The 106,478-nt window shown below is 53.8% G+C and carries 117 protein-coding genes and 3 pseudogenes; 75 read left to right on the forward strand and 45 right to left on the reverse strand.

What is annotated here, in order from left to right:
- Positions 1-203: 203 nt before the first annotated feature.
- The 3 genes from HMPREF3096_RS09905 to phoP all read right to left on the reverse strand — a co-directional run bounded on the left by HMPREF3096_RS09905 (position 204) and on the right by phoP (position 3,548).
- The gene (locus tag HMPREF3096_RS09905) at positions 204-1,325 is read right to left on the reverse strand and encodes a ribosomal protein uL16 3-hydroxylase (protein ID WP_012542214.1); all 1,122 of its coding nucleotides are present in this window, start codon (positions 1,323-1,325) and stop codon (positions 204-206) included.
- An 85-nt stretch (positions 1,326-1,410) separates the two neighbouring features.
- Positions 1,411-2,877 (reverse strand): two-component system sensor histidine kinase PhoQ, encoded by a 1,467-nt coding sequence (gene phoQ, locus HMPREF3096_RS09910; RefSeq protein ID WP_008806025.1) that lies wholly within the window; start codon positions 2,875-2,877, stop codon positions 1,411-1,413.
- Positions 2,877-3,548, reverse strand: coding sequence for a two-component system response regulator PhoP (gene phoP, locus HMPREF3096_RS09915; RefSeq protein ID WP_004150807.1), 672 nt, complete (start codon positions 3,546-3,548; stop codon positions 2,877-2,879). The genes phoQ and phoP overlap by 1 nt, the downstream gene beginning before the upstream one ends.
- A 283-nt stretch (positions 3,549-3,831) precedes the next feature.
- Here phoP and HMPREF3096_RS09920 point away from each other — a divergent pair, with 283 nt between their 5' ends.
- Positions 3,832-4,638 carry an AraC family transcriptional regulator gene (locus tag HMPREF3096_RS09920; RefSeq protein ID WP_008806026.1) on the forward strand — a complete coding sequence of 269 codons (807 nt, stop codon included), beginning with the start codon at positions 3,832-3,834 and terminating at the stop codon, positions 4,636-4,638.
- Between the two features lie 83 nt (positions 4,639-4,721).
- The gene (locus HMPREF3096_RS09925; RefSeq protein ID WP_032729971.1) at positions 4,722-5,084 is read left to right on the forward strand and encodes a cupin domain-containing protein; all 363 of its coding nucleotides are present in this window, start codon (positions 4,722-4,724) and stop codon (positions 5,082-5,084) included.
- Between the two features lie 54 nt (positions 5,085-5,138).
- Here the strand turns inward: HMPREF3096_RS09925 and purB are convergent, their stop codons facing one another.
- Genes purB through rluE form a run of 5 tightly spaced genes read right to left on the reverse strand, consistent with a single transcriptional unit; the run spans position 5,139 to position 9,497 of the window.
- Positions 5,139-6,509, reverse strand: a complete 1,371-nt coding sequence (gene purB, locus HMPREF3096_RS09930; RefSeq protein ID WP_012968556.1) for an adenylosuccinate lyase — start codon at positions 6,507-6,509, stop codon at positions 5,139-5,141.
- Between the two features lie 3 nt (positions 6,510-6,512).
- A complete protein-coding gene (gene hflD / locus HMPREF3096_RS09935) occupies positions 6,513-7,154 on the reverse strand; it encodes a high frequency lysogenization protein HflD (RefSeq protein WP_004140557.1) in 642 nt (213 codons plus the stop codon).
- Between the two features lie 54 nt (positions 7,155-7,208).
- Positions 7,209-8,315 (reverse strand): tRNA 2-thiouridine(34) synthase MnmA, encoded by a 1,107-nt coding sequence (mnmA, locus tag HMPREF3096_RS09940; RefSeq protein ID WP_012542211.1) that lies wholly within the window; start codon positions 8,313-8,315, stop codon positions 7,209-7,211.
- Positions 8,316-8,371: 56 nt separating this feature from the next.
- Complete coding sequence (locus tag HMPREF3096_RS09945; protein WP_008806030.1) at positions 8,372-8,830, reverse strand: NUDIX hydrolase; 459 nt, start codon at positions 8,828-8,830, stop codon at positions 8,372-8,374.
- Positions 8,831-8,846: 16 nt separating this feature from the next.
- Positions 8,847-9,497: a 23S rRNA pseudouridine(2457) synthase RluE gene (gene rluE, locus HMPREF3096_RS09950; protein ID WP_032729972.1), complete on the reverse strand. Its 651-nt coding sequence runs from the start codon at positions 9,495-9,497 to the stop codon at positions 8,847-8,849.
- A 240-nt stretch (positions 9,498-9,737) separates the two neighbouring features.
- Here rluE and icd point away from each other — a divergent pair, with 240 nt between their 5' ends.
- Entirely contained in the window at positions 9,738-10,988 is a 1,251-nt protein-coding gene (gene icd / locus HMPREF3096_RS09955) for an NADP-dependent isocitrate dehydrogenase (protein ID WP_008806032.1), read from the forward strand.
- A gap of 117 nt (positions 10,989-11,105) precedes the next feature.
- Here the strand turns inward: icd and HMPREF3096_RS09960 are convergent, their stop codons facing one another.
- The 5 genes and pseudogenes from HMPREF3096_RS09960 to HMPREF3096_RS09980 form a co-directional block, all read right to left on the reverse strand.
- Positions 11,106-12,233: a site-specific integrase gene (locus HMPREF3096_RS09960; RefSeq protein WP_043875519.1), complete on the reverse strand. Its 1,128-nt coding sequence runs from the start codon at positions 12,231-12,233 to the stop codon at positions 11,106-11,108.
- Positions 12,214-12,459 carry an excisionase gene (locus HMPREF3096_RS09965; RefSeq protein WP_012542206.1) on the reverse strand — a complete coding sequence of 82 codons (246 nt, stop codon included), beginning with the start codon at positions 12,457-12,459 and terminating at the stop codon, positions 12,214-12,216. The genes HMPREF3096_RS09960 and HMPREF3096_RS09965 overlap by 20 nt, the downstream gene beginning before the upstream one ends.
- Before the next feature lie 51 nt (positions 12,460-12,510).
- Positions 12,511-12,774, reverse strand: a pseudogene (locus HMPREF3096_RS31760) (3'-5' exonuclease); the annotation flags it as partial.
- 241 nt (positions 12,775-13,015) lie between these two features.
- On the reverse strand, positions 13,016-13,360 hold the full coding sequence (locus HMPREF3096_RS09975) for an Rrf2 family transcriptional regulator (protein WP_014228879.1): 345 nt from the start codon (positions 13,358-13,360) through the stop codon (positions 13,016-13,018).
- A gap of 42 nt (positions 13,361-13,402) precedes the next feature.
- On the reverse strand, positions 13,403-13,597 hold the full coding sequence (locus tag HMPREF3096_RS09980) for a DUF1482 family protein (protein ID WP_039103071.1): 195 nt from the start codon (positions 13,595-13,597) through the stop codon (positions 13,403-13,405).
- A gap of 389 nt (positions 13,598-13,986) precedes the next feature.
- Here HMPREF3096_RS09980 and HMPREF3096_RS29060 point away from each other — a divergent pair, with 389 nt between their 5' ends.
- Complete coding sequence (locus HMPREF3096_RS29060; protein ID WP_040234937.1) at positions 13,987-14,301, forward strand: hypothetical protein; 315 nt, start codon at positions 13,987-13,989, stop codon at positions 14,299-14,301.
- Positions 14,302-14,630: 329 nt separating this feature from the next.
- On the opposite strand, the gene HMPREF3096_RS09990 is transcribed toward HMPREF3096_RS29060, so the two are convergent.
- Entirely contained in the window at positions 14,631-15,014 is a 384-nt protein-coding gene (locus HMPREF3096_RS09990) for a helix-turn-helix domain-containing protein (RefSeq protein ID WP_014228883.1), read from the reverse strand.
- Between the two features lie 101 nt (positions 15,015-15,115).
- Between HMPREF3096_RS09990 and HMPREF3096_RS29070 the strand changes: the two genes are divergently transcribed.
- From HMPREF3096_RS29070 to HMPREF3096_RS10060, 16 genes are all read left to right on the forward strand, one after another.
- Positions 15,116-15,340 (forward strand): helix-turn-helix transcriptional regulator, encoded by a 225-nt coding sequence (locus HMPREF3096_RS29070; protein ID WP_023328112.1) that lies wholly within the window; start codon positions 15,116-15,118, stop codon positions 15,338-15,340.
- A 2-nt stretch (positions 15,341-15,342) separates the two neighbouring features.
- On the forward strand, positions 15,343-15,897 hold the full coding sequence (locus HMPREF3096_RS09995; protein ID WP_032416986.1) for a toxin YdaT family protein: 555 nt from the start codon (positions 15,343-15,345) through the stop codon (positions 15,895-15,897).
- A gap of 44 nt (positions 15,898-15,941) precedes the next feature.
- Entirely contained in the window at positions 15,942-16,928 is a 987-nt protein-coding gene (locus tag HMPREF3096_RS29075; protein ID WP_072032612.1) for a DnaT-like ssDNA-binding domain-containing protein, read from the forward strand.
- The gene (locus HMPREF3096_RS10000) at positions 16,840-17,385 is read left to right on the forward strand and encodes a replication protein P (protein WP_228704798.1); all 546 of its coding nucleotides are present in this window, start codon (positions 16,840-16,842) and stop codon (positions 17,383-17,385) included. The genes HMPREF3096_RS29075 and HMPREF3096_RS10000 overlap by 89 nt, the downstream gene beginning before the upstream one ends.
- Before the next feature lie 13 nt (positions 17,386-17,398).
- Positions 17,399-17,839, forward strand: coding sequence for a hypothetical protein (locus HMPREF3096_RS10005; RefSeq protein WP_060657004.1), 441 nt, complete (start codon positions 17,399-17,401; stop codon positions 17,837-17,839).
- Positions 17,840-18,242: 403 nt separating this feature from the next.
- Positions 18,243-18,842, forward strand: coding sequence for a TIR domain-containing protein (locus tag HMPREF3096_RS10010; protein WP_060657005.1), 600 nt, complete (start codon positions 18,243-18,245; stop codon positions 18,840-18,842).
- Between the two features lie 129 nt (positions 18,843-18,971).
- Positions 18,972-20,588 (forward strand): CBASS cGAMP-activated phospholipase, encoded by a 1,617-nt coding sequence (locus tag HMPREF3096_RS10015; protein WP_060657006.1) that lies wholly within the window; start codon positions 18,972-18,974, stop codon positions 20,586-20,588.
- 62 nt (positions 20,589-20,650) lie between these two features.
- Positions 20,651-21,487: a TIR domain-containing protein gene (locus HMPREF3096_RS10020; protein WP_070544414.1), complete on the forward strand. Its 837-nt coding sequence runs from the start codon at positions 20,651-20,653 to the stop codon at positions 21,485-21,487.
- A 51-nt stretch (positions 21,488-21,538) separates the two neighbouring features.
- Entirely contained in the window at positions 21,539-22,681 is a 1,143-nt protein-coding gene (locus HMPREF3096_RS10025) for a toll/interleukin-1 receptor domain-containing protein (RefSeq protein WP_060657008.1), read from the forward strand.
- Between the two features lie 3 nt (positions 22,682-22,684).
- Positions 22,685-23,272 carry an SLOG domain-containing protein gene (locus HMPREF3096_RS10030; RefSeq protein WP_060657009.1) on the forward strand — a complete coding sequence of 196 codons (588 nt, stop codon included), beginning with the start codon at positions 22,685-22,687 and terminating at the stop codon, positions 23,270-23,272.
- Between the two features lie 296 nt (positions 23,273-23,568).
- Positions 23,569-24,120, forward strand: coding sequence for a toll/interleukin-1 receptor domain-containing protein (locus HMPREF3096_RS10035; protein WP_017898978.1), 552 nt, complete (start codon positions 23,569-23,571; stop codon positions 24,118-24,120).
- 410 nt (positions 24,121-24,530) lie between these two features.
- On the forward strand, positions 24,531-24,764 hold the full coding sequence (locus tag HMPREF3096_RS10040) for a DinI family protein (protein WP_060657010.1): 234 nt from the start codon (positions 24,531-24,533) through the stop codon (positions 24,762-24,764).
- A 62-nt stretch (positions 24,765-24,826) separates the two neighbouring features.
- On the forward strand, positions 24,827-25,066 hold the full coding sequence (locus tag HMPREF3096_RS29080) for a hypothetical protein (protein WP_072206982.1): 240 nt from the start codon (positions 24,827-24,829) through the stop codon (positions 25,064-25,066).
- A 40-nt stretch (positions 25,067-25,106) separates the two neighbouring features.
- Positions 25,107-25,499, forward strand: a complete 393-nt coding sequence (locus HMPREF3096_RS10045) for a LexA family protein (protein ID WP_032439849.1) — start codon at positions 25,107-25,109, stop codon at positions 25,497-25,499.
- A gap of 199 nt (positions 25,500-25,698) precedes the next feature.
- Complete coding sequence (locus HMPREF3096_RS10055; RefSeq protein ID WP_070544415.1) at positions 25,699-26,730, forward strand: DUF968 domain-containing protein; 1,032 nt, start codon at positions 25,699-25,701, stop codon at positions 26,728-26,730.
- Between the two features lie 16 nt (positions 26,731-26,746).
- On the forward strand, positions 26,747-27,349 hold the full coding sequence (locus tag HMPREF3096_RS10060; RefSeq protein ID WP_032729991.1) for a hypothetical protein: 603 nt from the start codon (positions 26,747-26,749) through the stop codon (positions 27,347-27,349).
- 243 nt (positions 27,350-27,592) lie between these two features.
- Here HMPREF3096_RS10060 and HMPREF3096_RS30425 read toward each other — a convergent pair whose 3' ends face one another.
- The 3 genes from HMPREF3096_RS30425 to HMPREF3096_RS31195 all read right to left on the reverse strand — a co-directional run bounded on the left by HMPREF3096_RS30425 (position 27,593) and on the right by HMPREF3096_RS31195 (position 29,460).
- Complete coding sequence (locus HMPREF3096_RS30425; RefSeq protein WP_004147997.1) at positions 27,593-27,796, reverse strand: hypothetical protein; 204 nt, start codon at positions 27,794-27,796, stop codon at positions 27,593-27,595.
- Positions 27,797-28,564: 768 nt separating this feature from the next.
- Positions 28,565-28,684 (reverse strand): small membrane protein, encoded by a 120-nt coding sequence (locus tag HMPREF3096_RS31880; protein WP_139042930.1) that lies wholly within the window; start codon positions 28,682-28,684, stop codon positions 28,565-28,567.
- 554 nt (positions 28,685-29,238) lie between these two features.
- Positions 29,239-29,460 (reverse strand): YnfU family zinc-binding protein, encoded by a 222-nt coding sequence (locus tag HMPREF3096_RS31195; protein ID WP_305954963.1) that lies wholly within the window; start codon positions 29,458-29,460, stop codon positions 29,239-29,241.
- A 141-nt stretch (positions 29,461-29,601) separates the two neighbouring features.
- On the opposite strand from HMPREF3096_RS31195, the gene HMPREF3096_RS10065 reads away from it, so the two are divergent.
- The 4 genes from HMPREF3096_RS10065 (at position 29,602) to HMPREF3096_RS10080 (ending at position 32,048) form a co-directional block, all read left to right on the forward strand.
- Entirely contained in the window at positions 29,602-29,817 is a 216-nt protein-coding gene (locus HMPREF3096_RS10065) for a class II holin family protein (RefSeq protein ID WP_016160648.1), read from the forward strand.
- Positions 29,817-30,314 carry a lysozyme gene (locus HMPREF3096_RS10070; protein WP_023317653.1) on the forward strand — a complete coding sequence of 166 codons (498 nt, stop codon included), beginning with the start codon at positions 29,817-29,819 and terminating at the stop codon, positions 30,312-30,314. The genes HMPREF3096_RS10065 and HMPREF3096_RS10070 overlap by 1 nt, the downstream gene beginning before the upstream one ends.
- Positions 30,311-30,661, forward strand: coding sequence for a hypothetical protein (locus HMPREF3096_RS10075; protein ID WP_016160650.1), 351 nt, complete (start codon positions 30,311-30,313; stop codon positions 30,659-30,661). The genes HMPREF3096_RS10070 and HMPREF3096_RS10075 overlap by 4 nt, the downstream gene beginning before the upstream one ends.
- A gap of 949 nt (positions 30,662-31,610) precedes the next feature.
- On the forward strand, positions 31,611-32,048 hold the full coding sequence (locus HMPREF3096_RS10080; protein ID WP_049115059.1) for a hypothetical protein: 438 nt from the start codon (positions 31,611-31,613) through the stop codon (positions 32,046-32,048).
- Positions 32,049-32,086: 38 nt separating this feature from the next.
- Here HMPREF3096_RS10080 and HMPREF3096_RS10085 read toward each other — a convergent pair whose 3' ends face one another.
- Complete coding sequence (locus HMPREF3096_RS10085; RefSeq protein WP_023289182.1) at positions 32,087-32,311, reverse strand: hypothetical protein; 225 nt, start codon at positions 32,309-32,311, stop codon at positions 32,087-32,089.
- A gap of 178 nt (positions 32,312-32,489) precedes the next feature.
- Here HMPREF3096_RS10085 and HMPREF3096_RS30850 point away from each other — a divergent pair, with 178 nt between their 5' ends.
- The 30 genes and pseudogenes from HMPREF3096_RS30850 to HMPREF3096_RS10210 all read left to right on the forward strand — a co-directional run bounded on the left by HMPREF3096_RS30850 (position 32,490) and on the right by HMPREF3096_RS10210 (position 67,564).
- Positions 32,490-32,654, forward strand: a complete 165-nt coding sequence (locus tag HMPREF3096_RS30850) for a hypothetical protein (RefSeq protein WP_162924227.1) — start codon at positions 32,490-32,492, stop codon at positions 32,652-32,654.
- Positions 32,638-33,000, forward strand: a complete 363-nt coding sequence (locus HMPREF3096_RS29085) for an HNH endonuclease (RefSeq protein ID WP_032428746.1) — start codon at positions 32,638-32,640, stop codon at positions 32,998-33,000. The genes HMPREF3096_RS30850 and HMPREF3096_RS29085 overlap by 17 nt, the downstream gene beginning before the upstream one ends.
- Positions 32,952-33,275, forward strand: a complete 324-nt coding sequence (locus HMPREF3096_RS29090; protein ID WP_023289183.1) for a hypothetical protein — start codon at positions 32,952-32,954, stop codon at positions 33,273-33,275. The genes HMPREF3096_RS29085 and HMPREF3096_RS29090 overlap by 49 nt, the downstream gene beginning before the upstream one ends.
- Positions 33,272-33,703, forward strand: coding sequence for a hypothetical protein (locus tag HMPREF3096_RS10090; protein WP_023289184.1), 432 nt, complete (start codon positions 33,272-33,274; stop codon positions 33,701-33,703). The genes HMPREF3096_RS29090 and HMPREF3096_RS10090 overlap by 4 nt, the downstream gene beginning before the upstream one ends.
- A 247-nt stretch (positions 33,704-33,950) precedes the next feature.
- Complete coding sequence (locus HMPREF3096_RS10095) at positions 33,951-34,385, forward strand: phage terminase small subunit P27 family (protein WP_012542168.1); 435 nt, start codon at positions 33,951-33,953, stop codon at positions 34,383-34,385.
- Positions 34,385-36,106, forward strand: a complete 1,722-nt coding sequence (locus HMPREF3096_RS10100; protein ID WP_014228904.1) for a terminase large subunit — start codon at positions 34,385-34,387, stop codon at positions 36,104-36,106. Before HMPREF3096_RS10095 ends, HMPREF3096_RS10100 begins: the two co-directional genes overlap by 1 nt.
- The gene (locus HMPREF3096_RS29095) at positions 36,100-36,279 is read left to right on the forward strand and encodes a hypothetical protein (protein ID WP_017898992.1); all 180 of its coding nucleotides are present in this window, start codon (positions 36,100-36,102) and stop codon (positions 36,277-36,279) included. Before HMPREF3096_RS10100 ends, HMPREF3096_RS29095 begins: the two co-directional genes overlap by 7 nt.
- Positions 36,279-37,538 carry a phage portal protein gene (locus HMPREF3096_RS10105; protein ID WP_012542166.1) on the forward strand — a complete coding sequence of 420 codons (1,260 nt, stop codon included), beginning with the start codon at positions 36,279-36,281 and terminating at the stop codon, positions 37,536-37,538. The genes HMPREF3096_RS29095 and HMPREF3096_RS10105 overlap by 1 nt, the downstream gene beginning before the upstream one ends.
- A gap of 36 nt (positions 37,539-37,574) precedes the next feature.
- Positions 37,575-38,495, forward strand: coding sequence for a S49 family peptidase (locus tag HMPREF3096_RS10110; RefSeq protein ID WP_032429388.1), 921 nt, complete (start codon positions 37,575-37,577; stop codon positions 38,493-38,495).
- A 77-nt stretch (positions 38,496-38,572) separates the two neighbouring features.
- The gene (locus HMPREF3096_RS10115) at positions 38,573-39,859 is read left to right on the forward strand and encodes a phage major capsid protein (RefSeq protein WP_004148013.1); all 1,287 of its coding nucleotides are present in this window, start codon (positions 38,573-38,575) and stop codon (positions 39,857-39,859) included.
- 58 nt (positions 39,860-39,917) lie between these two features.
- Complete coding sequence (locus HMPREF3096_RS10120; RefSeq protein WP_070544416.1) at positions 39,918-40,178, forward strand: hypothetical protein; 261 nt, start codon at positions 39,918-39,920, stop codon at positions 40,176-40,178.
- Positions 40,159-40,476 carry a head-tail connector protein gene (locus HMPREF3096_RS10125; protein ID WP_020317538.1) on the forward strand — a complete coding sequence of 106 codons (318 nt, stop codon included), beginning with the start codon at positions 40,159-40,161 and terminating at the stop codon, positions 40,474-40,476. The genes HMPREF3096_RS10120 and HMPREF3096_RS10125 overlap by 20 nt, the downstream gene beginning before the upstream one ends.
- Complete coding sequence (locus HMPREF3096_RS10130; RefSeq protein ID WP_014228910.1) at positions 40,473-40,811, forward strand: phage head completion protein; 339 nt, start codon at positions 40,473-40,475, stop codon at positions 40,809-40,811. Before HMPREF3096_RS10125 ends, HMPREF3096_RS10130 begins: the two co-directional genes overlap by 4 nt.
- Positions 40,792-41,181: a hypothetical protein gene (locus tag HMPREF3096_RS10135; protein WP_017880258.1), complete on the forward strand. Its 390-nt coding sequence runs from the start codon at positions 40,792-40,794 to the stop codon at positions 41,179-41,181. The genes HMPREF3096_RS10130 and HMPREF3096_RS10135 overlap by 20 nt, the downstream gene beginning before the upstream one ends.
- A 5-nt stretch (positions 41,182-41,186) precedes the next feature.
- Positions 41,187-41,579: an HK97-gp10 family putative phage morphogenesis protein gene (locus tag HMPREF3096_RS10140; RefSeq protein ID WP_014907811.1), complete on the forward strand. Its 393-nt coding sequence runs from the start codon at positions 41,187-41,189 to the stop codon at positions 41,577-41,579.
- A 31-nt stretch (positions 41,580-41,610) separates the two neighbouring features.
- Positions 41,611-42,072, forward strand: a complete 462-nt coding sequence (locus HMPREF3096_RS10145; protein WP_014228913.1) for a major tail shaft subunit — start codon at positions 41,611-41,613, stop codon at positions 42,070-42,072.
- A 57-nt stretch (positions 42,073-42,129) separates the two neighbouring features.
- Positions 42,130-42,495, forward strand: a complete 366-nt coding sequence (locus HMPREF3096_RS10150) for a phage tail protein (protein WP_014228914.1) — start codon at positions 42,130-42,132, stop codon at positions 42,493-42,495.
- A gap of 232 nt (positions 42,496-42,727) precedes the next feature.
- A complete protein-coding gene (locus tag HMPREF3096_RS10155; RefSeq protein ID WP_070544417.1) occupies positions 42,728-46,063 on the forward strand; it encodes a phage tail tape measure protein in 3,336 nt (1,111 codons plus the stop codon).
- Positions 46,063-46,401 carry a phage tail protein gene (locus HMPREF3096_RS10160; RefSeq protein WP_014228916.1) on the forward strand — a complete coding sequence of 113 codons (339 nt, stop codon included), beginning with the start codon at positions 46,063-46,065 and terminating at the stop codon, positions 46,399-46,401. Before HMPREF3096_RS10155 ends, HMPREF3096_RS10160 begins: the two co-directional genes overlap by 1 nt.
- On the forward strand, positions 46,398-47,153 hold the full coding sequence (locus HMPREF3096_RS10165) for a phage minor tail protein L (RefSeq protein WP_064323404.1): 756 nt from the start codon (positions 46,398-46,400) through the stop codon (positions 47,151-47,153). Before HMPREF3096_RS10160 ends, HMPREF3096_RS10165 begins: the two co-directional genes overlap by 4 nt.
- Position 47,154: 1 nt before the next feature.
- Complete coding sequence (locus tag HMPREF3096_RS10170) at positions 47,155-47,865, forward strand: C40 family peptidase (protein ID WP_023317958.1); 711 nt, start codon at positions 47,155-47,157, stop codon at positions 47,863-47,865.
- A gap of 32 nt (positions 47,866-47,897) precedes the next feature.
- Positions 47,898-48,245: a hypothetical protein gene (locus HMPREF3096_RS10175; protein WP_070544418.1), complete on the forward strand. Its 348-nt coding sequence runs from the start codon at positions 47,898-47,900 to the stop codon at positions 48,243-48,245.
- A gap of 51 nt (positions 48,246-48,296) precedes the next feature.
- Entirely contained in the window at positions 48,297-48,890 is a 594-nt protein-coding gene (locus tag HMPREF3096_RS10180; protein ID WP_064323696.1) for a tail assembly protein, read from the forward strand.
- A 62-nt stretch (positions 48,891-48,952) separates the two neighbouring features.
- Entirely contained in the window at positions 48,953-61,540 is a 12,588-nt protein-coding gene (locus tag HMPREF3096_RS10185; RefSeq protein ID WP_070544419.1) for a TipJ family phage tail tip protein, read from the forward strand.
- 61 nt (positions 61,541-61,601) lie between these two features.
- On the forward strand, positions 61,602-63,026 hold the full coding sequence (locus HMPREF3096_RS10190; protein WP_064323406.1) for a tail fiber domain-containing protein: 1,425 nt from the start codon (positions 61,602-61,604) through the stop codon (positions 63,024-63,026).
- Between the two features lie 422 nt (positions 63,027-63,448).
- On the forward strand, positions 63,449-64,507 hold the full coding sequence (locus HMPREF3096_RS10195) for a sensor domain-containing diguanylate cyclase (RefSeq protein ID WP_032430712.1): 1,059 nt from the start codon (positions 63,449-63,451) through the stop codon (positions 64,505-64,507).
- A gap of 355 nt (positions 64,508-64,862) precedes the next feature.
- Positions 64,863-65,555 carry an EAL domain-containing protein gene (locus HMPREF3096_RS10200; protein ID WP_023159863.1) on the forward strand — a complete coding sequence of 231 codons (693 nt, stop codon included), beginning with the start codon at positions 64,863-64,865 and terminating at the stop codon, positions 65,553-65,555.
- 634 nt (positions 65,556-66,189) lie between these two features.
- A pseudogene (locus tag HMPREF3096_RS29110) lies at positions 66,190-66,357 on the forward strand (NADP-dependent isocitrate dehydrogenase); the annotation flags it as partial.
- Between the two features lie 398 nt (positions 66,358-66,755).
- The gene (locus tag HMPREF3096_RS10205) at positions 66,756-67,094 is read left to right on the forward strand and encodes a hypothetical protein (protein ID WP_032730034.1); all 339 of its coding nucleotides are present in this window, start codon (positions 66,756-66,758) and stop codon (positions 67,092-67,094) included.
- Positions 67,091-67,564 carry a hypothetical protein gene (locus tag HMPREF3096_RS10210; RefSeq protein WP_032730035.1) on the forward strand — a complete coding sequence of 158 codons (474 nt, stop codon included), beginning with the start codon at positions 67,091-67,093 and terminating at the stop codon, positions 67,562-67,564. Before HMPREF3096_RS10205 ends, HMPREF3096_RS10210 begins: the two co-directional genes overlap by 4 nt.
- A gap of 337 nt (positions 67,565-67,901) precedes the next feature.
- On the opposite strand, the gene HMPREF3096_RS10215 is transcribed toward HMPREF3096_RS10210, so the two are convergent.
- From HMPREF3096_RS10215 to HMPREF3096_RS10230, 4 genes are all read right to left on the reverse strand, one after another.
- Complete coding sequence (locus HMPREF3096_RS10215; protein ID WP_032730037.1) at positions 67,902-68,615, reverse strand: ArsR/SmtB family transcription factor; 714 nt, start codon at positions 68,613-68,615, stop codon at positions 67,902-67,904.
- Positions 68,612-69,004, reverse strand: coding sequence for an amino acid-binding protein (locus HMPREF3096_RS10220; RefSeq protein ID WP_032730039.1), 393 nt, complete (start codon positions 69,002-69,004; stop codon positions 68,612-68,614). Before HMPREF3096_RS10220 ends, HMPREF3096_RS10215 begins: the two co-directional genes overlap by 4 nt.
- A complete protein-coding gene (locus HMPREF3096_RS10225; protein WP_012542151.1) occupies positions 68,997-69,320 on the reverse strand; it encodes an antibiotic biosynthesis monooxygenase family protein in 324 nt (107 codons plus the stop codon). The genes HMPREF3096_RS10220 and HMPREF3096_RS10225 overlap by 8 nt, the downstream gene beginning before the upstream one ends.
- 136 nt (positions 69,321-69,456) lie before the next feature.
- Entirely contained in the window at positions 69,457-69,930 is a 474-nt protein-coding gene (locus HMPREF3096_RS10230; protein ID WP_008807711.1) for an OsmC family protein, read from the reverse strand.
- Between the two features lie 175 nt (positions 69,931-70,105).
- Here HMPREF3096_RS10230 and HMPREF3096_RS10235 point away from each other — a divergent pair, with 175 nt between their 5' ends.
- Both HMPREF3096_RS10235 and HMPREF3096_RS10240 read left to right on the forward strand, forming a co-directional pair.
- A complete protein-coding gene (locus tag HMPREF3096_RS10235; RefSeq protein WP_032730044.1) occupies positions 70,106-70,747 on the forward strand; it encodes a GntR family transcriptional regulator in 642 nt (213 codons plus the stop codon).
- A gap of 296 nt (positions 70,748-71,043) precedes the next feature.
- Positions 71,044-71,589, forward strand: coding sequence for a cysteine hydrolase family protein (locus HMPREF3096_RS10240; protein ID WP_012968540.1), 546 nt, complete (start codon positions 71,044-71,046; stop codon positions 71,587-71,589).
- A 54-nt stretch (positions 71,590-71,643) separates the two neighbouring features.
- Here the strand turns inward: HMPREF3096_RS10240 and HMPREF3096_RS29115 are convergent, their stop codons facing one another.
- Together HMPREF3096_RS29115 and HMPREF3096_RS10245 are read right to left on the reverse strand one after the other, a co-directional pair.
- Positions 71,644-71,871, reverse strand: a complete 228-nt coding sequence (locus HMPREF3096_RS29115; RefSeq protein ID WP_012542149.1) for a DUF1272 domain-containing protein — start codon at positions 71,869-71,871, stop codon at positions 71,644-71,646.
- 107 nt (positions 71,872-71,978) lie between these two features.
- The gene (locus tag HMPREF3096_RS10245; RefSeq protein WP_008807708.1) at positions 71,979-73,172 is read right to left on the reverse strand and encodes a zinc-dependent alcohol dehydrogenase; all 1,194 of its coding nucleotides are present in this window, start codon (positions 73,170-73,172) and stop codon (positions 71,979-71,981) included.
- Positions 73,173-73,781: 609 nt separating this feature from the next.
- Here HMPREF3096_RS10245 and HMPREF3096_RS10250 point away from each other — a divergent pair.
- From HMPREF3096_RS10250 to cydB, 6 genes are all read left to right on the forward strand, one after another.
- Positions 73,782-73,967: a con-10 family general stress protein gene (locus HMPREF3096_RS10250; protein WP_004150795.1), complete on the forward strand. Its 186-nt coding sequence runs from the start codon at positions 73,782-73,784 to the stop codon at positions 73,965-73,967.
- 89 nt (positions 73,968-74,056) lie between these two features.
- Positions 74,057-74,551 carry a YciE/YciF ferroxidase family protein gene (locus HMPREF3096_RS10255; RefSeq protein ID WP_008807707.1) on the forward strand — a complete coding sequence of 165 codons (495 nt, stop codon included), beginning with the start codon at positions 74,057-74,059 and terminating at the stop codon, positions 74,549-74,551.
- Between the two features lie 26 nt (positions 74,552-74,577).
- On the forward strand, positions 74,578-75,084 hold the full coding sequence (locus HMPREF3096_RS10260) for a ferritin-like domain-containing protein (protein ID WP_008807706.1): 507 nt from the start codon (positions 74,578-74,580) through the stop codon (positions 75,082-75,084).
- A 16-nt stretch (positions 75,085-75,100) separates the two neighbouring features.
- Complete coding sequence (locus HMPREF3096_RS10265) at positions 75,101-75,988, forward strand: manganese catalase family protein (RefSeq protein WP_012542146.1); 888 nt, start codon at positions 75,101-75,103, stop codon at positions 75,986-75,988.
- Between the two features lie 55 nt (positions 75,989-76,043).
- A complete protein-coding gene (locus HMPREF3096_RS10270) occupies positions 76,044-77,450 on the forward strand; it encodes a cytochrome ubiquinol oxidase subunit I (RefSeq protein ID WP_032730045.1) in 1,407 nt (468 codons plus the stop codon).
- Complete coding sequence (gene cydB, locus HMPREF3096_RS10275; protein ID WP_012542144.1) at positions 77,447-78,457, forward strand: cytochrome d ubiquinol oxidase subunit II; 1,011 nt, start codon at positions 77,447-77,449, stop codon at positions 78,455-78,457. Before HMPREF3096_RS10270 ends, cydB begins: the two co-directional genes overlap by 4 nt.
- Here the strand turns inward: cydB and HMPREF3096_RS10280 are convergent.
- From HMPREF3096_RS10280 to HMPREF3096_RS10290, 3 genes are read right to left on the reverse strand one after another with little or no spacing between them, the layout of a single operon-like run.
- Complete coding sequence (locus HMPREF3096_RS10280) at positions 78,451-79,371, reverse strand: efflux RND transporter periplasmic adaptor subunit (RefSeq protein ID WP_023297397.1); 921 nt, start codon at positions 79,369-79,371, stop codon at positions 78,451-78,453. The two genes, cydB and HMPREF3096_RS10280, sit on opposite strands and share 7 nt — an antisense overlap.
- Complete coding sequence (locus HMPREF3096_RS10285; RefSeq protein WP_012542142.1) at positions 79,368-79,580, reverse strand: DUF1656 domain-containing protein; 213 nt, start codon at positions 79,578-79,580, stop codon at positions 79,368-79,370. Before HMPREF3096_RS10285 ends, HMPREF3096_RS10280 begins: the two co-directional genes overlap by 4 nt.
- A complete protein-coding gene (locus HMPREF3096_RS10290; protein WP_032730049.1) occupies positions 79,573-81,624 on the reverse strand; it encodes an FUSC family protein in 2,052 nt (683 codons plus the stop codon). The genes HMPREF3096_RS10285 and HMPREF3096_RS10290 overlap by 8 nt, the downstream gene beginning before the upstream one ends.
- Before the next feature lie 77 nt (positions 81,625-81,701).
- Here HMPREF3096_RS10290 and HMPREF3096_RS10295 point away from each other — a divergent pair, with 77 nt between their 5' ends.
- Positions 81,702-82,496 carry an AraC family transcriptional regulator gene (locus HMPREF3096_RS10295; protein ID WP_012542139.1) on the forward strand — a complete coding sequence of 265 codons (795 nt, stop codon included), beginning with the start codon at positions 81,702-81,704 and terminating at the stop codon, positions 82,494-82,496.
- Positions 82,497-82,554: 58 nt separating this feature from the next.
- On the opposite strand, the gene HMPREF3096_RS10300 is transcribed toward HMPREF3096_RS10295, so the two are convergent.
- A complete protein-coding gene (locus HMPREF3096_RS10300; protein WP_004140506.1) occupies positions 82,555-82,752 on the reverse strand; it encodes a hypothetical protein in 198 nt (65 codons plus the stop codon).
- A gap of 572 nt (positions 82,753-83,324) precedes the next feature.
- On the opposite strand from HMPREF3096_RS10300, the gene HMPREF3096_RS10305 reads away from it, so the two are divergent.
- Positions 83,325-83,957 (forward strand): ECs1377 family protein, encoded by a 633-nt coding sequence (locus tag HMPREF3096_RS10305; RefSeq protein ID WP_016160693.1) that lies wholly within the window; start codon positions 83,325-83,327, stop codon positions 83,955-83,957.
- Here HMPREF3096_RS10305 and HMPREF3096_RS30855 read toward each other — a convergent pair.
- Positions 83,936-84,124: a hypothetical protein gene (locus tag HMPREF3096_RS30855; RefSeq protein WP_032691162.1), complete on the reverse strand. Its 189-nt coding sequence runs from the start codon at positions 84,122-84,124 to the stop codon at positions 83,936-83,938. The two genes, HMPREF3096_RS10305 and HMPREF3096_RS30855, sit on opposite strands and share 22 nt — an antisense overlap.
- Positions 84,125-84,590: 466 nt before the next feature.
- Between HMPREF3096_RS30855 and HMPREF3096_RS10310 the strand changes: the two genes are divergently transcribed.
- Together HMPREF3096_RS10310 and HMPREF3096_RS10315 are read left to right on the forward strand one after the other, a co-directional pair.
- The gene (locus HMPREF3096_RS10310) at positions 84,591-85,277 is read left to right on the forward strand and encodes a KPN_01159 family EAL domain c-di-GMP phosphodiesterase (RefSeq protein ID WP_016160694.1); all 687 of its coding nucleotides are present in this window, start codon (positions 84,591-84,593) and stop codon (positions 85,275-85,277) included.
- A 129-nt stretch (positions 85,278-85,406) separates the two neighbouring features.
- Entirely contained in the window at positions 85,407-85,817 is a 411-nt protein-coding gene (locus tag HMPREF3096_RS10315; RefSeq protein ID WP_032730058.1) for a Spy/CpxP family protein refolding chaperone, read from the forward strand.
- Positions 85,818-85,892: 75 nt separating this feature from the next.
- On the opposite strand, the gene HMPREF3096_RS10320 is transcribed toward HMPREF3096_RS10315, so the two are convergent.
- Positions 85,893-87,395 (reverse strand): UbiD family decarboxylase, encoded by a 1,503-nt coding sequence (locus HMPREF3096_RS10320; RefSeq protein WP_070544420.1) that lies wholly within the window; start codon positions 87,393-87,395, stop codon positions 85,893-85,895.
- A 120-nt stretch (positions 87,396-87,515) separates the two neighbouring features.
- On the opposite strand from HMPREF3096_RS10320, the gene HMPREF3096_RS10325 reads away from it, so the two are divergent.
- Positions 87,516-88,406, forward strand: a complete 891-nt coding sequence (locus HMPREF3096_RS10325; protein ID WP_008807694.1) for a LysR substrate-binding domain-containing protein — start codon at positions 87,516-87,518, stop codon at positions 88,404-88,406.
- 6 nt (positions 88,407-88,412) lie between these two features.
- Here HMPREF3096_RS10325 and HMPREF3096_RS10330 read toward each other — a convergent pair whose 3' ends face one another.
- Entirely contained in the window at positions 88,413-90,197 is a 1,785-nt protein-coding gene (locus tag HMPREF3096_RS10330) for a sensor domain-containing diguanylate cyclase (protein WP_032730063.1), read from the reverse strand.
- Positions 90,198-90,270: 73 nt separating this feature from the next.
- Positions 90,271-91,479: an HD domain-containing phosphohydrolase gene (locus tag HMPREF3096_RS10335; RefSeq protein ID WP_032730065.1), complete on the reverse strand. Its 1,209-nt coding sequence runs from the start codon at positions 91,477-91,479 to the stop codon at positions 90,271-90,273.
- Between the two features lie 308 nt (positions 91,480-91,787).
- On the opposite strand from HMPREF3096_RS10335, the gene fraE reads away from it, so the two are divergent.
- The 4 genes from fraE (at position 91,788) to HMPREF3096_RS10355 (ending at position 95,525) form a co-directional block, all read left to right on the forward strand.
- Positions 91,788-92,831, forward strand: a complete 1,044-nt coding sequence (gene fraE, locus HMPREF3096_RS10340) for a fructose-asparagine asparaginase (protein ID WP_012542131.1) — start codon at positions 91,788-91,790, stop codon at positions 92,829-92,831.
- Between the two features lie 657 nt (positions 92,832-93,488).
- On the forward strand, positions 93,489-94,403 hold the full coding sequence (gene lpxP / locus HMPREF3096_RS10345; protein ID WP_008807690.1) for a kdo(2)-lipid IV(A) palmitoleoyltransferase: 915 nt from the start codon (positions 93,489-93,491) through the stop codon (positions 94,401-94,403).
- Between the two features lie 89 nt (positions 94,404-94,492).
- The gene (gene leuE, locus HMPREF3096_RS10350) at positions 94,493-95,131 is read left to right on the forward strand and encodes a leucine efflux protein LeuE (RefSeq protein WP_004203730.1); all 639 of its coding nucleotides are present in this window, start codon (positions 94,493-94,495) and stop codon (positions 95,129-95,131) included.
- A gap of 130 nt (positions 95,132-95,261) precedes the next feature.
- On the forward strand, positions 95,262-95,525 hold the full coding sequence (locus HMPREF3096_RS10355; RefSeq protein ID WP_004203731.1) for a DUF2534 family protein: 264 nt from the start codon (positions 95,262-95,264) through the stop codon (positions 95,523-95,525).
- Between the two features lie 59 nt (positions 95,526-95,584).
- On the opposite strand, the gene HMPREF3096_RS29120 is transcribed toward HMPREF3096_RS10355, so the two are convergent.
- The 4 genes from HMPREF3096_RS29120 to HMPREF3096_RS10360 all read right to left on the reverse strand — a co-directional run bounded on the left by HMPREF3096_RS29120 (position 95,585) and on the right by HMPREF3096_RS10360 (position 97,076).
- Positions 95,585-95,710: a hypothetical protein gene (locus HMPREF3096_RS29120; RefSeq protein ID WP_012542130.1), complete on the reverse strand. Its 126-nt coding sequence runs from the start codon at positions 95,708-95,710 to the stop codon at positions 95,585-95,587.
- Positions 95,711-95,829: 119 nt separating this feature from the next.
- The gene (gene yoaJ, locus HMPREF3096_RS31885; protein ID WP_004892898.1) at positions 95,830-95,904 is read right to left on the reverse strand and encodes a protein YoaJ; all 75 of its coding nucleotides are present in this window, start codon (positions 95,902-95,904) and stop codon (positions 95,830-95,832) included.
- Positions 95,904-96,005 carry a YoaK family small membrane protein gene (locus HMPREF3096_RS29130; protein ID WP_004150782.1) on the reverse strand — a complete coding sequence of 34 codons (102 nt, stop codon included), beginning with the start codon at positions 96,003-96,005 and terminating at the stop codon, positions 95,904-95,906. The genes yoaJ and HMPREF3096_RS29130 overlap by 1 nt, the downstream gene beginning before the upstream one ends.
- A 57-nt stretch (positions 96,006-96,062) precedes the next feature.
- Positions 96,063-97,076 (reverse strand): sensor domain-containing diguanylate cyclase, encoded by a 1,014-nt coding sequence (locus HMPREF3096_RS10360; RefSeq protein ID WP_032730069.1) that lies wholly within the window; start codon positions 97,074-97,076, stop codon positions 96,063-96,065.
- Positions 97,077-97,377: 301 nt separating this feature from the next.
- Here HMPREF3096_RS10360 and HMPREF3096_RS10365 point away from each other — a divergent pair, with 301 nt between their 5' ends.
- A complete protein-coding gene (locus tag HMPREF3096_RS10365; protein ID WP_008807687.1) occupies positions 97,378-97,617 on the forward strand; it encodes a putative hemolysin in 240 nt (79 codons plus the stop codon).
- Here HMPREF3096_RS10365 and HMPREF3096_RS10370 read toward each other — a convergent pair.
- Positions 97,607-97,945 (reverse strand): DUF488 domain-containing protein, encoded by a 339-nt coding sequence (locus HMPREF3096_RS10370; RefSeq protein ID WP_075203370.1) that lies wholly within the window; start codon positions 97,943-97,945, stop codon positions 97,607-97,609. The two genes, HMPREF3096_RS10365 and HMPREF3096_RS10370, sit on opposite strands and share 11 nt — an antisense overlap.
- A 4-nt stretch (positions 97,946-97,949) precedes the next feature.
- Positions 97,950-98,459: a 2-thiouracil desulfurase family protein gene (locus HMPREF3096_RS10375; RefSeq protein ID WP_046622264.1), complete on the reverse strand. Its 510-nt coding sequence runs from the start codon at positions 98,457-98,459 to the stop codon at positions 97,950-97,952.
- Between the two features lie 145 nt (positions 98,460-98,604).
- On the opposite strand from HMPREF3096_RS10375, the gene HMPREF3096_RS10380 reads away from it, so the two are divergent.
- Positions 98,605-99,297, forward strand: a complete 693-nt coding sequence (locus HMPREF3096_RS10380) for a CTP synthase C-terminal region-related (seleno)protein (RefSeq protein WP_012968515.1) — start codon at positions 98,605-98,607, stop codon at positions 99,295-99,297.
- A gap of 31 nt (positions 99,298-99,328) precedes the next feature.
- Here HMPREF3096_RS10380 and HMPREF3096_RS10385 read toward each other — a convergent pair whose 3' ends face one another.
- On the reverse strand, positions 99,329-100,504 hold the full coding sequence (locus HMPREF3096_RS10385; protein ID WP_162822774.1) for a CynX/NimT family MFS transporter: 1,176 nt from the start codon (positions 100,502-100,504) through the stop codon (positions 99,329-99,331).
- Between the two features lie 106 nt (positions 100,505-100,610).
- On the opposite strand from HMPREF3096_RS10385, the gene HMPREF3096_RS10390 reads away from it, so the two are divergent.
- Positions 100,611-101,405, forward strand: a complete 795-nt coding sequence (locus HMPREF3096_RS10390) for an AraC family transcriptional regulator (RefSeq protein WP_162493273.1) — start codon at positions 100,611-100,613, stop codon at positions 101,403-101,405.
- Here HMPREF3096_RS10390 and HMPREF3096_RS10395 read toward each other — a convergent pair.
- From HMPREF3096_RS10395 to HMPREF3096_RS31410, 3 genes and pseudogenes are all read right to left on the reverse strand, one after another.
- A complete protein-coding gene (locus HMPREF3096_RS10395; protein ID WP_032730073.1) occupies positions 101,389-101,835 on the reverse strand; it encodes a DUF441 domain-containing protein in 447 nt (148 codons plus the stop codon). The genes HMPREF3096_RS10390 and HMPREF3096_RS10395 overlap by 17 nt on opposite strands.
- Before the next feature lie 117 nt (positions 101,836-101,952).
- Positions 101,953-102,453, reverse strand: coding sequence for a YbaK/prolyl-tRNA synthetase associated domain-containing protein (locus HMPREF3096_RS10400; protein WP_008807680.1), 501 nt, complete (start codon positions 102,451-102,453; stop codon positions 101,953-101,955).
- 95 nt (positions 102,454-102,548) lie between these two features.
- Positions 102,549-102,708 (reverse strand): annotated as a pseudogene (locus HMPREF3096_RS31410) (hypothetical protein).
- On the opposite strand from HMPREF3096_RS31410, the gene HMPREF3096_RS10405 reads away from it, so the two are divergent.
- Positions 102,703-103,839, forward strand: a complete 1,137-nt coding sequence (locus tag HMPREF3096_RS10405; RefSeq protein WP_162822775.1) for a glycosyltransferase family 9 protein — start codon at positions 102,703-102,705, stop codon at positions 103,837-103,839. The pseudogene HMPREF3096_RS31410 and the gene HMPREF3096_RS10405 sit on opposite strands and share 6 nt — an antisense overlap.
- 171 nt (positions 103,840-104,010) lie before the next feature.
- Here the strand turns inward: HMPREF3096_RS10405 and HMPREF3096_RS10410 are convergent, their stop codons facing one another.
- The 3 genes from HMPREF3096_RS10410 to umuD all read right to left on the reverse strand — a co-directional run bounded on the left by HMPREF3096_RS10410 (position 104,011) and on the right by umuD (position 106,201).
- The gene (locus HMPREF3096_RS10410) at positions 104,011-104,253 is read right to left on the reverse strand and encodes a DinI family protein (RefSeq protein ID WP_004203750.1); all 243 of its coding nucleotides are present in this window, start codon (positions 104,251-104,253) and stop codon (positions 104,011-104,013) included.
- Positions 104,254-104,516: 263 nt separating this feature from the next.
- Positions 104,517-105,779 carry a translesion error-prone DNA polymerase V subunit UmuC gene (umuC, locus tag HMPREF3096_RS10415; RefSeq protein ID WP_048964206.1) on the reverse strand — a complete coding sequence of 421 codons (1,263 nt, stop codon included), beginning with the start codon at positions 105,777-105,779 and terminating at the stop codon, positions 104,517-104,519.
- 2 nt (positions 105,780-105,781) lie between these two features.
- Positions 105,782-106,201 carry a translesion error-prone DNA polymerase V autoproteolytic subunit gene (gene umuD, locus HMPREF3096_RS10420; protein WP_008807676.1) on the reverse strand — a complete coding sequence of 140 codons (420 nt, stop codon included), beginning with the start codon at positions 106,199-106,201 and terminating at the stop codon, positions 105,782-105,784.
- Positions 106,202-106,478: the final 277 nt, after the last annotated feature.

Raw genomic sequence — 106,478 nt, forward strand, 5'->3', positions numbered from 1 at the left:
GGCGGCGACTGGCCGCCCCCTGTGCGCTCCCTACTTCATGAGTAACATAACGCAGAATACATATTGGGAGCGCAATCTGCTCGGAAATAACACAGAACAAACGTTTTTCCCGGGTCGAAACCGTTGCAAACCGATACAGGAGCTACGGAAATCGTGCTGTTTGTAGGCCCGGCAAGCGCAGCGCCGCCGGGCAGGATGATGGCTCAGTCGCCAAAGAACCAGTAGCCGCTGTTGACCAGCGCTGCCAGCATGGCGAGGAATGACGGATCTTCCAGCGCATCGCCAAAATGGTCGGCGCGCAGCGTCAGATGGGTGGCTAAGGCGTCCAGCGCCGGGCGGTGCGGGGAGTTGATCTTCTCGCCATTGACGAACACCTCGCCGTCAATGCGCAGCACCCGCAGGCCGCCCAGGCGTTCCAGCGTGTCGCCCTGCTGCAGAGCATCGTAAATTTCATCTGGCTGATACGGCGGCTCCGGCGGTGCGACGTCGAGCTCATGACGCGACTGGGTGATAAACTCGCCAAACCACTGTTTAAAGTGCTCTGGTTGATTAATCAGCCCCAGCATCATCTCGCGCAGGCGGTCGAGTTCGACGGGTAAAATATCCGCCGGATGGTCGCGGGACGGCACGTCCGGATCGGCGTAGCGCTGGCTGCCCAGTTCGCGCTGGAGAACGTAGTCGGCAAAGCCGCTGAACAGCTCGCGGGCATTCGGCGCGCGATAGCCGACCGAATAGTTGAGCGAATTTTCCAGCGAGTACCCCTCATGCGGGAATCCTGGTGGAATATAGAGAATATCCCCCGGCTCCATCTCTTCATCGATGATCGCCTCGAAGGGGTCAACCTGCAGCAGGTCCGGATGCGGGCAGTGCTGTTTCATCGGCACCTTTTCCCCGACGCGCCAGCGCCGACGGCCGGTGCCCTGAATGATAAACACATCATACTGATCCAGATGCGGACCGACGCCGCCCCCGGGTACCGAGAAGGAGATCATCAGATCGTCGATACGCCAGTCCGGCAGAGCGCGGAACGGATGCATCAGCGCCGCTGAGGGTTCATGCCAGTGGTTAACCGCCTGCACCAGCAGGGACCAGTTGTTTTCACTCAGGTGATCGTAGCTTTCGAAGGGACCGTGACTGACCTGCCATTTTCCATCCTGATGGCTGACAAGGCGGCTATCGACCTCGCTCTCCATGGCCAGTCCAGCCAGTTCGTCCGGGCTTAGGGGGTCGATAAAATTGGCGAAGCCGCGCTTCAGTACCACCGGCCGTTTTTGCCAGTAGCGTTCGATAAAGTCGGGCCAGTTAAGCGTTAATTGATAATCCATATTGATATTCCACTGCAGGTGTCTGACAGGGATTATAACGGATGCGGCGCCCCGGCGATGCAGGCGCCGTTAAAAAACTCAATGATTAACCCTGTTTATCTTCCATCAGCTGGCGGCCAAACACCACCTCCATGCAGGCGCCGCCGAGCAGGCTTTCGCTGGCGATAATCTCCCCGTCATATTGCTCGACGATTTCGCGGGCGACGGAGAGCCCCACGCCCTGGCCGGGACGCAGCGTATCTGCCCGCTGGCCGCGGTCGAAGACGGCGCGGCGCTGGCTCTGCGGGATCCCCGGGCCATCGTCTTCCACCAGAATATGCAGATGGCTGTCGGTGGTCTGGCGCACGGAAACTTCCACAAACTCCAGACAGTACTTACAGGCGTTATCGAGAACGTTACCCATCACTTCCATAAAATCATTCTGCTCGCCGACAAAAGTGATCTCCGGCGAGATGTCGAGCGAGATATTGACCCCTTTACGCTGATAGACCTTGTTGAGGGCGGAGGTCAGGCTATCAAGCAGGGGGGCGATCGGGTGCAGTTCCCGGCTCAGCAGGGTACCGCCGCTGCGCATGCTGGCGCGATGCAGATAGTAACCAATCTGCTGCGAGATGCGGCTTATCTGCTCCAGCATCACCGGCTCCGCCTCGTCGACGCTAATCTTCTCGCCGCGCAGCGAGCGCAGGGTGCTCTGCATCACCGCCAGCGGCGTTTTCAGGCTGTGGGTGAGATCGGTGAGGGTGGTGCGGTATTTGTCATAGCGTTCACGCTCGCTGCGAACCAGGCGGTTAAGGTTGCTGACCAGCCGGGTCAGCTCGCGGGTGGTGTTGGGATTGAGCTTTTCGCGGTGGTGCTCCTCCAGCTCACGTACCTCTTTCGCCAGCGACTCGATAGGCCGCAGGCTCCACCATGCGGCGACCCACAGCAGGGGGATCACCAGCAGCAGGTTGGCGGCCAGCACGTAGATAAACCAGCTCCACACCATATAGCTGCGCTTGAGCTCCACCGGAATGGTATCGACCACCACAATGCTGAGCTGGGGCATTTTGCTGGTGGCCGGGTAGAGGTTGATTGCCACCGAGTGGGTCATCTCCGAATCATCGCCCTGCTCGCGGATGGCGTCCAGCTGTTCCTGAATCTCGTGGTTGTTGCGCAGCAGCATGCTGCTGCTGTCGACATCGGCTTCGATCTCATGGAAACCATTGCGCTTCAGCCATTCCGGTTGAATGCGTTTCGCCAGCCAGGGGACATCGCGCTGCGCCCACAGCAGTTTACCCCTCTCATCGTAGATAAGGGTCACCGTCGGGCTTTCCATATTCAGGTTTTCCGGGATATCGACGTCAATAGCGCCGTTCTCCCATTTCGCCAGCATATAAAAGAGATTGCTCTCGCCGCGCAGCAGGCGGAAGGTGGTTTTATCGAAGCTGACACTGTAGCCCACCAGCGCCACCATGCCATAGGCCAGGGAGAGCACCAGTACGACCCCGGCGGTCGCCAGCAGGAAGCGAACCCGTAATGACAGGGGGAAGATATGCCGCAACAGTCCCTTCATCAGCGCAGTTCGAACAGATAGCCCTGGCCGCGCACCGTGGTGATGACGTCCTGCGGGTATTCAGCCTGAATTTTCTTGCGCAGCCGGCCCATCAGTACGTCGATGGTATGGCTCTCACGCAGTTCGGCATCCGGGTAAAGCTGGAGCATCAGGGAATCTTTGCTGACCACTTTGCCGCGGTTGCGGATCAGGGTTTCCATAATGGTGTACTCAAAGGCCGTCAGCTTGATCGGCTGATCGTTGACTGACAGCTCGCGCCGGGAGAGGTCGACCTGGAACGGCGGCAGGGAGATCACCTGTGAGGCCAGGCCGCTGTTGCGGCGCAGCAGCGCCTGCATGCGGGCGGCAACCTCTTCAATATGGAAAGGCTTGGTGACGTAATCATCCGCCCCGGCGCTCAGCACTTCCACTTTATCCTGCCATCCTTCGCGGGCGGTCAGCACCAGCACCGGCAGCGACACATCGTGGCTGCGCCAGCGGCGGATCAGCGATAGTCCGTCTTCATCCGGCAGGCCGAGGTCGACGATGGCGATATCCGGGAGATGTTCGCCCAGATAGTAGTCCGCTTCCCTGGCATCTTCCGCCGCATCGACCTGATGGCCCAGCTCCTGCAGCTGAACTTTGAGGTGGTGACGCAGCAGGGCGTTATCCTCAACCACGAGTACGCGCATGACTGTTCTCCCTTCCTGTGTTGATAGTAATCTGACGCTCATTATATACGCAAAATATAAACAGCTGTTAAATAAAGCTTTTTATACCATCGGCGCATAACACCGCCAGGCAGGGCAGCCTTCGGCGATGCCCTTTGCGCATAGTGCATGGAACTCCTTCATTCTATGCGTAATTTCAGCAAACGCCCAGCGGCAGAGCGCGGGCAGTGCGCGGGTTGGTGATGTTAATTTTTTGTGTAATAGTGCTGGGATCACCTCTCAATGACGCCGCAGGTTATCCATTATGTCTCAGCAGAAAAGTGCGGACTGGGTCAGGCTGGCGCAGTCGCCCAGTCAGACGGAACGCATCGAAGCCTTCTTCGGCGGCCACGGCTACGAGCCGCACCGGCATGATACCTATGCTATCGGCCAGACGATCGCCGGCGTGCAGAGCTTTCACTATCGCGGCGGACTCCAGCACAGCCTGCCCGGCGGGACGATGGTGCTTCACCCGGACGAAATACACGACGGCGAGGCGGGCACCGAGGCGGGGTTTCACTACCGCATGGTCTATATCGAACCGGCGCTGATCCAGAAGATACTCGGCGGCAGGCCATTGCCGTTTATCCCCGGCGGCCTGTCGGCGGATCCGCGCCTGCGTTGCGCCGCGCAGCCGTTGTTAAAAGCGGTCACGGACACCTTCGAGCCGCTGGAGGAAGAGGATGCTCTGTACGACCTGGCGCAGACCCTGGCTGTGGTCGGCGGGCAGCGTTCCCGCCGCCAGGCATTTGACTATCAGGCGGCGGAGAGGGCCCGGGAGTATATCCATGCCTGTTTTATGCAGGATATGACCCTCGACACCTTATCGCAGGTCAGCGGCCGGGACCGCTGGAGCCTGAGCCGGGATTTCAGAACGCTGTACGGCACCAGCCCGTGGCGTTACGTCATGATGCGCCGGCTTGATTTTTGCCGCCAGCGGATGCGCGCCGGGGAGCGTCTGGTGGATATTGCCGCCGACGCGGGGTTTGCCGATCAGAGCCACATGACGCGCCAGTTTATCAGCCGCTTTGGTCTCTCTCCGGGCCGCTGGCTGCGGGCGATCCGCGGCTAGCGCGGTTCAGGTTGCACAATCGTTCAAGCGTGACCGCGGCGAGGCGAACTATGCTGACTGCCTTTATCACAAGGAGACAGCCCATGTATCAACTCGTTAATCTTGCTCAGAAATTTTCCCTGTTCAGCGAACAATGGCAGCCCAAAGTGGTGGCTGAGATGAACGACTATCAGTTCAAGATCGTGCGCATCGCCGGCGATTTTATCTGGCACAGCCACCCGGAAACCGATGAGGCATTGATGGTGGTGGAGGGGGTATTACGCGTGGACTTCCGCGACGGACATGTGCTGGTGAAGGCCGGGGAGATGATCGTCGTGCCGCGAGGTGTGGAACATAAGACTTCGGCGGAGACGGAAGCGAAGCTCATGCTGATTGAGCCGCATGGCGTACTGAATACCGGCCATGAGGGCGGCGAGCGGACGGCGGTAAACGACGTCTGGATCTGATGGCTTTCCGGCGACACAACGCCCCTCTTTCCGCCGGAAAGAGGGGCAGGGCGATTACTTCAGTTCGTCAACCATGGTGGTTGCGCGACCAATATAGTTGGCCGGGGTCATCGCTTTGAGGCGCACTTTTTCGTCTTCCGGCAGGGCGAGGCTGTCAATAAACTGCTTCATCCCTTCCGCGTCAACGCGTTTGCCGCGGGTCAGCTCTTTCAGCTTCTCGTACGGTTTTTCGATACCGTAACGGCGCATCACGGTCTGGATCGGCTCAGCCAGTACTTCCCAGTTGTGATCCAGTTCGTCCAGCAGGCGATCCTGGTTCAGCTCCAGCTTGCTGATCCCTTTGAGGGTGGACTGATAGGCGATCAGCGCATAGCCGATTCCCACGCCGAGGTTACGCAGGACGGTGGAGTCGGTCAGGTCGCGCTGCCAGCGGGAAACCGGCAGTTTGCTGGCCAGGTGCTGCATGACCGCATTGGCCAGGCCGAGGTTGCCTTCGGAGTTTTCGAAGTCAATCGGGTTCACCTTGTGCGGCATGGTGGAGGAGCCGATTTCCCCGGCGATGGTCTTCTGTTTGAAGTGGTTGAGCGCGATGTAGCCCCACACATCGCGATCGAAATCGATCAGAATGGTGTTGAAGCGCGCGATGCAGTCAAACAGCTCAGCGATGTAGTCATGCGGCTCGATCTGGGTGGTGTACGGGTTCCACTGAATGCCCAGCGAGGTGACGAACTCTTCGCTGAACTGATGCCAGTCGACTTCCGGGTAGGCCGCGATGTGGGCGTTGTAGTTACCCACCGCGCCGTTGATTTTACCGAGGATTTCCACCTGGTTCAGCTGACGGTACTGGCGCTCCATACGGTAGGCGACGTTCGCCATCTCTTTACCCATGGTGGACGGCGTTGCCGGCTGACCGTGGGTACGGGAGAGCAGCGGCACATCGCGGTACTGGGTTGCCAGATCTTTTACCGCGTCAATCAGCTTGCGCCAGTAAGGCAGAACCACTTCGTCGCGGGCGGTTTTCAGCATCAGCGCGTGGGAGAGGTTATTGATGTCTTCAGACGTACAGGCGAAGTGAATAAACTCTGATACCGCGTGCAGCTCGGCGACGTCAGCGACTTTCTCTTTCAGAAAATACTCTACCGCTTTCACGTCGTGGTTAGTGGTGCGCTCGATGGTTTTGATGCGCTCCGCGTCTTCGACGCTGAAATCGGCGACGATTTTGTCAAGGAAACCGTTTGCGTCGGCAGCAAAAGCAGGAACTTCCTTGATCGCTGCGTGGGCGGCCAGTTTTTGCAGCCAACGTACTTCCACCTGAACGCGGAATTTCAGCAAACCGAATTCGCTGAAGATACCGCGCAGCGCGCTGACTTTATCGCCGTAGCGGCCGTCTACAGGGGAAACGGCGGTCAGTGAGGATAATTCCATAGATCACAACTCCGGGGTTAAATGAGCAAGAATTTGCTTTGCCTGGTTAACCAGACGATTACGGGAAAACATAAGCTGCAGACGTCCGCCGCCCACCTGATGCCAGAGCACCGCGGCGCGAATACCCGCCAGCAGCGCTGAACGAACTTTCGCCTGCACCTGCGGGCTTTGCAGCACGGCAGGCGAACCGGTCACCTGAATACGCGGCCCCAGCGGGCTTATCACGTCAACATAGATGCCTGCCATGGCGCTGAGCAGCGTTTCGGACTGCAGGTCAAAGTGTTCCAGTTGACGGTGCAGGCCGGCGATGCGGTTGCCGAGCGTGTCCATCGCCCCTTTACTGGCGGCGAGCTTGCGCTCCAGCACCATCAGGCTCAGGGTATAGCGCGTCAGTTCAGCATTGAGGCCCTGACGGCTGCTGGTATTGAGCACCCCGAGCAGCGTTTCAAGGCCGAGGCGAAGATTGGCTTCACTGCCACCGAACACCGCCAGCGTCGACTCGGGATCGAGGTCGATGATGCTGTTCAGCGACACATGCAGGGCATCGCTGTCGCAATGTCCCTGATGCGCCAGTTGCTGAACCAGTCGTGCCGCCTGGCAAACGCCAGCCAGCGCCAGCGTGATGTCATAGTAATTCTTCGCCACACATACTCCTTGTCAGCCGTCGGGGCGGTTCGTCCCGACGGAAATAACGCGCGTTCAGGACTGCAGAGGCAGTCGTTGTTCAATAATTCCGCCGCCGAGGCACACTTCACCCAGATAGAACACCGCGGACTGGCCCGGGGTGACCGCCGCGACCGGCTCATCGAAGCGGACTTCGATACGGTCTTCATCCAGCGCGGTGACGGTGCAGGGGATATCGGTCTGGCGATAGCGGGTTTTCACCGTGCAGCGCAGGGTGCCCTGCAGCGGTTCACGGTCAACCCAGTGCAGCTGTTGGGCAATCAGGCCGACGGACATCAGGCGCGGGTGGTCATGGCCCTGGGCGACGATAAGAATATTATTCTCAACGTCTTTATCGACCACGTACCACGGATCTTCGCTACCCTCTTTGGTGCCGCCGATGCCCAGCCCTTTACGCTGGCCCAGCGTATGGTACATCAGCCCCTGATGGGTACCGATCTCCTCGCCGTCGACGGTGAGAATTTTGCCCGGCTGCGCCGGCAGATAGCGGCCAAGGAAATCGCGGAATTTACGTTCGCCGATAAAGCAGATGCCGGTGGAATCTTTTTTCTTCGCGGTGATCAGATCCAGCTCTTCGGCGATCTTACGCACCTGCGGTTTTTCCAGCTCACCCACCGGGAACAGGCTCTGGGCAATCTGCTCGTGGCTAAGGGTATAGAGGAAGTAGCTCTGATCTTTGTTACCGTCGAGGCCGCGCAGCAGCTGGCTTTTGCCGTCGACATCGGCGCGGCGCACATAGTGCCCGGTGGCGATGTAGTCGGCGCCGAGGTCTTCGGCGGCAAACTCGAGGAAGGCTTTAAACTTGATCTCTTTATTGCACAGAATATCCGGGTTCGGCGTGCGGCCGGCTTTGTACTCTTCCAGGAAGAGCTCAAAGACGTTGTCCCAATATTCGGCGGCAAAGTTAACGGTGTGCAGTTCAATGCCCAGCTTATCGCAGACCGCTTGCGCATCGGCAAGGTCGGCGGCGGCGGTGCAGTATTCCTCGCCGTCGTCTTCCTCCCAGTTCTTCATGAACAGGCCTTCCACCTTATACCCTTGCTGCAGCAGCAGGTACGCGGAGACCGAGGAGTCGACGCCGCCGGACATGCCGACGATCACTTTTTTCTGGCTTTCTGACATGGAAATACTCGCTACATTGAACTTCGAGGCGGCGTATTCTAGCACGCGCTCACCGTTCATTCACCCCCTGTGAACGGCCAGTTAAATGCGCCAATCAGCGACAGCGGCTGGCGCGGGTCCTGCAGGTAGCAGCGAATGCTTTCGGCAACCAGCGGCGAGCGCAGGTTCGGCGCGTTAAGAATTTCCTCAGCACTGAGCCACAGGCAGCGATCGATATCGCTGTCATGCGGTTCGGTGGCGCACAGATCGCTAAGTTCGATGGCGAACAGGAAGCGCAGAAACGGCGTGTTATCGGGAGCGACCCACTGGTGCATGCGGATGAAGTGCTGCGGCGTGGCGCGAATGCCGGTCTCTTCCCACAGTTCGCGTTCGGCGGCCTGCAGCAGCGTCTCATTGGCCTCCAGGTGGCCCGCCGGCTGGTTCCACAGCGCTTTGCCGTTAATGGTCTCTTCGACGATGAGGAATTTATCCTCGGCGTGAACCACGCAGGCTACAGTAACATGAGGTTTAAACATCGCTTTTCCTTTTCGGTTATTCGGCTCTACGCCATTCGCCATTCGCCAGTCCGTCAAGCGTATAGCCGCCCATGGCGTAGCGGATCAGGCGCAGGGTGGGGAAGCCGACGTGGGCGGTCATCCGGCGCACCTGGCGGTTACGTCCCTCGTAGAGGGTGATTTTCAGCCAGCAGGTGGGGATCGATTTGCGCTCGCGAATAGGCGGGTTGCGCGGCCACAGCCACGCGGGCTCCTCCACCACTTCCACGCCAGCAGGCAGGGTGGGGCCATCGTTGAGCGTGACGCCGTTGCGTAGCGCGGCCAGCGCCTCGGCGGTGGGTTCGCCTTCCACCTGGACGTAGTAAATCTTGCCGGTGCGTTTACCCGGCTGGGTTAGCTTCGCCTGCAGCGCGCCATCGTTGGTCAGCACCAGCAGGCCTTCGCTGTCGCGGTCAAGACGACCGGCAGCGTAGACGCCCGCCACGGGGATAAAATCTTTCAGCGTGCTGCGCCCGGCCTCGTCGGTAAATTGCGGCAACACATCATAGGGTTTATTGAACAAGATCACAGTTTTTGGCTGGTGTTCTTTACGTTGTCTGGTGACTTGTTGTGTGCTGAATCGCTCAACGCGATGTTTTCTAAATGAAGTTTTCTGCATGGTATTTTCAGGCTCTATCAATTGCCGCATTATAGCCTAATTACGAATGCCTTTCATGGACGCAAACATTCAGGTAGTATTGACATGCTCATTACAAATTATTAACAAAAAATTGCTCAAACCGATTCGCACTACAGGCAGGAAGGCGACACGGACGCGATAGCTCCGCTTAGCGGGAAAACCCGGTACGCTGGAGCTGGCCGACTCAGCCAACACCAGGCTCGCGTGAAGAGGGAAGAGCAGAACCAGAAGCGCTCGAAGGAGAGGTTAATGGAAAGCAAAGTAGTAGTTCCGGCGGAAGGTCAAAAAATCACCCTGCAAAACGGCAAACTGAACGTCCCTCACAATCCGATTATCCCGTTCATTGAAGGTGATGGTATCGGCGTTGACGTTACCCCAGCGATGCTGAAAGTGGTTGATGCCGCCGTTGAGAAAGCCTATAAGGGCGAGCGTAAAATTTCCTGGATGGAAGTTTACACCGGTGAAAAATCGACCCAAGTCTATGGCCAGGATGTCTGGCTGCCAGCTGAAACCCTCGATCTGATTCGTGACTACCGCGTTGCTATCAAAGGTCCTCTGACCACCCCAGTCGGCGGCGGCATCCGTTCTCTGAACGTGGCGCTGCGCCAGGAGCTGGACCTCTACGTCTGCCTGCGTCCGGTACGTTACTACCAGGGCACCCCGAGCCCGGTTAAGCACCCTGAACTGACCGATATGGTTATCTTCCGTGAAAACTCAGAAGATATCTATGCCGGTATCGAGTGGAAAGCCGACTCTGCGGAAGCAGACAAAGTCATCAAATTCCTGCGCGATGAGATGGGCGTGAAGAAAATTCGCTTCCCGGAACATTGCGGTATCGGCATCAAGCCGTGCTCTGAAGAAGGCACCAAACGCCTGGTTCGCGCCGCGATTGAATACGCGATCACCAACGATCGTGATTCCCTCACCCTGGTGCACAAAGGCAACATCATGAAGTTCACCGAAGGCGCGTTCAAAGACTGGGGCTACCAGCTGGCTCGCGAAGAGTTCGGCGGCGAGCTGATCGACGGCGGCCCGTGGGTGAAAATCAAGAACCCGAACACCGGTAAAGAGATCGTGGTGAAAGACGTGATCGCCGATGCGTTCCTGCAGCAGATCCTGCTGCGTCCGGCGGAATACGACGTTATCGCCTGTATGAACCTGAACGGCGACTACATCTCTGACGCGCTGGCGGCACAGGTTGGCGGTATCGGTATCGCCCCGGGCGCCAACATCGGTGACGAGTGCGCGCTGTTCGAAGCGACTCACGGTACTGCGCCGAAGTATGCCGGCCAGGACAAAGTAAACCCGGGCTCCATCATCCTGTCCGCAGAGATGATGCTGCGCCACATGCAGTGGTTCGAAGCTGCAGACCTGATCGTCAAAGGCATGGAAGGCGCTATCGCTGCCAAGACCGTGACCTATGACTTCGAACGTCTGATGGAAGGCGCTAAACTGCTGAAATGTAGCGAGTTTGGTGACGCGATTATCGCGAACATGTAATCTGGCCCCCAGATTATGTCAGAACGGGAACCTGTTGGTTCCCGTTTTTATTATTAGTTTTCGAACGGTTATCAAAATTTTATCAAAACAAGTTATCAAAACCCCTCCCGAAAAACCTCATAAGGCCACAGTTGTCCACCCCTTCCCTCGATCATCATGGTACCTATCCGTTTGTTGTTGAGTTTTATGTCCAAGTAAATCTTTCGTGTTTATACCCTGGGCTTTATATAACCGCTCGGAAAGTGATCTTTGTTCATGGAAAGTTGCCGGTGTACCTTGTCCCCAGTCAATATCTGCACTGTCTCTTGCCTTGCTGAAATTCATGGTCAGTGTTCTGGGTTTCACCTGTGCTCCTCGCTCAGCCTGTGAGGTGGTTCTAAAGAAATGAACCAAATAAGGGCTTACTGCATAATCCCGGCAACGACTGATTACATCTCGGAGGCTCCAGTTGATTGCGTTGCAACGCAGAGCTAATGGTATAGCGATTTTGCTTCCGGTTTTCTCTTGCTCAACGTGTAGATGATCGTCCCAGATGTCTGAGAATTTCATACGGGATATATCACCTAGTCGCTGTCCTGTTACTATGGCTAAAAGCATGGCGTTCCCCATGTATTTGTGATTTTCATCGGCTATATCAAAAATCTTTTGCCATTCCTCAAGAGTGAGGCGTTGGCGAGTGATCTTTCTACGAGGTTGTTTAGTTGCTAGTGCAGGGTTATAACCAGGAGGTACTTCTCCCGCATGCTGAGCTTCTTTAAAAACATCTATTAGGACAGAGCGAATGACCTGAGCCATTCTGGGTTGTCCCTCCGCTAAATATTCATCAAGAATTTGCGCAACATCTCGAACATTGACAGCGGATATTAATTTCATTCCTACCCGCTCCTTAAGCAGAGATACTGGTTTTGCTTTTTGTTTGATAGTGTTTTCTTTAATATCTCCAGACTTTAATCTTTCCTGCTGAATCTTCCAGTAACGTTCAAGCCAAGTGTTAGTTGATATTGATTTTCCTGAGCTGGCGGAAATTCTGTCAGTGATTGCCATTATCTGGCGGGTTTGTTGTTCCGCCAGTCTTTTATTTGCTTCAATAGCTATTGCCGTGGCCTCTGCTTCATCTGTTCCTAGACTATGAAACTTACCAGTTATCGGGTGCTTATAACGCCAGTATACTTTATTAACCTTTCTACTGAAGAGCGGGTATAAATTTGGAATAGATATATTATTTTTACGTGGTCTGGCAGCCATCGTTCAAAATCCTCTGCAAAAGAACAGGGTCGCTTTTCTTTACTACAGGAGTGGTCAATGTACCGACCAACTCAGCATCCTCCCTGACGCGCCAGAATCGACCTTCTTTTTTGGCTGGGGGAGAAAACATATTCTGTTTAGCATAATTCCTGAGAGTGGAAACACTTGGAGGATTGCTTCTGTATTTCTCGTTTGCCCACTCTTCAAGGGTTAACATCTGGAGCATATGTTTTACCTCATTATGGCCCATGCTGGGCCAGTATCTGAAAATAAAAAATCAGTCTTGCATCAATTTTTGCAGCACCTGATTGCCGGTAATTATTCGCTGCCAGATCGCTGATACATAGCGGGCCTGATGAATAGCATCAGCGAGGGCATTGTGACGAGACCCTTCAAACGGGATCGTTGTTTTGGGGTCGAAGCTAATGACCTGGCCGAGCTCTAACATTGTTCGTACGTCCCGATCGTTCCAGTATTCCCACGGATAATCTTCAGCAATGCAATCGTAAGAAGAACGCAGAATAGAGTTATCGAATTTTGCGCTCGGCGCGAGAATCGGATTTAGCAGAGAACCAGCAGAAGAGACTTTTCGCTTCGTTTGCTTTTGCCTTAGCTTTAATGAGATACGGGTAGTTGTTCATTGCGTTTGGGCTCCTTTGGATTGTAAGATACCCGGCTGCTGATGGCAGCCGCCCTGGTGGTGGTCATTGGTCAAAACTCGATTCCGGAAAGCTTTGGTCGGCTGACCGGGTACTTAACCCGCCTTGTGCGGGTTTTGTGCTTTATGGGGCTGGCGAATCGCCCCGCAGCAGCTGCGATACGCGAACGTCGTCAAGCGCTCGCAGGATAGGCTCAAAAGTTTTATGGGCTGGCAGTTTAGATACTGCAGTGATCACTTCTGTAACGGTGATGTCATCGCCGCGGGGGCTATAACCACCACCTGGGCCACGCTGTGAAATTACCAGGTTACCCGCCCGCAGCTTTTTGAAGATCTGCTCAAGGTATGAAGTAGACAGCTTTGACTCTTTACTGATGGCCGTCAGTGAAACAGGCGAGCCGTCATAGAGCTTATTCAAAGTGGCGGCGGCCTGGACAGATGCCAGAACGCGTTTCATTCCAAATTCCATAATCACTTCTCCGGCCGTAATGGCCATTGGTCAAAACTCGATTCAAAAACTCACTGCAGGCTGTTGGTCGTCAGCCATTTTTTGTGCATTTCGGTAGGGGAGGCACTGGCCCTGTACTTTTTGTTCATCGGCGTTGCTGTTGCAACTGGCCTCTGATGGATAAACACCGATCAGAACATCAGAGCATTCACCAGTGAGAGCACATACGCTGATGACAAGGGCAAACAGGGTATTCATGCCTCAGCCTCAGGGTTTCCTTTCTGCGCCAGCAAGTAACACAGCTGGCGTAGTCTCACCTCGAACCAGTTCAGGCGGGTCGCCTGGTTGCCGGTAGGTACTCGGGCAAAATCCTTCATAGTTATCTCCAGTTAACTCAGTATTAGCATGTGGTTTTGCAATGCGGCGCCGGGTGCCTCCCGGTGACGGCAGCCAGTTAACAACTACCGCCGACAACTTTTTCCCCACAACATGTGAATAACCGCCATGTTTATTTTTTAACTGTGCCGCGTGCGCATAGCCGCATTCACCGCATTGCAAAACCTACTAGTCGTGATGCCTGTCTTTTCACCACTTCAGGCTCGGTGGTATTCTTGGCGCTTCCACACAGCCAAATAAAAGAGAGCAAAATGTCTCGTAGCCCTATACCTGTCTTCTGGTACGAAAATCCCGCTCACTATGAAGAATTCCAAAAAATCCTTTCAGATGCTTACGTCCTTCCCTTTGACTACCACGACTGGCGTATCCGCACCGATAGCATGGTGGAGCGCTACGAAAACAGCGGTATCCAGGCTGTGAAGGTGGTAGCCAGCACTTACGATTTCATCACCTGGTGCCAGGCCCATGGACGTGATATCAGTACCAAAAGCTGCAATGATTACGCGGTCTCCGAATCGGGCCTCCAAATCCTGCGCGACAGAGAGTTTGATTGGGGAGACGAGTAAAAAGTAAATTTTCCCTATCTTGGATATATCTATTCTCATAGTGATGTCCTATCTCATGCCTGTAACGCCGGCCGGCGGAACGTTTAAACCTGCTGCGAATTCTTCTTGTCGTCATCTCATCCGGTGTTTCGTATGCCGCCGGCAGCTACTTCGTGGGCTTCCTGCCTCGATGACCCATACTGCTTTGTGTGTTTTGAAGTTTCACATGTCGTGAAATTGTTGTCAATACAAAATGTGAAATCAAAATTACTCATTTTGTGTAATTTATTGGTAAGGGTACAAAAAAACCGGCTCAAGGCCGGTTATGCAATGCTTATTTTTTGATTGAGTTAGGTGGGGTTGTATCTTCCGCGTAGGTATTTTTCTACATACTCATCAATTTCTTTAAGTCTAAGCTCAAAGGTATCAATCATGCGTTCCTGTTCAGCTTCAGGCAATTGATTGAATAGGGAAAGAACCCTTTTTTGTTTGTCTGTTAACCAGTTCGATGGATCACTTTGTTCGCCAAATAAAATCATAACGGGCGTGGTGCCTAATGCTTTCGCTAAGGACAATGCATCATCTACACCAACGTTTCGATTGCCATATTCATAATTGGCGACACGCGACGCCCCAGACCAGCCACATAATTTCGCAAGCTGCCCTTGGCTCATTCCTTTCTCAGTTCTTAGCGCCTTGATGCGCTCACCGATTTCTTCAGCAAGTGTCTTCATACCCTCACTTTATCACGAAGAGTGAATATTGGTGATTCACGTTTTGTATTGACAGAAATTTCACGATATGTGAACATCGTTTTACACAACAGGAGAACTGTATGAACTACATTTCGCATCTACGGAAAAAAGCCAACATTTCGCAGCAAGCCTTGGCTAAGGCGGCTGGTTGGAACCAACCTCGGTTAGCCAACTATGAAAAATCCTTACGCGTTCCAAGCCTGGCTGATTCTCGTCATATCGTGGCCGCACTTAATACGTTAGGGGTTAGTTGTTCGCTTGATGATGTATTCCCTCCAGAACCCTCAAATCCTAGGGAGAAATAAAAATGCAAACCATCTCTTTTGAAAATTATACCCAAGACATGGCGGTGCAACTGAAAACCAAAAATCACTATTCGCTGACGCGCCGCGATCGCCAGAAGTGTAGGGCTATTTTTGCCGCTGTTCAGGAATGGGAATCTTCGTTACCTGGTCGCGCGCAGGAGCACGTCGCACAGCAGGTGGCCGAACAGTGGGAGAAACAAAACGGTCGTGGCATCAGCGTTAATAAACAAAATCTGTACCGCTACCTGAAAAACGAATCTGGATCAGAGAAGTACACCAGTTACGTCATGCAGCTTTCAGGAGCGATCGCTGATGCGATGCCTATTGAGATTGCGCGCAAACACAAATTGAAACGTGGATTGACTGAAAGCGAGCTGGTGGCTCATGCAATCAAAGAGTGTAGCGAAGCGCACCAGGCAAAATTGCTTGGCGCTCCGTTACAAAAGTTAGAGCGTGAAATTCGGGAGGCAGCAATTGCACTTTTTAACATGCTTCCTGCAGATGCGGCGGGACCACTACTGGCGAGCATAAGCGCCGTAGCGCCACAGTTTTTTTAATCGAGTTTTGACAATGAGTACCGTACAGAAAATAGGGGGGCTTCATGAGCATTGACGCAATGCGATGGGCCAAAAAAGTCAAGACAGGGAAGTCCTCTGCAAAAGCTGTTCTGACTTGGATGGCCGACATGTGCGGAGCTGATCTCTGTGCTTTTCCATCCATTCCTGCGCTGGCAGAAGCAACTGAGTTGGATAAGAAAACGGTCCAGTCGAGCCTGCAGTATCTGGTTTCGATCGGGCTTATTGAAGATACAGGTGAACGGCGTGGAAAGACTAAACAAATCCCGGTTTACAGGCTTCTTGGTGTGGAAGAAAGCGTTGCCGAAATTGAACACACCCAAAAACGGGAACATTACCAAAAACGGGATCGTTTAAACGCACCCGAAAACGGGACTGTTTCCTGTACGCAAAACAACCAAACGATCCCGTTTTTTCCGTCAAACGATCCCAAAAACGGGATCCGGAATCTACCAGAGGAACCAAAAGATATAACCCCCACACATAGGGTTCTGGTCGAACCAGTTATGCCTGACTATCCGAATCAACCGGGAATAGTTCCTGGCGAAACACAAGCATTCGGAAAATTTGCGATGTATTTCGGGTGGAAACCTTCCGAGGATTTTCCCCGACTGGCAACGATTTGGGGAATGCCATTAAGACCGGGGATAAATCTTGCTGCCGAGTTGAGCAGTTTCATCGCGTACTGGCAGGCTGAAGGCAGGGCGTTTCACCAGGTGCAGTGGGAGCAAAAACTAGCAAGACATCTTAACCGTGCGGAAGTCCGCCAGAAAAAACCAGTGAATGGGGGTAACGATCATGTGGGAGTACGAGCAGAGCCAGCAGCATCCAGAGCTGTTCAACAGATTCGAGCCGCCCGTAAGCAACGGTTGCGAGTTGCAGGATCAGAAGGCCGTAGAAACGTCGTGGCACCTATGGGAAGTGATGGGCGAAATCTTTTCGAACCGATGGATTCTGAAGAACGGAGAGGAACCATCAGAACTCTGGATCGCTCAGATTGGGTCGATGAGTGAAGCCCAGATTACGCTTGTTTGCCGGCAGTGCATGGAACGTTGCGCCGCAGGCAGCACATGGCCGCCGGATCTTGCTGAGTTCGTTGCGCTGGTGTCTGCCAGCGGTGCTAACCCGTTCAATCTGACATCCGAAGCTGTAATGGCGGAATACAAGCGCTGGAGGAATGAGTCTTACCGATACTCGGGCAGCGACAAATACCCATGGAAACAGGATGTTCTCTATCACATTTGCATTGAGATGCACAGAACCGGAGTTGAGAGGAACCTGACGGAGGGAGAGTTGAAAAAGCTGGCAGAAAACTTACTCACGAAATGGACCAAACACCTGGCTAACGGGTTTTCGATTCCGCCAATTCGTCAGCAGTTGGCAGCACCGAGACATCCAGCAGGACCGACGCCAGCACAGATTCTGATGGAAGAGTACAAACGCCGCAAGGCGGCAGGTTTAACCAAGTAAACGAGTTTTGACCATGACCAAACAATCAAAAACCAAAGTAACCAAAGCACAGATGGTGCTTGCCATCGTTAGCCGGACGCCAGAATGCGTCCTGCAGGATGTCTGCGATGCGCTCGACTTGCAAGCCAGTACAGCAGGTAACTTGCTGCGGCAGCTCCATGCCGCGGGAAAACTCCATCGTACCCATAACGGCTACCAGTATGTCTATCGAGTGGTTGCTGGCGTTAAGGTTCCCGATGTTGCCGTGCCGCAGGCTGCAACACAATTATCTGAAGAAGATGTGAAAAAAGTCCAGGACGCACTGTCCCTGGTGAAGACCCTGGAAGACAAAAAGCTGTGGCGCCGGGCTGCGACTGTTTACACATCGATGCTTGGAATGACGACAACAGCAAACGAGCTCAGGTCACTTGCCAGAATGCGCAACCGATGCCTACGCAATGCAGCGAGGTATTGATTATACCAAAAAAGTAATTGTAACTGGCCCGAGATGTTCAGGTTAAATCCATATGTCCGGTGAAAGGCAAAGCTGAAATGTTCGTTAAGAGCATGAAACGGAAGTTCTGGCATAGTTGCATCAATATTTATAAAAGGGATAACCGATTCGCATTTTCACTTCAGTGAGCACTTAGTTACAGAAGACTAGAAGCGAATTTACCCTATGCAGGAACGCGCACAAAAATTTTTAATATTGCGTGCCTGAATGATGCCACAGGAGTATGGTTAGTGATACCTTATAAACACTAAGTCTTTATCAATACAGGGCAGCATACTTATGGTACCTCGCTAGATCTGTATTGAACATTTACAGTGGATGCTCTGAATACGTAGATAGAAATTCATCTGGAACGAGGTAAGGTATGCCGAGAAAAACTTTTTTTTCTTTTCACTATCAAGAAGATGTATGGCGTGCGTGGAATGTCAGAAACAGCTGGGTTGTTCCTAAAGAGAAAGAATCTGAGGGATTCTATGATGCTAGCGTTTTCGAAGCATCACAGAAGGAAGGTGACAACGTTCTGAAAGATTTTCTACGCGACGGGCTAAAAAACACATCGGTTACTTGCGTTTTGGCTGGTCAGTACACTGCTAGCAGACGTTGGGTTCGATATGAGATTGTACGCAGCGTTTTGAAGAAAAATGGCCTACTGACAGTTGATATTCACGGCGTAAAAAACAGTATGCAGGTTTTGGGGGTAAAAGGAACTGATCCACTTTCCCAAGTTGGGGTTTACTGTTCGAATGGACTGATTTACTTTGCTGAAATTAAAAATAATAAGTGGGTAAAGTACGAGGACTATACCTTGGCTATTCCTGCATCCGACCTGTGGTTTAAAGCCCCTACTACCTTAGCCGTAACGAGAATCTCAGACCATTGTCTGAGATATGATTACGCAGCTCAGAACGGCAGAGAAAACATATCCGCGTGGATTGAAGCAGCTGCCGTAGTTGCTGGCCGCTAGTCTATGCGCTCCTCCTCTTTGCTGGAGGAACTCTCGATGAACGGTCGGATATGCGCGACGCCTTATTCTGAATAAGATGTTTGGCTTAGAGCAATCAATGATGCCTTTAGATAAATATGGGTGCTTAGAGTGATAATTAAACAACGTCTGGCGGGCGTGCGAATCCACCTATCCGGCTCGAATAAGGAGCATAACGAAGATATTGCCAATTTTGTTAGCAAGCTGGCGGCAAAAATCTTCAGCGAAGGGGGATCAATAGTGCATGGCAGTCACCCTTCATTTATCGCTCCACTAAAAAAAGCAGCAGAAAATTTTATTGATGCAGGTGGAGACAAAGGTGCACTCACACTAGTTCGAGCAAAAAGCTTTGCTACAGCTCAGTATGCCGCTGAAATCGAGGAGCAACAAATGTATGCGGCTGTCGAGATAGTACCGGCAGAGTTCGAAGAGGGAAATCCGAAAAGTGGTTTGACTCCCATGCGCGATTGGATGGCCGATCGTTCAGATGCGATTGTCTGCGTCGGTGGCGCCTGGTGGGATGTCAATAAAACGAATGCTGGTGTGCCCAATGAACTAGATACCATGCTGGAGCTTGGAAAGCCTGGATTTGTGGCCGCAGGTTTTGGCGGCGCGATTGCTGGCTATCTCAATGAAGATCCGTCGCTATTAAGACGTCTGAAAAACGGACTAAGTCAGGAAGATAACGAAGTCATTGCGCGTTGCACTAATGTTGATTCGGTTGTCGATCTGATTGTCGAGCAGCTCAAAAATTTGCCCCTCTCACGAAGGAATGTAACTCAAGGCCGAAATTTCCGAATTTTGGCTTTAGACGGTGGCGGACTGAGAGGCACATTTACTGCAGCTGTGCTGGCCAAGTGGGACGATATGCTCAAAGCTGGTGGCGGAAATGGCATCATCTCTCATTTCGATTTAGTTGCAGGTACATCGACTGGCGCTATCCTTGCCATCGGTCTAGCCCTTGGTCTGAAACCAAGTGAAATTCTGGCTTTTTACGAAGAAAAGGGCCCTAAAATTTTTCCTAAGGATCGAAAGCTGAGACATTGGCTCAAATCCAAGCATGATTCAACCACATTGCGACAGCTACTTACAGAGGTGTACGGTGAAAAGACACTGGCTGAAGATTCATGCTGTCGTTTGGTCATACCTACGGTAAGAGCGAAGCAGGGACAAGCAGAAGCGATAGTAACGCCTCACAGTCCAGATCGTACCGCGTATCGCGATATCTCTGCCGTCGATGCGGCCTTGGCTTCGTCAGCAGCACCAACATTCTTCGACGAGTCGACATGGGAGGGGCCAATCGCCCTCGAAACGTTCCTTGACGGGGGAGTTTGGGCAAACAATCCTATTTTGCCTGCACTTGCGGAAGCTGTCAGATACCTAAAAATTCCACTGGATCGTATCGATGTGCTGAGCATTGGAACACTCAGCAGTGAAAGCGATTTTACTGACCAGTTGGGGAAGGGCAAAGCCGGATGGGCACCTCATAGCGCTGACCTGTTTTTTGCTGCACAGGAGCACGGTGCACTCGCACTTGCTGAAAGTTTCCTAGGACCCACTCGTCATTTGCGTATCAACCAACAAACCCCTGCCGAAATCAAGCTTGATGACAGAGAGGCAATTCAGGAAATGGCTGCACGTGGGAATGAAGCAGGAAAAGAACACTTTGCAGAAGTGCGCTCAAGGTTTTTTGATGGTCGGCATGCAGATGAATGGGAGCGTTTTTAACCGGCACTTTGCGAGAAATCAGTACACATAATCCTAAGCTCCTTTGCATAAATGGGGGTTGTATGTTCCTAGACTTGAAAATTGAAAATGTCGTTGCGCTCGATTCAGAATGGAGTGATTCTGACGTCGCATCCTACAAAGCGAAAAATGACCACATTGCCATCAGGCTTGAAGAGTACCTGATGAATGGTAACAACCTGCTGGATGCAGAGAAAATCCAGCAAAGCGTATTCCCAGAGACGGAGATTGACGTATTCATTTCCCACTCACATAACGATGAAGATCAGGCTATTCGTATTGCTTTAAGCCTAGAAAGAATTGGCCTGAAGCCTTTCGTCGATTCATGCGTTTGGGGCTTCGCTGATGAGTTGCTTCAGGAGATTGATAACAAATTCTGTATCCCTACAGGTTGGGAAAATTATAGCTACGCACTGAGGAACAGAACGACAACTAATGTTCACTTAATCTTAAACGCAGCGCTCCAGCAGATGATCCATCGCTCTGAGCTTTTCGTTTTCTTAGGCACGGAAAGTTCGATCAAAATTGATGAATACATGTCGGATAGGGAGCGACTTTCCTCTCCCTGGATTTTCTCCGAACTTATGTTTGCACGAAATGTGAAACGAACAGTGCGCAAGCGACTCGAATACGGGATGGGTATGGAGGGTTATCGGAAAATAGAAGAAGCCGCGTTTGATAGTAAACACGCTGAGTTTAGATACTTACTCCCTGAATCCACTTACTCAATGGATTATGAACAGTTTATGAAGTGGCTAAGCTCCTACACCCTGCCGGATGACTCCGATTTCATTAGGAGGCTCAGCGGGCTCCATCATGTTGATAAGCTTTATATGGAACTGGGGGTCGATGAGAAGCTACTAGAGGTACCCCGGATGTAGCTTAGAAACTACACCGTTTGACGATAACTGTAATTGCATAAAAGGGCAACCATGCTTCCTATCTATCAGCTTGCTGTTATAGGCTCCCCTTCAGACGAGCAACTGCGCGATTTGGAGGATGCGGTTAAAACTGCAGTGGAGATGTACGGGCTACGACTCGGTCAGGAGATAAGTTGGGAAATAGCTCCTGATATGTTTACACCAAATCAGTTGCGAGCGAGCGCGGTTGTCTTTTTTGGAGGAGAGGGCATAGAACACCCAAGTTTACCGAGCTTGCTTCGCAGCGGTACTCCTGTAATTCCAATTGTATCCGATCTACGACATGTAGCTGCGGAGATTCCTGAGCTGCTGCGACCGCTGAACTGTCTGGCCTACGCAAATGGTGGTGCTAAGCGTGTCTCGATAGCTCTTCTTGAATGCGCTGGATTGCTTCCGAAACAACGAAGGGTCTTCGTAAGCTACCGCCGGGATGAAGCCAGAGTTGCCGCCCTCCAGATGTTCGATGCTCTGTCAGAGCGCCATTTCGACGTATTCCTTGACACTCATAGTATTGCGCCAGCAGAAGATTTTCAGACCATGTTGTGGCATAGACTCTGCGATTCTGACGTGCTGTTGATGCTAGATACTCCTGACTATTTTAATAGTCGTTGGACATCAGCTGAGTTTGGGAGGGCTCTCGCGAAAGGTATAAGTGTTCTTCGAGTCGCTTGGCCTGAAACGAAGCAGTCTCGTGGATTGGGTACTGCAAGCCTTGCTGAGTTAGCTGAAGGCGAGTTGGACGGCGGAACAGGACATATCGAGAATTCCGCTATCGACCGCATTTGTCTACAACTTGAGGCGGTGCGCAGCAAAAGTCATGCTGTGAGGACTATCAACCTAGTCAGCAATTTGCGCATTGGAATTGAGGCAATAGGTGGTGAAGTCATTGGTATGGGAGTGGGGCGGGAAATCAAAGTTCGTCTGCCCACAGGACGAATTATAGTGGTTTACCCGACGGTCGGGGTCCCGACGTCATCAACCATGCACCAAGCCTCAATGAACTATCCAGATGAATCAGTTGCTATACTGTATGACCATGTGGGGCTACATCCTCAGTGGCTGAATCATATGGATTGGCTCGGCTCGCACATCCAGGCAACGAAGTGGGTGAAAGCATGCGAGGCCGGCTGGCAGTTTGCAGATTGGGAGGTTTAAAAAGTGGATTCTATTTTTCTTTCAGCAAGCGTCCCGGTCAATGGGCGAGGTGATTATTACGAAACTGCTGATCCGTTCCTGATTCAGTGTGCTGTACGTGAGTTTGCCATCGCGGTCGTAAGAAAAATGAAAATCGTATGGGGGGGGCACCCTGCCATAACACCCATGATCTGGAGCATTTGCGAAGATCTGGGCGTCGATTACACTCGCTCCGTAGTATTGTACCAGAGCCGATTTTTCGAAGGCCAGTATCCTGAAGAAAATGAGCGATTCGACAATGTCGTTTACACCGATGCAGTGCCTGATGATCTAGCCGGCAGCCTACATCTTATGCGGCAGGAAATGTTGTCTCGATGTGACTTAGTTGGCGCAGTCTTTGTAGGGGGGATGGAGGGAGTTCAGGTTGAGTATGAGCTATTTAAGCAATTTCATCCTGACGCAATAATTCTACCGGTCGCCGCCCCTGGAGGCGCAGCACTGAGACTAGCAAGGGATCATAGCTACTTAGATGGAGGCCGTCTGGGAGACGTGGATTTCGCATCTTTATTTGATCGTTATCTTACTAAGATACTGGGCTCTCAATCCGATTGACAAGCCATATGGTGGCTTAGGGTTGATCGGCTACGCGTCGGTGGATAGAGGGAGATAAAGGAAGAGGTTGCTAGGGAAATGCAGTAAAAGTTGTTGTCACTATTCGGTTCAAACGTCTTCAGGATAGCTCCCAGAATAACTCTGGCGCTGATTGAATCTTACCCTGCGATGCAGTCATACTGAAAAATGACACACTGTACGCCTTTAGCTGATCTTTCATACAGGAAAATCTAATATTCTAGCTCCTCATAGGGCGCTCATCTTAGTTAGTGTTATCTTTTGAGGAAAAAAGATGTATGGCTCGTAACGTCACAACCGCAGAGCTAAGAAACATTTCAGCTAGCAGCTCTCAAGCTACTCGCGATAACGTATTCAAATCTTTGGCTGCTACGGCTTCGATGAGTACGTTTCTATCTCACTCAAGCAAAGACAAGGAAATTCTACCTGGGGCGATTCAGGTACTTCAGAATCATGGAGCATCTGTGTACATTGATGAAATTGATCCCGAAATGCCGCCATATACGTCCGAAGAAACAGCAGCTTTACTTAAACAACGTATTGCGCAGACGAAAAGATTCGTGCTCCTTACTACCAAAAATAGCAAGGAAAGTCGTTGGGTACCTTGGGAGTTAGGCATCGCTGACGGTGCTAAAGGGCTCTCAAAAATTGCAATATTTCCTGCGTCGGATACTGCACACGACGATAGCTGGGTTAGTTGGGAGTACCTAGGGCTTTACCAAAGAGTAGTCTGGGGTTTATTGAAAGGATATCCTCTGGAACTTTGGATGGTGCTTGATACAAAAGCCAATACAGCTGTTCCATTAAGAGCTTGGTTATCGGGGTACTGACTGCAATTCGATGACATGATATGCATATTGGCTTGACTTACCCCACCTTGATAACCATCCTGCAATTTGATTAATACCATCAATCGTAATAGTTTTCTGCACCGCAGTGAGGAACAATTGTCGCAGGAAGAACACCTGACAGGTTGCTGTCAGGCGTGTCCTTAACCAGCTTAATGAATTGGAGTGCGTGCCCGAGATGGAAACTTACCTATCAACTGCGTTTTAAACCGCGAAAATGACAAAATTCCTCTAATTTAAACCTCGATCCGCCACGGCGAATTTTGCCATTCATGGAGAAAAAATCAATCTAAACATGGAGATGGATTAGCGAAAAGTAGCATTAAGGGCTTGAACATTTTATCTAAGAGGTATACTGTGTATTTGTACAGTGTTTTCGTAAGGAGCTAGTTATGAAAGTGGAAATCACAATTGATCGCCAAAAAAAATTGCCGGATGGCGCTGTGCCTGCTCTGGAGAAGGAGCTACTGCGGCGATTGGATCAAAACTTTAATAACTGCAGTCTTATGATTCGTCGGGCCAGCTCTGATGGATTGACCGTGCTTGGTGGAATGGACGGAGATAAAAAACGTGTAGAGGAAATCCTGCAGGACACCTGGGAAAGCGCTGATGACTGGTTCTGTTAAGTTGAGGTCCAGTAGCTTGCCTAGTTTATTTTGAGGATTTTGTTGTGAGTAAAAAACAAGAAATGCCGAACACCGGCTATGCAATTATCAGATGCGATGATGGGGTGATCGTTGCTCGTCTGACATCCTTTCCTGTGTGTGAGCGCGCTCTGATGTACCGGCGCGGCGACACTGTTTCGTTTATGCCTTTGCAGCCAGATGAGATCGTTGGGACTCTCTCTCTTTTTTCGCAGATGATTGAAAAGGCTAAGTCTGGCGTTGGTTACCAGGTTCCCCCTAGTTCTGTTACAATCCCGTCATAGGCCTGAACAACCTATACCTGCTGCGTCACGGAGAGAAGCCATGACGCAAACAACCGAAGTATCAAAATCCCATCTGACTGGTGCTCCTTCAACGAGCGCCTGTTTACTCTCGTCTTCGAAACTCACTTTTCGACAGCAGGAAGTTTTCGATCTGCTGGTCGCCTACATCAATCAGCATGGCTACCCACCTACGCTATCTGAGCTGGCCGATATGCTCGGCGTTAGCTCGTCTAACGCTGTCCTGTTGCATCTGCGTGCGTTAGAGAGAAAAAATTTTATAAAACTCTCTCGCCGCGTCTCCAGAGGAATTTCCATCGTCGGGCGAAAGGAGCCTATGCTCGCCGTGCAGCTGCTGCAGGAAATGATCGCTGAAGAACCCGGTGCGCGTGAAAGAGCGATTGAGTTTTTGCGACTGTTCGGTGATCAGCCATGAAGAAAAGTTGGTTTTTACACGAGCAACTTTCAGAGGCTGAGGCTACAGAGCTGGTGGAGCGATACCGTAAAAATAACTGTGTGGTTGAGAAGAGCTTATCCAGAGACTTTGCATCGTGGGAGATCCGCGTGCTGTTGCCGGAATCGAAGAAGCCGCCACGGATTGACAGGACCTACATACAGAAGATGTGGAGGGACTGATGCGAGCTTTGCTTAACGTGGATATTGCACGTCATCTTGGAATTGTGCTGCTTAAGCCGGGTAGTGAATTAATGCCGTTATTCGGTGCCGGCCGAGTTCTTGTTGAAATACCGCCGGCAAGCATGAAAAAGATACCCAGTGGACGTCTTCCTGATGCCCGGCAGCCATTGCGGGATGATATAGGGATCAGACCTTTTTTCATGAAGAAGGCGGTTATCACTGCAGCTGGTGGGGTTAGTGCCCTCGAGTCATGGTTGCGTAGGCAGGTTAAAAACTGTCAGTGGACACATTCCGATTACCATCACCATGAGCTCGTCCCGTTTCGTCATTCGACGGGTGTAATAATCGCATGCTGGCACTGTGATAATGAGCTGAAAAACCAAACGGAACAAACCCTCGATCAACTGGTAGGTGTTAATAACGCTGACTGGGTAATCGACACTGCCCGCATCGCGCTTGGTCTGGACGCTCAGCGCTCATTGTCACTGGCAGAGTTATGCTGGTGGGCGGTAGGCGCCGGGATTGGCGATGAAATTACAGAAGAAATGGCGCGCCGATCCCTGCGTATTAAAGACGATGGGATTCAATCGGTTTACAGGGAGAGTGAGATTGTTCCGTCGGTACCGGCCACCAGCATTCTTTCTCCCCGTCTCGAAAAAGCAATCAGGCCAACGGCAAAAACAACGCCGGGCAAACCTCTGGTTCCAGTGAACGTCGATCCTGTTGCACCGGCGACACTATTCGCGAGACCTAAGCGGAGCCGATGGTTATCAGCTGACTTTATCTCATGGGTTAAAAAACAGCCGTGTATGTGCTGTGGGCAGCCTGCAGATGATGCACATCATCTTATAGGCTGGGGGCAGGGCGGCGTAGGCACCAAGGCCCACGATATTTTTACGATCCCATTATGCCGCAAGCACCACCGCACTTTGCACCATGATCCTGCCGCTTTTGAGCGTGAATACGGCACCCAGCCGGTATTAATTATTAAATTGCTGGACCGGGCATACGCGCTCGGCGTTCTGGCGTAGTAAGGAGAAGAACAGAATGACACCACGTCAACGCCGTCTACACCGTGCAGGATTAGAAAAAGTGGCCGCCGCCCCGCGCAAAAGCTGGCTGGGCCGATTCACTCCCCTTAATGGCATTCAGTCCGCCTGGATAAAATCTCTGCTTACTGTATGGGGAGAAGGTATGAGAGGAGGTGCGGCCCCGCGCAAACCATCAGGACATTCATGCTGGCGAGGTATGAAGGGTGATCACTGGTCAGATAGAGCACTAGAGCGCTTTACGGCAGCAATCGAGCAGGCAAGGAGTGAAGGCTATCGCGGGCGGCAGGCACTAAGCAGGGCGCATGCCATTTTGTGGCCGAAGCCTGCAACGGTCGCGATTGACGCTGCGATCACTGAGGATGATGTTGAATTTGTTGAACGATGTGTACTGGCGATATTTGAAACGGGTGATCCGGTTTATCTCGTTGGCGTTAACTATTACACCACCCGTAAAAAAATCTCAGACATAACACGGGAATTACAGCTGGTGGCTCCATGGTTAACAGACAGTGAGGCCCGGAAAAGAGTGCGCTGGTGCCTTGAAATATTCAGAGCAAAAGCTTTCCTTTCTGTTCATAAGGCGATTCATGCGGATTAGCAAAAAGTGCTATGTTGCCTTTTTGGTATTGAAAATGGGCCAGAAAGTTAGATAATTCCTTCATGCTTGGCAGAGCTGCGCCACTCGGCAGCGACAAAAAGCGACAATCTGAATATAACGAAAACCCCGCCCGTGCGGGGTTTTTGCTTTCCGGCGATACGACAGGGGTATTCGCGAGATGCGCTGCATCAATACCCCTGTCATATCGTCGTATTGCATACGCAATCTCACATGCTTCAGCATTCACTGAGGATTTTTAGTGATTTTTTTGAAGATCTCTAGGGCTTCGGTTGTTAACTGATCATGTTCGCTAAAGTAACTGTCACATGCTGCCTGCTTTTGAGCAGGGGATAGATTAGGGTTGCTTGTTAATTCAGCAGTTTTAGCTGCTATTTCTGCCAAACGTTCAAAAATCTCTGAAATTCTTTGGTTATCAGTAGATAGCATTTTACTTACCTCGTATTTACCTGATATCAGTGAGTGCTACATTGAGTCAGGGCTTCGCAATAGCTTTAAGTATTAGAATGCATACAATTTAAGTGGGCGTTGTTGGCTTATATTATGGCAGAGGCGCTGGCGGTATGGTCAGATATTGACACTTTGAATGTTTGCATCATAAATTATCGAGGTGGTGAATCCCCCTATGCGGAGGGGCGACCAGTCAGTTACAGAAACCTGTAAATGCAGCGCGGGCCATGCCGACTGGGGCATGCTCACCGGGAGGCACCCGGCACCACACTAATGCCTTAACATAGTGACTGTAATGACAAAAGCCTTGCTCTTTTTGTCTGTCAGGCTATGGTTAACGAACGTAACGGTAAAAAAAGAAGGCTTTCCTGGTAAATCGGTAGCTCGGACTATTAGGTGCACCTTCCTTTCGTTACAGCCTTGGTTGCCAACTTTCTTCCCGCTTCTCTAAGCGGGTTTTTTTTGTTCATAATCTAGCCTAAGCACTACTTGGGCTTTTCACATCAGTAATCAGGTCATGGTAATTGGATTACAGCGTGCTGTACTTCACGTTTAATCTCATACGCGCAAGATTCGCACCAGACTGCGGTTTTAGCTCAACAGCTTGAGCGCTTTAACGGTAAATTGAACATCACAAGCGAGAGCACTTATAGATTAAGGCAGTTCTTTGTTCCCAAAGGTGGTAGCAAAAAAACAGGGGGAATGTTTACGTATCACTACCCCTGCTTCTTGAAAAGTGGATAACCGTTAATATCTTTTTTTGAAAGTTTTTTTATACCCGCGTCTTTCTTTGATGTAAGACATCAGTGAACCCACTGCAACTAAAAGAAGAACAACAGCTAACGCTAGCATCATTATGGTTGTCATGTGAGCTTATCCTCTGAAAGACTATGGATATTGTGGTTCGCGTGAGGCGTAGTGTGCGAGTTAAGTGAGAAAATTCCTAACAGTATTTTTTTCTTAATTTGATAACAGATATGAAAATTTATTGTTGTTTTTGTAATGATTAAATATGCAGTGATTAATTATTGCCCGCTAGGTTATACCGTTTCCGAAAGATGTATTTTACTGGTTACATTGAATTGACCAGGCGCATATCGTGTAGCTAATGTGGGTGTGTGGTGAATCCCCCTGTGCGGTGGGGCGACCAGTCAATTTTTTCTTTGAGCACACACGCGGGTCTGTTGACTGGGGCAGACTTACCGGGAGGCACCCGGCACCACACATACTGCATAACCCCCTAAAGGCCTTCCATTGCGGCAGGCCTTTTATCTTGCCGATGCCAGAACGTTAATTTTCTGCCAGTAAGCCGAGACCCGTCTAACAGGTATTCATCGGCCGCATTGCCTAATGGGCTTACTTCTCTAATCTATACGAGCGCAGCAGTGGATGCATTACCAGAGATTATGATGATGTAAAGCCTAAGCGGTGGGAAGTTTGTCTTGAGTGAAAATCTTACTACAGTGAGGGCACATCAGCGCAGAGCCTTTCTGGACTCGGGTGTAACTATGTTCTGATTGGTTGGTGCAGCTAGGGCAGGTACATTTGATGAGGTAGTTGCGATTGTTTTTTGAGTTTTTGCGTTGTTGCATATGATATTTCCTAATGAATGGTCCGCAACAATACACTATCCCCGGGCACATAGCTCGCGTTGAATTATCTAGCCACCTATTCAGGGTGGTTTTTTCATTTTCAGGTACCTGGAATCATCATTGATAAGATTTCCTCCTGCCGGTCCTGAACCTTATCAAACACAAAGCACCCCGTTAACCCGGAGGTGGAGTATGTATCGAATGGACAAGCTAACAACAGGTATTGCCTACGGAACGTCCGCAGGTAACGCGGGGTTCTGGATGTTGCAATTGCTCGACAAAGTATCCCCATCCCAGTGGGCCGCTATTGGTGTTCTGGGAAGTCTGGTATTTGGCTTGCTGACATACCTGACGAATCTGTACTTCAAAATTAAAGAAGACCGGCGAAAAGCTGCTCGAGGTGAATAATGTCTCCGACACTACGTAAAACTGTTCTTGCGGCGGTGGGCGGCGGGGCCCTGGCGATTGCCTCTGCACTCATCACTGGCCCGATGGGTAATGATGGGCTTGAGGGAGTGCGATACTCCCCTTATCAGGATGTGGTAGGTGTCTGGACGGTTTGCTACGGCCACGCAGGTAAAGACATCATGCTCGGCAAAACCTATACCGAGGCAGAGTGTCGGGCGCTACTAAATAAAGACCTGAATACCGTCGCCTGGCAGATCAACCCTTACATCAAAAAACCGATCCCAGAAACAATGCGTGGGGCTCTGTACTCATTCGCCTATAACGTCGGAGCCGGGAACTTCCAGACCTCTACTCTGCTTCGCAAAATCAACCAGGGTGACCAGAAAGGTGCGTGTGATCAGCTGCGCCGCTGGACCTATGCCAAAGGTAAGCAGTGGAAAGGACTTATTACCCGGAGGGAAATTGAGCGTGAAGTGTGTTTATGGGAGCAAAGATGAGTCGCTTAACCGCCGTTATCATCGCAATAGCAATCCTGCTAATGTCCTGTGCCATTTCATGGCGTATGGGATGGAGTTCCCACGCTGATCACATCAATGCTCAGGCTGCGAAGAAGAGAGAGAAGGCCGAGAATGCCATTAAGCCTGTAGAGGAAAAGGCCGCGACTGCTAACGAAGCGGGTAAGGTCATCTACAAAACAATAACCCGCGACGTGGTGAAATATGTTCAGTCTCCGAATCGTACTGTGTGTAGGTTTGATGATGCTGCTGTGCAGTTGCGTCAGCGCGCCATCGATGCTGCCAACTCCATCCCCGGATTTGATGAGTCCGCCGTGCAAAGCAAGTGACGCAGGGAATGACAGCGATGAAGATTTACAGTCTGATGTAGAAACCGCTCAATGCCTGCGCCAGCTCCGTTTGGATAAGTATCGCTGGCAGGCGTACTATCGGGCGATGAGTAAGTAACAAGCATAGCACATGAAATAAGTGGCCTTAAGTGAACAAAAAAACTGAAAACAAGACATTCAAGCTTTCAGCATCGAAATGTTTGTATCTAATTCAGGGGATGTCATGCACTATAGGATCTCAAACCACTCTAAACTAAGTAGCCACTCATGACAGTAAACTTACTACCACAACTACCATGCGGTTATCGTTACGGCATTGAGCGCTCGATCCGGCCCCAGACTGGTGCGGAATTTTTTCCGCCACAAGGGTGTGTTATCAAATCTGTTAACTTTGGGGATGGTGTGGTTATTTGTGTGCCCATCCAATGGTACATTAAACAATTAGATTTATGGGTCACTGTCTAAGGAACCATCGAATAATATGTTAGTTACCAGCCTCGTTAGGGCGAACTGATAATTGCTCTCAAAAGACCAGCATAGAAGCCTGTTGCTCTGGTTGAATGTTCCGGCAAGTTGAAAATGATTGGTTCAATGAGCTCTTTCGATATTTAAATGCTATCGATAACTTAAATGAAGCTATCATCACGTTATCACTGCCAGCCAACACCGAAACGGCAGTGGTCAGTTAAAAAGCAGAAAAGCCTCTCTTGGGTGGCTCCTGAGAGATTTTAGTTTTCTAACTGGTACTAACCAAAGGTCGCATATCTATGCGGCCTTTTTTTTAGCCGGTTTCATGGCTTGAGGACATCCTGGACGAGAATATGTGACAAAACCAATCAGGGGAAACAGGAATGCCCTGTGAGCGGATTTACGAATCGGTGCGAACGTCTATCCCCTCTAAGGGATAAAAAAACGATATCCCTTTTAAGAGATAATGAGGAGAAGCAACTTGAAAACGTTGAAAGTCACTATTACAAACCTTCAACAGATTAATGATGGCATTGTCTGTGGGGTCAAAGTCAGATTTAAAGTCATTCAGTCTGGTTGCGTGCTGGTCGAGAAGGTTATATCAGGCAAGGCTACCGCTCCGTTTACCTTATCTTATGATGTCAATGCGAATGATGAATCTCTGGTGGTGGAACATGATCGCCCAGACCTGCAGGAGCTTGTAGTCTCAGCGGCAATTTCCTCTGCAGAGTGTTATAAACCGGATAATACCCTGACCTCTGTCAGTGCTTGGAGCATTCAAACGCAGGGTAAGATATACGCTTCAGGTATGCAGCCAAACATTGATGAGGTATTCAAACGGTTAGATGCTGCTGAGGCACTACTACACTTTATGGGCTGTAAGATTGCGGAACTACAATTAAGATATCGAAATAAATAATAGATCGGCAGACAGCCTGTAACCGTCTGCCATAGCTATTAAGGTCGGTTATGGATATGTTGGATTTGCTTTAGCATCTCCAAGTTTTTCTGGTTGTATTCATCATCAATCTGCGAAAGTTGATGTATTACGACACTCTTCATATCCTGATCAAGGCAAACAAACATAGTTGCCAGAAGACCTTTGAGAGCTCTTATTTCTTTTGCTGCAGACTCCAGAGTTGAGCAATCCACCTCGATGTTATATTTAATTTCTTCTTCCATTTTAAAGTTCCTTAAGCAGAGCTAATCAGCCATTCCTCTGCAAGTACAATATTTAACTGTGTCCCACCACAGATAGGCTGAGCCGCAACCTTACACTCTGAGCTTTCACAGTAACACCCTGATATTTAACCAGTAGCCTCGCATCTGCGGGGCTTTTTTATTCGCAAAAGGTAACGCGATGAAGAACTTAAAAATTGCATACGTAGACGAGAAGCTGGTGGCGATTGAGTGTGACGGATTGTCATGCTCATCGCTGCCCGTTTCAGAGTTTCTCATCGACAGTGCCGCTTTAACTCTTCTCCCTCAACTCATGCTCGAGGATGTTTATGCCGCCACGAGCTAAACGACCTTGCCGGCACAGAGGATGCACGGCTGTGACCAATGATGTCGGAGGATACTGTGAGATGCATAGGCAGCAACACGCTGGTGATGGCTGGCGTAACTATCAGCCCGGAAAAACTCGGCAGGAACGTGGTTATGGTCGACCGTGGGAAATTAAACGGGCCCGTATCATGAAGAGGGATAAATACCTTTGTCAGAACTGCAGGCGAGACGGTATTGCCACGAAAGCCTCAAGTGTCGACCACATCATTCCTAAAGCTCATGGCGGTACCGATGATGACTTTAATCTGGAGTCATTGTGCTGGACCTGCCACAGCAAGAAAACAGCAACAGAGAGAACCCGATGAAGAGTTTCAAAATTGAATACGTTGATGGTGTTTTGACCGTTCTGGAGACGGATGGTCAGTCACGAATGAATGAAGCCGTACATGGCATCCATTTTGAGCATGTCCAGGGCGGCCGCCCACTGCTGAAACTGACGATTGCACATGATATTGCTCCGGCCCCTGTTTCATCACCTGTACTGGATCAGGAGCCTTTAGAGGGGGAGTTGGTGCAGGAACAACAGACAATGGTTCCCGGTGGTCGCCGTTCACGTCATCGTCGTGGAGGTAAGCAATGATGTATCAACGCACGGATCTGACGCTTTCCATGTTCTATGCATCCAGCGCTGATGCAGACGGGAACAAAGTGGCTACGTTGACGATGCAGGTCATCGCTGCAGAGGCTGGGGCCGTCCAGACCAGCCAGCTGCGATGTATCACCGATAGCGCGAAGAAAAAAACGTATAGCGTAGGTGAACAATCTGTCAGTAATGGTTCCGATCCGTTGCTGGTCGCGATTGAGAATTACTGGCGTCAGAGTACGGATGTCGTCGTTAAAGGATTGATCGCCGAGGTGACCGACTTCATCGCAGGGAACATCAACTCAGTCAGCACCTGGATCGGTCAGTTTGGCATGAAGGTGTTCGAGAACCAGCCATTAGATGAACGGCTACCAGAAAGCGTACTGCAGGCCGATGGAGGATCTGCTACAGCGACAGGATCCTGATCGCCGGTATAACAACTGGTGTTCTTTGAACGTCTGAGATACGCCGGCCCACCAATGCGAACCGTATTCGCCGCCGGCGCAGCCGGAATGACGACCTCCACCTCGACAGAGGCAGCTGCAGCCAGGGGTAGGGGGGAGCAAATCCCTGACCCCTTTCGCGCTTCGGGACTGCCCGTTGAAGTCTATTTTTACACGCCAGAAATAAGAAACTTTTTTTCGGAAGGTTTCATCTATCAAAGGAACGTTTATGGCCGGAGGAATTCGATCGTCCGGTGGTGGCCGAAAACCCACTTTACCCACCGGGCAAAAAAGCAAATTAACACGTATTGCGCCTCCTGCTGAGTTAATGGGGGAGGCGGCAATAAGAATGTGGAAGACGCAAAGCAAAATACTCATCGACCGAGGGGTGTTTGAGCTGGAGGACGCACCTTTGTTGCTGGCTTACTGCAATGCTTTTCATCTGATGCTCGAAGCCGAAAAAATGCTGGCCAGCGGACTGACCTCAGAAAGTGAAATGGGGGGGCTGAAAAAACACCCTGCAGTTAATGTCCGGAATGACTCGGTTTCCCAGCTTGCCCGCCTGGGCTCTCTGTTGGGGTTAGATCCGCTCAGTCGTCTTCGCATGACCAGCGGACAAAAGGATCCGGACGATGACGGGAATGAATTCGATGAGTTTGACTGATGGCAACCTATCCGAACGTCAATGCAGCGAACCAGTATGCGCGGGATATCGTTGGCGGGAAGATTCTGGCGTGTCAGTTAACGATACTTGCCTGTCAGCGACATCTGGACGACCTCGAACGAGCAAAGGATCCCCACTGGCCCTACCGCTTCGATAAAAACAAAGCAGAACGATTTCTTCGTTTTGCCCAGAAAATGCCTCATACCTCAGGGGAATGGGCCCGGCGTAAACTCCGGATTGAATTTGAAGCCTGGCAGAAGTTCGCTCTTGGCGTACCGTTTGGATGGGTACACAAGAAGACAGGCCTGCGTCGTTTCTCTGAAATCTATATCGAGGTGCCCAGAAAGAACGGGAAATCCGCTATTGCCGCTGCTGTAGGAAATTATATGTTTTGTGCAGATGGCGAGCATGGTGCAGAAGTCTATTGCGGCGCCACGACTGAAAAACAGGCATGGAAGGTATTTTCTCCGGCGCTGCAAATGGTGAAAAAGCTGCCGGCATTGCGGCAAAAATTCTCGATAAAACCCTGGGCAAAAAAAATGACGCGCCCTGACGGTTCGGTTTTTGCGCCTGTGATCGGTGACCCGGGGGATGGTGATTCGCCATCATGCGCCATCATTGATGAATATCACGAACATACTACTGATGCGCTTTACACCACCATGACCACCGGTATGGGGGCTCGTGAACAACCGATGACACTGATCATCACCACTGCCGGCTATGACATTACATCCCCTTGCTATGAAAAGCGTACTCAGGTTGTCGAGATCCTGCGGAGAACCCGTAATGGCGAGGAAAATGAAACCATATTTGGGCTGATTTATGGCCTTGATGACGATGATGACTGGACGACTCCTGAGGCATTAATCAAGGCAAACCCCAACTATGGCATTTCGGTAAAAGCAGATTTTCTCCGGGCGAAACAATTATTGGGTATGTCGACGCCCGGGCAGACAAACAAGATTCTGACCAAACATTTCAATCGCTGGGTAAGTGCAAAATCAGCTTATTACGACCTGAGAAAATGGATGGATGCGGCCGATAAAACCCTTAAGTTGTCAGATTTTGAAGGGGAGGAATGCTGGCTGGGTATCGATCTGGCCTCGAAAGTTGACCTCAATGCCGTGGTTCCGGTTTTTCGTCGTGAAATAGACGGAATAACACATTTTTACTGTGTTTCTCCTCTGTTCTGGGCACCGGAAGAAACCATTTACTCGCAGGAGACCGCGCTGAAGAGTACCGCAGAACGTTATCAGTCCTTTGTCCGGCAGGGGAAGTTGATCCCGACCGATGGCGGTGAAGTTGATTACAGACTGATATTTGAAACGATCCTGAAATTGCGGAATACCGTAAAAATTGCCCAATGCCCCATTGACCCTTATGGCGCGACTTCATTACGTCACATGCTCGAGGAAGAGGGGCTTGAGCCTGTCGAGATAAGACAAAATTTTACCCATATGAGTGATCCTATGAGAGAGATTGAGGCTGCGCTCATCTCGGGGAGATTCCATCATGACGGACACCCTGTCATGAACTGGTGTATTTCCAATATTGTCGGCCAGTATCTTCCCGGAAGTGACGATATTGTGCGTCCCGGGAAGGAAGGGCGGCAGAACAAGATAGATGGTGCGGTTGGTTTAATGATGGGGCTGGGGCGCGCCATGCTTAACAGTTCAGTGATGACATCCGTATATGATGAGGAAGATATAGCATGCTAATTTCAGTTCTGAGTTTTATTGTCGGCCTCACTGGTGCTGGATTGTTATCAGCAGGCGCCTGGCTTATTTCTCCATCAGTGGGATTGATAACAGGAGGGATTATTTGTCTGGGCTGGTCATATATGACAACCCGGGCCTTTTCCTCCGGCGTCAGCAATGGCGGAGGTAAATAATGTTCCTACCCCAGATGTTCAGGGGCCGACAATACTCGGGTAATAGCTTCTGGGAAGCCATGCTGGGCGGGGTTCGTTCAAGCCAGAGCAAAACTGGCATCATAATCACGCCGGAAACCGCTCTTGGACTTTCAGCGGTCCGGGCCTGTGTCACCCTCCTGGCGGAGTCCGTCGCGCAGCTGCCGTGCGAACTCTACCGGCGGGATAAAAATGGCGGGCGCCAGCGTGCGACGGACCACCCGGTTTATGACCTGATTCACTCCCAGCCCAACAGGAAAGACACCTCATTCGAGTATTTCGAGCAGCAGCAGGGGTTGCTGGGGCTTGAGGGAAATTGCTACTCGATCATCGAACGGGACGGAAAAGGCTACCCGAAAGAGCTGATCCCCATTAACCCGAAAAAGGTCATTGTGCTGAAAGGGCCGGACGGTATGCCGTATTACGAACTCCCGGAAGTCGGTGAAATTCTGCCGATGCGCATGATGCACCATGTGAAGGTCTTTTCTCTGGATGGCTATATCGGCAGTTCCCCCATTCAGACGAACGCCGATGTTCTGGGGCTAAATCTGGCGGTTGAGGAGCATGCGGCCGCGACATTCCGGCGCGGGACAACGATGAGCGGGGTGATAGAGCGTCCGAAAGAGGCCGCGACCATTAAAAGCCAGGATGCTATTGATCGCCTGCTGGCGAAATGGACCGAGCGCCATTCCGGTATTCACAATATGTTCTCTGTGGCATTGCTGCAGGAGGGCATGAGCTACAAACAACTGTCGCAGGATAACGAAAAGGCGCAGCTGCTACAGTCGCGGCAGTGGGGCGTGGAAGAGGTCTGCCGGCTCTATAAAATCCCGCCACATATGGTGCAGATGTTGGCGAAAGCGACCAACAACAACATTGAGCACCAGGGCCTGCAGTTCGTGATGTACACGCTGCTGGCATGGCTGAAACGCCATGAGGGTGCGCTGCAGCGCGATCTGCTTCTGCCCAGCGAACGCCGCGATTTGTACATCGAGTTCAACGTTTCCGGGCTGCTGCGAGGCGACCAGAAGTCACGCTATGAATCGTATGCGCTGGGCCGCCAGTGGGGATGGCTATCCACTAACGATATCCGGCGTATGGAGAATCTGCCGCCAATTGCCGGCGGGGACAAATACCTGACGCCGCTCAATATGGTCGACAGCGCGAAGATCCTTCCTGGCGATAAGTCGCCGACAGCAAAACAGCTGGCCGAAATCGAAACCCTTCTGGCCAGAGCCTGATTATTTCCCGCCGCGCGGGATGACCTGGAAGACAACATGACAACGAAATTAATTAACCTGCCGCACCTGGCAGATATGGTCTTTGGCGTGCCGCATTACGTGACGCGGCAAACAATGGACTCCGTGAAAGCGGTGCTCATCCCCCGTATTCAGGGGATCACCGAAGATGCCGCCATTCAGATGGCATTGAATCCGGGTAAATCACCTGCTGCTGAGCAGGTCCAGCCCACCGGCGGGGTGGCGGTGATCCCCGTTCACGGCATTCTCGTTCCACGCCGGGGGCAGATTACGGCGATGTGCTCCGAGCTGACCAGCTACGAGCGGATCCGCGGGCAGTTGCAGGCTGCGTTAAACGACCCCTCAATCAGCGAAATCGTTCTGGATATTAACTCCGGCGGCGGCGCAGCGGTGGGGTGCAAGGAGCTGGCCGATTACATTTATCAGTCTCGCGACACGAAACCCATCACGGCGATTGTGAACTACAGCGCGTATTCCGCCGCGTATTTCATCGCATCGGCCTGCAGCAAAATCATCGTCAGCCAGACCAGTGGCGTGGGGTCGATTGGTGTGATCATGGAGCACCTCGATACGTCGAAGATGGAAGAAAAAATGGGGCTGACGTTCACCACCATTTACCGGGGAGATAACAAAAATAACGGCACCCAACATGAACCACTGAGTGAAGAGTCGCTGGGTATGTTCCAGGGCATGATCGACGAAATGTACGAGACGTTTACGGGGTCGGTGGCCGAATATCGCGGCCTGAAGCAGCAGGCCGTCATTGATACGCAGGCGGGGCTGTATTTTGGCCCTGGCGCTGTGTCTGCCGGCCTGGCGGATGAAGTCTCTGACCCCCAGGCGGCGATCAATGCTATCGCGGCAAAGTATCAGCAACCCCGTCAAAAAACCTCCATTCAGATGCAGGCAGCCGCGATGGACCTGCAAACCAAAATGTAACCCGGCGCAAACACAAACCGCGTCACCTTAAGCAGCCAGCAGGCTGCTTTTTTTATGTCTAAAAAGAGAGAAATAAAATGCCACATATTGAAGAATTGCGTCGTCAGCGTGCGGGTATCAACGAACAGGTTCAGGCCCTGGCAACCATTGACGCCAGCGGCGGCACGCTGACTGCGGAGCAGATGACGGAGTTTGCGAACCTGCAGCAGCAGTTCACTGATATCAGCGCCAAAATTGAACGACTGGAAGCCGCCGAACGTGCTGCGGCGCTGGTCGCAAAACCCGTGAAAGCGACTCAGCAGGCCCCCGGCATTATTGTTAAGCAGGAGCCTAAACAGTACACCGGTGCTGGCATGACCCGACTGGTTATGTCTGTCGCCGCAGGCGCAGGGAATCTGCAGGACGCGGCAAAATTCGCTTCAGAAGAGCTGAATGACCAGTCCGTATCGATGGCCATTTCCACCGCAGCGGCGTCCGGTGGTGTGCTTATTCCGCAGAACCTCCACAGTGAGGTGATCGAGCTACTGAGCGACCGAACCATCGTCCGCAAGCTGGGTGCCCGTCCCGTTCCGCTGCCTAACGGTAATATGACGCTACCACGCGTGGCCGGTGGAGCAACGGCAAGCTACACAGGAGAAAACAAAGACGCCAAGACATCAGAAACACGCTTTGATGATGTAAAACTTACGGCGAAAACTCTGATTGCGATGGTGCCTATTTCCAATGCACTGATTGGCCGCGCCGGATTCAACGTCGAGCAGCTGGTCCTGCAGGATATTCTGACCGCCATCTCAGTGCGTGAGGATAAAGCCTTTATGCGCGATGACGGTACCGGCGATACACCGATTGGTATGAAGGCGCGCGCGACGCAGTGGAACCGCCTGCTGCCGTGGGAAGCTGATGCAGCGATCAACCTGAACACAGTTGACGAGTACCTGGACAAGATCATTTTGATGGCGATGGACGGCAACAGCAATATGATCAGCAGCGGCTGGGGCATGTCGAACCGTACCTATATGAAGTTGTTTGGGCTGCGTGACGGCAACGGCAACAAAGTCTATCCGGAAATGGCTCAGGGATTACTTAAAGGATATCCGGTTCAGCGTACCAGCGCGATCCCTGCGAATCTGGGGACCGGGGGTAAGGAGACTGAGATTTACTTTGCTGACTTCAATGATGTGGTTATCGCTGAAGACGGCAATATGAAAGTCGACTTCTCGAAGGAAGCCTCTTACATCGATGCCGATGGCACCCTGGTATCTGCGTTTTCCCGTAACCAGTCGCTAATCCGCGTTGTTACTGAGCATGATATTGGCTTCCGTCATCCGGAAGGCCTGGTGCTGGGTACCGGCGTCCTGTTCTAACCCATCCCTCAGTAAATACGGCCCGCATATGCGGGCTTTTCCCTTTCAGGAGAATGTTATGGCTGCGAAAAATAAAGCAGTGGAGCCGGAAGAAACAGGCACACAGGACAACCATGAGACCGTGGTCGCACAGGCAGAGCGTAAATCCGTTGTGTTCCTTGGGCCGCACCACCGTTATTCCCGTGGAGATATCGCGTGCTTTGAAGGATCGCGCGCCGAAGAACTGGTTAAGCGGCGTATCGCGGTATGGCCGGAGGATGCCGAACGTGCGCTGAAACCGAAGCCGGGAGACAGCGATTTTGATACTGACATTGGATGATGTGAAAACCCAGCTACGCCTGGAACTGGACTTCACGGAGCATGATGCCATGCTCACGCAAATGGTGAACGCCGCGCAGCGGAGCATCGAGCGTGATTACTACTGCAAGCTGGTAACCAGTGATGAAGAGCTGCAGGCGCTCCCGGAGACCGTCCGCGGATTTATCGCGGATGAAGATATCCGGCTGGCTATTCAGTTTCTGGTCAGCGATGCGTATCTGAATGGCCATACCGGACAGTGGCTGGAAACCGCTGCGGTGAGGCATCTTCTTTTCCCCCTGCAGGAGCATACGCTATGAGCCTGAAACCGGGTGATATGAACTGTCGCATTGCAATTAGCTACGTTCAGTCCGGTCGTGGGCCGCTGGGCGAACCGCTACCGGAAAAGCAGGTTGAATCGGGAAAAGCGTGGGCAAAACGGGAGCTGGTATCGGGGCGAAAAGTCCGCACGCTGGATCAGCAGCAGGTGGTGGAAACCTGCCTGTTCACGGTCTATCCGGGCGTGCTGGTTGATATTGACTGGAAAATCACGACGAAAAATCTGGTTTATACCGTCCGGAATATCGACCGCAAAACAGACCGGATCATTATCACGGGGGAGGCTGACGGGCGGCATGATAGAGCTGGCGATTAAGGGTGCGCTGGAGCGCATCACCGGCATGAATGCGTATCCGCTTTTACTGCCGGACACGGTCCAGGAAGGTGCGACCTTTCAGCGTATCTCTGACCCGGAAATGGTCTCGGGAATGTTGCGAACGGGGATCGTATCTGCCCGTATCCAGGTGAATCTGTACCGTCTCGATGATTACACCTCACTGCTGCAGCTGGATAAAAAAATCTGGACGGAACTGAAGTCCGTCGTTCATGGCCAGCTGGAGGGTATCCCGGTTCAGTATGTGGAGCGAGGCGGTATCCATCAGGATAAAAACCAGCTGACGAATCGTCGCATTCAGTATCGCCTGACCCGCGATTTCATCATTCACTACGTGGAGGACTCCTCGTGATCCGAATGGAAGTTAAAGGGCTGGATGAGCTGGAGCGGCAGTTAATGGCCCTGGGCGAAAAAGTGGCGACGAAGGTATTGCGGGATGCCGGGCGCGAAGCGCTAAAGGTCGTCGAGGAAGATATGAAGCAGCATGCCGGCTTTGACGAAACGTCTGCCGGGCCGCACATGCGGGACTCAATCAAAATCCGCTCTTCCACCCGCAAGGGTAAAGGGAACGCGGTTGTAACGCTCCGTGTTGGCCCCAGCAAGCAGCACCATATGAAGGCGCTGGCGCAGGAGTTTGGCACGGTTAAACAGGTTGCAGACCCCTTTATCCGACCCGCCCTGGATTACAACCTCCAGACCGTTTTGCGCGTGTTAACCGTGGAAATCCGAAACGGCATTGAAAACAGGTAGCATCCGCTGCCGTATAAAAAGAGAGAGAAACATGGCTGATAAAACTTCGCCTGAATATGCGATGTTGCCGGCGGGCACCATTGTGAAATACGGGGAGCCTGGCGCTGCCACGTCAGCGCTGAAACCGCTGATTAACTGTAAAGCGCTGGGTGCAATGGGGCAGACGGGGGGCTTTGTCGACTGCACCACGTTACTGGATAAGCAGAAACAGTCCATCAGCGATCTGCCTGACGGGCCTGAAAAGTCGCTGGGCTTCATTGATGATCCGGGCAATACCGATTTTGCCGCGCTGCTGAACGCAGCAGAGGCCCGCAAGACCATCCAGTTATACGTCGAATTACCCAACAAGCGAACAGCGACGATGCTCCTGGCGCTGTCCGGGTGGCAGATGAATGAAATCGCCGCTCCGGCGAATGAGGTCATCCAGATCACTGTTCAGGGTAAACAGAACAAGATCACTTGGGGAACCGTCGCTGTCTCCGGCGGCGCCTGATTAACTTAACCTGTAAACAGCCACCTTCGGGTGGCTTTTTATTTTTAAGGACTACCTGTGAAAGATAAAGATTACCTGTCCACGCTGAAATCCGCGTTGCTTAAATCGGAGCCAACCGTCATTAAAACCGAGTTATTTGGCGCCACCGTATTCATCCGCCGCCTGACCGGGGATTACCTCATCAGCTACGAAGAGAAAATGGCTGAAACCGCAAAAGCTGGCGCAGCGCGCGAGGCATCGGAGCAAGTCATCCAGATCGTCATCGATGCACTGGTTCAGCCGGATGGAACGGCCATTCCGGATGAGTTTAAACCCACGGCAGCCGAGCTGCTGAAGGCCCATGAAAACCCCGAACTGCTGGCCGCAGTGGAAAAAGTGAAGCAACACGCAATCGGCAAGCTGGAGGAAGCGGAAAAAAACTGAGTGACTCGCCCTGGCTGGAGCTGATTTTCTGGCTGGCCGACCGCTGGGGCGAGCCTGACCCATCCAAAATTGCCGCGTTGCCGGCAAACACTCTGTACCACTGGCGAGCCTACTTCCTGAAACAGGGCACTTTCCGCCGTCCTGGCGATGAAAACGCGCCACCAACCGAAACCACACCTGCGCCATCCCGGGTCGATGATGAATGCGCGGCAGTCATGAGGGCATTAATGTAATGGCAGACGTCGCATCTTTAGCGGTCGGGCTGCACCTGAACGCAGCCAGTTTTAAATCCCAACTGCTGGGAGCGTATGGCGATGCGGAGAACCAGTCACGACGGTTTAACCGTAATGCCCAGGCGGACGCGAAAAAGACGGAAGACGCCTATAAGAAGGTCGGTCTGTCGATATCCGGGATGGCCAGCCGGCTGGCGGGGCTGGCAGGAGCCGGCCTTTCCATCGGTACGATCGTCACCACGTCCAGACAATATGGACAGGCGTTATCAGATCTGCAGGCCATCACCGGTGCGACTGCAGCTGAAATGAAAGCGCTGGATCTGGCTGCGCAGGAAATGGGGCGCACGACAGAGTACAGCGCCAGCCAGGCCGCCGAAGCGTTAAAGCTGATGGCGTCGGCTAAACCGGAGCTTTTAAAAACGTCCGATGGACTGCAGAAGGCTACGAACAGCGCGCTTATCCTGGCGCAGGCCGCCGGCACAACGCTGCCCGATGCGACCAGAACGCTGGCGCTCTCCTTAAACCAGTACGGGGCGAGCGCGCAGGAAGCGGATAGTTATATCAACGTGCTGGCCGCCGGCGCGAAGTACGGGTCGTCGGAGATTGTGGATACAGCGGCCGCCATTAAAAATGGTGGCGTTGCAGCCGCACAGGCCGGCGTTGGTTTTGAGCAGCTGAATGCCGCGATTCAGCTGCTGGCAGAGCGTGAAATTAAAGGCGGTGAAGCCGGCACGGCGCTGCGTAACGTCATCCTGAACCTGGAAAAGGGCACAGACAAGAGCCTCAAGCCATCCGTGGTTGGTCTCAGCCAGGCGCTGACCACTCTTTCCGGGAAAAATCTATCCACGGCCCAGGCCGTAAAACTGTTTGGCGTGGAGAACCTGAATGCGGCGTCTATCCTGGTCCAGAACCGTTCAAAGCTTGATGAGCTGACCGCTTCCCTGACCGGTACCAAAACGGCGCATGAGCAGGCATCCATCAGGGTTAACAACCTGAACGGCGATTTGCTGGGGCTGAGCAGTGCGTTTGAAGGGATGGTCATTAAGATCGGCCAGAGCAGTAACGGGCCACTCCGCAGCGGGATTCAGGTTGCCACGGAGGCACTGAACAGCCTGGCAGACAATTTCAACACCGTCTCCAGCGTGGCGCTTTACAGCCTGATCCCCGTGTTATCCACGAAACTGACTGCAGGGCTGCGGGAGAATATCGCGGCCTGGCGGGAAAGCCAGGTGGCGGTAAAAGCGCGGGCGCAGGCTGATGCGGATATTGCCCGCAAAACTCTGGATTCGACAGCTGCCATCCTGAAACAGAACGACGCTGAGTTTGGCCACTACCGGCAGATGGAGCGGACGGCTAAACAGTACGGGATGAATATCAGTTACCAGGATGAGTTTACCCGCCTCATCCGACAGGAAACTGAACAAACCAATCTGGCCAGCCAGGCGAAACTGAAACTGGCGGCGGCAAACCGGCAATTGTCGATATCAGCCCGCGCGGCCTCCGTTGCGGTGGGGCTGGCAAGAGGCGCATTAAATTTAATCGGTGGTCCGTTCGGCGCCGCGATGCTGGCCGGTTCGGGCCTCCTTTACTTTCATGAGAAAGCAAAGGAGGCCAGGCAGTCAGCCATTGATTTAAAAGATGCCGTAGTCGAAACCAGTGAAGCGCTGATGCGTCTCTCGCTTAACCAGCTAAATGTGAAGCAGTTCGACCTGGAGGATCAGTACGAAAACCAGGTCGTGCAGCGTAACCAGCTGATGAAAGAGATTCAGGATGCCGACAGTCGTATCGACAGCCTGAAAGGGTTTGACCCCTTCGGCCAGCTGGAAGGGGTGACAAAAGGCCAGGCGCGTGCACGGGCGGATCTCGAAAGCGTTAACGAGGGACTCCGCAAAACCGAGGAAAACATTAAGCGTGTCAGTGATGCAAAAACACTGGCTCAGCTGGGTTTATCGGGAAAAATAACCTCCCTTACGGACGATCTGAAAGGGGCGTTAAGCACGCCCCCCAAAGAGACCGGAGATGGAAATCCATGGGACGGCGATGGCGGTACCGGCACGGGGAAAGGCAGTAAGTCCCAAGTCGACCAGTTCAAAACGCTGCGGCAGCAAATTGAAGAAGCCCATGCATCCAGCCTGGCCAGAATTAACCTGCAGGAAAAGGACAGCAACAGGGAGCTGCAGGAAGCGGCGAAGAAAAATGGCGCCAGTGATGCTGACCTGCAGCGCGCGCTGTTAATGAACGCAGAGAATTACCAGAAACAGCGACTGGATCTGGCCGCGCAGTATTCCCCCGCCCAGGAAACTCTGCGAAAAGAGCAGGAAGCCAGCCGGGACCTGGCTGAGCTTTTCAAAGCCCGCCTTCTTGATGAAAAAGAGTACCAGGCCGCACGAATAACGCTGGCCAGAGATACCGCGAAAGAGCTGCTGCAGGCGCATGCCGATGAAATCGCTGCGCCGGCACTGGATATCGCCGGCGAAGTTGATCCACTGGTCTCGCTGCGCAATCAGCTTGCGCAGCGGCAGGCATTGCTGCAGGCGTACTACCAGGGCAGCGCGATCAGCAAAGAACAGTACGAAATGCTGATGCAGAAGGCGACGAAAGAATCCGCCGATGCGCAGTATCAGACGTCACTGGAGTTATACCGATCACAGGGAGAATTCCAGAGCCTGGCCGTCGGGTTATTTGAAACGGCCCATGAGCGCTCAAGCAACTTCCTGACGAGCATGCTGACGCGGACGAGAAGCTTTAAGGAGAACATGGCTGACCTGTTTTCCTCGCTCACGCAGTCGATCATAAAAAACCTCGTTGATATGGCCGCTCAGGCGCTGGTCACCAGTTCCGTCATGCAAACCATTATGGGCGTGGTGGGCGTCGGGACCAGCGTTGTCACGGGCGCTGCGGGCGCAGGCTCGGGGACGGCGATCCAGAATGCCGCCAGTAACTTCCAGTTCAACGCCAAAGGCGGCGTTTACGACTCGCCGTCGCTGAGCGCATACAGCAACCAGGTCTACGACTCTCCGCAGTTCTTCGCTTTCGCAAAAGGGGCCGGCGTATTTGGCGAGGCCGGGCCGGAGGCCATCATGCCACTGACGCGTGCCGGCGATGGTTCGCTGGGTGTACGCGCTGTCGGTGGTGGTCAGAACGCCGGCGCGTCGGAAGGGCCAAAAGTCTATATCACGATTGAAGGCGGAAACACCTCAACGCAGGCGCCGTCTGGTTTTGAGCAGTTTGGCCAGCAGATCGGCTCGTTTGTGGAGAAAAAATACAGGGAGCTGATGGCGCAGGATATGCGCCCTGGCGGGATGGTCTGGAATGCAGTTAAAGGGCAACGCTAATGGCTATTGAGATATTCACCTGGAGTCCGCGGGTTAATCCCCAGCAGACCGTTAACTTTCGTGTCCGGAAGGCGCAGTTCGGTGACGGGTATACGCAGGTATCCGGCGATGGTATTAACACCCGATCACAGGATTGGGAGCTGAGTTTTGTCGGTACGGAGGACTATATCCGTCCGATTAAGCAGTTCTTCGACCGTCATGCAGGCACCCGCGCGTTTCAGTGGACCCCGCCTCTGGAAGAGGTGGGGCTTTTCCGCTGCGAACAATATAAACCGGTGCCTCTGGGCGGCGGAAATTACTCACTTTCAGCCACTTTTATTCAGGCATTTAAACCATGAGCCTTAACGCGAATTATCAGAAGTTAGAGCCAGGCGATGAGGTTCGTCTCCTGGAGATCGATGGCCTGGCGTTTGGCCTGGATGAGGTTTTGTATTTCCACGGCTATAACGTTCCCCATACTGCAGCCGAAATCCTCGCCGCTGGCGGCGACCTGGATAAGCTGCCGGCGAAAAGCATCTGGTGGCAGGGGCGGGAGTATAAAGCCTGGCCATGTGAAATCGAAGGGATCGAGTCATCCACCACGGGCAGCGACGCGCAGCCAACGCTGCGGGTAGGTAATATCGACGGAAAGATATCCGCGCTCTGTCTTCATTACGACGATCTGGCTCTGGCGCGGGTTGTCATCCACGACACGCAAAAACAGTATCTCGATGCGAAGAACTTTCCGGACGGGAATGCCTCAGCTGATCCGACGCAGGAGAAACGGCGCCTTTTCTTCATCGACGTAAAGCATTATGAAGACGATGAGAAGGTGGAATTTACTCTCTCCAGCCCGTTTGCCCTGCAGGGGATGATGATCCCCACTCGCCAGCTGCATGCGATTTGCACCTGGTGTATCCGCAATCAATACCGCAGCGGTAACGGGTGCGACTATGCCGGCACCCGGTATTTTGACAGGAACAATCAGCCAGTTGATGACCCGTCGCAGGATGTCTGCAACGGAACGCTCACGGCCTGCAAATTACGTCATGGTGAGAATAGCGAACTGCCGTTTGGCGGGTTCCCCGGCACTTCATTAATCAGGAGCTGATATGCGTCAGAAAACGATTAAGGCCATCCAGGAACATGCGGCCGCAGAATATCCGCGCGAGGCCTGCGGCCTCGTCGCCCAGAGGGGCCGAGCGGAGCGTTATTTCCCCTGCCGGAACCTGGCCACAGAGTCGAAAGATAATTTTGTGCTGGCGCCGGAGGATTATGCGGAGGTTGAAGAATGGGGAACGATCACCGGTATTGTTCACAGCCATCCTGATGCCACCACCCAGCCGAGCGAACTGGATAAAGCGCAATGTGACGCGACCCTTCTCCCCTGGCATATTATCAGCTGGCCAGAAGGCGATCTCCGTACCATCCACCCGCGTGGTGAGTTGCCGCTCCTCGAGCGACCATTCGTGCTGGGCCACTACGATTGCTGGGGCCTGGTGATGAGCTATTTTCGGCAAACCCACGGCATCGAGCTGCACGATTACCGCGTCGATTATCCGTGGTGGGAAAAGGAGTATCCGGACAATTTTTATCAGGACTGCTGGTATGAATGCGGGTTCCGTGAGTTTGATGGTCCACCGCAACCGGGTGATATGGTGATCATGCAGGTGCAGGCGGATAAGTGGAACCACGCCGGGATTCTGCTGGAAGGGAACCTGCTGCTGCATCACCTGTATGGCCATCTCAGCAAGCGCGTGCCGTATGGTGGGTACTGGATGGAAAGGACAATGAAAATCGTTCGATATCATTCTCTATGTTAACCTTTTGTTGAAACAGCAAAAGGATATAGGGAATGAAAAAAGCTATCTTCGGAGCCACATTACTTCTGGCATCATCAACTTTTGCGGGAACAGTTGATGATTATTTATCACGCCATCCGCAATTAAAAGAAAGCGCCACTGTCGATATTTATGTAAAACGCATGGCATTCATGATGGCATTAATGGATGCACAACAACGATATAATAGGTCAGACGATGACTTTATATATCAACTCCTTTCAAGCAACGGTGATAAATATGCCAGGATGGGCGTAAGGAAATTTGCCCGTGATTGCAGGATAGAGAGGAGTATAGGTCAAAGTGGCGATTTTAATAAAGAAGAGTGTGATTTAATAATCAAGACAGACAAACAAAAATAGATTAAATAAAAAGCAGCATTTGAAATGCTGCTTTTTTCTGTTAGGTGCCAAATGAAAGAAGCAATGACCAAAATAATACTTTCTGGAGTATTAGGTAAAACTTTTGGGAAAATTCACTACCGTTTAATTAGCACTGTTCATGAAGCAGGGCAGGCATTATCGGCAACGATACCAGGCTTCGAAAAATTCATGATTACCAGCAAAGAGCGTGGACTAACCTATGCGGTATTTAAGGGTGAAAAAAATATTGGGAAGGATGACTTAGGATTTCCTGTTGGTGGTGAAGTCATCCGAATTGTTCCTGTTTTAATTGGTAGTAAAAAGGCGGGACTGCTTCAAACAATTCTTGGAGCAGTTATTATTGTTGCCTCTGCTGTCGGCTCTTACTTTGTTCCTGGCAACCCCGTGTCAGCATTTGGTTATAAAATGGGGGCTGCTATGATGCTCGGCGGCGTTGTTCAGATGCTCTCCCCACAGCCAGCAGGCCTGGCCCGAAAAGAATCCGCTGACAATAAAGCGTCCTACGCCTTTGGGGGCGTGACGAATACTGCCTCTCAGGGATACCCGGTCCCTTTGCTTTATGGCAAACGCCGAATTGGCGGAGCCATTATATCTGCCGGTATTTACGTAGAAGACCAGCAATAAGTTTTATTCAGTAAACCATCCAATTCAGGCCACCTTGCGGTGGCTTTTTTTATGGGCGTAATATGGCAAATAACATAATTAAAGGGCGCAAGGGTGGCGGCTCAAAGCAGCGTACACCGACGGAACAGCCGGATGATTTACAGTCCGTTGCGAAAGCCAAAATTCTGCTCGCATTAGGTGAGGGTGAATTTGCAGGTGGTTTAACCGGGAAAGATATTTATCTTGATGGCACCCCGCTTGAAAATGCTGATGGTTCGCAAAACTTCAGTGGCGTGTCCTGGGAATTTCGCCCCGGCACGCAGGCTCAGACTTATATTCAGGGTATTCCCGGTACTGAAAATGAAATCAGTGTGGGATCGGAAGTTTCCAGCAAGACAGCCTGGACCCATACCTTTACTAATACCCAGCTTTCTGCCGTTCGTGTCCGCCTGAAATGGCCGTCCCTGATGAAACAGGAAGATGACGGCGACGTGGTGGGCAATACCGTCAAGTATGCGATTGACCTGCAGACCGACGGCGGCGCCTGGCAGACGGTGCTGGAAACCGCTGTCACGGGTAAAACCACCTCCGGTTATGAGCGGAGCCATCGTATTGATCTGCCCCAGGCCGGCAGTACCTGGACGCTACGCCTGCGTAAAATCTCTCCGGATGCAAACAGTGTCAAAGTTGGCGACGTGATGACGCTGCAGAGCTATACCGAAGTGATTGACGCGAAGCTGCGTTATCCCAACACCGCGCTGCTTTATATCGAGTTCGACTCCAGCCAGTTTAATGGCTCCATTCCGCAAATTTCCTGTGAGCCGCGTGGGCGCGTGATTCGTGTGCCGGATAACTACAATCCGGAAACCCGCGAATATACCGGCGTCTGGACCGGCGGGTTTAAATGGGCCTGGACGGATAACCCGGCCTGGATCTATTACGACATTGTTATAGCTGACCGTTTTGGTCTCGGTAATCGTCTGAGCAGCGCCAATATTTCGAAATGGACGTTGTACCAGATTGCACAGTACTGCGATCAGCTGGTTCCTGACGGGCGCGGTGGTGACGGCATGGAGCCGCGCTATACCTGTAACGTCTATGTCCAGGAACGCAACGATGCTTACACCGTGCTGCGAGACTTTGCCGCCATTTTCCGGGGCATGACCTGCTGGAACGGTGAGCAGATTGTTGTGCAGGCTGATATGCCGCGTGATGTCGATTTTACCTATACGCGCGCCAATATTATCGGCAAACCCCGTTATTCGAGCAGCAGCAGCCAGGTTCGGTACACCAACGCCCTGGTTTCCTGGTCTGATCCGGATAATGCTTATGCTGATGCAATGGAGCCGGCATTTATCCCGGAACTGATTTCCCGCTACAGTTTTAACCAGCTCGAAATGACGGCGATTGGCTGTACGCGCCAGAGCGAAGCCCACCGTAAGGGGCTGTGGGGCATACTGACCAACAATAAGGACCGCATGGTCGAAATTGATGTCGGGCTGGACGGTCGCATTCCTCAACCCGGTCATATTATTGCCCTGGCGGATGAGTTGCTGGCCGGACGGGTCAACGGCGGGCGAATCAGCGCGGTGAATGGCCGGGTGATTACGCTGGATCGTGATGTGGATGCCAAACCTGGCGACCGCCTCCAGCTAAACCTGCCATCCGGGATCTCACAGAGCCGGACAATTCAGGCTGTTAACGGACGCCGGCAGATTACGGTCACAACGGCGTACAGTGAGACACCAGAACGGGAATGCGTCTGGGCCATTGAATCCGATGACCTCTTCCTGCAGCAGTACCGGGTTACAGGGGTAAAAGAGAACAGCGATGCCACCCTCACGATCACCGGCGTGGCACATGACCCGGATAAATTCCCCCGCATCGATACCGGCGCTATTATCGACCAGCGCCCGGTTAGCGTATTGCCGGCGGGCAACCAGTCACCTCCTGACGATATTGTCATCACATCCCGCTCGGTCGTGAATCAGGGGATCAGCGTCGAAACGATGCAGGTTAACTGGTCAGCGGTCAGCGGCGCTATTGCCTACGAGGCGCAGTGGCGCCGTAACGACGGGAACTGGATTAATGTGCCGCGCAGCTCGACCACCTCGTTTGAGGTCAGCGGCATTTATGCCGGTCGTTACCTGGTTCGCGTCCGCGCGATCAATGCGGCGGAGATCTCGAGCGGCTGGGCGTATTCCGAAGAGAAAACCCTGACCGGCAAGGTCGGCGAGCCGCTGGCACCGCTGGCGCTGGCAACCCGTTCGCTGGTTCATGGAGTCCAGGTTAGCTGGGAGTTCCCGACCGGCTCCGGGGATACGCTGCGCACGGAACTGCAGTACAGCAAAAACCAGGACGGCAGTGCGCCAATGCCGTTATCAGACGTGGCCTATCCGGGGAAAAGCTATCAGCAGATGGGCCTCAGTATGGGCGCAGAATTCTGGTATCGGGCGCGCCTTGTGGATCGTCTTGGCAATGAAAGCCCGTGGACCGGCTGGGTCCAGGGGATGGCCAGCGATAACTTTGATGACTACTACGAAAACCTGACCGACGCGATCAAGGATACGGCGGCCTGGGAGGAAACGCAGCGCACCATTAGCGAAACACAGGAAGGTATCCGCAATACGCAGCAGGAACTGGAGCAGACCGCTGAAGCTCTGCGTAAGGAAGCCGAAGACCAGGCGAAGCAGGTCAGCCAGGATATTGATGCATCGGCGAAAAGCATCACTGCTGATGTTGACGGGAAGATCTCCGCCGTGAATAAAACCATCACGGATGAGATCACCTCGGTCAATGAGGCTCTCGATTCTGGTCTGGCTCAGGCAAACAAAGGCGTTCAGGAGGCAAAATCCGCCGTCGCAGATGCGAACAAGCAGATCGCAACTGTGAACAAGTCGTTGACCGACAGCATCACCCAGGTAAGACAGTCAGTCACCGATACGGCTGCGGAAATCAACGCCACCATCGACCTGGAGATTGCCAGGGTCAGCAAAACGCTGGCCGACGGCGATGCCGCATTGAATGCGCAGATAAAGACTGCCGAAAATGGCCTGAAGCAGTCGCTGTCTCAGGTTAACACCACGCTGACCAATGCAGTGAAGCAGGAGACCGCGGATCGTATCGCCGATGTTAACGCGAAGGCGGCACAGGCCGCTGATGAACTGCTGGCGGCAACGCAGGGGATTGAGGCGAGTATCGAGAGCCTGACTCAGGTGATGAAGACTGCCGATGAGAATCTGGCGCGGGAAATGTCCAGCCTCGCTGCCGGCGCTAATATCCAGTTCGATTCGCAGGTTATCTGGCATTTCAACAATCAGACGACCGAGGGCTGGACCGGCAGCGCCGGCGTACCGGGTGTGTCCCAGGATGGCTGGTTACGCCCGGCGGACAGTGCCACCGATCCGTACATTACCTCTCCTGGCGGACTGGCTGTCGATGGTGCGGCGTACCGCTTCATCATGCTGCGCTTTCGTAAAACCGGTAAACCAGTCTGGGCGGGTGAGATCCGCTGGGTGTCTGCCGGCGAAAACTTCAATAACACGAAGCGATACATTGTTGCTGAGCCGGAATATGCCGATGGGGTGGCAACCCTGACTGTGCGTGATATTCCGTGGACAGGGAACATTGATCGTATTCGCCTGGACCTGACGAACCAGCAGGATGCCAGCAACTTTATCGAATTCGACTGGATCGCCGTTGGCCGGCCAGCACCCGGCGCCAGTACGGCGGCTCTGCAGGATGTGCGCAGTACGCTGAGTAACGCGCTGACCGCCGAAGCGCAGGCACGCAGCACGCTGGCGGCGCAGATGCGTGGCTCCTATGATGGGAACGATCTGGAGAAAGTCACCTCCGGGCTGCTGTACCAGGAAAAAACCGCGCGCGTTACCGCCATCTCGGCGGAAGTTAAGGCCAGAGAGTCCCTGCAGACGCAGTTTAACTACAACAAAGCTGCTGTTTCTGGTGAACTGAGTTCTCTGACGACAGAGCAGAGCGCGCAGGCGAGCCGTATCGGTGGCCTGGAAACCAGCCTCGGGAAAAAAGCCGATGCGGCCGCGCTGACGTCCCTGACGCAGAAAGTTGAGCAACAGGGCGCCACGCTGACATCGCAGGGCGCCGCGTTAACATCGCTCACTAACCGGGTTGGCCAGACGGAAACGGGCCTGGCTGGTACGAATGAAGCACTGAGCGGGCTGCAGTCTGTTGTTACCCAGCAGGGCGACAGGATAACCAGCCAGGGTCAGTCCATCACGAAACTGACGAGCGATTTGGGCACGACAAATGCCGCGCTGGCGAAGAAAGCCGAAGCGGCTGCGGTCACTGCCTTAACGCAGCAGGTAGAGCAAAACGGGCGGGATATTCGCAGCAATACTGACAGCATCACCAGCCTGTCGAATCAACTGGTCAATGGCCAGCCGAATCGCTGGTCCCGTCGGATCTATCCGGTGCAGCTGGCTAACGCCGGGACAGTCCCGTCATTCAGCGATGTTCGTGCTGTGGCACCAACGGTAGTGGATGAGGTGGCCGACGCGGCCAAACTGGACTTTACGTCCGCCGGCAGCTATCTGATCGCGCTGTATTCCTGCCAGGTGAAAGTGGCCGCAGATACCACCATCACACTGGCGCCCGGCGCCAGGGTTTTTGATGATACCGGCGCCATATTTGTGAATGGGGTTCAGGTCGCCTGGGGTAACGCCAGCTGGAATACCGTCAGTTTTGAACTGAAAGTCGGCTGGAACACCGTTGAGTTTCTGGTGAATCAGTGGACCGGCCAGGCGTATATCAACCTGGGCCTGAAGCTGTCAGACAAGGTTGCTGAGATGTACTCCGGTCTCGGGGTTTCCGCGCTGGCAAACGCAGCCGGCGTGCTCAGCTCGAATGTCAGCCAGATTGGCAACGAGGTGGTCAGCAATTCGCAGAGCATCACCCAACTCCGGAATGCGCTGACGCAGACAGACGCGAACGTGGCCAGCAAAGCGGATCAGACGGCGATGAACTCGCTAACCGGACGAGTGGAGAAGACGGAATCCGGGCTGACGGCTGCTAACGCCAACATTACCTCGCTGAAATCCGCTGTACGGGCCGGAAACGCATCAGGCGGAGATTTAATTCCCAACCCGACATTTGACCCGGCTTACGACCAGATGGGGTTTAGCGTCGTATCCACGACGGCTGAGGAGGTCCCTCCTGGCTGCCCGTATGGTTATGCGGCCAGAATTGCCAGCCGGGATCACCATCCTAACTTTGCCGCGTTCCCGGCCACGCTTAACGATGTGATTGAGATCAGCGCACTGGTTGCCTGCGGCGCCGGCACGGCGAATTTTAATCTGTATGTTGGCACCGCCGTTCGGCCAGATACGAGCACCGGTGCGCCACTCATGGCGGGGGGCGGAAAATCACCTTCCGCGACCTGGCAGAGAACCACCTGGCGCTTCAAGGTCACGCAGGCGATGGTAGACAGGGGTTATATCCGCCCGTTCCTGCAGATCTCGCAGAACAGCCCGTATGGCACCGTATGGTTCGTTACGGACTGGCATATGCGAAATGTGACAGCGGCGCAAAAGGTTCAGGATACTGCGGATGCCACGGCGGCGGCGGTTGACTCGCTGACCACCACCGTGACGCAACAGGGTAATCTGCTGACCTCGACCGGCAACCGGACAACCCAGCTGGAAAACGGGCTGGCAACCACCAATGCCGCAGTGGCCAAAAAGGCTGATGCGACAGCGGTGCAGGATTTGACCAATACCGTCACACAGCTGGGCAACGATCTGACTGCTGCGAACAGCGCCATCACGAAACTGACCGGAAATCTGGCGAATACCGATAAAGCGCTGGCGCAGAAAGCCGATGCGACTGCGCTGGCCACGCTCGACACGAAAGTGACGCAGCAGGGTAAAACGCTGGAGAGCCAGAGCAATTCGCTGACGAATCTGTCGAACAGTCTCTCGCAGGTTGCGGCAGATATCGATGCCAGCGGTCAGATACCGGGTAACCTGGTCGTGAATCCATCATTTGAACGCGGGCTGGATGGTTATACCGGGCGGTCAACCGCGACCAGTGTGGTGGAGGTTTCCGCTCCTCACAGCGGGACGCGGGCGCTGAAGGTTGATCCGGGGAGCGTGTCTCCGGGGCAATACATCCCGTTTGTTCAGGGGCGAACCTATGAAATCGGGGTGTGGGTCAAGGAACCCGGAGCGACGACGGATAATGGCGCGGGGAACAACAAGTTGCGGATCGGTAACTCTGCCGGCCAGCCGGTCTTTGAGCGTCCGTACAACAGCGGCACGGTGGGGACAAACTGGACCCTGGTTTCCGGTCGCTGGAAAGCGACGGAGACAGCCAGCCTGCCGGTGACGCTGAGCAACTATCTGATTAGCGGCAGCCGCTACTTCGATGATTTTTACGTCACTGACGTTACCGACCGGGTGGACATCGATGCCACCGCCGGCGCCGTTACCGGACTGACGAGCCGGGTCAGCACAGCGGAAGGGGCTATCACCTCGCAAAGCCAGCAGCTGACGAACCTGCAGAACAGCCTGAACACGACCAACAGCAATGTGTCGAAGAAGGCCGATGCAACGGCACTGACTTCGGTCGATAACCGGGTAACAGAGGCGGAAGGGAAACTGACCACACAGAGCCAGCAGCTGACAAATCTGGCGAATGTGCTGACGGCCACCCGCAACGCTGGCGACAACCTGATCCCGAACTTTGATTTTCTACAGGGCAGCACTGCCTGGGATATTCAGTATCCAGCCGGTGTGACCTTTGGCGATTTCGGGGACGGGAAAGCGGGGGTCCGGCTGAACCGGACGACTAACACCAGTCCGGGGATCTTCTCCAACAACAACAAGCCGGTGCCGCTGAATGGCCAGCGCAAGTACCGCGTGGTGGTGAAGGCCAAAGGTGTTTCCGGCGCGATGAGTCTGCTGATCCGTCGCCAGAACAAAATCGGCCAGACGGACAGTACGTATGAGGATAAAACGGTCACGCTGACCACTGACTGGCAAACCATCACCTGGGAAACCGGATTGACGGCTGCCGGCGCGGACGGGCAGAACTTCAAACTTTATTCTCATCCGACAAACGGCGAAATCTGGCTCGATTCCGTCCGGGTGTTTGATATCACCGATGAAACCAACATCAAGGCGACCAGCGATGCTGTTTCGTCTCTGACCGGGACGGTGACGAACCAGGGGAACACCCTGACATCACAGGGGCAATCCATCACGGCGCTGAATAACGCGCTGGAAGGGGTCAAAGGCGATGTGGCGAAGAAGGCTGATGCGTCGGCGGTCAGTTCACTGACCAACCGGGTTACCCAGACTGAAAAGGATATCCGTAGCCAGGCCGACAGCCTGACCAGCCTGAATACATCGCTGAAGCAGCAGGCGACACGGGGAGCCAACGTACTGCCGGACGGCAGTTTTGAATCCTATGCCGTCGGCGATGTTCTCAGTAATGCCCGCGCCGTTATCACCAGTGAAGCTGCGCACAGCGGGACCAAAAGCCTGCGTGTTACGCGCAGTACGGAGTACAACCCGAACGCGACGGATAATAACGATACCCATATCTTTTCAGGCATGCAGGTTCGCGATAACGCGGTCTATTACGTGGAGGCGTGGGTTAAGTTGCCGGCTGGCTCGACCGCCGATCCGACCGTTTATATGGTGCTCGGATTTTCCTTCCAGGATTCTGCCAATGGCTGGTCGTGGCCTGGCCTGAACGTGAAAGTCTCCGAGTTGTCGGTGGACAACTGGACAAAAGTCAGTGGCTATCTGACCAACAACCGAACCGCGCTGAAACAGGCAATGGTGAGGATCTCCATCCCGAATACACCAAAAGTTCGCCTGGGTGACGCCTTCCTGATTGATGATCTGATCATCACTGACGTGACCGATGCGAAAGCGGCGCTCGATGCCGCCGATGCGAATGCGCAGGCGCTTTCCAGTCTGTCCGCGTCAGTCACGCAGAACGGGAAGAATATTACGTCTCAGGGCAGCGCGATCACGAAACTGCAGTCGGATGTGACGCAACTGGGTAAGGATATCAGCGGCAAGGCCAATGCCAGCGCGCTGACGAATCTGACGACCCGCGTGACGGCTACCGAAGGCGGTCTGAAATCGCAGGGAGACAGCCTGACCAGCCTGCAGAACAGCCTGAACACGACTAACAGCAATGTAGCGAAGAAGGCTGATGCAACGGCGCTTCAGAGCCTGCAGAACACCGTTGAACAGCATGGCAGGGATCTGACCACGCAAAGCAGCGCGCTGACGAACCTGGAAAACAACTTTTCCTCCCTGGCCGTGGGAGGGACCAATCTTATCCGCAATGCGGACACTCTGGAGGGATGGAGCAGCCGCCACGCCACAGAAACCTATCTGGGCGACCGCGTGGCCTATACCCGGCTGGCGAAAGGTGCATCCGGTTATACCCAGCTGGATGAACAGACGCTGGACGTTACCGGGCGTACGGAATTTGTATTCAGTTTCTATGCGAAAGGGGCTTATGACGGGCAGGAGATGGCGAGTTATTTCTATAACCCGTCGAACACCACCACCACGGAAACCAGCCAGGGCGTTAAAGGCGGGGCCGGTGACGGCAAGGCGGTCACGAAACTGACCACCGCATGGGCGCGTTACTGGGTGAAATGGGTTATTCCTGCCACCAGTGGCACCAAACGGCTGATTGCCGCGCGTCTGGAAAGCGCGACGTCTGCCGACAAAGAAGTCTGGCTCTGCCGCCCTCAGCTGGAAACCGGGACCGTGATGACCGACTGGTCACCGAGTCCGGATGATGCGGCCAGCGGTATTACCGCGAACACATCGGCCATTAACAGCCTCACCAGTCGGGTGACGAATGCCGAGGGGCAGCTGACCGCGCAGTCTCAGAGCATCACGAATCTGCAGAACAGCCTGAACACCACCAACAACAACGTGGCACAAAAGGCCAGCGCGCAGTCGGTGAGTGATCTCACCAGCCGGGTCACCAGTGCGGAAGGCAAAATCACCTCCCAGGGGCAGGCTATCACGAAGCTGCAGGGCGATTTGAGCAGCACCACCGATAAGGTCAACACCAAAGCGGATCAGACGGCGCTTAACGCGCTGACTGGCCGGGTGGAGAAAACCGAGGCAGGCCTCACGGCAGCCAACAGCAACATCGTCAGCCTGACGGCGGCGGTGAACGCCGGGAATGCTGCCGGGGATGATTACATCCCAAACCCGTCATTTGATCCGGCGTATGACCGCATGGGTTATGACGTGGTGGAGACCACCGCCGATGGTGTGCCGGCTGACTGCCCGTTCAGGTATGCCGTCCGGCTGGCCGGGCGAGACCATGTGCCAAAAATCAACAATATCGCCGTGACACCGGGCGACGTTTTCGAAATGTCTGCTCTGGTAGCGTGTGGTACCGGCAGCGCTGACTTTAACTTCTATATCGGTCGGGCCACTACCGCCACCGGTGGCATCGGAGCGAAAGCGTCCGGGGGCAACACCAGGACCACCTCCGCGTGGAAACGAGCCACCTGGCGCTTTACGGTGCCATCCGATACCAGCTTGCTGCGGCCGTTCCTGCAGGTTAATCAGAGCAGCCCGTTCGGCACCGTCTGGTACGCTGCCGACTGGCATATGCGTAACGTGACGGCGGCGAACAGTGCGCAGAAAACCGCAGATGTGACTGCAAAAGCGGTGGATTCACTGACCACCACGGTTAGCCAGCAGGGCGATACGCTCAGCAGCATCGGCACGCGGACCACCTCGCTGGAGAACAGCCTCCGGTCGACAAACGATACGGTGAGTAAAAAGGCTGACACGACAGCGGTGACGCAGCTGCAGGGCACGGTGACGCAGCAGGGGAATGACATCGCGGCAGCTAACAGCGCGCTGACAAAACTCAGCAGCGATCTGGCCACGACGAATGCGAACGTGAACAAAAAAGCGGATGCAAGCGCGATGAACACCCTGCAGAACCAGGTCACGGAGCAGGGCAAAACACTCAGTGCGCAGGGGGATTCTCTGACGCAACTGAGTAACAGCCTGAGCCAGACGGCAGCGGATATTGACGCCAGCGGGAAAATACCGGACAACCTCATTGTCAACGGCAGTTTTGAGCGCGGCGCGGCGGGCTTTACCGGCTGGAGCAGTACCGCGACGGTGGCCGATTTACAGGTTCCGCACTCGGGTAACAAGGCGCTGAAAATGTCCGCCGGCCAGTCGAACCTGGTCGGACAGGAAATCAGTATCACGCAGGGCCGTACCTACCGCATGGGGGTATGGGCGAAGCAGGACTCGGGGACCACGATTAAAGATGCGGGTAACACGAAGTTTCGTGTGGCCGACAGCACTGGCCTGCTGGTCGGCTCAAACTACGGACCGTTTAGTTCTGGCTGGCAACTGGTAACGTTTGACTGGAAAGCCACGAAGACCACGACGGCCAGTTTCCAGCTGACGACCTTCCTCAGCGCGGGGGCCATGTATTTTGATGATTTCCATGTTCTCGATGTTACGGATGAAAAGGATATCGCGGCTAATGCCGGGGCCATCTCTCAGATGAATACCCGCGTCACTGCAGCGGAAGGGGCTATCACCACCCAGGCGCAGCAGCTGACGAAACTCAGCGGCGATCTGGCCGTCACGAATGCGGCGGTCAGTCAGAAAGCTGAGCAAAGCGCTGTAACCGGGTTGACCACCCGGATGACGTCTGCCGAGGGTAAACTGGATTCGCAGTCGCAGCAGCTCACCAGTCTGCAGAACAGCCTGACCACGATGAATACTGAGCTGGGTAAAAAGGCTGACACGTCCGCGGTGAGTTCACTGACCGGTCGCGTCAGCCAGGTGGAAAACACCATCACCAGCCAGTCGCAGAGCATCACGTCGCTGACCAGCACCATCAATACCATCCGCACTCAGGGAGCTAATCCGTGGGTTGACGGTACGTTTGAAAGCTACAGCGATGGCCAGGTGCTGGGCGGGAACGGCACCGCCGTTGTGGTGGCGTCTCGGAAATTCACCGGCGGTAAGAGCCTGAAGTTGAGACGGGATGAGAACAACAGCGGCAACAGTGATAAACAGCTTGGCACCTGGCAGTCAGTCCGTGAGGACGCGAAGTTCCGGTTTGAGTTCTGGGCCATGATGCCGGCGGATCAGGCGCCCTCCTCCGGGTGGACAACGCTGGTCGGTATCCAGTCGCAGAATGCTGCCGGGCAAAATGCGTGGCAGGCGGCGGTCACTGTCAGCGAAGCCTCTCTGGGCGCGCGCGATAAGTGGGTGAAATTCACGGGTATCGCCAGTAACAACGGGGCAGGCAGAACACGTGCGGTGGTCTGGATCTCCACTCGTGGCGCCACCGGCAACGGTACCCCTGGCTATTCACTGTATATCGACGATCTGGTCATCACGGATGTTACCGATGCGAAAGCGGCACAGGATGCCTCTGACGCGACGGCGAGCGCCGTGAGCGGCCTGACGGCGCGCGTAACGGATGCCGAAGGGAAAATCACTGCCCAGGCGCAGCAGCAGACGGCACTGGCCACGAAAGTGGATAACGCCAACTCCCGCGTCGATAACATGGCGAAGACGCTGAGCGACAGCCAGAGCACACAGGCCAGCCTGAATACCTCGCTTCAGTCGCAGATTGACGCCCAGGCGGCCGCCAACATCAAAAACCAGACGACGCTGGACAACACGATTAAATCGGTGGCCAGTATCACCAGTACCCAGCAGACGCATGCAACGGCACTGGAGGCGCTGGCAACGCAGCAGACGACCCTGACATCCAGTGTCGGGGATCTCAGCGCTTCCGTTCAGAACACCGCTAAAACTGTGGCGGATGTGAATGGTACGGTGAGTTCGCTGTGGTCGATGAAGGTTGAGACGGTTAACGGGAAGAATGTTGGCGCGGGGATTACGCTGGGCAGCAATGGTCAAACGAGCGACATGATCCTCTACGCCGACCGCTTCTCGCTGTTTAACCGTAACAATGCGACGGCAGTGCCGGTGATGATTGCCGAAGGCAATGAACTGTATATCGATACGGCACGTATCAAAAACAGTTCCCTGACCTCAACCAAAATCGCGGACGGTTCCATCACGAACGCGAAGATCGGCAACGAGATCCGCTCGAATAACTTTGTTGACGGGTCGCAAGGCTGGCGTATCGCCAAGGATGGCTCTTCGCAGTTCAATAACGTGATCGTTCGTGGCAGGGTCGAAGCGAATAGCGGCGTGTTCCGTGGCACTGTCCAGGCGGATGCGTTCATCGGTGACATTGCGGTGGCAAAAGGTTACGACAGCCTGACCTTCCGCCGCAACCAGACGGTACAGCGGAACGGTGCGTATCAGAACAGGGGGTATAGCATGACAGTGGTTCTGGCCTGCACCCTGGTGTGCCAGACCTATGGGACAGGCAGTGGCCTGGGGTATACCTCTGATATTACGTTCAACATTGGTGGGCAGGAGGTAACCCGCCGTATCTTCGTCGATGCCGGTAATATCACAGCTGGCACCACGGCCTTTGAATTGCGGTTTGCCGCGCGCCTGGATGCTGACTACAACAATGTCGGCTTCTTTATCAAGGCTACAGGTCGTAATGCCGCGATTGATTACACCTGCACAGTCGAGAACATCACCGCAACCGCATTCCGAACGGACAGCAGTTCATTTAGCTAACAGAGGCCCCGCCAGGGGCCTTTTCTTTTTCCAGGGATAACCATCCAGGAGGAACTTTATTATGGCGATGTATGAAGTCGGTACCGTCACGGGTGCAGCGTCGCAGGCACGGGTGACAGGAGCGACAACAAAGTGGTCACAGGTGGCGCTGGGGATACAGCCGGGGTCGATTCTGGTGGTCTACCGCAGCGGTAGTACTGACCTGTATGCGATCAAATCCGTGGACAGTGACACGCAGCTGATGCTGACCCGGAATATCACCACCGCATTTTCCGGCGCCAGTTACGGAATTATTACCGCTGAAACCGCCAGTACCTCGTCGTTTGCTAACCAGCTGGCCAGCGCATTTGCATTCTGGCGTAGTGTGGTGGAGGGCTGGTCGATGGCCCTGACCGGCAGCGGCAATATCACCATGACTGACCCGATCACAGGAAAGCAGGTAACCGTGCCGGCGATAGGCGGGATGGCGAAGGCATCGGATCTTAACGCGCTGGCAAAACTCACCGGAGGAAACAAACTCGACGGCTCGCAGGTTATAACCAGCGATAATGCCGGTTTTATTCTCGGTAAGAACTCAGATCTGGCTCTGCTCAAAAAACAGGGGCAAGGCGGGACAATTGCCGTTGGATCGGGAACACCGTTCAGGGTTCAGCGTTCAAGAGCGACCACTGTGTCACCGTCAGATACCTTTGATGACATCCTCGTTATTGGGACCGATAACCAGACGACTTTGCCCGGTGGGTTATCAGCTGGCGGCAACATCGATAACACGTCAAAGGGGAAGGTTCTGACGCAGGCGATCGAGCTGTCAATGAGCACGCCTTACATTGACTTCCACTACAATGGCAGCAGTGCGGATTATACCGCTCGCCTTATCCACGACAGGCAGAACCGCCTGAACGCGCAGGTACAAAGTTTTTGGGTAACGGACGGGAGGATCACAGCATCATCGACCATGCCAGCCAACCCAGCCATCGGAACGCAACTGACCTCCAATCCGGTACGCTCATTGATGGCAGGGCGAGGAGCGTATGGTGACGTGGATGGCGCTTACGTCCAAATGTACATGGAGGAGCAGGTAGGCACCGAACACCGACTTGTTCTGTACGCTGACGGATTCGGGCGAACCGATGCATGGATTTTCCGGGCTGGCGGCACGATCTCCACCGGTAAGGGTGACGTCCTGACCACCGGCTCAGATGTCCGGCTGAAAGATGCGTTCATGGAGCCTCAAGAAGGGGCCTCCAGGCGCATTAACTCGCTGGGAGTATGCGAGTTCAATATGAAAGGCGAAACGCGCCGGAGGCGTGGCTTTATCGCCCAGCAGGCTGAAAAAGTTGACGACTTGTATACCTTCCTCGGCATCGAGCAGGAGATCGATGGTGAAAAATTCAGGGTGATGAATGTGGATTACACGGCAATCATTGCCGATTTGGTGACCGTGGTACAGGATTTGATTAGGCGAGTTGACGCACTAGAAAGTTGAGGAACATAAAAAATCCCCCGGAGGCACTTGCCGGGGGCAACTGAAACGACATTAATTGCTGTGTACATCACAGAACAATTTGCAGTAAACGATAAGTAAGTTCAAGTAAAGTTTTACTGGTCAGATGTTGTGTTATTTTTTAATAGCCTACCAAAATTAATAATGCAGTAGCTCTAAACTCCACTGGAAATTCATTTTTAAGAATATAACCCTAAAGTATTACTAAGTATCAGATATAAATCGTGTGGATGGATTCAAAGAAATGGATACCAAATGTTATTATTGATACGTTTATCATTAATTGAAGTGCAATCTTGTAATTTTCACATCCGTGTTATAACTTTGTAATGCAGGGCGGTTTTATCTTGTTATTTAGTGGGTTAAAGTGATGGCGGCTCTTAGTGATTTATAATAGGCTTTCTATGTTAACAAATTTCCCCGATGAAAAATACATATCTGATAGAAATTCATCGTTCATTAAGCGAGTATATTTTTTACGTCAGATTGGTGTCGTTCTTTGCTTTCTTCCTATATATTCAGTCCTCCAGGAACAGTCACATCAAAAAATAACAACAGCCTTGTTAATTCTGAATGCACTCATCTGGCCATCGGTTGCTTATCTTGCAAGCATGATGTCGAAGGATATGCTGAGTACTGAAAAGAAGAATATGATACTTGATTCATTCTGGGCTGGAATCTGGATAGCCGTAATGCAAGTTAGTCCAATTCCATCATTATTCATAATCTCAGTTCAAATAGCTGATCGCTATGCTGCTGGTGGATGGAAAATTTTAAAACCAGCATTAATGTGGATGATGATTAGTTTCCTGACAGTTTGGTTAGTAAATGATTTCAGATATACGATAGAATTCAGTACCCGAACGGTATTGCTTTCTTTACCCTTGGCGACCTGTTATCCCATAGTACTGAGTATTGTTTCAAGGCACTTATCTATAAAGTTGAGGAAAAGAAGGGAGTTACTGGAAAAACAGGCTCTGATGGATCCTGGCTTAGATCTACCAAATCGCCGTTTTTTTGAGCAAAAAATGGAAAGTGCTTTTCGTGCAACGCGTAAAAAGAGAATTCATTCTTATCTTATGCTCATTGATGTTGATAATTTTAAAAAAATTAATGATACCTATGGCCATGAAGTAGGTGATGCGGTGTTATCTCGTATATCAACAATATTACGAGAGTGTGCTGGCGAGAAGGACGTACCAGCAAGATTTGGTGGCGATGAGTTGGCTATTATTGTTAATAATAGTAATAGCAAGCTTGTTATAGCTATGGTTCATATAATTCAGAAAAAAATTAAAGATCTTTCATTACCTTCTCACAACGATATTTACTGTACTGTCAGTATCGGTATTTCTTGTGCAGAAAATAAAGAATCAATCATCGAGTGGATCAAAGAGGCTGATGAAATGCTATATGAAGTTAAACGTAACGGGAAGAATGGATATTGCATGCCGAATAATTGAAGATGAAATGATTTCTTTTCTCATGATTTTATACATATAAATTTTTAAGATGGTTTATTATCGGCATTGCCAATACGGATAAATTTCCTCGGAACCACAGACCCCTCTCAACTAACGTTTGATACATGCCACTAATGTATTGTCATTCCATAACAATATGATTTTATTCAAATTAATATTGAAATCATGTTTCTTTTTTTTCCCTTTTAAGTCATTTGATTTGAATAATCGATCGATTTAAGAAATGTGATAGGTTTCGCCTATTGTTCGATCGTTATCGATCATTTTAAACTATTTTCCTTTGATTTCTAAATATGACACGATTAGGATTATTCCTAGTTCCGGTGTTTTTTTAATGATAAAGAACAATATGGAAATAGATTCCTGTAGATTTGTTTTAGAACCATCTTTTAAAAAAGATGGTTCTATTCATTCTTGGGAAATTCTCACGAAAAATGTTAAAAAAAAGGACTGCAATGATTACCTTGCTAATGAAAGTGGTTTTTGTTTCACTTCATTAAGCGATAAAGAAAAAATCGATGTGTTTAAGAAACAGATATTGACAATTGAAAAGCTTGATGCATCAGAATTGAAGTTCAAGCCAGTTTCGTTGAATGTTGACAGTCTTATTAGCGATTGTATTTTGAACGATAAATATATTGGTGATTACTTAAAAAACCAAAAAAACATTGCTTTTGAGATTAACGAGCATTTTCATGAATTCAATACTAAATGCTGTATGGTTGACTTAAAGTGTCTTTCAAAATTGTGTCCAGTATGGCTGGATGATTTTGGGAGTGGCTTAACAAGCTTAACAGTTATAGATATGTTTAATTTTGAATGTATAAAAATTGATAAAGATTACTTCTGGGGAATACAGAGTGAGAGCGAATTCTTTAAAATAATAAATAAAATAAAATCATACTGCAATTTCGTGATTGTTGAGGGAGTTGAGACAATAGAACAAAAAAATAAAGTACATTCTGTTGTTGATTGCGCTTGCCAGGGAAGGTTGTGGATGAGTGATTACTATTATGTTGAGATTTAAAATAAATGACAACAAAAGATGATAAATGTCCATTTTGTGGTGCAATTTTAATTAATGAGGACCACTGCCACAGTTGCCATGCATTTAAGATTAAAGGTTATGTATCAAGAGATGCACGCAAGACAATTAATTTGATATCTATCTGCACATCTTTACTGGTAGCGCTCTTTGGGATCTTGGTTGTGTTTCTGGTGTCTTTCGGCATCGGGACATATATTGCTATCATAGGGTTTTCTCTTATTTTATATTTTATTATGAAAAGGATTCTGCATATAAAAGAAGAAAAAAAAGGGAAGATGGTTTGGAAAAGAGCAATCATTACTTGGTAGGTAGTAATTAAATAATATAATGGCGCTGCTGGTTCTAATGCAAGCCTCGGACTCCGAGGCTTTTTTATTTTCTTTTCAAATCATGAGTTATAACACCGGAAATATTTAACCCGACTCACAGGGAGTGAGTATTATTGGCTAATAATTCACTATCCAGATGAGCAGAAAGACTCAAAGCCGGTTATCAAAACTGAAAATATACTAATGAATTTCAATAGGTTAGGGCTTAGACTAAAAACATTAACCACTTATCAAAAATGCCTATTTTTCTTTTTAAATCAATAAGTAATGATGTTATTAGTTAACTACTGCTGCGCCATATGCAGTGGTTCGAAGCCGCAGGCCTGATCGTCAAAGGCATGGAAGGCGCTATCGCTGCCAAGACCGTGACCTATGACTTCGAACGTCTGATGGAAGGCGCTAAACTGCTGAAATGTAGCGAGTTTGGCGACGCGATTATCGCGAACATGTAATCCCCTTGGTGGATTAAGCAAAAGCGGGAGCCGATGGGCTCCCGTTTTTTTTGATTTTCAGTCAATGATTCCCCCAGGTGCTCATCGGATCGTGTAGTGACAGATATCATGCTGCACGACGTCAACCAGTTCAATGCTGCCTTTCTAACTGAAGTATTTGCCATGACCGGGTTATGAACTCAGAAAAATATCAGGTTAGGAAATATCTTGGCAGTTTGCCATTGCCAGAAGTGTATATATAGAATCTCTTTTTCTTTAAAAAAACATTCATAGCGAAAAAGAATGCGTTGCATTGGTGAAATTCCCTAAAAATCTTGTTCTTCTAATTTTCTTCAATACAATGAAGAAGTCTTACTTTATCTATACAGACTCTAATTCATACATCAAGGAGAGATACTATGGCAGTCCAAACTTATAAGGAATTAGCAGAAATATATGCTGCTCGCATATCTAAATGCAAAGATGGAGATATGCGAGTGATAGAATTGAATAAAATCTGGATGGAAATTCAGACTTTAACAGTAGGTGGAAACCCTCTTACTGAGCATCAACGGGTTCGTATGCTCGAAGAGCTAAAAAAGGCCCTGACGGACATGGGATATGACGATGATGTTATCGCCCTTGAACACTACAGTGGTAGGGAGGATTATGAGGCGTTAGCTAAATCAGGCTCATCCATTAGCAATGATGAAATACTAGCAATGATGAGAATGGTAGCAAAAGGACCGAAACCATGAATCAAGAACAATTAAATATTGTAACGCTTACGCTTTCATGTATAGCTTTGGTGGCTTCTATCTATTCAGCACTTCAATATCGCAATGCAAACGTTATTTCCAAAAGAGCGCTGAAGTTACAGGAAGCTGCTCTCGAAAGTCAGATTACAAATAGTATTGCTACTGCAACAGTACAGCTGCGCGAGGCATTGATGAAATACGCAGAAGCTGATAGCTCTGCTGTCAACTATCCAATCATCAGCAAAAATTATAATTCAGCACAAGAAACTTGGCTCAATGCATATGATCAAGCCTGTATGAGTTATCGTGAAGGAAAACTAAACAAGGAAACGTTTAAGAAAACTTATCACGTTCCAATCAGAGAGTTGTACGAAGATAAGGAGTTGCAGTTTTTCTTCAGTCCTGCTGACACATCTAAATATCAGTCAATTATATCGGTTTACCGGGAATGGGAAACATATCATCGCTGACAGTTTCGACAAGAGTCGGGATTTGGCAAGTTATTGTTTTTAGATTGAAATATAAAAAATTAATCTTACTGAACAGGTTTAACTTATTGATTTTAAATTTATTATAGAAGAGGTAGTGAAACATATTATTTGTTTCTGGTTAGGAATGAGGACAGATTAGCTTATCCTCACATGGCGCCCTTAATCCCCCGTCACACGTTCCCCGACATAGAGGTGCGGAATTTATGCGGACATGCAAACAGATGCACCAAAGTTAGAGGGTGAGTTCGGGGAGAAAATGCAGGTTAAAACCGCGCCGAACGTTAAGGCGCCAAATGGGTGACTGAAAAGCAATACGCTATCCGCTCACTTTCAGATTAAACAGCCGGGACAACGCCGCTTTGCCGCTATCCGTCACTTGCACTTCCCGATATCCCGGCGTGCGGGTTATCCATCCTTTCTGCTCAAACAGTGCCATCAGCGCCGATCCGGCATCGCCTCCCAGATGAAAACGTCTTTCACTCCAGTCAAGACAGGGGCAGCAAGGCTTACGTCGCGGGCGGGTGTTCAGTACTGCGCCAAGGCGTTCAAGCTGGGCTTTACCGGCTGATGTCAGGGCCAGGCCATCGGCCGCCAGCCATTTTTCCCGCAGCATAAACTCATAAATATTCACCGCCAGCTCGCCCGCCAAATGGTCGTAGCAGGTGCGTGCGTAACGAAGATTAACCGGCGTGCTGGGGAGAAGCGTCTTATGCGCCTGCATAGAGACGCCCATCAGGTTTTCCAGCAGCGCGGCGATATGCGCGCCCGCCAGGCGGTAATAGCGGTGACGCCCCTGCGCGAGACACACCACCAGCCCGTTGCTGAGCAGTCGGGCAAGATGCCCGCTGGTGGTGGAGGCAGACACCTCGGCAACCGTACTGAGTTCGGTTGCCGTCCATGCGCGCCCATCCATTAGCGCGCATAGAATACTGACCCTTGACGGGTCAGAGAGGGCGGAGGCCACCATCGCCATAGCGGTTTCCAGCGCCTCCTCTGGCTCACTGTCTTGCTGCGTTTTCAGGAGATTCATTCAGAAAGTATGGCCCATTTTTTGGTCACTTCCGCTGCCCGGGTGTCATCATCGGTAATGAGAATGAGCCGGTTACGGTGGTCACTGTACTGTACCAGAATATTAATGCCATTGCGGGCCAGGGTGTCTGTGATGTCTCCCAGTTCACCAGGTCGTTCCTGAGGTAACTTTCTGATCAGAGGACGGCATACACTGCTGACGGCAAAACCAGCCTCGGTCAGTACCCTGCGGGCTTTCTCACCGTCTTCCACCAGAAAATGCGCATGTCCGGCATCAGGCGTGGTGAATACGCCACCGCCTTCGAGCCCCACGCCGTTGTTACCCAGCGCCATACCCATTGCGCCAAGCGAGCCCGGCGTGTTGCTGAGAATCACGTGAATGTCATACATCTGGCTGTGCTCCCCGATCCGATGCGTAATCCCGGAACACGCGGGCAACGCGTATTCTGTAGTATGAAAAAATCGATGCTTTGCCTTCGCGCTGGGCAGCCAGATGCCGCTCATTTTGCTGCCAGTTGGCCACCGATGCTTCATCTTCCCACCAGGATAGCGAGAGGATTTTGCCGGGCGTACTCAGGCTCTGAAAGCGCTCAATGGCAATAAACCCCGGCGTGTCTGAAAGCAAAGGCGTCAGCCCGGCCGCAAGCTGTAAATATCTTTCCTGTGCTTCAGGTAAGGCGTCGGCCTCAAAAAGTACTGCAATCATCAGTCTGCTCCGTGGTGAATTTCCCCGCAGTCTACTGACGCCCAGAGCAGAATGCTTCGGTCTGCAGCGAAGTATGGCTGAGGGGGGATACCCTCAGCCGCCGTCCCTGCGCACCGGATTACCCTTCAGAAACGCGTTACTCTGCGTTAAAGATAATAAATTCAGGCTGGTAACTGACCGGGAAATTGACCGATCGGGCGATAAAACAGACGTGATGGATCTGCTGATGAATGGCCGTGGCGGCGTCGAGATCGGTTCCTGGTAATACGGTGATTTTCGGCCTGAGGGTGGCAGAAATAAAGCGACCCGCGCCCCCTTTTAACACTTCACCCGTTGCCACCGGTGAGTCCTGATATTCCATGACCGTAATGCCGGCATCGGAGGCCAGATGTAAGTACCACAGCATGTGACAGGCTGAAAGAGAAGAGAGCAGGAGATCTTCCGGGTTCATTTTGCCGGGATCGCCGCCCAGTAATGGATCATTTGAACAATGAATGGGTTCTTTTCCCTTTACCGCGATATCCCAGGTCCGGGCATAAGCCTTGTAACCCGAAGTACCCGTGCCCTGATTGCCGGTCCATGTGATATGGCTGGTATAAGCATGTTGCATAGGTTTGCCTTTTCTCTGTGGAGGGGGGGGGATTTATGTGCTTTTCATCGCAGAGGCATCTTCCCGTTTTGTTGCGTTGCCTCAACGAAGCTGCCCTTGGAATCGCAAGGTTGTCATGACGCTAATGTCAATGGCATAATGGTATACCATTTATGCGTGATGTAAAGAGAGCCAAATGAACACCGCTTCCCGTTCGACCGCCGATATTCTTGCCGGTGAGCTAAAAACCTTAATCAACAAGGGGACGTTGCGAGATGGCGACCGTCTCGTTGAGAGGGACCTGGCCAGTCAGTTTGCGGTCAGCCGTATCCCAATGAGAGAAGCGATACAGCAGCTTGAGCGCGAAGGTCTGGTTGAGATTTACAGAAATCGTGGCGCGGTGGTGAAAACGCTGACGGCCGCTGATGTCGATGAAATTTATCAGCTGCGGGCACTCCTGGAAGGCGAAGCCATTTTTCATAGCCTGGAGAATATGGACCCGGAAACGCTTGCCCGGGCAGCACTGGTGCATCAGCTACTGAGCAGCGCTTCTGAACCCGAGCAGCAGGGGAGATATAACCGGGAGTTTCATGAACTGCTTTATCGGAAGTGTAATAATCAGCGCCTGCTGAAGATGATCGGTGAATTGCGCGAGCAGATTGAAAGATATGAGCTTTTTCAGAACAGACTGGTGTCGGATACGCTGAAATTCCAGGATGAGCATCAGCAGATCCTGATGGCCTGCCAGCAAAATCATCCACAGGAGGCGCGGGCGTATACCGTGAAACATATTCTCTCAGCAGGCGAAATCCTTCGCGCTTATATCTTAAGCCGTTAATGGTTGTGCAAAGCGGCTGCGTTGATCGCGCATAAATTGCCATCCGTATCTGCTCAATGCTATAAGAAAAGAGCCGTTTTAATCGTGCTTATGTTTTATCGGTAAGGAATCAGTGAAGGTCAGATAATGATTACGTCAGTTCAGCCAACGACCACCGTCACCACCACCACCACTACCGTAACCTGCGGTGGTGTGGGCGTATCTGTGTCCGGCTCCTGACAAACAGATCCTCACTCCCCGCCAATGTGGACGGGGAGAGACCTCTCCGTTCGTGACACACTGAATGGAGACCCATCATGATTTCATCTGAGCATGCCCTTTTAATTATCGATATGCAGCAGGGGCTTTTCCATGGCCCGGTTTCTCCGTATCAGGCCGATGCGCTTCTGGCGAACGTTTGCCTGCTGATTGAAAAAGCGAGACAGGCTGAGGTGCCCGTCTTCTTTGCCCGCCATACCGGGCCGGACGATTCTCCGTTCTCAGCACAAAGTCCATTAACCCAACTGCTGCCTGAGATGGGTGTTAACGGCGAGCGGGATATCGTCTTTATTAAAAGGTACCCCTCCTGTTTCCAGCACACTGACCTTGCGCATCGGCTCGCCCAGGCCGGCGTAAAACAGCTGGTTATTGCCGGGATGAAAACCGAATTCTGCGTGGACACGACCTGCCGTGCGGCATCGGCGCTGGGATGGCGGACGGTGCTGATCTCGGATGCGCACTCAACCATGGATAACGAACGGTTGTCAGCGCCTGACATTATCGGCCATCACAATATCACGCTTGCCGGGCCATTTGTGACGCTATCGACCGCCGCAGAGTGGCACTTTTCTGCAGAGAAATAAGGATGAAGAAAGGGAGCTCGATGGCTCCCGTTTGCCACGCCAGTTCATCCGGTTTTACTGTGCATGGCGGCGCAGGGTGGAGGCGGGGTGCCGCCGCAGCGCCTCTTCGGGACGCACAGGGCGCCGCACCAGTTCGCCGCCACAGTTTGGGCAACGACCGTGCAGCCGCGCCGTCATGCAGTCCCGGCAAAAAGTACACTCGAACGAGCAGATAAACGCCTCGGGTGAGTCTGGCGGCAGATCTTTATCACAGCATTCGCAATTCGGGCGTAACTCGAGCATTAACTTCTCCTGTGGTTAACGGCTGTATCAGCGACGGCGGGTCAACGCATGCTGTTTTTATATCACGGCCCGGACTGGCTGCCGAGAAGGGCGGATTAACTTCCGCCTCAAAGCGTTGCCTTCCCGGGCTGCATCCCCGGCACAAGGATGACTTTGCGGCATGCCTCTTCGCGTTTCTCAAAGATCTGATAGCCGCGCGCGGCCTCCTCCAGCGGCATATGGTGAGTGACGATCTCCTCCGGGGTGAGCAGCCCTTGCTCAATCAGCGCCAGCAGGTCCGGCAGCCAGGCATGGACGTGGGTTTGCCCCATCCTGAAGGTCAGCCCCTTATCAAAGGCATCACCAAACATAAACCCATGAATGAAACCGGCGTAAACCCCGGGCACGCTGACGATACCGCCGCGGCGCACGGCGGCGATGCACTGGCGCAGGGCTTTTCCGCTGCTGCCCTCGATTTTCAGGTTGCTGAGGACGGTTTCCGTGAGGCTGCCTTTCGCCTCGAAGCCCACGGCGTCAATCACCGCGTCGACGCCGCGATGTCCCGGCGTGTTATCGATAATCCACTGCGCCGGGTCGTCATGGGTGTCGAAGTTTATCGGGATCGCGCCATAGCGTTGCTGCGCGAAATCGAGTCGGTAATCGTTATGATCGATGATAAATATCTGCTCTGCGCCATTGAGCCTGGCGCAGGAGGCGCACAGCAGCCCTACCGGGCCGGCGCCAAAAATAGCCACGCTGCTGCCGGGTTTGACCTCGGCGTTTTTTACTGCCTGCCAGGCGGTGGGCAGAATATCTGACAGAAACAGCACCTTTTCATCGGGTAAGGTGTCAGGCACTTTAAATGGACCGGTATTGGCTTTGGGGACCCGTACATATTCTGCCTGGCCGCCCGGGATGCCGCCGTACAAATCGCTATAGCCAAACAGGGCCGCCGGTGGCGAAATGCCTTTTCGGTTGAGTGTCGCCCCCTGGCCGCTATTGGTGCTTTCGCAGGCGGCATACTGCTGCAGGCGACAAAAGAAGCAGTCTCCGCAGGCGATCACAAACGGGATAACCACCCGGTCGCCTTTGCGGACCGCGGTGACCTCGGAACCCGCTTCCACCACTTCCCCCATAAATTCATGGCCGAAAATATCGCCGTGGTGCGTGCCGGGGATCTTTCCGCGGTAAAGATGGAGATCGGAACCGCAAATCGCCGTCGCGGTGACGCGCAGTATAATATCGTCCGGCGCTTCAAGGGCCGGGTCGGGCATGGTGTCGACGCTGACATGATGGGGACCATGATAAGTGAGTGCTTTCATTGCATATTCTCCTGGAGAGAACGGCTGACCGCATCAGGCGCAAAGGCATATTGACCTGACGCGATGGCCACCGATAAACCACCGTAAAAATAAAGCGTAGAGTACAAGTAATGGAACTGCGTGATATTTCAGTTGTTGGGTGTGTTTTACGTTTCGCTTATTTCACGTTTGATTTGTTGGGTTATTTGCATATTCGGATGAAGAAGGCTAGCCTTAATCAGGCATGATATTCGCTCTATTTTTTATTTGATAGCCGCTCCCCCAGCGGCTTTTTTTATTGGTTATCTTTAGAAAAGTTCTGAATTTCATGCCGACGAAGCCTCGCCGCGCCGCTTCGTTATATACCTCAACAGGAGTACTCCGGTTGTATCGATAATGCGAGGGCTGCAGGTATTATTTCCCTGCACACAGTAAGTTAGCGGTGATGTGCCGTCTGGTTATTTTTAATGTGTGTTGTAGAATTATTCCGAATTACTGCTGAAAGACGTCGGGAAAACGGAATAATAATTTGACTAACCAGCATTACCCGCTAGAGTTAAATATCGAACGACGAGTGATACGGAATATTTTCGTATCGTACTGACATAACCGATATACATGAGGTGAAATATGGCAGAGCATCGTGGTGGTTCCGGTAATTTTGCTGAAGACCGTGAAAAAGCTTCTGAAGCAGGTCGTAAAGGTGGTCAGCACAGCGGCGGGAACTTTAAAAATGATCCGCAGCGTGCGTCCGAAGCGGGTAAAAAAGGCGGACAAAACAGCCACGGCGGTGGCCGCAAGTCCGATAATTCCTGATTATCCTTTTCCTTGCACCCTGAAGTGAAAGTATCTCCTGCGAGTCTGTATAGACTCGCAGTTATTTTCTGACTCCAGAAGGTATTTCTATGAATATGAAAAGCATTGAAGATGTATTTATCCACCTGCTCTCAGATACCTACAGCGCAGAGAAACAATTAACCCGCGGGCTGGCTAAACTGGCCAGAGCGGCGTCCAGTGAAAAACTCAGCGCGGCGTTCAATGCTCATCTCGAAGAAACCCAGGGCCAGATTGAACGTATTGACCAGATTATTGAGCAGGAATCCGGCCTGAAAATCAAACGCATGAAATGCGTGGCCATGGAAGGATTAATCGAAGAGGCCAATGAAGTCGTTGAGAGCACGGAAAAAAATGAGGTACGAGATGCTGCGCTAATTGCCGCTGCGCAAAAGGTCGAGCATTACGAAATTGCCAGTTACGGCACCCTGGTCACCCTGGCAGAACAGCTGGGCTATAAAAAAGCGGTCAAATTGCTGGCCGAAACGCTGGAAGAAGAAAAGCAAACCGACGTTAAATTAACCGATTTGGCGGTAGGTAACATTAATAAAAAAGCGGAAAAATAAACGCTCCCTGACACGAGGAAATCACGATGAATCACGTTGAACATTATCATGACTGGCTACGCGATGCGCATGCCATGGAAAAGCAGGCAGAATCCATGCTGGAATCGATGGCTGGCCGTATCGATAATTATCCGGATCTCCGTGCCAGAATTGAACAGCATATTAATGAGACCAAACGGCAAATTACCGTGCTGGAAGAGATCCTCGACCGCAACGACATTTCGCGCTCGGTGATTAAAGATTCGATGAGTAAAATGGCGGCTCTCGGCCAGTCCATCGGCGGAATGTTTCCTTCCGATGAAATCGTCAAAGGCTCGATCAGCGGGTACGTCTTCGAGCAATTTGAGATCGCCTGCTACACCTCTCTGCTGGCGGCGGCTGAAAAAGCGGGCGACACCGCCTCCATCCCGGCTATTGAGGCTATCCTGGCGGAAGAGCGGGAAATGGCCGACTGGCTGATCAAACATATTCCTCAGACCACGGAGCAGTTTCTCCTGCGTTCAGATGCTGACGGCGTAGAAGCGAAAAAATAACCCAGGAGGCAGGCCTATGTTTCGTCATGTGAAACAACTGCAGTATACCGTGCGCGTTGCTGAACCCAATCCGGGGCTCGCGAATTTACTGCTCGAACAGTTTGGCGGTCCTCAGGGCGAGCTGGCCGCCGCGTGTCGTTATTTCACCCAGGGATTAAGCGATGACGATCCCGGCCGCAAAGATATGCTAATGGATATCGCGACAGAGGAGCTGAGCCATCTGGAGATCATTGGCACCCTGGTCGGCATGCTGAATAAAGGGGCCAAAGGAGCTCTGGCGGAGGGCACCGAGAGCGAGGCGGAACTCTATCGTTCGCTCACCGCCAACGGTAATGACAGCCATATTACCTCGCTGCTGTACGGCGGCGGTCCCCCGCTGACCAACTCGGCGGGCGTGCCGTGGACGGCGGCCTATATTGATACTATCGGCGAACCCACCGCCGACCTGCGGTCGAATGTCGCCGCGGAGGCGAGGGCGAAGATCGTCTATGAACGCCTGATCAACGTGACCGACGATCCCGGCGTGAAAGACGCGCTGGCGTTCCTGATGACCCGCGAAGCGGCGCATCAGCTCTCTTTTGAGAAGGCGCTGCAGTCGATTCGCAACAACTATCCACCGGGCAAACTGCCGCCCATTAGCGAGTACGCTAACACCTACTACAATATGTCTGAAGGTGGAGAAGTACGCGGCAGCTGGAACAGTGACAAACACTTCGATTATGTCAAGGATCCGCAGCCGGCCGTGGATGGCGGAGATGGCAGCGCTACTGTCGGCCTGACGCCAGAGCAGGAAGCGCTGTGCAAAGCGATGCTGAAGCGAACGCAGTCTGACCCGCAGGGCGATCCTTTGACCGGCGCCGAACTCGGCGCCGGTAAGCAAAACACTTCCTCATCGGCTAAGTGATGTTCGCATGAGCCCCGGCTGCGGCCGGGGCGATTCACAATGATGGGTGTGGAATATGTTTGAATTCGACGCGTTTCATCTGGCCCGATTGCAATTCGCCTTTACCGTTTCCTTCCATATCCTCTTTCCGGCCATCACCATCGGCCTTGCCAGCTACCTTGTGGTGCTTGAGGGGATGTGGCTGCGAACCCGGGATAACGTCTGGCGCTCACTCTACAATTTCTGGCTGAAAATTTTCGCCGTCAATTTTGGGATGGGCGTGGTCTCCGGATTAGTGATGTCCTATCAGTTCGGCACCAACTGGAGCGGATTTTCCCAGTTTGCTGGCAGCATTACCGGTCCGCTGCTGCTGTACGAAGTGCTGACCGCCTTTTTCCTCGAAGCGGGATTCCTCGGGGTAATGCTATTTGGCTGGAATAAGGTGCCGCCGGCGCTGCATTTTTTTACTACCTGCATGGTGGCGCTTGGCACCCTGGTCTCCACTTTCTGGATCCTCGCCTCCAACAGCTGGATGCAGACGCCGCAGGGTTTTACCATCGAAAATGGCCATCTCATTCCGCATGACTGGCTGGCGATTATCTTTAACCCCTCGTTCCCGTATCGTTTGTTTCATATGGCGATAGCCGCGTTTCTCAGCAGCGCCATGTTCGTCGGGGCCTCTGCCGCGTGGCATCTTCTGCGCGGCAACGACTCGCCGGCCATCCGCAAAATGCTGTCGATGGCGATGTGGATGGCGCTGCTGGTAGCGCCAATCCAGGCGGTGGTGGGGGATATGCATGGTCTTAACACCCTTGAGCATCAGCCAGCGAAGATCGCCGCCATCGAGGGGCACTGGGAAAACCGACCCGGCGAGGCCACGCCGCTGCTGCTGTTTGGCCTGCCGGATATGGAACAGGAGCGTACCAGCTATGGCCTCGAGATCCCCGCTCTCGGCAGCCTGATCCTCACCCACAGTCTGCATAAGCAGGTGCCGGCGCTGAAAGACTTCCCGAAAGAGGACCGACCCTATTCACCCGCCGTTTTCTGGTCGTTTCGCATCATGGTTGGGATGGGCGTGTTGATGATCGCCTTAGGGATCTGCAGCGCCTGGCTGCGCTATCGGCGGCGACTGTATCACTCGCGTCCCTTTCAGTGGTTTGCGCTCTGCATGGGGCCTGCCGGCCTTATTGCCCTGGTCGCCGGGTGGGTGACCACCGAGATGGGCCGCCAGCCGTGGGTGATCTACGGCTTGCTGCGCACCCGGGATGCGGTGTCGTTGCACAGCACGCTGCAGATGGCCATCAGCCTGCTGGTGTTTATCGTGGTCTACTGCGCGGTATTTGGCGTGGGGTATTACTACATTTTCCGGCTGATTAAAAAAGGGCCGCAACCGGTGACGGAGCTGACCTCGCAAACCGCAGGCACCCCGGCGCGTCCGCTCTCGGCGGCAGAGCCGGTGCGTGATGAGGAGAACGCATCATGAGCATCGATATCTCGGTGATTTGGTTTGTCATCATCGTCTTCGCCACGCTGATGTATATCGTGATGGATGGTTTCGATTTAGGTATTGGGATGCTGTTCAGCGTGGTGCATGATGGCGAAGAGCGCGATGTGATGGTCAACAGCGTGGCGCCCGTCTGGGATGGAAATGAAACCTGGCTGGTACTCGGCGGGGCTGGGCTGTTCGGCGCCTTTCCGCTGGCCTATGCGGTGATCACCGATGCGCTGGTCATCCCGCTTACGGCGATGCTCATCGGCCTGATTTTTCGCGGCGTGGCGTTTGAGTTTCGTTTTAAAGCGGTTCCCTCGCATCGTACCTTCTGGGACTATGCCTTCGCCGGCGGCTCGCTGCTGGCGACCTTCAGCCAGGGGATTGTCGTCGGCGCGTTTATCAACGGCTTTGCGGTGGCTGACCGCCGCTTCGCCGGTTCGACGCTGGACTGGCTTACCCCCTTTAACCTGTTCTGCGGTCTGGGGCTGGTGGTGGCCTATCTGCTGCTCGGCACCACGTGGCTGATCATGAAAAGCGAAGGCGCGCTGCAGCAGCGGATGCGCGAGCTGACCCGCAAGGTGCTGCTGGCGCTGATGGTGGTGATCGCGGTGGTCAGCGTCTGGACGCCGTTGGGCTGGCGCTATGTGGCGGAGCGCTGGTTTACGCTACCCAATTTCTTCTGGTTCGTGCCGGTGCCGATTCTGGTGTTGGCGCTGAGCCTGTGGATCTGGCGCCTGAGCGCGCGCCCCGCCAGCCACGCCCGCCCATTTATCCTGACGCTGGGCCTGATTTTCCTCGGCTTCAGCGGGTTGGGGATCAGCGTCTGGCCGAACATTATCCCACCGAATATCTCCCTGTGGGATGCCGCCGCGCCGCCCTCCAGCCAGGTATTTATGCTGCCGGGGGCGCTGCTCATTATCCCGGTGATCCTGATGTATACCGCCTGGAGTTATTACGTCTTTCGCGGCAAAGTCTCCGGCAGCGAAGGCTATCACTGAGCCTGATTCGCGCCGGCAGGTGAGGATTTGCCGGCGCGTCGCGCCAACCGCGCGGGAATGACCGAGACAGTCGCGGACAAGCCGGCGACCCGTTCCACCCCCTCGGGCAGGGTATCGATATGGATGCGTACCGGCACACGCTGCGCCAGCCGCACCCAGCTGAAGGTCGGCTCGACCTCCGGCAGGCCCAGGGCGCCGGTCTCATCATTGGTATCGCCGATCCCGTGTCCGATACTCTCGACATGGCCGGTAATGACCGGATCATACCCCATCAGCGTGATATGTGCGGTATCGCCAACGTGGATGTGGCGCAGACGGGTCTCTTCAAAATACCCCACCACCCAGAAACGCTGGCCATCGATAATGGCCACTTTCGTCACCCCGGCGGTGGCATAGTCGCCCGGGCGTAGCCGCAGATGGGTGACGTACCCGGCCACCGGCGTCCGCACGGTGGCATGCGCTAAATTCAGTTGCGCCAGCGCCAGTGCCGCCAGCGCGCCCTGGTAGTTAGCGGCCGCGACGCTGGCCGCGCTGGTGGTCTGTTTCAGATCTTCGCTGGAGATGACGCCCTGGATCTGCGCCCGTCGTCTGGCGGCATCCTGGCGCATCGCCATCTCCTGGCGTCGGGCTTCCACCTCCGCCTGGGCGCTACTGACCGCCAGCTTCAGCCAGCGCGGATCGATGGAATAGAGCACATCTCCCCGATTGACCCACTGGTTGTCTTTTACCGCCACGCTGGCCACCGGTCCCGAGACATCGGGAGCGATCTGTACCACGTCGGCCCGTACCCGACCATCGCGGGTCCAGGGCGTTTGCGCCTCCTGTTTCCAGAGAATGAAAGCCAGTAGCGCGGCGGCGGCAACGGCGCCTAAGGTCAGGGCGTAGCGGCCCAGAAGAGTGAGATAGACTGTCATACGGCAAACCCCAGCGTGTTAACCTCCTGCAGGAGCAGGAAAAAGAGTGCGATATAGAGGGAAAGCCCCCACAGCGGGCGGCAGGGCAAGCGGCCCAGGCCCCGGATGGAGAAAATAAGCGGTTGCAGCAGCAGCGTCGCGAGCAGGGCGACAAGGCCGACAACCAGCAGGCCGGGGAAAAATACCCCGCCCATCGCGAGATCACGCATGGTTTTGGCTCTCCTCAGGCCGGTGTAAGGCGCAATACAGGGAAATGAGCGCTTCCGCGCGCTCATGTGAGGCGGCATCAGCCGGTAAACCGTGGGCCAACAGCGCGTCAACAGGCTGCGCGAGGGCCTCTATGCCCGGCTCCTGTTTAAGGGCGTCAAGCAGCGTCTGCACAGGGGGATCCGTTTCGCGATCCATCGGCTGATAGCTACGGCGCAGGTGGATCACCGCCAGGCCGGTACGAATATCGTGCAGCATCTTGTCCAGTAGCTGACCTGCGGCAGGCCCGCTCTGCGGTAGCCGCGGCAGCAGTAAAGCGGTCCGGTCGATCATCAGATTGGTCCAGCGGTGGGCATTCTGCGCCAGTCGGCCCCGCGCGGCGCGGCGGATATCGCGACGGCACAGCGTCAGCAGACGATGGACAGCGGCATCGGCCTGCACGGTTTGCAGCAGGCGCATACCAAACGCGGCATAGCCGATGGCGACAAACAGCGCGATAGAGGTATTCATCGCCGTCGCGAAATCCCCCTGATAACTGGGGCCCAGTTCGCACAATATCGGCAGCGTCAGGGTGATGCCCATCGCCATAAAGGTGGTCGGCGGCCGCGCCTGCAGCGAACCGGCCAGCAGATAGACCGGGGCGAGCATCGCCGCCAGCAGGACAAATTCGCTCACCTGCGGCAGCAGGGCGAAGCTATACAGCAGGCTGAACAGCACGCCCCACACGCAGCCGATCAGGTATTTCACCAGCTGCGCCGCCGGCGCATCGAAGCTGGCGAACAGGCTACAGCAGACCCCGAGGATCGAGACCGCAGTGCCGCCATCGGGCCAGGCAGAGCCTATCCAGATCAGGCAGCCGCTGAGGATGATGACGAAGGCGCCGAAGGCGGTCCGCAGGGCGCTGAGCGGATCGCGATGGAAAACATAGCCCTTTGCCGCGTGGGCGTCAGGGGGCAGGGTTGGCGATCGGCGGTGATAAATCGCCTTCGCCAGCCGTTCGCTCTGCTGCAGGAGACGGATGGCTTCCGCCAGGTGGCGCACCAGGCTAACGCGCAGCGCCTCGTTCAGCGTCTGCGCAGGGGCGCACCGGTTGATGAGCTGCTCGCAGCGGGAGAGTAGTCCGTCGGCGGAGAGCGCCGTTCTGTGGGCTTCCGGACCTCTCAGCCAGACCTCTGCCTCCGTTAGCAGCGTCTGCAGGTCGTCAGGTGGCTGCCCGCACCTCTGTAAACGGTCATACAATTCGCCATTGACGATCAACAGTCGTGCCAGCCGGTCGTGGATCGCTTTTCTGACCTCGCGGTGGGGAACAGAGAGACCGTCATCCCAGGGAAGATGGTGGTTGATGCCCTGCAAAAACTGCAGGCTCAGCGCCAGCCGCAGGGTTTCCGCCGCCACCGGCTTACCGGCCAGCGTATCGGCGATCCGTTGCCGGGCGGTTGCCAGCGTCTGTGCCAGCGTGCTGTTAAACCGCCCGGCGATGCGCACCGGCAGCACGAAGCGGTGAATCAATCCGGCGCACAAGATACCGATGGCGATCTCTTCCACCCGAGTGACCGCGAGGTCAAAGATGGTCCCGGGCACGGAGACGGCGGGGAAACCAATCAGGCTCGCGGTGTAGCCCGCCAGCAAAAAAGCGTATCCGCACGGCGTGCGCTCAAGCAGCGACAGACACAGGCAACCCGCGATCCACAGGGCCAGCATGGCACTACACAGGATCGGCTGGTTAACGAAGGTGGGCACGATGAAGACGGTGGCCGCCGCGCCGACGAGGGTCCCGAGCAGGCGATAGACGCTGCGGCTTAGCGATGCGCCCACCGAGGTCTGCGACACGATATAGACAGTGATGATGGCCCACGAAGGCCTTTGCAGACCGATGGATAGCGCAAGATAGTACGCCAGCATCGCCGCGGCGAAACTCTTTGCGGAAAAGAGTATTGCCTGGGCATCACTGCGCAGGACGGCTGAAGTCGATTGCGGCATGAAAGGGCGCGCGACGGCGCCTGCGGCACGCAGCCAGGAGGCCTGGCGAAAGAGGTTAATGTTCATGCCGCGGATTATGGCTGGCTTGCGCTTGCGGCGAAATACTCTATTCTGTCAAAAAATACCTGAATCTGGCCAATCGTATGCCATCACCTTTTGCCAATACGCTGTACGATCCGGACGCCGCGTCCTGCCCGGCCGTCGCCTGTCATCTTGATTTTGTCGAGTATGAAGCGGAAGTGCCGGTGCATACCCATCGCAAAGGGCAGTTGATTATTGTGCTGTATGGTGCAGTGAGTTGTCGGGCGGAAAATAACCTGTGGATTGTGCCGCCTCGCTGCGCGGTATGGATCCCGGGCGGTATTCCGCACAGTGTGTCCGCCACCTGGAACGCGCGCCTCAATTATCTGTTTATTGAACCCGGCGCTGCCGCGCTGCCTGGCAGCTGCTGCACCCTGGCGCTCTCTCCCCTGATCCACGAGCTGGTGGAGCGACTCACTCGTGAGGGGGCGGATTATGTGGCGGATAGCCATGCCGGGAGACTCACCCGAGTGACCCTTGACGAACTGGCGACCATGCCGGCGCAGCGCCTGAATCTGCCCGTCTCAGCACATCCCAAAATTCGGGCGATGGCCGACCGGCTGGTCAGCCATCCTGACGATCGCAGCACCCTGTCGGTGTGGGCGAAGCGTCTGGCGCTGAGTGAGCGCTCGCTGGCCCGGGTGATGCTGCGGGAGACCGGCCTGACCTTCGGGCGCTGGCGCCAGCAGCTGCATTTGATTATTGCCCTGCAGGAGCTGGCCAGCGGCGTTTCGGTACAAAACGTGGCGGCTAAGCTGGGGTATGAATCGGTAAATGCCTTTATTACCATGTTCAAAAAAACGATGGGGACGACACCGGCGCACTATTTTGCCGAGCGTCAGACCGCGGCTCGTTAAGAAAACCTTGTCGGGCCGCGACGGCTGGCGTGGCACCCAACAAGGCGGCAGGGGGTGCTTACGCTTTCGGCGGCTTGATCTTAATAATAAATCGTTCGTTAACCCGGGTGATCCTCGCGCCAATATCGCCAAACTCGGTGGCGATTTTAAAAAAATCGTCCGCGGCGACATCAAAATCGAGTTCAATTTTCGGGTGTTGTCCTGTCGCCAGTAATTCATAGAAATGGTCAAGGCTGCGGGCTTTTTCGCTGGGCATCTTATTTCTCCATGGTAAACCAATCAGCAGGGCGTTTATTGTTTAAAGCGTTTTCCGGATTATTCAGCAGGATGACAGTGGCGCCTGATATAAGATGATGCAATGTCATTAATGATACGGTGGGGCGATATTATTCCATGTTGTTAAACCTGTGGCCGCGCGTTTCCCCAGGATGCTATGAGGCGCGGGGCAACCCTGCGGCGCGGGTTGATGATAGACATTTTATGATGACAAATTGATGACAGTAAAATGAACGTACAATAGCGCCGGGCTTTCTTTTGACTAAATAAATTTATTCGGTGGCTGTTAAGGCAGAACTTAACTACTTTATGGTGAGGGGCGTCATTCGGCGATGGCTAACAGTGAGGGAGCAACGATGCAATTACTTGATTTATTCGCAGGTTTATTGTGGTTAAGCAGCGTTATTTTCCTGCTGTATCTCCTTGATGTGGTCATCACCCGTTATCTGTATCGTAAATAACCGGGAAGGGGATGCGCGAGGGCGCTCGGCATAGGGTACTGCGCCAGAGGATGTTATTATGACGCCGGACTGATTCAGAAAGGAATGCGCGGTGGCCGGGAGAATTGATTACGATATTGAAAAATACCAGTTTACCGAAGCCGGTGAGTCGCCACGGCTCAGAGCGCAGTGGCGTGAGGTCTATCTGGAGTGTCGTCAGCAGCAGGCCGGGGCTGAGGAGCGTCTGCGCATTGCGCTATTGAATGTCGACTATGTCACCAGCTTCGAATTGCCTTTTCGCCTGCTGCTGGTGCGCGCGCCGCAGCTGATCGCCGACGTGCGCGATCAGCTGCAGCTCAATCGTAAAGCCGCCGTTTTCAACGGCAAACGTTACGGTTGTGTCTACAGTCTGAAGCAGGATTTACAGCCGATTCCGGAGTCCTTCCATTACCACCTGTCAAACCGTATCCGTCGCGTCGATCCGCAGGGACCGACGGCAGCCCCGTACCAGCAGATTGCCCGCGAGATAAAGCCGGCCCGGGAGCGGCTTCGCCATGCGTTACTTGCCGGCTTGCCGGTTACCGCGCTTGATGCGCTGTTCTGGTTCGGCAGTCAGCGGGTGGCGGCGGACATTGCGCAATTGCGCCGGTCCGGCATGGGAATTGTCACGGAAGAGGTGGAAGCCTGCGATAATCTGTTCAACACCACCCGGCGAGTACCGGTTTATCGTCTGACCAGTAAATGATGCGGCGAGCCTTCGCCCAGTCGTTGCTTTGGCAGGCAGCTCACCATTGCCCCGTCAAACCAAACGCACTGCATGCTGCCGGTGTGCCGCGGCGCAGGGCCCAGCCATGCGCTGGCGATGAGCATGAATAGCATCAGCCCCAGCGGAATCACGTTTATTTTTTTCACTGCCTGTCATCCACTTCACTCTTCTTCGCTGCAGGATAGCGGGAAAGTATGACGTTTTGTCGACTGAGTCACACTTTTTTATTGAGGACTCATGGCATGCCAGGCGAAGCGGCGTCTCCGGACGCAGCGTTATTCATATTCGGCATAATGATATGACTAAAACTGGCGGCTTGTATTTTTCATTTTTATTACCCCTCTCTTTTTTACCTGGCAGCACAAAGCGTGAGACGACCAGGCTTTACGCAGAATACTCTGGTAACTGTCTGGTTTGAAACAATATTTTAATTGACTTTTCAGAGGGAGTTACAGCAGTGGCTAATTTATATTAATTCAATTTACCGATCAATAAATTATATCTTGATAGTTTTTAACTATCGAATGATTATTATCGATCACTTTAAACTATTTTTGTTGGCGGAAAATATATGACATGCTTTAACCCTTTCTTATTTTTGGTATTTTTTAAATGGTTGAAGAAAACGTGAAAAATACCTCTTATCGCTTCGTTCTGGAGCCCGCTATTAGCGATGACGGCAGCTACCACTCGTGGGAGTTGCTTACTAAAGATATTATAGCACCCGCACAAAATACCACCTCTGCGTCGACGTTTTCTTTCTCCACGCTTACCGAACGCGATAAGCTTGCTCTATTTATTCGGCAAATCGAGTTACTTTCTGTATTTGATTTCGCCCGGGTCGATAATAAACCGATATCGCTGAATATTGATGATTTATTAAGCCACTTTATTCTGACGGATCGCTATCTCTGTGATTTCCTGCGCTCCTGTAAACACATTGCTCTGGAAATAAATGAGAACTTTCACGAGTTTATCGCCGGACGTGAGCTGACGGCGCTGAGCACGCTGGCGGCGCTTTGCCCGGTCTGGCTGGATGATTTTGGCCGCGGACGGACGTCCTTCCCGCTGCTGGAGCGCTTCCGCTTCGATTGCGTCAAAGTGGATAAAGATTACTTCTGGGATAAAGAAAACGACCCCGCTTTTCCCGGGCTGTTGCAATCTATTCATACCCTGACCAGCCATGTGATCGTTGAGGGGATTGAAACCGAAAAGCAAAAACAGTTAATCAGCGCCGCCGGGGATATCATTGGACAGGGCCGTTACTGGAAGGATGAATATATCTTTCTGTGCTGCTGACCCGGGATCTGATTTCTGTTTCTTACCATCCTTTTTTTATCCAGTTTTAAATTAACCCTTTGTTACAGATAGTCTTTATTAGCGCAGTGATAATCGCCTCTCATTTTCTTTTCTGAAGGATCATTCACTGTGAATACTCGCTTGCGTAACACCCTGCTCGCCATTGCGCTGACCACCTGCTTTACGGCAGCCAGCCAGGCGTCGACCTCCGCCGACGTACCATCTGTCTCGCAGGATCCGGTCGTCCAGCACCTGAAGCTGAGTGAAGAGCAGGTCGCCAAAATCCAGACGCTGCGTCAGGGATTCGAAAATAATGTAAGCCAGATTAAAATCAGCGGCTATCAGGATGGTGCTCTGGCAGACGTTATTCACTCCGGAAAATGGGATGACGCTAAGGTCAAACAGCAGCTGGCCGCCTTTGGCCAGCTGGACCAGCAGGTGCGGTATTATCGTGTGAAATACTACTTCGACGTGAGCCAGGTGCTGACCCCCGAGCAGCGTGAGCAGGTGAAAAAAGACCTCTCCGCCGCGATCAACTAACCCTGCGTCAGCCACCCGTTGCAGGTGATGCTGGCCCGGAAGATGCCGCCGTGCTCCGGCGGCTACCACCTGATTTTACTGACCGTGGTTTTTTTCCAGCCGGGCAAAATACTCTGGCGCAAACGGACGCGGATCGACATCGGCAAACGGTGCGCGCTCGAAGTGTGATTTCAGCGCCCACGGCACCGTGCAATCGAAGATTGTCTTGCAACTGATACCCTCTCCGCGGATCGACGGGCTGTATGCCGGGGTCTGGGAAGGATCCAGCTGGTGACCACGGATGCCGGGGATTGTCGTGATGCTGACATCCCCCTGCATACGGGTGGTCATCGCCCACAGGATATCGTCGCTGTCAAAGATATCCACATCTTCATCGACCAGAATGATATTTTTCAGCTCGGAATAGGTCGCCAGCGCCAGCAACGCGGCCTGCCCCTGACGCCCTTCGTCGGCGGGCTGGCGTTTTTTCACCTGCAGGATCCCGAGGAATTTACCGCCGCCCGCGGTGTGGGCGTAGACATTTTGTAAAAAGCCCGGGATAGCAGCCTCGACAGCATTCCAGATACTGGCTTCCGTTGGCAGCCCGGCGAGGGTGGTATGCTCTTCGCCCGGCCCTACCAGCGTCTGCAGAATCGCATTGTTTCGCATGGTCACCGCTTTGACTTTAATGACCGGCAGCGACGGATTGGCGCCGCCGCAGTAACCAGGAAATTCCGGCATCGCGTGGCCGCTGTTGGTGTGCTGATCCTCTCTGACGCGTACCCCCGGCAGCAGTTCCCCTTCGATAACGATCTCGGCACGAGCGATGGCTTTCTCCGGGACGCTGACGCCCTGTACCAGCTCTACCGGACGCTGACGCAGCGCACCGGCGACGCCCAGTTCGTTATAGCCAAACGGGGTGGTTGGCGCTTCAAAGCAGGCGCCGATATAGATAGCCGGATCGAGTCCCATATTGATGGTTATCGGCAGCGGTTTGCCGGCGGCCTCGGCTTTCTGACGAAACACTTCGATATGGCGGCCAGCGGCGAGAAACATCGACAGCTCATCCCGGCCCTGGACGCACAAGCGGTGGATGGTGACGTCGGTGAGCGAGGCGTCGTCGGGATCGCTGGCCAGCGCCAGGCCCAGGCAGAAGAAGGGACCGGCGTCGATCGGGGTGTTGGTGGGCGCCGGGAGCAGGGTGCGCAAATCAAAATCCGGATCGTCGGCCAGAAAGACCTGTTCCTGACAGGGGGCGCTGCTGGTCGGAACGACCACCGGCGCGACCGGTTTTTTCACCGCTTTGCCTACCTCCAGCGCCAGCTGTGAGGCTTCGCAGCCCAGCAGCAGTGCGGCCCGCTGGCGGCTGGCGTGCATGCCCACCAGAATGCGCGAGTGCGGATAGCCCTTAATATTGTTAAACACCATCGCCGGGCCGATGCGGGTGGGGCGCTTCACGGTGCCGCCCGCGCCGATGTGGCGATAGACGCCGGCCAGCTCAGCGTTAGGGTCAACCGGATGATCGGTTTCGAGGTACTGATTGTCATGCTGTTGTAGCAGCGCGATAGCGTCGCGCAGATCCTGAATCGGTGCGGTCATGATGTTCTCCTTAGCGTGTCGATGCGCACAGTATGCTTCGCAGGCTAATGGTTATCAATTGCATCATTCATGCATTATTGATAAGATTTTTATTATTAATTTACTTCGCGGAGTTCGGCCATGTCCTTGCGAGCGTTACGCCATTTTGTGGTCGTTGCTGAAGAATTACATATGCATCGGGCGGCAGAGCGGTTACATATCGCCCAGCCCGCCCTCAGCCAGCAGATTAAACAACTCGAGCAGCGCCTGGGCGTGGTGCTCTTCTCCCGCGCTAACCGGCGCCTGACCCTCACCGCCGCGGGCGAGGCCTTCTTGCAGAAGACGCGGCTGGCGCTGGAGATGGCCGATCAGGCGGTCCTGGACGCCCAGCGCACCGCGCGAGGCGAGCAGGGGCGATTGCATCTGGGCTATGTCTCCAGTGCGATGTATGACAGCAAACTGCCGGGGCTCCTGCGCGAGCTGCGCGCTGACTGGCCGGGGATTGAGCTGTCGCTGGTGCAGGGGGATGTGCAAATGCTCTACGAAGCGCTGCTGGATCTGCGTCTGGATATCGCCATCATCCGCGCGCCGCTGGCGTCACCGCCGGACGCGCTGGTGGTCAGGCCATTTGTGCGGGAAAAACTTTGCCTGGCGCTTTATCAACAGCATCCGCTGGCAGGCGTGGGGGCGCTCAATCTGGCCTCGTTGCGCACTGACAACTGGATCTCGCTTGACGATCCGCAGGGCACCGGACTGGAGCAGGTATTTATTGACGCCTGTCGCGTCGCGGGTTTTACGCCGCAGGTGGTGCAGCGAATTAACGATGTCACCTCGATGATTAGCCTGGTCTCCGCCGGGGTGGGGGTGGCGCTGGTGCCGGTCTCGGCGCGGGCCTTACGCCTTGATAACGTGGTGTATATCGATCTTCAGGATCGGCTGGCGGAGAGTGAGCTGAGCATGGTTTACCACCGCCATTTCCGTTCGGCGGTGGTGCGGAAAGTTATCTCGCTGCTTAATGCCGCTGAGCAATAATCCCGCTTAGCGGGTCTTCAGGCGGCCAAAGCTGACAATCCTTGAACGGCCCAGCTCTTTCGCCCGGTACAGCGCGGCGTCCGCTGCGCGCAGCAGGCTGTCGCTTTGGGTGTGCTGCGGGTAGCTGGCGATGCCAATCGACACATCCACCTGGCCTATCTCGGTCAGGCCATCGCGCAGCGTCATATTGTGCACCTGGGTGTAGATCTCGCTGGCGCACTGGTGCGCCCCGGCTTCGTCAATCCCGGGGAGCAGCACTAAAAACTCCTCGCCGCCGTAGCGGAAAGCCATGCCGATATCGCGCACCGCGCGCTGCACAATGGTCGCGACGCTCTTAATCACCAGATCCCCGGCTTCATGGCCGTAGCGGTCATTGATGGCTTTGAAGTGATCGATGTCGATCATCAGGCAGCTCAGCGGGGTGTGGGTATGGACCGCCAGCGCCATCTGCGAGTGCAGCGCTTCATCAAGATGATGGCGGTTACGCAGGCCGGTCAGCGAATCGAACAACGCTTTTTCCAGCAGGGCGCTGCGTAAACGCTGATTGGCGAGCGCCAGCCCCAGCGCTTCGGCCATCAGCTCCAGGTAAGCCCGGGAAGGGGCGTCACTGGCGGTGACGTTCTGAAAGCTCAGCAGACCGATCGCTTCGCCCTGGGCGATGAGCGGTACGCAGAGCGACTGGCCGGCGTGCGCCTCCGGCAGATGATAGCAGGTGATATCGGGCTCACCCTGCACCGGCGGATGGCTGAGTCCCCGCCGTATCGCCCAGCAGTCGTCGGGAGCAAAGGACGTCGTCTCCCCGGCGGGCGACAGCCACTGCGCCACGCAGCGCATCTGCCATGGATCGGTATCCAGAATATACAGTTTACCGGGGATCGTCGGGGCGATGTTCGGCGCGAACAGCTCCGCCACCTTAATCACATCCTCTATGGTTTCACAGCCCTGCAGACGCTGGGTCATACGCGCCAGCAGTTCACGGATCGCCCAGTCGGCGTCGCGCTGCAGCTCCAGCTGCTGGCGGGCCAGGCCGTTCTCGCGAAAAATGCGGATCGCCTGGGCCATATCGCCAATCTCATCCACCTGGGTGAAGTGCGGCGTCTCCACCGCATAGTCCTGGGAGGCGAGACGCTGCACCACGTCGCTCAGACGGACCACCGGGTACAGCACCCGGCGTTTGAGAATGAAGCCGAGGACAAACAAAAACATCAGGGCGGTCAGGCCGACCATGATTTCCGACAGCGTACGCCAGATCCGCGAGCGCTCGGTGGCCTGGTCGATAGCGATGGCGGCGCGATGCTCAAGCATCTGACGGAAGCGATCGATCTGCGTCTGCATGCGCTCCAGTTCGGTCTCATACGCTTTGCCGTACAGCACCGCGATGGCCGCTGGCGCATCGCCGCGGGCGACATGCGTCAGGGCCGCCTGCTGTTCATCCTGAAGCTCATCGGCGATCCGCAGACCATCCTGGAGTAGCGCCAGCTCCTCGCGGCTGGCGCCGTTATCTTTCAGTCCGGCCAGCCGCTGCTCAATGCTTTTGTCGGTCTGCTGCAGTTGCTGATACTGCGTAAGCGTCTCCGGCGAAGGCTTAACCACGTACAGCCGGGCGAGGTCAGACAGCGCCCAGGCGTCGTTTTCCACCTCGTCGGAGAGGGTATCAAAGACCTGGCGCTGTTGTACCGCCTGGCGTTCGACGCGGTCGGCGCTGGAGGCCATAAGCATGGCGCTGCCGGATGCCAGCGTCAGGCCGACGGTGATCCCGTAAGCCCAGTTGGTGATGGTGGCGATTCTCACCCTGTATTTCCTTGCATGCAGATGAAGCTGTTTTAATTATAGAACTCGCCCCCCGCCATGACGGCGGCCTGCCTCAGGGGCGGTGCTCGCTGCGGGGGTGTTCGAGGGTCTGAAGAATGATGGCGTGCAGCGTTTCCGCATGGTGGCGCAAAACGAGAAAGACATCGCTATCCAGAGCGCCATTTATAACATCCGCTTCCATAATCTGTAAGGCCTCCTGCCAGGCCATTCCTTTACGATAAGGGCGATCTTCGGTCAGCGCGGTGAAAATATCGGCGATAGAGATAATACGGTCGGCGAGGGTCAGATGATCTTTTTCGAGATGCAGAGGGTAGCCGCTGCCGTCCAGTTTTTCATGGTGATTCGACGCCCAGTTAATGATGTCGCCGAGCTCGCTGTAGTCGCTGAGGATCTCGCCGGTCATATAGCTGTGCTCGCGCACCTGGTTCAGTTCGTCCTCATCCAGTTCACCCTCTTTTTCGAGGATGGAGAGCGGGATAGAGATCTTGCCGATATCGTGCAGATAGCCGGCAATCTGAATTTGCTGGCAGATGGGCTCCGGCAGTTGCATCCAGCGGGCAAGCTGGCGGGCGATTTCCCCCACCATGATGCTATGGGTGGCGGTAAAGCTGCTGTAGGTGTCGACTATTTTGGCAATCAGCAGGCAGATATCTTTCAGACCATGAATATCCAGATACAGCGTGTTGATGGGACCAATAATTTCCAGCAGCCGTTGAATATGGCCGGGATGAAGGTGCTGCCAGAAGTTCGCATTTTCAGCGACCTCGCACAGCATATCGCACAGCGGCGGATCGATCTCCCGGTGCAGGGAGACGAACTGTTCCACCACCGCCCGTGTGGGCCAGCCGGCCACGTGACTCCCGGCAGGCAGCAGCCGTTCAAAGGCATCGGCGAAATAGACAATATGCTGTTCGCGGCTACCCCGGTGGCCCGGGCTAAAATGGTGATCGCGAATGAAGGGGACAATGGGCAGAAAGGTCACTAACCCTTCCAGCATCGCCGCCCCCTGGCGCTGATGCGGATCGTGGATGTTATCGATGGCATCCAGCGAATGAATGGTGCGTTTATCTCCCAGCACGCCGATATCGTGCAGCAGCGCGGCGCAAAAAATGGTCTGCTGTCGCTCGGCAGGCAGCCCCAGCCTTTGCGCCAGCGTCAGGGCGATTAAGGCCGTTCGTTGCATATGCCGGTGCAGTTCAGGGTTAATGATCTGAATGACTCTGGTCGTCAGCATTAGCGCTGATTTCAGGGCAATACGCATTTCTGTTCTCCGTACGCGTTACCTGGCGGGCAAAAATGACCTCGCGGGTGACGGAAGTGTCGATAATCTGATCGCAATGCGTGTTGTGTAGTTGGCTGCTGAACAGGTTAATACCCAGAATGTATCAGGTTCATAGCGCTGCCCGATTCAGAGCCTGCCGTGCACCAGATTTGGGCGATGTTGATGCGAGAACCTTATTATTGTCTGATAGTTAACCATTTCTCCCCCAAAAAATAAATAAATTCTGGCAAGCCCTTTGCATTAAGCAAGCGTTAGTTTGATTAATGTCTATGAAGGGAGTGACCTGTATGAATTTTAGAGCATTACTTACCATTGCGTTACTGACGATGAGCAGTCTGGCATTTAGCGAGACGCGTCTACCGCATATCGTTATTTTAGCCACCGGCGGGACAATTGCCGGTTCGGCGGCCAGCAATACCCAGACAACGGGTTATAAAGCCGGGGCGATTGGGGTGCAGACGCTGATTAACGCCGTGCCGGAAATGAGTAAAATCGCCCACGTCGAAGGCGAGCAGGTGGCGAATATCGGCAGTGAGAATATGACCAGCGACATTATCCTGGAACTCTCGAAGCGGGTGAATGCGTTATTGGCCCGGGATGATGTCGATGGCGTGGTGATCACCCACGGCACGGACACCCTCGATGAAACCCCTTATTTCCTCAATCTGACGGTCAAAAGCAACAAGCCGGTGGTCTTTACCGCGGCGATGCGTCCGGCGACGGCGATCAGCGCCGACGGGCCGATGAACCTGCTGGAAGCGGTCACAGTCGCCGCCGATCCTGATGCCCGGGGTCGCGGGGTGATGGTGGTGCTGAACGACCGCATCGGCGCGGCGCGCTTCGTCACCAAAACCAATGCCACTTCGCTGGATACCTTCCGGGCGCCGGAGGAGGGCTACCTTGGCGTCGTGGTGGGCGGAAAACCCCAGTTCGAGACGCGCGTGGATAAAATTCACACCCTGCGCTCGGTGTTCGATGTCCGCCAGCTGAAGACCCTGCCGAAGGTGGTGATCATTTATGGTTATCAGGACGACCCGGAGTATATGTACGACGCGGCGATCGCCCATCATGCCGACGGTATTATCTACGCCGGAACCGGGGCGGGGTCGGTGTCGGTACGTAGCGCTGCGGGCATCAAAAAAGCGCAGCAGGCGGGCATCGTGGTGGTTCGCGCCTCCCGTACCGGCAGCGGCGTCGTGCCGCCGGATGACAGCCAGCCTGGGCTGGTGTCCGACTCCCTCAACCCAGCGAAAGCGCGTATTCTGTTGATGACTGCGCTGACGCAAACGAAAGATCCACAGCTGATCCAGCAATATTTCCACACCTACTGATCCTCTGCGGCCAGGGCGTCGTTCACGCCTTCGCTGCGGTTTGCCCCACAGTGACCCGATGTCGGGTCACTGTCCGCGCTAAACGCCGCGCTTTATGCGTATAAGGCGTAAAGAAATATTTTTTTTACGGCGGGTGAGGGCGGTATTAAAGTGCAAACAACTGGCAAGACGCTTATTTTTAAAGCATCTTTAAATAAGTCTATTCTTAATTATTCCCTTAAGGCGATTTTAATATTCCTTATGCCGACGGATAAAAAGTGTTTCACTCTGAAGCGGGAGTGCTTTAATTCTTTCGCGGTACAGACGACGATCTTGTGGACGCGGGCAGGCTGCGGGCCACGTGGCTGAGCGGGCTCAGTCCCCGGCAGACAAGGCGTTCTCGCGGCGGGTTTCGGTTATGCCTGTTAGTAACGCTGATGATTAGCGTGAAAATGATATGCACGATGAATATATTAAGAAGAGGATAAGATTTAAGTTTACATTTGGTAACATTTGTGCCGCAATTATGTTTTTTTGTCAGCAAGTTGTTTTTTACTTGCCGGAGGGAATTTCAGCGGATTAGTATTGTCGAACTTGCTGTACGTACCGCCTAATGATGATAAATGGATTCTGTTTTCCTTAAGCGTTACCACATAATTAATGTTTTCAGGAAAAATCATGGCCTGCGTATTTAATAAACAACTTTTACACCCGCGCAACTGGCTGACCTGGTTTGGGCTCGGCATCCTCTGGTTAATCGTGCAACTGCCTTATCCGCTGCTGCATTTTATTGGCACCAGCGCGGGTCGCCTCTCCCGACGCTTTCTCAAACGCCGCGAACATATCGCCCGGCGCAATATTGAGCTCTGCTTCCCGGACATGTCGCCGGCGGCGCGCGAGACCCTGATCGATCAAAACTTTATGTCGCTGGGAATGGGGCTTATCGAAACCGGCATGGCCTGGTTCTGGAGCGACGAGCGGGTCAAAAAATGGTTTGATGTCGAAGGATTTGCCAACCTTAATCATGCGCTTAGCGGCGGCAAAGGGGTGATGGTGGTCGGTGTGCACTTTATGTCGCTGGAGCTGGGCGGGCGGGCGATGGGGTTGTGCCGTCCAATGATGGCCACTTATCGTCCGCACAACAGCCCGCTGATGGAGTGGGTGCAAACCCGTGGTCGCCTGCGTTCGAACAAAGCGATGATCGATCGCAACAACCTGACCGGTCTGGTGCATGCCTTAAAATCAGGTGAAGCGGTGTGGTTTGCTCCCGACCAGGATTACGGTCCTAAGGGCAGCGTGTTTGCGCCGTTTTTCTCCGTCCCACAGGCGGCGACCACCAACGGCACCTATGTTCTGTCTCGTTTATCGGGTGCGAAAATGCTGAGTATCAGTATGGTGCGCAAGCTGGATCGCCAGGGCTACAGCCTGCATATTAGCGAAGTAATGAATGATTATCCGGGTGAAGATAAGCAGATCGCTGCCGGCTATATCAACAAGGTGATCGAGCGCGAGATTTTGCGTGCCCCCGAGCAGTATCTGTGGGTGCACCGTCGTTTTAAAACCCGCCCGCTGGGTGAACCTTCCGTCTATTAACCTTCCCGCACAGGCTGCGCTTTCAAAATCCCGACAGTTGGGGTAACGTGAGCCGGATCATGTTTTAGTCGTGCGCGAAGGAGTGCAGAGTGTTCGCTGAGTTTGGTGTTCTGAATTATTTGACCTACCTGGTCGGGGCGGTGTTTATCATCCTCGTTCCTGGCCCTAATACGTTTTTTGTGCTGAAGACGGGCATTGCCCACGGCGTGAAGAAAGGCTATCTGGCAGCGGCGGGCGTCTTTATTGGCGACGCGGTGCTGATGTTTCTGGCCTTTGCCGGCGTGGCGACGCTGATTAAGACCACGCCGGTGCTGTTTAACGTCGTCCGCTACCTCGGGGCGATCTACCTGCTGTGGCTGGGGGGTAAAATGCTCTACGCGGTGCTGACCCAGCGCGATGGCCAGGCCGACGCCAGCGCGGAGCCGGCGAGCGCGATCCTCAAGCGCTCTCTGACCCTGAGTCTGACCAATCCGAAAGCGATTCTGTTCTATGTGTCGTTTTTCGTGCAGTTTATCGATGTCAACGCCAAAGCGCCCGGCGTGGCGTTCTTTATTCTGGCGCTGACCCTCGAGGTGATTAGCTTCTGCTATATGAGCTTTTTGATCCTCTCCGGCTCGTTTGTCACCCGCTACGTTAAAACCCGCAAGAAGCTGGCCAAACTTGGCAACAGCCTGATTGGTCTGGTTTTCGTTGGGTTCGCCGCGCGCCTGGCTACCCTGCAGTCCTGATCCCCTCGGGCCGGTTACCCGCTGACCGGCCCGCCGTCTCTTATTCTGCCCTGTAACAAAAACCCTTCATTTTTTATTGCATTGGTGTTACATATACAGCCGTTTATCGCTCAGCAAAAAGGAAGCCCCGATGATTCTGCAAAAACTCCTCAGCAATAAAAACTGCAAAAAATACTGTCTGTCGCTCGCGGCGGTGTTTGCTATCGCGCTGGCGGTGGTGGGGCGGGCGACCTTCGGGGGCGTGGTGAGCGAGTACAATATGCCGTACTCAGAGTGGACGACGTCCATGTTCTTCCTGCAGGGGGCGATGGTGACGGTTTACAGCATTGTCTTTACCGCGCTCTTCGCTATTCCTCTCGGCTTTATTTTCCTCGGCGATGAGCGCCAGGATTAAGCGTCAACGGGCGAACCGCGGTTCGCCCTGTCTTTTCGGCTCATCAACAGCCTGAAGGATTAATCATCGTCATGATAGTGATGATGGTGGTGATGGCGATGGGCGTGGTACCCATCGTCAATAATGCATCCCGATAACAGCGTGCACAGCGCAATAATCAACGGTAACACGATCGGTTTTTTCATCCCTTACTTCTCCCGCTATTCTGCTTTCCCCGGGGCAGAGAATGCCGCGGTGGATAACGTGAGTGTAAAGGGTTAACTTGTTGATGGGATAGGATAACTCCGCAATATCGCCGCCGCGATCACCACCAGCCGAACTGGCTGCCGGCCACCGCCACGATGGCGACAACCAGCATAATAATGGTGCTTTTTTTCATTATGCCCCACCTGGCGCCGCATAGCCGCCGACAAAAAACCAGCCGAGAAAGACGACGGCGATGATAAAGATCGCCACCGGGAAAAGAATACCCAATTTCATGATAGTGTCCCTGTACCCACGAATGATGCCCTGCATGATACTGGATATCGCGGTACTTTAGTCAATATGAATGAAATTCTCCTGACGGCGGGACTTCTTATCCTGGTACATCGCCTCATCGGCGGCGCGTAAGGCCGCTTCAACATCGATACCCTGCGGATCGCAGATGATCACCCCGAAGCTGGCGCCCTCATAGTCGATACGCTGTTCGCCGAGGAAGTAGACGCCGCACAGGGCCTGGCGCAGGGTCGTGACATACGCCTGCTGCGCGGCAGGTTGCTGGGCACTACCGACGATCAAAAACTCATCGCCGCCAAGGCGGCCAACGATATCCTCACGGCGCGCGACGGCGGTGAGTCGTTCGCCGACCTGTACCAGAAAGCTGTCGCCGCACGGATGACCGAACCGATCGTTAATGGCTTTGAAACCGTCGAGATCGATAAAAATCAGCGAGACCTGCTGCTGCTGGGCGCGGGCGGAGGCAAAGCGTAGCGCCAGCTGCTTAAACAGCGCACGGCGATTAGGAAGCTGGGTGAGCTCATCGGTCGACGAGTGCAGCTCCAGCGCGACGTTAGCCGCCTGCAGCTGTTGCACCAGGGTGTCTTTTTCCACGTAGTGGGAAATGAGCTTCGCGAACAGGCCCATCACCTGTTCACCTTCGAGATTATAAGGTTGCTTCTGTCGGCTGGTGGCGCAGAGGGTACCGAACAGCGAGCCATCGGCCAGGCGGACGGGAATGCTTAAAAAGGTGGCGATCCCCAGCTCCTGGGCGGCGATGCAGGAGTGCCAGCGATGGGCCACGTCGTTGCTAAACGTGCACTGGTCCTCAAGGGCGCGTTTGCACAGGGATTCATCCCAGGGGACGGAGAATCCTTCCGGGATCTGCATTTCGCTGCTGTTATGGGCGAACATCACCTGCTGCCGCTGGGCGTTGATATCGATGCGGGTAAGATAGGTGGACTCCATTCGGGTCACCGCCTCAAGCATCTCCAGCAGCTGGCGCACCAGGGTTTCCAGGGACTGTTCCGCAGCGAGGGTTTGCGACACCCGGGCAAGAATAAAATCTGACATGAATAATACAGCTCCAGCACGCCAAACGTCACCCCAGCATAATGGGCTGCAAACGGACATCAGCGTCGAATAAACAGTGATATTTTTAAATTTATCACATCTGTTTGGGGAATACTTGTCCACGCGGCAGGAAAAAAAGCCCCGTCGGGGGCGACGGGGAAAAACTCATTGATTATGGAATGATCTGTTCTCTGGTCAGTTCGAGAACAGGGGCTACTCTACGGGGGAAAAGTGCAGGCAAGATGGAGAAAACGTGGAGATTCAGGCTAAAATCCCCGGGCATTCAGGAAAGGGAGGAACGATGAAAAAGTTACTGGCTATTCTGCCACTGGTATTAGCCGGCTGTGCCCAGCCGCAGTCCACCGCGCCGACGAAAACCATCGGCATGGCCAATCCCGCGTCGGTGTACTGTCAGCAATCCGGCGGTACCCGGGTGCCGGTGCAAACGCCGCAGGGCGTTAGCACCCAGTGCAAACTACCCAGCGGCGAAACCCTCGACGAGTGGGCGCTGTGGCGCCGGGATCATCCGGCTAAATCGTAACCGGCAGGGCCGCCAGCCAGGCGGCCAGCACCCGGGCATGATTCTGCTCGGTGTTCTTCGCAGCGTACAGCAGCGTCAACGGCTGGCGCTGCGCCAGCGCCGCCAGCCGCAGGCCCGTTTCACGATGGGCGTCGAGCTCCTGGCGATAGCGCTGGCTGAAGTGGGCGAAATCGATCGCTTCGCCGTGAAAGGCTTTTCGCAGCTCAGCGGAAGGCGTTAACGCCTTACACCATTCATCACAGGCCAGCGCCTCTTTTTTAATCCCCCGCGGCCAGAGACGGTCGACCAGCACCCGGTAGCCGTCGCTGCTTTCCTGCGGGTCATACACCCGTTTACATTGAATCATCATCCTGCTCCCTCTGTGCCATCCAGGCGAGCAACTGCGGGATCTGCCCGTCGGAAAATACCGTGATGCCATGGGCGCGCAGCAGATCGGCCGCGACCCCGGCGCCCGCTTTGCGTCGTCCGCGAAAGGAACCGTCATAGACAAACTGGCTGCCGCAGGTAGGGCTGCCATCGGTGAGTAACGCTGCCTGACAGCCCGCTTCCCGGGCGGCGCTGAGCGCCAGCCAGGCGGCCAGCTGGTAATGTCCCGTGACGTCGCGGCCGTCGCTTTCCACGATCCGCGCCCGCCCGGCAAGGACATCCCCGCCGGTGCCGCCGACGATCTCCGCCGGCAGACGGGGCGTGGACAGACCAGCCGCCAGCTCCGGGCAGTGGATCACCAGCCGCCCCGTCTGCTGCCAGCGGGACAGCGTCGCCGCCAGCTGCGCCTTCTCGCTACCGTTATACCGCACCTGGAATCCCATCAGGCAGGCGCTGACCAAAAGCTTACTTTTCATCCTTTCTCCCTTTCACGCTTGCTCCAGTATACCTTACCCGCCGGCGGGGGCGGTGGGGCGAAAATAAGGATTGTGTTCCACTGGAGGGATCGCTATCCTGACGTGCCTTGTGCTGCTCGTCTCGTCCAGACATAAGGAACCTGCTATGAAAACCCCTTTACGCCTCGCCCTCGTCGGCGATTATCACCCCGATATTGTTGCCCATCAGGCCATTCCCCTGGCGATAGACGATGCTGCCGCCGTGCTGGAGCAGCCGGTGAAATATGACTGGCTCGCCACCCCGTCGATCGTCTCCGGCGAGGCGCTGGCCGAGTACGATGCCGTCTGGGTCGTTCCCGGTAGCCCGTATCGTCATCCGCAGGGGGCCTTTACTGCGATCCGCTATGCCCGCGAAAACGGCATCCCTTTCCTCGGCACCTGCGGCGGCTTTCAGCACGCGGTGATTGAATACGCCCGTAACGTGCTCGGCTGGCAGGATGCCGGTCATGCGGAAACTGACAGCGAAGGGCGGATGGTGATCGCTCCCCTTAGCTGTTCGCTGGTGGAGACCTCCGCCGTCGTCGAGCTGCGGGCGAATACGCTGATTGCCCGCGCCTATGGCCGGGAGAGCATTGAAGAGGGCTACCACTGCCGGTACGGGGTGGACAGCGCGTTTGCCGGTGAGCTGGAACAGGGCGATCTGCGCGTCACCGGCTGGGATGAAGAGGGTGAGATCCGCGCCGTCGAGCTGGTGACGCACCCGTTTTTTGTCGCCACGTTGTTCCAGCATGAACGCCACGCGCTGGATGGGCGTCCCTCGCCGCTGGTCCAGGCGCTGATTCGCGCCGCGGCACAATAAACCCACCGGCAGCGGGCGCTGCCGGTCATCTTCAGGAATGGATTTCCCGGTCACGTCCGGCGAGGGCGCCGCAGACCGCCATCACCAGCGAAATCAGCGCCACCGCCAGCAGCGGAATATGCCAGTCGCCATTAGCATCGTGGATCTTACCCATCAGCGGCGGCCCGCAGGCGGCCAGCAGATAGCCGACGCTCTGCGCCATCCCTGACAGCGCCGCGGCCTGGTGCGCCGAGCTGGCGCGCAGGCCGATAAACGTCAGGCCGAGGATCATGGTAGCTCCGGAGCCAAAGCCGAACAGCAGCGTCCAGCCGATCGCCAGCCCTGGCAGCAGCCACAGCCCGGCGGCGCTGATGGCGCACATCAGGGCGACCAGCACCGCGATCCCACGCTGGTCGCGCAGCCGATGCAGGATCAACGGTATCGCCAGACCGGGCGCGGCGGTCGCCAGCTGCAGCAGGCCATGCAGCGAGCCGGCCTGCGCTTCGCTATAGCCCATACTCTGCAGAATCGACGGCAGCCAGCCGATAATCACGTAATAGACCAGCGAGTTGATGCCGAGGAACAGCGTCACCTGCCAGGCCAGCGCCGACCGCCAGATCCCCCGGTTGTGCATGGCGCCTGAGCCGGTCAATGGCGCCTCCGCCCGGCGCCGGGACTGCGGCAGCCAGCTGAGGATCGCCAGCAGCGGGAAGACCATCAGCAGCAACAGCGCGCCGCGCCAGCCGAATCCGGCCATTGCCACGGGAACCACCAGCGCCGAGCCGAGCGCCGCCGCGCCGCCCATCGTCAGGGAATAGGCGCCGGTCATCCGCGCGACATGCTGCGAGAAATCGCGTTTAATCAGCCCGGGCAGCAGGACATTGCCCAGCGCAATACCGCAGCCGATCACCGCCGTGCCGATAAACAGCAGCGCAGCGGAGGGCAGGGAGCGCAGGGCAATGCCGGCGCAGATTAGCAGCATCGCCAGCAGCAGGCTGCGTTCCATGCCGAACCGGCGGGCAACTCCTGCCGCCAGCGGCGAAACAAGGCCAAAGGCCAGCAGCGGCAGGGTAGTGAGCAGCCCGGTCTGCGCGGTGGTCAGGCCATAGTCGCTACGAATCGCGTCCAGCAGCGGCGCCGCGCCGGTAAAGACCACGCGCAGGGTAGTGGCGATGAGCAAGATACCGGCAATCAGCAGCGCGGGGCGGCGGCCGGTAGAGGAGATCACAGAAGACATATCATTCTCAAGGTAACTAACGAGGGGGTTACGATAGCGACTTTGTCCTCTGTTTAAATCAAGCTAAAATGACAGATTATCGCTAATATCGGACAACATGATGATCGGACTGGGTCTGGATGGTTATGAACCGGACAGTGGCCACGAATCGGCCATTGCCTTTCGTATTCAGGTGGTGGAGGCGGAGCAGTATATTCCGGCGCATTCTCACCGTAAGGGGCAGCTGATCCTCGCCCTGCACGGCGCCTTGACCTGCGAGGTGGAGAACGCGATGTGGATGGTGCCGCCGCAGTATGCGGTGTGGGTCCCGGGACAGCTTTTCCACAGTAACCGCGCCACCCCCGGCGCCCAGGTGTGTTTCCTGTTCATCGAGCCGGGCGCCGCGCCGATGCCGGACCGCTGCTGTACGTTGAAGATTTCTCCGCTGGTGCGGGAGCTGATCCTCACCCTGGCGGAACGCGGCGGGGAGTTGCTGGCCGCCCCTGCCACGGCCCGGCTGGTGCAGGTTCTGTTTGATGAGCTGCCCCGGCAGCCGCAGGAGCACCTGCAGCTGCCGGTATCAAACCACCCGAAAATTCGTCAGATGGTGACGATGATGGCCGAGGATCCGGCGCGCTGGCAGACCCTGAGCCAGTGGGCGGCGGTGTTTGCGATGAGCGAGCGCAATCTGGCCCGCCTGGTGGTGCGCGAAACGGGGCTGAGCTTTCGCCGCTGGCGCCATCAGCTGCAGCTGATCCTCGCGCTGCAGCTGCTGATCCGCGGGCAGACGGTGCAGCAAACGGCTCAGGCGCTGGGCTATGACTCCACCACCGCCTTCATCACCATGTTTAAAAAAGGGCTCGGACAGACGCCGGGCCGCTATCACGGCAGCCTGGCTACGACTTCCCAATAAACAATGAGATGATCCCGGCGGCAATCAGCGGTCCGACCGGGACGCCGCGAAACAGGGCGACGCCGAGTACCGTGCCGACCAGCAGCCCGGCCACCAGATGCGGCTGGGAGCCCATCAGGGAGACACCGCGCCCGCCGAGCCACGAAACAAACACCCCGACCGCAATCGCCAGCAGTGATTTCCAGTTCATAAAGGAGTGGATCAGCGTCGAGGGCGGCAGCGTACCGCTGGCGATAGGCGCCATCACGCCGATGGTTAAAATAATGATCCCGACAGTCAGCCCCTGTTTCTCAATCCAGGGAAAGAAGGTATGCAGCGGTGTAACGCGCACGATAATCAGCACGAGGATAGAGATCGCTACGGTGGTGTTATGGCTGATAAAGCCGAGCGCCGCCAGGCCCAGCAGGATCAACAGGGTGGTATCAAACATGTACAGAGGTCCTTGCCAAAAAAAGAAAGCCAAAAAATATCCCGCTTACTCTACGCATCGTGGCGTGAATAAACAGGATTTTTACGCCATGCGGCGAAAATCAGGGCGGATGCCCGGTTAGCTAAGGCGGCGAAAGGTCGCGATCTCCGGTCGGGCGATATGTAAATAATCCTCGGTATCGAGAATGATCGACCGATCCAGGCGTCCGGCGTTAAAGGCGATTTGTGGAAAGCGCTCAAACAGCAGCGGGTCGGCCACCAGCCGCAGCGCCGGATGGAAGCTGAAGGGGGGAATGGCGCCGAACACGCAGGCGGTGAGGGCATCCACTTCCGCCGGACTGGCCAGCGAGGCTTTGCTGCCGCCGATATGCCGGGCCAGGCTGGCGAGATCGGCCTGCTGATCGGCGGCGAGGATCGCCAGCACATGCTGGTTGACGCCGTTTCCTTTTACTTTACAGACTAGCGCTTTTGCGCCCTGGCCAAGCGCGGTGCCGCGGATTGCCGAGACGGCTTCGCACTGGCCGACCGCGTCGTGCGCCATCACCCGGTAGCGCGCCTGGTGTTCGTCGAGCAGCGCGCACAGGCGCTGGTGGATATTACCTTCTACTGCTTCAAGCATAGCGTCCTCCTGACATCATCAAGCCGCCAGCTTAGCGCTGTTGCGTCAGCCTGCCAACGGTGGGCCGGGAAATTCACCATTCGCTCATTATTGCTTCACAGTGCTGTGGTGCAATCTCGCAGGCGCAGCAGATGAGTTTTGTAAATAAAAAAAAGAATGATTTTCATTTTCAATCGAACTTTTTTTATTTCGCTCAGTCTCTATCGGACGACACAGAATATTAATAATTGCCGTAATGAGGTTAGGATGATGCACGATGCAACCATGCAGGGTTCCCCACGCAAGAAGTTTAATAAAATAAGGGAGCTCAACAGACGGCGGAATTACTTTACTAAGAAAGTACGTAATGCCCTGCGGGTGGGAGTGGCGAAAGCGCTCTGGGACCGCCGACGCCGTCAGCCGGTGGATTTGTCGTCCGCGAAAACTGTCTTACTCATGCGCAATGAGGGGGCGGTCGGCGATGTGGTGGTGGATTCCGCGCTGGTAAAATGCCTGCATCAGTCAGGTTATATCGTTGATTTTCTGATGACGACCTCTAACAGCCAGGTGATGCGCTATAACCCGCGGATCCGCCATATTTATGAGGCTGAGCCGGTCAATTCCGCTGATTTTTTGCGTAAATTTAACCATAACGTACCCCGCGACGTCATTAATGAACTGGCTAATAATAAGTACGATATTATTATTGACCCTTCGCTGTTCGATATTCCCGTGCATCGCCTGCGGCTTTTTCGACAAATAAAAGCCAAATCAGTACTCGGGTTTAATAAATGGCCATCGATTAAACATTACTCTCACTCTTTTGATTTTGACTGCCAGCGCTGGCACGTAACGAAGACGTTCGCGTTGATCGCCGACTATCTCCAACTGGACACTCGCGGTCTGGACACTTACGACCTGGCGGTGCCCGCGCCGATTACGCAGGAGGTGGCGCAGTATCTGGCGTCGCTGAGCGGAAAAGCGGTAGTGATTAATATTTTTGCCGGCCATGCCGACCGGAGTCTCTCCCAGACGCAGCTGGCCGAACTGCTCGACAAGCTGCGGACTCGCCATCCGGGGCTGGCGGTTATTCTGCTCGATCACCGGCGTGAGATCCGCATCTCGCTGCCGCCGGAGGTGGTGATTAATCCGTTTAACACGCTGCACCATGCGATGGCGCTGATTGCCCAGGCGGAGCTGATTATCTCTCCGGACACCTCGGTGGTGCATATGGCGGCGGCGTGGAACAAACCGCTGATCGCGGTCTATAAGGACGTTCTGCTCAATAACCGGCTGTGGGCCCCGGGCTATGACAACGCCAGGCAGATCATTGTTAAATGCGGGAAGGTCCATCAGCATCGCGAGCTGGTGGATAGAATTATAGCGGCGCTACCGGAGACGCTGTGAGGGCGATGAGGGGAGGCTGGTAGGGCTCACCTGCTGGCCGTATGCAAGAGCCAGCAGGTGAGCGAAGGTTGCATTGCCAGTCTGCAACCGCCGCTATTGTACTGTTGCCCGCTGCTCTGACACATCCGGGAAAGCTCTTAAAGAGATGGCCGCCGCCAACGACGGGCGGCATCACTCTTCAGTGAGCCACATATCCGCTTCTTCAAACATCTCCTGCACCGTACGGCTGATCAGCTCTTTTTCATGCTTGCTGGCGTCGGTGTTGATCGCCGGCAGCGTCATCATCGGCTTCACCCGCACTTCCGCTTCCGGGAAAATGCGCTGCATGCGTTTGGTCAGTTCGTTAAGAATGGTCTCTCTGGCACCCGGCAGCCCGGCAAAATTGCGCTTGTCATAAATCAGTTCCACAAACATCTTCTGTCCTCTGTATGCTGATCGCGGGCGATAGTTTTACTGTGTTAATGTACAGTGTCAAGCGAATGCCGCGGTGCTGCTCATCCGCAACCTCGTGCGGTAGACGGACTGCGCGCAAAAGCAGCACCTCGTCCGCTGGCGGTCAGGCAGGCCTCACTGACGAGCGGAGGGGATTTCCGTGCTGCAAAGGCGTTATCGCTGATTACGTAGGCCTGGTAAACGCAGTGACCTTCACCCGAAGCGATGTCATTACCTGCGTACATTCATTTCGCGACGGGCAGGTCTGAATATCGGGTGGTGTAAGCCGGGGAAAGCATTTCACGCTTCATCGCCCAGGACTTTTCGATCCCCTGACCGGCAAACCAGACCTTTCCTTTCCCGGATTGATTTAATTGGTCGATAACGTCCATTAACGCAGCACTGTTTTTGCGCGGCGCGTTATCGTCAAATAAGTTTAGCTGCGCTATGCCATTACTGAAGAAATCAGCAAGCATAACACCGGCTTTCATATATCGATAACCATCAATCCAAATTCTCTGCAGGCAGTTTGTGGCACAATTTATAATGTCACGAGTATCATTAGACGGCGTTAATAGCTTCATTGACGCTTGGTTGCCATAATATGTTTCATTAACGGCGTGCGGACTCGTCCGAACAAATACGCTAACGAAGCGGCAAAATTGATGCTCACTGCGTAATTTTTCTGCTGCTCGCTCAGCATAGGCGCAAATGGCTTGATGCATATCTGAATACTGCGTTACCCGATTGCCAAAAGAGCGACTACAAATAATCTGTTGTTTTGTTGGGGAAAATTCTTGTAGCTCAAAACATGGCTCACCACGCAGTTCGCGAACGGTCCTTTCCAGCACCACATTGAAGTGCTTTTTTATGACCCATAATGAGCTTTCTGCCAGATCCAGAGCGGTATTAATACCCATTAAATTAAGTTTTTTACTCATTTTTCGCCCAACGCCCCAGACCTCTTCAACAGGGACAAGGGCGAGTAGCCTGCGTTGGCGCACAATATTGGATAAGTCGACAACGCCGCCCGTGCCGCGCCATGTCTTGGCGGCATGGTTAGCGAGCTTGGCTAATGTCTTGGTTTGCGCAATACCTACGCCCACCGTTAAGCCAGTATTTTTCAATACGTTAGTTCTTATTTCATGGCCGAAGGTGGATAAGGGGACGCAATTCATTACTCCGGATAAATTAATAAAGGCTTCATCGATGGAGTAGATTTCTATTGATGGAGACATTGCCGTGAGCGTTTGCATAACACGGTCACTGAGGTCGGCATAAAGCGCATAGTTAGAACTGAAAAAATGAACACTGGAATAATAAGGGTTATTTTTTATTTTAAAGAAAGGTTCGCCATTTTTTATACCGAGGGATTTTGCTTCGGCAGAGCGAGAAATAATGCAACCATCGTTATTGGACACGACCACAACAGGCTTCCCCTTTAAATCAGGGCGAAAAACCGTTTCACAAGAAGTATAGAAGTTATTGACATCGACGAGGGCAAACATAATTATTTATGCGCTTTAATGCTAAAAATGACCACGCCAAATATTTCTAACTCTTCGGCATTATGAAACGAAATGGAAGCGTAATCGCGATTGTGGGGCACTAGCTGTAAAAAAGGATGAGTGCGAAGTTCTTTCACGGTGAATTCACCTGCGATAGCCGCAATGACGATATCACCATGTACGGCAGACAGTGAGCGGTCAACCACTAAAAGGTCTCCATCACTGATGCCGGCATCACGCATAGACTCTCCGCTGACTTTGATGAAGTAGGTAGCACTCGGATGTTTTATCAATAATTTATTGAGATCCAGCCTGTCCTCAACATAATCCTGAGCGGGGCTGGGAAATCCGCAGGGCACCCTCTCGGAGAAGAGGGGGAGCATGAGTGGGGGCGAAATCTCAGTTGGCCGAGTAAACTGCATGGTATCGATCCTCGAATACTGTTTTTATATACAGTATTATTGAATGTGCTGATGGATCAAGGCGCACGTGACGTTGTTTTTATAACTGCATGAATATAATGATGATTTATGTAAAGCATGCCATGTGGTGTTGTTGCTGAACTGCCATCGCTGTGTAGCGCGACCAGTACGCCCAGGTTGATGTTTGCCCGGTAAGATGACCGCTGTATTACATGGAGCATGATCGACTATTTTTTCACCCTCTCTTCGGCTTTGTTGAATAAATCAGATTTCGGGT

Source organism: Klebsiella sp. HMSC25G12 (assembly GCF_001807705.1).
Taxonomy (GTDB): Bacteria; Pseudomonadota; Gammaproteobacteria; order Enterobacterales; family Enterobacteriaceae; genus Klebsiella; species Klebsiella variicola.

Bases quoted from the DNA above. Each gene is read 5' to 3' on its own strand.
- HMPREF3096_RS10355 (WP_004203731.1), top strand. From the start codon at position 95,262: ATGATTCTGCAAAAACTCCTCAGCAATAAAAACTGCAAAAAATACTGT.
- HMPREF3096_RS09960 (WP_043875519.1), bottom strand. From the start codon at position 12,233: ATGGCTGCCAGACCACGTAAAAATAATATATCTATTCCAAATTTATAC.
- HMPREF3096_RS10405 (WP_162822775.1), top strand. From the start codon at position 102,703: ATGCACGATGCAACCATGCAGGGTTCCCCACGCAAGAAGTTTAATAAA.
- HMPREF3096_RS10285 (WP_012542142.1), bottom strand. From the start codon at position 79,580: ATGCGTGATCTCGCGATGGGCGGGGTATTTTTCCCCGGCCTGCTGGTT.
- HMPREF3096_RS10235 (WP_032730044.1), top strand. From the start codon at position 70,106: ATGAACACCGCTTCCCGTTCGACCGCCGATATTCTTGCCGGTGAGCTA.
- HMPREF3096_RS10255 (WP_008807707.1), top strand. From the start codon at position 74,057: ATGAATATGAAAAGCATTGAAGATGTATTTATCCACCTGCTCTCAGAT.
- HMPREF3096_RS10170 (WP_023317958.1), top strand. From the start codon at position 47,155: ATGCGTCAGAAAACGATTAAGGCCATCCAGGAACATGCGGCCGCAGAA.
- fraE (WP_012542131.1), top strand. From the start codon at position 91,788: ATGAATTTTAGAGCATTACTTACCATTGCGTTACTGACGATGAGCAGT.
- HMPREF3096_RS29075 (WP_072032612.1), top strand. From the start codon at position 15,942: ATGAGCATTGACGCAATGCGATGGGCCAAAAAAGTCAAGACAGGGAAG.
- HMPREF3096_RS10105 (WP_012542166.1), top strand. From the start codon at position 36,279: ATGTTCCTACCCCAGATGTTCAGGGGCCGACAATACTCGGGTAATAGC.
- HMPREF3096_RS31195 (WP_305954963.1), bottom strand. From the start codon at position 29,460: ATGTGCCCGGGGATAGTGTATTGTTGCGGACCATTCATTAGGAAATAT.
- HMPREF3096_RS10250 (WP_004150795.1), top strand. From the start codon at position 73,782: ATGGCAGAGCATCGTGGTGGTTCCGGTAATTTTGCTGAAGACCGTGAA.
- HMPREF3096_RS10160 (WP_014228916.1), top strand. From the start codon at position 46,063: ATGGCTATTGAGATATTCACCTGGAGTCCGCGGGTTAATCCCCAGCAG.
- HMPREF3096_RS10335 (WP_032730065.1), bottom strand. From the start codon at position 91,479: ATGCGTATTGCCCTGAAATCAGCGCTAATGCTGACGACCAGAGTCATT.
- HMPREF3096_RS29085 (WP_032428746.1), top strand. From the start codon at position 32,638: ATGCCGCCACGAGCTAAACGACCTTGCCGGCACAGAGGATGCACGGCT.
- HMPREF3096_RS10180 (WP_064323696.1), top strand. From the start codon at position 48,297: ATGAAAGAAGCAATGACCAAAATAATACTTTCTGGAGTATTAGGTAAA.
- HMPREF3096_RS29080 (WP_072206982.1), top strand. From the start codon at position 24,827: ATGCCGAACACCGGCTATGCAATTATCAGATGCGATGATGGGGTGATC.
- HMPREF3096_RS10230 (WP_008807711.1), bottom strand. From the start codon at position 69,930: ATGCAACATGCTTATACCAGCCATATCACATGGACCGGCAATCAGGGC.
- HMPREF3096_RS10300 (WP_004140506.1), bottom strand. From the start codon at position 82,752: ATGCCCAGCGAAAAAGCCCGCAGCCTTGACCATTTCTATGAATTACTG.
- HMPREF3096_RS10165 (WP_064323404.1), top strand. From the start codon at position 46,398: ATGAGCCTTAACGCGAATTATCAGAAGTTAGAGCCAGGCGATGAGGTT.
- HMPREF3096_RS09905 (WP_012542214.1), bottom strand. From the start codon at position 1,325: ATGGATTATCAATTAACGCTTAACTGGCCCGACTTTATCGAACGCTAC.
- HMPREF3096_RS10110 (WP_032429388.1), top strand. From the start codon at position 37,575: ATGACAACGAAATTAATTAACCTGCCGCACCTGGCAGATATGGTCTTT.
- HMPREF3096_RS10365 (WP_008807687.1), top strand. From the start codon at position 97,378: ATGAAAAAGTTACTGGCTATTCTGCCACTGGTATTAGCCGGCTGTGCC.
- cydB (WP_012542144.1), top strand. From the start codon at position 77,447: ATGAGCATCGATATCTCGGTGATTTGGTTTGTCATCATCGTCTTCGCC.
- purB (WP_012968556.1), bottom strand. From the start codon at position 6,509: ATGGAATTATCCTCACTGACCGCCGTTTCCCCTGTAGACGGCCGCTAC.
- HMPREF3096_RS29070 (WP_023328112.1), top strand. From the start codon at position 15,116: ATGAACTACATTTCGCATCTACGGAAAAAAGCCAACATTTCGCAGCAA.
- HMPREF3096_RS30850 (WP_162924227.1), top strand. From the start codon at position 32,490: ATGAAGAACTTAAAAATTGCATACGTAGACGAGAAGCTGGTGGCGATT.
- HMPREF3096_RS10190 (WP_064323406.1), top strand. From the start codon at position 61,602: ATGGCGATGTATGAAGTCGGTACCGTCACGGGTGCAGCGTCGCAGGCA.
- HMPREF3096_RS10100 (WP_014228904.1), top strand. From the start codon at position 34,385: ATGGCAACCTATCCGAACGTCAATGCAGCGAACCAGTATGCGCGGGAT.
- HMPREF3096_RS30425 (WP_004147997.1), bottom strand. From the start codon at position 27,796: ATGCTATCTACTGATAACCAAAGAATTTCAGAGATTTTTGAACGTTTG.
- HMPREF3096_RS10215 (WP_032730037.1), bottom strand. From the start codon at position 68,615: ATGAATCTCCTGAAAACGCAGCAAGACAGTGAGCCAGAGGAGGCGCTG.
- HMPREF3096_RS29120 (WP_012542130.1), bottom strand. From the start codon at position 95,710: ATGAAAAAACCGATCGTGTTACCGTTGATTATTGCGCTGTGCACGCTG.
- HMPREF3096_RS29060 (WP_040234937.1), top strand. From the start codon at position 13,987: ATGTCTCGTAGCCCTATACCTGTCTTCTGGTACGAAAATCCCGCTCAC.
- HMPREF3096_RS10390 (WP_162493273.1), top strand. From the start codon at position 100,611: ATGATGATCGGACTGGGTCTGGATGGTTATGAACCGGACAGTGGCCAC.
- HMPREF3096_RS10075 (WP_016160650.1), top strand. From the start codon at position 30,311: ATGAGTCGCTTAACCGCCGTTATCATCGCAATAGCAATCCTGCTAATG.
- HMPREF3096_RS10210 (WP_032730035.1), top strand. From the start codon at position 67,091: ATGAATCAAGAACAATTAAATATTGTAACGCTTACGCTTTCATGTATA.
- HMPREF3096_RS10380 (WP_012968515.1), top strand. From the start codon at position 98,605: ATGAAAACCCCTTTACGCCTCGCCCTCGTCGGCGATTATCACCCCGAT.
- HMPREF3096_RS10280 (WP_023297397.1), bottom strand. From the start codon at position 79,371: ATGACAGTCTATCTCACTCTTCTGGGCCGCTACGCCCTGACCTTAGGC.
- HMPREF3096_RS10175 (WP_070544418.1), top strand. From the start codon at position 47,898: ATGAAAAAAGCTATCTTCGGAGCCACATTACTTCTGGCATCATCAACT.
- umuD (WP_008807676.1), bottom strand. From the start codon at position 106,201: ATGCAGTTTACTCGGCCAACTGAGATTTCGCCCCCACTCATGCTCCCC.
- HMPREF3096_RS09925 (WP_032729971.1), top strand. From the start codon at position 4,722: ATGTATCAACTCGTTAATCTTGCTCAGAAATTTTCCCTGTTCAGCGAA.
- rluE (WP_032729972.1), bottom strand. From the start codon at position 9,497: ATGCGGCAATTGATAGAGCCTGAAAATACCATGCAGAAAACTTCATTT.
- HMPREF3096_RS10185 (WP_070544419.1), top strand. From the start codon at position 48,953: ATGGCAAATAACATAATTAAAGGGCGCAAGGGTGGCGGCTCAAAGCAG.
- HMPREF3096_RS29115 (WP_012542149.1), bottom strand. From the start codon at position 71,871: ATGCTCGAGTTACGCCCGAATTGCGAATGCTGTGATAAAGATCTGCCG.
- HMPREF3096_RS10360 (WP_032730069.1), bottom strand. From the start codon at position 97,076: ATGTCAGATTTTATTCTTGCCCGGGTGTCGCAAACCCTCGCTGCGGAA.
- phoP (WP_004150807.1), bottom strand. From the start codon at position 3,548: ATGCGCGTACTCGTGGTTGAGGATAACGCCCTGCTGCGTCACCACCTC.
- HMPREF3096_RS10115 (WP_004148013.1), top strand. From the start codon at position 38,573: ATGCCACATATTGAAGAATTGCGTCGTCAGCGTGCGGGTATCAACGAA.
- phoQ (WP_008806025.1), bottom strand. From the start codon at position 2,877: ATGAAGGGACTGTTGCGGCATATCTTCCCCCTGTCATTACGGGTTCGC.
- icd (WP_008806032.1), top strand. From the start codon at position 9,738: ATGGAAAGCAAAGTAGTAGTTCCGGCGGAAGGTCAAAAAATCACCCTG.
- HMPREF3096_RS10265 (WP_012542146.1), top strand. From the start codon at position 75,101: ATGTTTCGTCATGTGAAACAACTGCAGTATACCGTGCGCGTTGCTGAA.
- HMPREF3096_RS09980 (WP_039103071.1), bottom strand. From the start codon at position 13,597: ATGAATACCCTGTTTGCCCTTGTCATCAGCGTATGTGCTCTCACTGGT.
- HMPREF3096_RS09920 (WP_008806026.1), top strand. From the start codon at position 3,832: ATGTCTCAGCAGAAAAGTGCGGACTGGGTCAGGCTGGCGCAGTCGCCC.
- HMPREF3096_RS10295 (WP_012542139.1), top strand. From the start codon at position 81,702: ATGCCATCACCTTTTGCCAATACGCTGTACGATCCGGACGCCGCGTCC.
- HMPREF3096_RS10070 (WP_023317653.1), top strand. From the start codon at position 29,817: ATGTCTCCGACACTACGTAAAACTGTTCTTGCGGCGGTGGGCGGCGGG.
- mnmA (WP_012542211.1), bottom strand. From the start codon at position 8,315: ATGTCAGAAAGCCAGAAAAAAGTGATCGTCGGCATGTCCGGCGGCGTC.
- HMPREF3096_RS10320 (WP_070544420.1), bottom strand. From the start codon at position 87,395: ATGACCGCACCGATTCAGGATCTGCGCGACGCTATCGCGCTGCTACAA.
- HMPREF3096_RS09995 (WP_032416986.1), top strand. From the start codon at position 15,343: ATGCAAACCATCTCTTTTGAAAATTATACCCAAGACATGGCGGTGCAA.
- HMPREF3096_RS10225 (WP_012542151.1), bottom strand. From the start codon at position 69,320: ATGATTGCAGTACTTTTTGAGGCCGACGCCTTACCTGAAGCACAGGAA.
- HMPREF3096_RS10020 (WP_070544414.1), top strand. From the start codon at position 20,651: ATGTTCCTAGACTTGAAAATTGAAAATGTCGTTGCGCTCGATTCAGAA.
- HMPREF3096_RS29130 (WP_004150782.1), bottom strand. From the start codon at position 96,005: ATGAAATTGGGTATTCTTTTCCCGGTGGCGATCTTTATCATCGCCGTC.
- HMPREF3096_RS09945 (WP_008806030.1), bottom strand. From the start codon at position 8,830: ATGTTTAAACCTCATGTTACTGTAGCCTGCGTGGTTCACGCCGAGGAT.
- HMPREF3096_RS10045 (WP_032439849.1), top strand. From the start codon at position 25,107: ATGACGCAAACAACCGAAGTATCAAAATCCCATCTGACTGGTGCTCCT.
- lpxP (WP_008807690.1), top strand. From the start codon at position 93,489: ATGGCCTGCGTATTTAATAAACAACTTTTACACCCGCGCAACTGGCTG.
- HMPREF3096_RS10270 (WP_032730045.1), top strand. From the start codon at position 76,044: ATGTTTGAATTCGACGCGTTTCATCTGGCCCGATTGCAATTCGCCTTT.
- HMPREF3096_RS09975 (WP_014228879.1), bottom strand. From the start codon at position 13,360: ATGGAATTTGGAATGAAACGCGTTCTGGCATCTGTCCAGGCCGCCGCC.
- HMPREF3096_RS10060 (WP_032729991.1), top strand. From the start codon at position 26,747: ATGACACCACGTCAACGCCGTCTACACCGTGCAGGATTAGAAAAAGTG.
- HMPREF3096_RS10040 (WP_060657010.1), top strand. From the start codon at position 24,531: ATGAAAGTGGAAATCACAATTGATCGCCAAAAAAAATTGCCGGATGGC.
- HMPREF3096_RS10010 (WP_060657005.1), top strand. From the start codon at position 18,243: ATGCCGAGAAAAACTTTTTTTTCTTTTCACTATCAAGAAGATGTATGG.
- HMPREF3096_RS31880 (WP_139042930.1), bottom strand. From the start codon at position 28,684: ATGACAACCATAATGATGCTAGCGTTAGCTGTTGTTCTTCTTTTAGTT.
- HMPREF3096_RS10400 (WP_008807680.1), bottom strand. From the start codon at position 102,453: ATGCTTGAAGCAGTAGAAGGTAATATCCACCAGCGCCTGTGCGCGCTG.
- HMPREF3096_RS10240 (WP_012968540.1), top strand. From the start codon at position 71,044: ATGATTTCATCTGAGCATGCCCTTTTAATTATCGATATGCAGCAGGGG.
- HMPREF3096_RS10090 (WP_023289184.1), top strand. From the start codon at position 33,272: ATGATGTATCAACGCACGGATCTGACGCTTTCCATGTTCTATGCATCC.
- HMPREF3096_RS10310 (WP_016160694.1), top strand. From the start codon at position 84,591: ATGGTTGAAGAAAACGTGAAAAATACCTCTTATCGCTTCGTTCTGGAG.
- HMPREF3096_RS10140 (WP_014907811.1), top strand. From the start codon at position 41,187: ATGGAAGTTAAAGGGCTGGATGAGCTGGAGCGGCAGTTAATGGCCCTG.
- HMPREF3096_RS10085 (WP_023289182.1), bottom strand. From the start codon at position 32,311: ATGGAAGAAGAAATTAAATATAACATCGAGGTGGATTGCTCAACTCTG.
- HMPREF3096_RS10395 (WP_032730073.1), bottom strand. From the start codon at position 101,835: ATGTTTGATACCACCCTGTTGATCCTGCTGGGCCTGGCGGCGCTCGGC.
- HMPREF3096_RS10205 (WP_032730034.1), top strand. From the start codon at position 66,756: ATGGCAGTCCAAACTTATAAGGAATTAGCAGAAATATATGCTGCTCGC.
- HMPREF3096_RS10245 (WP_008807708.1), bottom strand. From the start codon at position 73,172: ATGAAAGCACTCACTTATCATGGTCCCCATCATGTCAGCGTCGACACC.
- HMPREF3096_RS10025 (WP_060657008.1), top strand. From the start codon at position 21,539: ATGCTTCCTATCTATCAGCTTGCTGTTATAGGCTCCCCTTCAGACGAG.
- HMPREF3096_RS10325 (WP_008807694.1), top strand. From the start codon at position 87,516: ATGTCCTTGCGAGCGTTACGCCATTTTGTGGTCGTTGCTGAAGAATTA.
- HMPREF3096_RS10065 (WP_016160648.1), top strand. From the start codon at position 29,602: ATGTATCGAATGGACAAGCTAACAACAGGTATTGCCTACGGAACGTCC.
- HMPREF3096_RS10095 (WP_012542168.1), top strand. From the start codon at position 33,951: ATGGCCGGAGGAATTCGATCGTCCGGTGGTGGCCGAAAACCCACTTTA.
- HMPREF3096_RS10195 (WP_032430712.1), top strand. From the start codon at position 63,449: ATGTTAACAAATTTCCCCGATGAAAAATACATATCTGATAGAAATTCA.
- HMPREF3096_RS10410 (WP_004203750.1), bottom strand. From the start codon at position 104,253: ATGTTTGTGGAACTGATTTATGACAAGCGCAATTTTGCCGGGCTGCCG.
- HMPREF3096_RS10035 (WP_017898978.1), top strand. From the start codon at position 23,569: ATGGCTCGTAACGTCACAACCGCAGAGCTAAGAAACATTTCAGCTAGC.
- HMPREF3096_RS10145 (WP_014228913.1), top strand. From the start codon at position 41,611: ATGGCTGATAAAACTTCGCCTGAATATGCGATGTTGCCGGCGGGCACC.
- HMPREF3096_RS10260 (WP_008807706.1), top strand. From the start codon at position 74,578: ATGAATCACGTTGAACATTATCATGACTGGCTACGCGATGCGCATGCC.
- HMPREF3096_RS10290 (WP_032730049.1), bottom strand. From the start codon at position 81,624: ATGAACATTAACCTCTTTCGCCAGGCCTCCTGGCTGCGTGCCGCAGGC.
- HMPREF3096_RS10155 (WP_070544417.1), top strand. From the start codon at position 42,728: ATGGCAGACGTCGCATCTTTAGCGGTCGGGCTGCACCTGAACGCAGCC.
- HMPREF3096_RS10055 (WP_070544415.1), top strand. From the start codon at position 25,699: ATGCGAGCTTTGCTTAACGTGGATATTGCACGTCATCTTGGAATTGTG.
- HMPREF3096_RS10005 (WP_060657004.1), top strand. From the start codon at position 17,399: ATGACCAAACAATCAAAAACCAAAGTAACCAAAGCACAGATGGTGCTT.
- umuC (WP_048964206.1), bottom strand. From the start codon at position 105,779: ATGTTTGCCCTCGTCGATGTCAATAACTTCTATACTTCTTGTGAAACG.
- HMPREF3096_RS10130 (WP_014228910.1), top strand. From the start codon at position 40,473: ATGAGCCTGAAACCGGGTGATATGAACTGTCGCATTGCAATTAGCTAC.
- HMPREF3096_RS10200 (WP_023159863.1), top strand. From the start codon at position 64,863: ATGATAAAGAACAATATGGAAATAGATTCCTGTAGATTTGTTTTAGAA.
- HMPREF3096_RS09990 (WP_014228883.1), bottom strand. From the start codon at position 15,014: ATGAAGACACTTGCTGAAGAAATCGGTGAGCGCATCAAGGCGCTAAGA.
- HMPREF3096_RS10220 (WP_032730039.1), bottom strand. From the start codon at position 69,004: ATGTATGACATTCACGTGATTCTCAGCAACACGCCGGGCTCGCTTGGC.
- HMPREF3096_RS10135 (WP_017880258.1), top strand. From the start codon at position 40,792: ATGATAGAGCTGGCGATTAAGGGTGCGCTGGAGCGCATCACCGGCATG.
- HMPREF3096_RS29095 (WP_017898992.1), top strand. From the start codon at position 36,100: ATGCTAATTTCAGTTCTGAGTTTTATTGTCGGCCTCACTGGTGCTGGA.
- HMPREF3096_RS10000 (WP_228704798.1), top strand. From the start codon at position 16,840: ATGGGCGAAATCTTTTCGAACCGATGGATTCTGAAGAACGGAGAGGAA.
- HMPREF3096_RS09965 (WP_012542206.1), bottom strand. From the start codon at position 12,459: ATGCTCCAGATGTTAACCCTTGAAGAGTGGGCAAACGAGAAATACAGA.
- HMPREF3096_RS10120 (WP_070544416.1), top strand. From the start codon at position 39,918: ATGGCTGCGAAAAATAAAGCAGTGGAGCCGGAAGAAACAGGCACACAG.
- HMPREF3096_RS10375 (WP_046622264.1), bottom strand. From the start codon at position 98,459: ATGAAAAGTAAGCTTTTGGTCAGCGCCTGCCTGATGGGATTCCAGGTG.